The sequence below is a fragment of the Variovorax glacialis genome, assembly GCF_051216375.1.
Classification (GTDB): domain Bacteria; phylum Pseudomonadota; class Gammaproteobacteria; order Burkholderiales; family Burkholderiaceae_C; genus Variovorax.
Map to the genome: position 1 here is coordinate 1 of NZ_JBPJZT010000014.1, position 115343 is coordinate 115343.

93 protein-coding genes and 8 pseudogenes (1 of these 101 running past the window's edge) are annotated in these 115343 nt (G+C 63.7%); 43 read left to right on the forward strand and 58 right to left on the reverse strand.

The genetic code is table 11. The features are described 5' to 3' along the window. Window positions 1–10 precede the first annotated feature (10 nt). Both ACSFBL_RS27310 and ACSFBL_RS27315 read left to right on the forward strand, forming a co-directional pair. Window positions 11–6736, forward strand: coding sequence for a HAMP domain-containing protein (locus tag ACSFBL_RS27310; RefSeq protein WP_435518963.1), 6726 nt, complete (start codon window positions 11–13; stop codon window positions 6734–6736). A gap of 25 nt (window positions 6737–6761) precedes the next feature. Continuing rightward, window positions 6762–8525, forward strand: coding sequence for a response regulator (locus ACSFBL_RS27315; protein ID WP_435518964.1), 1764 nt, complete (start codon window positions 6762–6764; stop codon window positions 8523–8525). A 304-nt stretch (window positions 8526–8829) separates the two neighbouring features. On the opposite strand, the gene ACSFBL_RS27320 is transcribed toward ACSFBL_RS27315, so the two are convergent. After that, a complete protein-coding gene (locus tag ACSFBL_RS27320; protein ID WP_435518965.1) occupies window positions 8830–9639 on the reverse strand; it encodes a GntR family transcriptional regulator in 810 nt (269 codons plus the stop codon). Window positions 9640–9789: 150 nt separating this feature from the next. Between ACSFBL_RS27320 and ACSFBL_RS27325 the strand changes: the two genes are divergently transcribed. Next, a complete protein-coding gene (locus ACSFBL_RS27325) occupies window positions 9790–10878 on the forward strand; it encodes a mandelate racemase/muconate lactonizing enzyme family protein (protein ID WP_435518966.1) in 1089 nt (362 codons plus the stop codon). Between the two features lie 1060 nt (window positions 10879–11938). Here ACSFBL_RS27325 and ACSFBL_RS27330 read toward each other — a convergent pair. The 4 genes and pseudogenes from ACSFBL_RS27330 to ACSFBL_RS27345 all read right to left on the reverse strand — a co-directional run bounded on the left by ACSFBL_RS27330 (window position 11939) and on the right by ACSFBL_RS27345 (window position 14965). After that, on the reverse strand, window positions 11939–12229 hold the full coding sequence (locus ACSFBL_RS27330; protein WP_435519089.1) for a hypothetical protein: 291 nt from the start codon (window positions 12227–12229) through the stop codon (window positions 11939–11941). 62 nt (window positions 12230–12291) lie between these two features. Further along, window positions 12292–12558: pseudogene (locus ACSFBL_RS27335) on the reverse strand (IS66 family transposase); the annotation flags it as partial. 262 nt (window positions 12559–12820) lie between these two features. After that, the gene (tnpB, locus tag ACSFBL_RS27340; protein WP_435518967.1) at window positions 12821–13213 is read right to left on the reverse strand and encodes an IS66 family insertion sequence element accessory protein TnpB; all 393 of its coding nucleotides are present in this window, start codon (window positions 13211–13213) and stop codon (window positions 12821–12823) included. A 786-nt stretch (window positions 13214–13999) separates the two neighbouring features. Then, window positions 14000–14965: a LysR family transcriptional regulator gene (locus ACSFBL_RS27345; protein ID WP_435518968.1), complete on the reverse strand. Its 966-nt coding sequence runs from the start codon at window positions 14963–14965 to the stop codon at window positions 14000–14002. 247 nt (window positions 14966–15212) lie between these two features. Between ACSFBL_RS27345 and ACSFBL_RS27350 the strand changes: the two genes are divergently transcribed. From ACSFBL_RS27350 to ACSFBL_RS27360, 3 genes are all read left to right on the forward strand, one after another. After that, window positions 15213–15965: an SDR family NAD(P)-dependent oxidoreductase gene (locus ACSFBL_RS27350; RefSeq protein WP_435518969.1), complete on the forward strand. Its 753-nt coding sequence runs from the start codon at window positions 15213–15215 to the stop codon at window positions 15963–15965. 22 nt (window positions 15966–15987) lie between these two features. Beyond that, entirely contained in the window at window positions 15988–17010 is a 1023-nt protein-coding gene (locus ACSFBL_RS27355; RefSeq protein WP_435518970.1) for an alcohol dehydrogenase catalytic domain-containing protein, read from the forward strand. A gap of 113 nt (window positions 17011–17123) precedes the next feature. Continuing rightward, window positions 17124–18149 (forward strand): alpha/beta fold hydrolase, encoded by a 1026-nt coding sequence (locus ACSFBL_RS27360; protein WP_435518971.1) that lies wholly within the window; start codon window positions 17124–17126, stop codon window positions 18147–18149. A 728-nt stretch (window positions 18150–18877) separates the two neighbouring features. Here ACSFBL_RS27360 and ACSFBL_RS27365 read toward each other — a convergent pair. Further along, window positions 18878–19585: a response regulator transcription factor gene (locus ACSFBL_RS27365; RefSeq protein ID WP_435518972.1), complete on the reverse strand. Its 708-nt coding sequence runs from the start codon at window positions 19583–19585 to the stop codon at window positions 18878–18880. 931 nt (window positions 19586–20516) lie between these two features. After that, a complete protein-coding gene (locus ACSFBL_RS27370; RefSeq protein ID WP_435518973.1) occupies window positions 20517–21263 on the reverse strand; it encodes a FadR/GntR family transcriptional regulator in 747 nt (248 codons plus the stop codon). 229 nt (window positions 21264–21492) lie between these two features. Between ACSFBL_RS27370 and ACSFBL_RS27375 the strand changes: the two genes are divergently transcribed. The 13 genes and pseudogenes from ACSFBL_RS27375 to ACSFBL_RS27435 all read left to right on the forward strand — a co-directional run bounded on the left by ACSFBL_RS27375 (window position 21493) and on the right by ACSFBL_RS27435 (window position 36681). Continuing rightward, window positions 21493–22479, forward strand: coding sequence for a Bug family tripartite tricarboxylate transporter substrate binding protein (locus ACSFBL_RS27375; RefSeq protein WP_435518974.1), 987 nt, complete (start codon window positions 21493–21495; stop codon window positions 22477–22479). 37 nt (window positions 22480–22516) lie between these two features. Then, entirely contained in the window at window positions 22517–23389 is an 873-nt protein-coding gene (locus ACSFBL_RS27380) for an enoyl-CoA hydratase-related protein (protein WP_435518975.1), read from the forward strand. Beyond that, a complete protein-coding gene (locus ACSFBL_RS27385; protein ID WP_435518976.1) occupies window positions 23386–25032 on the forward strand; it encodes a class I adenylate-forming enzyme family protein in 1647 nt (548 codons plus the stop codon). Before ACSFBL_RS27380 ends, ACSFBL_RS27385 begins: the two co-directional genes overlap by 4 nt. 37 nt (window positions 25033–25069) lie before the next feature. Beyond that, entirely contained in the window at window positions 25070–26260 is a 1191-nt protein-coding gene (locus tag ACSFBL_RS27390) for a CaiB/BaiF CoA transferase family protein (RefSeq protein WP_435518977.1), read from the forward strand. A 10-nt stretch (window positions 26261–26270) separates the two neighbouring features. After that, on the forward strand, window positions 26271–27056 hold the full coding sequence (locus tag ACSFBL_RS27395; RefSeq protein ID WP_435518978.1) for an SDR family NAD(P)-dependent oxidoreductase: 786 nt from the start codon (window positions 26271–26273) through the stop codon (window positions 27054–27056). A 53-nt stretch (window positions 27057–27109) separates the two neighbouring features. Beyond that, on the forward strand, window positions 27110–28504 hold the full coding sequence (locus tag ACSFBL_RS27400; RefSeq protein ID WP_435518979.1) for an aldehyde dehydrogenase family protein: 1395 nt from the start codon (window positions 27110–27112) through the stop codon (window positions 28502–28504). Window positions 28505–28607: 103 nt separating this feature from the next. Continuing rightward, the gene (locus ACSFBL_RS27405; RefSeq protein ID WP_435518980.1) at window positions 28608–29549 is read left to right on the forward strand and encodes a Bug family tripartite tricarboxylate transporter substrate binding protein; all 942 of its coding nucleotides are present in this window, start codon (window positions 28608–28610) and stop codon (window positions 29547–29549) included. Then, window positions 29549–30529, forward strand: a pseudogene (locus ACSFBL_RS27410) (amidohydrolase); the annotation flags it as partial. The gene ACSFBL_RS27405 and the pseudogene ACSFBL_RS27410, both read left to right, overlap by 1 nt. A gap of 48 nt (window positions 30530–30577) precedes the next feature. After that, window positions 30578–31294 carry an MFS transporter gene (locus ACSFBL_RS27415; protein WP_435518981.1) on the forward strand — a complete coding sequence of 239 codons (717 nt, stop codon included), beginning with the start codon at window positions 30578–30580 and terminating at the stop codon, window positions 31292–31294. Further along, window positions 31242–31856 (forward strand): MFS transporter, encoded by a 615-nt coding sequence (locus ACSFBL_RS27420; protein WP_435518982.1) that lies wholly within the window; start codon window positions 31242–31244, stop codon window positions 31854–31856. The genes ACSFBL_RS27415 and ACSFBL_RS27420 overlap by 53 nt, the downstream gene beginning before the upstream one ends. 202 nt (window positions 31857–32058) lie before the next feature. After that, window positions 32059–33402 carry an MFS transporter gene (locus tag ACSFBL_RS27425; protein WP_435518983.1) on the forward strand — a complete coding sequence of 448 codons (1344 nt, stop codon included), beginning with the start codon at window positions 32059–32061 and terminating at the stop codon, window positions 33400–33402. 20 nt (window positions 33403–33422) lie between these two features. Next, window positions 33423–34922 (forward strand): aldehyde dehydrogenase family protein, encoded by a 1500-nt coding sequence (locus ACSFBL_RS27430; RefSeq protein WP_435518984.1) that lies wholly within the window; start codon window positions 33423–33425, stop codon window positions 34920–34922. Window positions 34923–34929: 7 nt separating this feature from the next. Continuing rightward, complete coding sequence (locus tag ACSFBL_RS27435; protein WP_435518985.1) at window positions 34930–36681, forward strand: GMC family oxidoreductase; 1752 nt, start codon at window positions 34930–34932, stop codon at window positions 36679–36681. Window positions 36682–36731: 50 nt separating this feature from the next. Here ACSFBL_RS27435 and ACSFBL_RS27440 read toward each other — a convergent pair whose 3' ends face one another. The 4 genes from ACSFBL_RS27440 to ACSFBL_RS27455 are packed head-to-tail and all read right to left on the reverse strand — an operon-like array spanning window position 36732 to window position 40077. Then, window positions 36732–37313, reverse strand: a complete 582-nt coding sequence (locus ACSFBL_RS27440; protein WP_435518986.1) for a DUF2889 domain-containing protein — start codon at window positions 37311–37313, stop codon at window positions 36732–36734. A gap of 40 nt (window positions 37314–37353) precedes the next feature. Continuing rightward, window positions 37354–37578 (reverse strand): ferredoxin, encoded by a 225-nt coding sequence (locus tag ACSFBL_RS27445; protein WP_435518987.1) that lies wholly within the window; start codon window positions 37576–37578, stop codon window positions 37354–37356. A 49-nt stretch (window positions 37579–37627) separates the two neighbouring features. Further along, on the reverse strand, window positions 37628–38884 hold the full coding sequence (gene boxA / locus ACSFBL_RS27450) for a benzoyl-CoA 2,3-epoxidase subunit BoxA (protein WP_435518988.1): 1257 nt from the start codon (window positions 38882–38884) through the stop codon (window positions 37628–37630). Next, window positions 38881–40077, reverse strand: coding sequence for a cytochrome P450 (locus ACSFBL_RS27455; RefSeq protein ID WP_435518989.1), 1197 nt, complete (start codon window positions 40075–40077; stop codon window positions 38881–38883). Before ACSFBL_RS27455 ends, boxA begins: the two co-directional genes overlap by 4 nt. A 327-nt stretch (window positions 40078–40404) precedes the next feature. Between ACSFBL_RS27455 and ACSFBL_RS27460 the strand changes: the two genes are divergently transcribed. Together ACSFBL_RS27460 and ACSFBL_RS27465 are read left to right on the forward strand one after the other, a co-directional pair. Further along, entirely contained in the window at window positions 40405–42048 is a 1644-nt protein-coding gene (locus ACSFBL_RS27460; protein ID WP_435518990.1) for an AMP-binding protein, read from the forward strand. Between the two features lie 97 nt (window positions 42049–42145). Beyond that, window positions 42146–43039 (forward strand): PaaX family transcriptional regulator, encoded by an 894-nt coding sequence (locus ACSFBL_RS27465; RefSeq protein ID WP_435518991.1) that lies wholly within the window; start codon window positions 42146–42148, stop codon window positions 43037–43039. Between the two features lie 13 nt (window positions 43040–43052). Here the strand turns inward: ACSFBL_RS27465 and ACSFBL_RS27470 are convergent, their stop codons facing one another. The 3 genes from ACSFBL_RS27470 to ACSFBL_RS27480 all read right to left on the reverse strand — a co-directional run bounded on the left by ACSFBL_RS27470 (window position 43053) and on the right by ACSFBL_RS27480 (window position 46058). Beyond that, on the reverse strand, window positions 43053–44114 hold the full coding sequence (locus ACSFBL_RS27470; RefSeq protein WP_435518992.1) for an MBL fold metallo-hydrolase: 1062 nt from the start codon (window positions 44112–44114) through the stop codon (window positions 43053–43055). A 232-nt stretch (window positions 44115–44346) separates the two neighbouring features. After that, window positions 44347–45183, reverse strand: a complete 837-nt coding sequence (locus ACSFBL_RS27475; protein WP_435518993.1) for an enoyl-CoA hydratase-related protein — start codon at window positions 45181–45183, stop codon at window positions 44347–44349. A 20-nt stretch (window positions 45184–45203) separates the two neighbouring features. Next, on the reverse strand, window positions 45204–46058 hold the full coding sequence (locus ACSFBL_RS27480; RefSeq protein ID WP_435518994.1) for an enoyl-CoA hydratase/isomerase family protein: 855 nt from the start codon (window positions 46056–46058) through the stop codon (window positions 45204–45206). A 77-nt stretch (window positions 46059–46135) separates the two neighbouring features. Here ACSFBL_RS27480 and ACSFBL_RS27485 point away from each other — a divergent pair, with 77 nt between their 5' ends. Next, window positions 46136–47365: a CaiB/BaiF CoA transferase family protein gene (locus ACSFBL_RS27485; RefSeq protein ID WP_435518995.1), complete on the forward strand. Its 1230-nt coding sequence runs from the start codon at window positions 46136–46138 to the stop codon at window positions 47363–47365. 5 nt (window positions 47366–47370) lie between these two features. Further along, window positions 47371–48966, forward strand: coding sequence for a class I adenylate-forming enzyme family protein (locus ACSFBL_RS27490; RefSeq protein ID WP_435518996.1), 1596 nt, complete (start codon window positions 47371–47373; stop codon window positions 48964–48966). A gap of 1 nt (window position 48967) precedes the next feature. Here ACSFBL_RS27490 and ACSFBL_RS27495 read toward each other — a convergent pair whose 3' ends face one another. Together ACSFBL_RS27495 and ACSFBL_RS27500 are read right to left on the reverse strand one after the other, a co-directional pair. Continuing rightward, window positions 48968–49792 carry a PaaX family transcriptional regulator gene (locus ACSFBL_RS27495; RefSeq protein ID WP_435518997.1) on the reverse strand — a complete coding sequence of 275 codons (825 nt, stop codon included), beginning with the start codon at window positions 49790–49792 and terminating at the stop codon, window positions 48968–48970. Further along, window positions 49792–50181, reverse strand: a complete 390-nt coding sequence (locus tag ACSFBL_RS27500) for a PaaI family thioesterase (protein WP_435518998.1) — start codon at window positions 50179–50181, stop codon at window positions 49792–49794. Before ACSFBL_RS27500 ends, ACSFBL_RS27495 begins: the two co-directional genes overlap by 1 nt. On the opposite strand from ACSFBL_RS27500, the gene ACSFBL_RS27505 reads away from it, so the two are divergent. The 11 genes and pseudogenes from ACSFBL_RS27505 (at window position 50180) to ACSFBL_RS27555 (ending at window position 62415) form a co-directional block, all read left to right on the forward strand. Beyond that, the gene (locus ACSFBL_RS27505) at window positions 50180–51112 is read left to right on the forward strand and encodes a FadR/GntR family transcriptional regulator (protein ID WP_435518999.1); all 933 of its coding nucleotides are present in this window, start codon (window positions 50180–50182) and stop codon (window positions 51110–51112) included. The genes ACSFBL_RS27500 and ACSFBL_RS27505 overlap by 2 nt on opposite strands. A gap of 70 nt (window positions 51113–51182) precedes the next feature. After that, window positions 51183–52832: a class I adenylate-forming enzyme family protein gene (locus ACSFBL_RS27510; RefSeq protein ID WP_435519000.1), complete on the forward strand. Its 1650-nt coding sequence runs from the start codon at window positions 51183–51185 to the stop codon at window positions 52830–52832. A 43-nt stretch (window positions 52833–52875) separates the two neighbouring features. After that, a complete protein-coding gene (locus ACSFBL_RS27515) occupies window positions 52876–53859 on the forward strand; it encodes a Bug family tripartite tricarboxylate transporter substrate binding protein (protein WP_435519001.1) in 984 nt (327 codons plus the stop codon). Between the two features lie 196 nt (window positions 53860–54055). Continuing rightward, complete coding sequence (locus ACSFBL_RS27520; protein WP_435519002.1) at window positions 54056–55342, forward strand: porin; 1287 nt, start codon at window positions 54056–54058, stop codon at window positions 55340–55342. 450 nt (window positions 55343–55792) lie between these two features. Further along, window positions 55793–56188, forward strand: coding sequence for a replication initiation protein (locus ACSFBL_RS27525; RefSeq protein WP_435519083.1), 396 nt, complete (start codon window positions 55793–55795; stop codon window positions 56186–56188). Between the two features lie 136 nt (window positions 56189–56324). Continuing rightward, window positions 56325–56564 (forward strand): annotated as a pseudogene (locus tag ACSFBL_RS27530) (AMP-binding protein); the annotation flags it as partial. Then, entirely contained in the window at window positions 56542–57486 is a 945-nt protein-coding gene (locus ACSFBL_RS27535; protein WP_435519003.1) for an AMP-binding protein, read from the forward strand. The pseudogene ACSFBL_RS27530 and the gene ACSFBL_RS27535, both read left to right, overlap by 23 nt. A 336-nt stretch (window positions 57487–57822) precedes the next feature. Continuing rightward, window positions 57823–59388, forward strand: coding sequence for an alkaline phosphatase family protein (locus ACSFBL_RS27540; protein WP_435519004.1), 1566 nt, complete (start codon window positions 57823–57825; stop codon window positions 59386–59388). Further along, window positions 59385–60650 (forward strand): cytochrome-c peroxidase, encoded by a 1266-nt coding sequence (locus ACSFBL_RS27545; RefSeq protein ID WP_435519005.1) that lies wholly within the window; start codon window positions 59385–59387, stop codon window positions 60648–60650. Before ACSFBL_RS27540 ends, ACSFBL_RS27545 begins: the two co-directional genes overlap by 4 nt. A 1196-nt stretch (window positions 60651–61846) precedes the next feature. Next, complete coding sequence (locus ACSFBL_RS27550; RefSeq protein WP_475539796.1) at window positions 61847–62128, forward strand: hypothetical protein; 282 nt, start codon at window positions 61847–61849, stop codon at window positions 62126–62128. Beyond that, window positions 62125–62415, forward strand: a complete 291-nt coding sequence (locus ACSFBL_RS27555; RefSeq protein ID WP_435519006.1) for a DUF3830 family protein — start codon at window positions 62125–62127, stop codon at window positions 62413–62415. The genes ACSFBL_RS27550 and ACSFBL_RS27555 overlap by 4 nt, the downstream gene beginning before the upstream one ends. A 166-nt stretch (window positions 62416–62581) precedes the next feature. Here the strand turns inward: ACSFBL_RS27555 and ACSFBL_RS27560 are convergent, their stop codons facing one another. Together ACSFBL_RS27560 and ACSFBL_RS27565 are read right to left on the reverse strand one after the other, a co-directional pair. After that, entirely contained in the window at window positions 62582–64129 is a 1548-nt protein-coding gene (locus ACSFBL_RS27560; RefSeq protein WP_435519007.1) for a cryptochrome/photolyase family protein, read from the reverse strand. Next, window positions 64122–64556, reverse strand: coding sequence for a DUF2256 domain-containing protein (locus ACSFBL_RS27565; RefSeq protein WP_435519008.1), 435 nt, complete (start codon window positions 64554–64556; stop codon window positions 64122–64124). The genes ACSFBL_RS27560 and ACSFBL_RS27565 overlap by 8 nt, the downstream gene beginning before the upstream one ends. A 657-nt stretch (window positions 64557–65213) precedes the next feature. On the opposite strand from ACSFBL_RS27565, the gene ACSFBL_RS27570 reads away from it, so the two are divergent. After that, on the forward strand, window positions 65214–65492 hold the full coding sequence (locus ACSFBL_RS27570; RefSeq protein WP_435519009.1) for a hypothetical protein: 279 nt from the start codon (window positions 65214–65216) through the stop codon (window positions 65490–65492). A 256-nt stretch (window positions 65493–65748) separates the two neighbouring features. Here the strand turns inward: ACSFBL_RS27570 and ACSFBL_RS27575 are convergent, their stop codons facing one another. Both ACSFBL_RS27575 and ACSFBL_RS27580 read right to left on the reverse strand, forming a co-directional pair. Then, window positions 65749–66120: an antibiotic biosynthesis monooxygenase family protein gene (locus ACSFBL_RS27575; protein WP_435519010.1), complete on the reverse strand. Its 372-nt coding sequence runs from the start codon at window positions 66118–66120 to the stop codon at window positions 65749–65751. Window positions 66121–66286: 166 nt separating this feature from the next. Further along, window positions 66287–66607 carry an antibiotic biosynthesis monooxygenase gene (locus ACSFBL_RS27580; RefSeq protein WP_435519011.1) on the reverse strand — a complete coding sequence of 107 codons (321 nt, stop codon included), beginning with the start codon at window positions 66605–66607 and terminating at the stop codon, window positions 66287–66289. Between the two features lie 751 nt (window positions 66608–67358). Here ACSFBL_RS27580 and trhA point away from each other — a divergent pair. Continuing rightward, window positions 67359–67772, forward strand: coding sequence for a PAQR family membrane homeostasis protein TrhA (gene trhA, locus ACSFBL_RS27585; protein WP_435519085.1), 414 nt, complete (start codon window positions 67359–67361; stop codon window positions 67770–67772). Between the two features lie 286 nt (window positions 67773–68058). On the opposite strand, the gene ACSFBL_RS27590 is transcribed toward trhA, so the two are convergent. Continuing rightward, window positions 68059–69075, reverse strand: a complete 1017-nt coding sequence (locus tag ACSFBL_RS27590; protein WP_435519012.1) for an ABC transporter substrate-binding protein — start codon at window positions 69073–69075, stop codon at window positions 68059–68061. A 495-nt stretch (window positions 69076–69570) separates the two neighbouring features. Here ACSFBL_RS27590 and ACSFBL_RS27595 point away from each other — a divergent pair, with 495 nt between their 5' ends. Then, entirely contained in the window at window positions 69571–70314 is a 744-nt protein-coding gene (locus tag ACSFBL_RS27595) for a hypothetical protein (RefSeq protein ID WP_435519013.1), read from the forward strand. A gap of 564 nt (window positions 70315–70878) precedes the next feature. Here the strand turns inward: ACSFBL_RS27595 and ACSFBL_RS27600 are convergent. The 5 genes from ACSFBL_RS27600 to ACSFBL_RS27620 form a co-directional block, all read right to left on the reverse strand. After that, window positions 70879–71811: an ABC transporter substrate-binding protein gene (locus tag ACSFBL_RS27600; protein WP_435519086.1), complete on the reverse strand. Its 933-nt coding sequence runs from the start codon at window positions 71809–71811 to the stop codon at window positions 70879–70881. A 93-nt stretch (window positions 71812–71904) separates the two neighbouring features. Next, the gene (locus ACSFBL_RS27605) at window positions 71905–72777 is read right to left on the reverse strand and encodes an ABC transporter permease (protein ID WP_435519014.1); all 873 of its coding nucleotides are present in this window, start codon (window positions 72775–72777) and stop codon (window positions 71905–71907) included. Then, the gene (locus ACSFBL_RS27610; protein ID WP_435519015.1) at window positions 72774–73670 is read right to left on the reverse strand and encodes an ABC transporter ATP-binding protein; all 897 of its coding nucleotides are present in this window, start codon (window positions 73668–73670) and stop codon (window positions 72774–72776) included. Before ACSFBL_RS27610 ends, ACSFBL_RS27605 begins: the two co-directional genes overlap by 4 nt. A gap of 2 nt (window positions 73671–73672) precedes the next feature. Beyond that, the gene (locus ACSFBL_RS27615) at window positions 73673–74683 is read right to left on the reverse strand and encodes an ABC transporter substrate-binding protein (RefSeq protein ID WP_435519016.1); all 1011 of its coding nucleotides are present in this window, start codon (window positions 74681–74683) and stop codon (window positions 73673–73675) included. 117 nt (window positions 74684–74800) lie between these two features. Further along, complete coding sequence (locus ACSFBL_RS27620; RefSeq protein WP_435519017.1) at window positions 74801–75793, reverse strand: sulfonate ABC transporter substrate-binding protein; 993 nt, start codon at window positions 75791–75793, stop codon at window positions 74801–74803. Window positions 75794–76229: 436 nt separating this feature from the next. On the opposite strand from ACSFBL_RS27620, the gene panE reads away from it, so the two are divergent. Beyond that, a complete protein-coding gene (panE, locus tag ACSFBL_RS27625) occupies window positions 76230–77189 on the forward strand; it encodes a 2-dehydropantoate 2-reductase (protein ID WP_435519018.1) in 960 nt (319 codons plus the stop codon). A gap of 22 nt (window positions 77190–77211) precedes the next feature. On the opposite strand, the gene ACSFBL_RS27630 is transcribed toward panE, so the two are convergent. The 12 genes and pseudogenes from ACSFBL_RS27630 to ACSFBL_RS27685 form a co-directional block, all read right to left on the reverse strand. Next, window positions 77212–79239, reverse strand: a complete 2028-nt coding sequence (locus ACSFBL_RS27630) for a family 2A encapsulin nanocompartment cargo protein cysteine desulfurase (protein WP_435519019.1) — start codon at window positions 79237–79239, stop codon at window positions 77212–77214. A gap of 11 nt (window positions 79240–79250) precedes the next feature. Then, on the reverse strand, window positions 79251–80189 hold the full coding sequence (locus ACSFBL_RS27635) for a family 2A encapsulin nanocompartment shell protein (protein ID WP_435519020.1): 939 nt from the start codon (window positions 80187–80189) through the stop codon (window positions 79251–79253). A 64-nt stretch (window positions 80190–80253) separates the two neighbouring features. Further along, window positions 80254–80523, reverse strand: a complete 270-nt coding sequence (locus ACSFBL_RS27640; RefSeq protein ID WP_435519021.1) for a helix-turn-helix domain-containing protein — start codon at window positions 80521–80523, stop codon at window positions 80254–80256. Continuing rightward, the gene (locus tag ACSFBL_RS27645) at window positions 80520–81434 is read right to left on the reverse strand and encodes a serine O-acetyltransferase (protein WP_435519087.1); all 915 of its coding nucleotides are present in this window, start codon (window positions 81432–81434) and stop codon (window positions 80520–80522) included. The genes ACSFBL_RS27640 and ACSFBL_RS27645 overlap by 4 nt, the downstream gene beginning before the upstream one ends. Before the next feature lie 62 nt (window positions 81435–81496). Further along, entirely contained in the window at window positions 81497–81976 is a 480-nt protein-coding gene (locus ACSFBL_RS27650) for a rhodanese-like domain-containing protein (protein WP_435519022.1), read from the reverse strand. A 113-nt stretch (window positions 81977–82089) separates the two neighbouring features. Beyond that, complete coding sequence (locus ACSFBL_RS27655; RefSeq protein WP_435519023.1) at window positions 82090–82971, reverse strand: CmcJ/NvfI family oxidoreductase; 882 nt, start codon at window positions 82969–82971, stop codon at window positions 82090–82092. Window positions 82972–82981: 10 nt separating this feature from the next. Continuing rightward, a complete protein-coding gene (locus ACSFBL_RS27660; RefSeq protein ID WP_435519024.1) occupies window positions 82982–83755 on the reverse strand; it encodes an SDR family NAD(P)-dependent oxidoreductase in 774 nt (257 codons plus the stop codon). Then, window positions 83752–85112 (reverse strand): annotated as a pseudogene (locus ACSFBL_RS27665) (sulfatase family protein). Before ACSFBL_RS27665 ends, ACSFBL_RS27660 begins: the two are co-directional and overlap by 4 nt. Beyond that, a complete protein-coding gene (locus ACSFBL_RS27670) occupies window positions 85109–86206 on the reverse strand; it encodes an ABC transporter substrate-binding protein (RefSeq protein WP_435519025.1) in 1098 nt (365 codons plus the stop codon). The pseudogene ACSFBL_RS27665 and the gene ACSFBL_RS27670 overlap by 4 nt, the downstream one beginning before the upstream one ends. Beyond that, a complete protein-coding gene (locus ACSFBL_RS27675; protein ID WP_435519026.1) occupies window positions 86203–86982 on the reverse strand; it encodes an ABC transporter ATP-binding protein in 780 nt (259 codons plus the stop codon). Before ACSFBL_RS27675 ends, ACSFBL_RS27670 begins: the two co-directional genes overlap by 4 nt. Before the next feature lie 26 nt (window positions 86983–87008). Then, window positions 87009–87830: an ABC transporter permease gene (locus tag ACSFBL_RS27680; protein WP_435519027.1), complete on the reverse strand. Its 822-nt coding sequence runs from the start codon at window positions 87828–87830 to the stop codon at window positions 87009–87011. Window positions 87831–87852: 22 nt separating this feature from the next. After that, window positions 87853–88701 carry an ABC transporter permease gene (locus ACSFBL_RS27685; protein WP_435519028.1) on the reverse strand — a complete coding sequence of 283 codons (849 nt, stop codon included), beginning with the start codon at window positions 88699–88701 and terminating at the stop codon, window positions 87853–87855. Between the two features lie 538 nt (window positions 88702–89239). On the opposite strand from ACSFBL_RS27685, the pseudogene ACSFBL_RS27690 reads away from it, so the two are divergent. Next, window positions 89240–90567: pseudogene (locus tag ACSFBL_RS27690) on the forward strand (LLM class flavin-dependent oxidoreductase). A gap of 19 nt (window positions 90568–90586) precedes the next feature. Here the strand turns inward: ACSFBL_RS27690 and ACSFBL_RS27695 are convergent. From ACSFBL_RS27695 to ACSFBL_RS27760, 14 genes are all read right to left on the reverse strand, one after another. Next, complete coding sequence (locus tag ACSFBL_RS27695) at window positions 90587–91228, reverse strand: peroxiredoxin (RefSeq protein ID WP_435519029.1); 642 nt, start codon at window positions 91226–91228, stop codon at window positions 90587–90589. A 103-nt stretch (window positions 91229–91331) separates the two neighbouring features. Next, a complete protein-coding gene (locus tag ACSFBL_RS27700) occupies window positions 91332–91946 on the reverse strand; it encodes an alkylhydroperoxidase domain protein (RefSeq protein ID WP_435519030.1) in 615 nt (204 codons plus the stop codon). Beyond that, window positions 91943–92590 carry a CMD domain protein gene (locus ACSFBL_RS27705; protein ID WP_435519031.1) on the reverse strand — a complete coding sequence of 216 codons (648 nt, stop codon included), beginning with the start codon at window positions 92588–92590 and terminating at the stop codon, window positions 91943–91945. The genes ACSFBL_RS27700 and ACSFBL_RS27705 overlap by 4 nt, the downstream gene beginning before the upstream one ends. Beyond that, window positions 92587–93663, reverse strand: coding sequence for a putative FMN-dependent luciferase-like monooxygenase (locus ACSFBL_RS27710; protein ID WP_435519032.1), 1077 nt, complete (start codon window positions 93661–93663; stop codon window positions 92587–92589). The genes ACSFBL_RS27705 and ACSFBL_RS27710 overlap by 4 nt, the downstream gene beginning before the upstream one ends. A gap of 33 nt (window positions 93664–93696) precedes the next feature. Beyond that, window positions 93697–94581: a VOC family protein gene (locus ACSFBL_RS27715; protein WP_435519033.1), complete on the reverse strand. Its 885-nt coding sequence runs from the start codon at window positions 94579–94581 to the stop codon at window positions 93697–93699. A gap of 12 nt (window positions 94582–94593) precedes the next feature. Then, on the reverse strand, window positions 94594–95448 hold the full coding sequence (locus tag ACSFBL_RS27720) for an ABC transporter ATP-binding protein (RefSeq protein WP_435519034.1): 855 nt from the start codon (window positions 95446–95448) through the stop codon (window positions 94594–94596). Continuing rightward, window positions 95445–96293 carry an ABC transporter ATP-binding protein gene (locus ACSFBL_RS27725; protein WP_435519035.1) on the reverse strand — a complete coding sequence of 283 codons (849 nt, stop codon included), beginning with the start codon at window positions 96291–96293 and terminating at the stop codon, window positions 95445–95447. Before ACSFBL_RS27725 ends, ACSFBL_RS27720 begins: the two co-directional genes overlap by 4 nt. After that, entirely contained in the window at window positions 96277–96855 is a 579-nt protein-coding gene (locus ACSFBL_RS27730) for an OsmC family protein (protein WP_435519036.1), read from the reverse strand. Before ACSFBL_RS27730 ends, ACSFBL_RS27725 begins: the two co-directional genes overlap by 17 nt. Window positions 96856–96878: 23 nt before the next feature. Then, entirely contained in the window at window positions 96879–98714 is a 1836-nt protein-coding gene (locus tag ACSFBL_RS27735) for an ABC transporter permease (RefSeq protein ID WP_435519037.1), read from the reverse strand. A gap of 22 nt (window positions 98715–98736) precedes the next feature. Then, window positions 98737–99906, reverse strand: a complete 1170-nt coding sequence (locus tag ACSFBL_RS27740) for an ABC transporter substrate-binding protein (protein ID WP_435519038.1) — start codon at window positions 99904–99906, stop codon at window positions 98737–98739. Between the two features lie 1402 nt (window positions 99907–101308). Beyond that, window positions 101309–101926: an esterase gene (gene ypfH, locus ACSFBL_RS27745; RefSeq protein ID WP_435519039.1), complete on the reverse strand. Its 618-nt coding sequence runs from the start codon at window positions 101924–101926 to the stop codon at window positions 101309–101311. Next, entirely contained in the window at window positions 101923–102735 is an 813-nt protein-coding gene (locus tag ACSFBL_RS27750; RefSeq protein WP_435519040.1) for a DODA-type extradiol aromatic ring-opening family dioxygenase, read from the reverse strand. Before ACSFBL_RS27750 ends, ypfH begins: the two co-directional genes overlap by 4 nt. Window positions 102736–102766: 31 nt before the next feature. Then, on the reverse strand, window positions 102767–103216 hold the full coding sequence (locus ACSFBL_RS27755; RefSeq protein ID WP_435519041.1) for a DoxX family protein: 450 nt from the start codon (window positions 103214–103216) through the stop codon (window positions 102767–102769). A 15-nt stretch (window positions 103217–103231) separates the two neighbouring features. Continuing rightward, entirely contained in the window at window positions 103232–103828 is a 597-nt protein-coding gene (locus ACSFBL_RS27760) for an NADPH-dependent F420 reductase (protein WP_435519042.1), read from the reverse strand. 154 nt (window positions 103829–103982) lie between these two features. On the opposite strand from ACSFBL_RS27760, the gene ACSFBL_RS27765 reads away from it, so the two are divergent. Next, complete coding sequence (locus ACSFBL_RS27765; protein ID WP_435519043.1) at window positions 103983–104888, forward strand: LysR family transcriptional regulator; 906 nt, start codon at window positions 103983–103985, stop codon at window positions 104886–104888. Between the two features lie 209 nt (window positions 104889–105097). Here ACSFBL_RS27765 and ACSFBL_RS27770 read toward each other — a convergent pair whose 3' ends face one another. Further along, the gene (locus ACSFBL_RS27770) at window positions 105098–105433 is read right to left on the reverse strand and encodes a c-type cytochrome (protein WP_435519044.1); all 336 of its coding nucleotides are present in this window, start codon (window positions 105431–105433) and stop codon (window positions 105098–105100) included. Continuing rightward, the gene (locus ACSFBL_RS27775; protein WP_435519045.1) at window positions 105430–107127 is read right to left on the reverse strand and encodes a PQQ-dependent dehydrogenase, methanol/ethanol family; all 1698 of its coding nucleotides are present in this window, start codon (window positions 107125–107127) and stop codon (window positions 105430–105432) included. The genes ACSFBL_RS27770 and ACSFBL_RS27775 overlap by 4 nt, the downstream gene beginning before the upstream one ends. 668 nt (window positions 107128–107795) lie before the next feature. Here ACSFBL_RS27775 and ACSFBL_RS27780 point away from each other — a divergent pair. Both ACSFBL_RS27780 and ACSFBL_RS27785 read left to right on the forward strand, forming a co-directional pair. Beyond that, a complete protein-coding gene (locus tag ACSFBL_RS27780; RefSeq protein WP_435519088.1) occupies window positions 107796–109100 on the forward strand; it encodes an amidohydrolase in 1305 nt (434 codons plus the stop codon). Between the two features lie 63 nt (window positions 109101–109163). Next, window positions 109164–109709 carry a putative antibiotic biosynthesis monooxygenase gene (locus ACSFBL_RS27785; protein WP_435519046.1) on the forward strand — a complete coding sequence of 182 codons (546 nt, stop codon included), beginning with the start codon at window positions 109164–109166 and terminating at the stop codon, window positions 109707–109709. A gap of 275 nt (window positions 109710–109984) precedes the next feature. Here the strand turns inward: ACSFBL_RS27785 and ACSFBL_RS27790 are convergent, their stop codons facing one another. Together ACSFBL_RS27790 and ACSFBL_RS27795 are read right to left on the reverse strand one after the other, a co-directional pair. Beyond that, a complete protein-coding gene (locus ACSFBL_RS27790; RefSeq protein WP_435519047.1) occupies window positions 109985–111622 on the reverse strand; it encodes a tannase/feruloyl esterase family alpha/beta hydrolase in 1638 nt (545 codons plus the stop codon). Window positions 111623–111824: 202 nt separating this feature from the next. After that, window positions 111825–112637, reverse strand: a pseudogene (locus ACSFBL_RS27795) (aldehyde dehydrogenase family protein); the annotation flags it as partial. Between the two features lie 209 nt (window positions 112638–112846). On the opposite strand from ACSFBL_RS27795, the pseudogene ACSFBL_RS27800 reads away from it, so the two are divergent. Beyond that, window positions 112847–113877: pseudogene (locus tag ACSFBL_RS27800) on the forward strand (IS110 family RNA-guided transposase). A 293-nt stretch (window positions 113878–114170) separates the two neighbouring features. Here the strand turns inward: ACSFBL_RS27800 and ACSFBL_RS27805 are convergent. Continuing rightward, window positions 114171–114839 (reverse strand): annotated as a pseudogene (locus tag ACSFBL_RS27805) (aldehyde dehydrogenase family protein); the annotation flags it as partial. 67 nt (window positions 114840–114906) lie between these two features. Further along, window positions 114907–115343: the final stretch of a GMC family oxidoreductase gene (locus ACSFBL_RS27810; RefSeq protein ID WP_435519048.1), read on the reverse strand. It continues 1381 nt past the right edge of the window; the window shows 437 of its 1818 coding nt (coding positions 1382–1818); its start codon lies off the right edge, out of view; the stop codon is at window positions 114907–114909.

Genomic DNA, 115343 nt, shown 5'->3' on the forward strand with positions numbered 1-115343 from the left:
GTCAAAGACCATGCGCACCGCGCGCTCCATGACCTCAGGGGAAAACTTCGGTGACTTTCTCATCTTGGCTCCATTCTCAATCGAAGGAGCCTCCTCAAAATCCGGGGCGGTTCAGTCCGTTTTCACGTCCGAAGTAACGCGCGTAGCCCGAGAGGTTGGAATTGAGGGCAAGCTTGGCGGCCAAGCTCAGGTGAAAGGCGTTTCCGGGGTCTGGAAAGACCTGACCGATTCGGTCAACCAGATGGCGGGCAACCTCACAGCGCAGGTGCGCAATATTGCTGAAGTTACGATCGCGGTGGCTAATGGCGACCTCTCCAAGAAGATCACCGTCGACGTCCGCGGAGAGATCCTTCAACTCAAAGAGGCGACCAATACCATGGTCGACCAACTGCGCTCGTTCGCCTCGGAGGTGACCCGCGTCGCGCGGGAAGTCGGCACCGATGGTCGGCTCGGCGGCCAAGCCGTCGTGCCCGGAGTGGCAGGCACGTGGAAGGACCTGACCGATTCGGTTAACTCCATGGCCAACAATCTGACGTCGCAGGTGCGCAATATTGCGACGGTGACGACAGCGGTCGCGCGTGGTGACCTGAGCCGCAAGATCACGGTCGACGTGAAGGGCGAAATCCTCGAGCTTAAGGAGACCATCAACACCATGGTCGACCAGCTGAACGGCTTCTCGTCCGAGGTGACTCGCGTGGCGCGTGAGGTGGGCACCGAGGGCAAGCTCGGGGGCCAGGCGCAGGTACCGGGTATCGCGGGAACTTGGAAGGACCTCACTGATTCGGTGAACTCGATGGCATCAAACCTCACCGGTCAGGTGCGCAACATCGCCGGCGTTGCCACTGCCATTGCCAAGGGCGATTTGTCATCCAAGATCACCGTCGAGGTGAAGGGCGAAATCCTCGCGCTCAAAGAAACCATCAACACAATGGTCGATCAGCTCAACGGCTTCGCTTCGGAGGTGACCCGCGTTGCGCGTGAGGTCGGTACCGAAGGCAAGCTGGGCGGCCAAGCCCAGGTACCCGGGGTCGCCGGCACCTGGAAGGATCTGACCGACAACGTCAACTTCATGGCTTCGAACCTGACGGGGCAGGTGCGCAACATCGCCGAAGTGACCACTGCAGTGGCCAACGGAGACCTCTCCAAAACCATCACAGTCGACGTCAAGGGCGAGATTCTCGAACTGAAGAACACCATCAACACGATGGTGGACCAGTTGAACGGCTTCGCGTCCGAGGTTACCCGCGTCGCGCGCGAAGTCGGTACCGAAGGCAAGCTGGGCGGCCAGGCTGCCGTGCCCGGGGTCGCGGGCACATGGAAGGACCTGACGGACAGCGTGAACTTCATGGCGTCCAATCTGACAGGCCAGGTGCGTAACATCGCGGAGGTTACGACCGCGGTGGCGCGCGGCGACCTCTCCAAAAAGATCACCGCCAACGTGCGCGGCGAGATTCTCGAACTCAAGAACACCATCAACACCATGGTGGACCAGCTGAACGGTTTCGCCGGAGAGGTAAGCCGCGTCGCGCGTGAAGTTGGAACCGAAGGCGCACTGGGGGGCCAAGCGCAGGTATTGGGCGTGGCCGGTACCTGGAAGGATCTGACCGATAACGTCAACTCAATGGCTTCCAACCTGACGGCGCAGGTACGCAACATCGCAGACGTAGCGACCGCCGTCGCCAACGGCGACCTGTCCAAAAAGATCACCGTCGATGTCAAGGGCGAGATCCTCGAACTCAAGAACACGCTCAATACGATGGTAGACCAACTCAACGGCTTCGCCTCCGAGGTGACTCGGGTGGCGCGGGAGGTCGGAACCGACGGGAAGCTCGGGGGCCAGGCCCAGGTGCGGGGTGTCGCGGGCACGTGGAAGGATCTGACTGACAACGTGAACTCGATGGCCAACAACCTCACGGGCCAGGTGCGCAACATCGCCGACGTCACGACAGCGGTCGCGCGCGGCGACCTCTCACGCAAGATCACGGTCGAAGTGAAAGGCGAGATCCTGGAACTTAAAAACACCATTAACACGATGGTGGATCAGCTCAATGGCTTTGCCTCCGAAGTGACGCGCGTTGCGCGCGAGGTGGGGACCGAGGGCAAGCTTGGCGGCCAAGCTCAAGTGCCGGGTGTGGCCGGAACTTGGAAGGACCTCACCGACAACGTCAACTTTATGGCATCGAACCTCACGGGCCAGGTGCGCAACATCGCGGACGTGGCCACGGCGATTGCGCGCGGCGACCTCTCGCGCAAGATCACCGTTGAGGTGAAAGGCGAGATCCTCCAGCTCAAGCAGACGATGAACACCATGGTCGACCAGCTCAATGCGTTTGCTGGGGAAGTAAGTCGCGTAGCACGCGAGGTCGGCACTGATGGCAAGCTCGGCGGGCAAGCCGCGGTGGAGGGTGTGGCGGGCACCTGGAAAGATCTCACCGACAACGTCAATTCGATGGCCTCGAATCTCACGGGCCAGGTGCGCAACATTGCCGAGGTGACGATCGCCGTGGCGAACGGCGACCTGTCGAAGAAGATCACGGTCGACGTGCGAGGCGAGATCCTCGAGCTCAAGGAAACGATCAACACGATGGTCGACCAACTGCGCTCGTTCGCGGCCGAGGTCAGTCGGGTGGCCCGCGAGGTCGGCACCGATGGCAAGCTCGGCGGGCAGGCGCAGGTTCCCGGTGTGGCCGGCACTTGGAAAGATCTCACGGACAACGTGAATTCGATGGCCAACAACCTCACGGGCCAGGTTCGCAACATTGCCGACGTCGCCACGGCAATTGCTCGTGGCGATCTGGGTCGCAAGATCACGGTCGACGTCAAGGGCGAGATCCTGCAGCTGAAGGAAACGATCAATACGATGGTGGACCAACTCTCGGCATTCGCCTCGGAAGTGACGCGTGTCGCGCGCGAAGTTGGCACCGAAGGAAAGCTCGGCGGCCAAGCCGCCGTACCGGGCGTAGCGGGCACGTGGAAGGACCTTACCGACAACGTGAATTCGATGGCTTCGAACCTAACGGGGCAGGTGCGCAACATCGCCGAAGTCACAATCGCTGTGGCCAATGGTGACCTGTCGAAGAAGATCACGGTCGACGTTCGTGGAGAAATTCTTCAACTCAAGGAGACCATCAACACGATGGTCGAGCAGCTGCGGTCTTTCGCTTCTGAGGTCACGCGCGTCGCGCGCGAGGTCGGCACTGAAGGCAGGCTTGGGGTGCAGGCCGTGGTGCCCGGCGTGGCTGGCACGTGGAAGGATCTGACCGACTCTGTCAACACAATGGGGGCCAACCTGACCTCGCAGGTTCGCAATATCGCCGAGGTCACGACGGCGGTGGCGCGTGGCGACCTGAATCGTAAGATCACGGTCGACGTGAAGGGCGAGATCCTCGAGCTCAAGAACACGATCAACACGATGGTCGACCAGCTCAATTCTTTCGCCGGCGAAGTCACGCGGGTCGCCCGCGAGGTCGGTACGGAGGGCAAGCTTGGCGGCCAGGCGCAGGTTAGCGGCGTCGGGGGCACTTGGAAAGACTTGACCGATAACGTCAACTTCATGGCCTCGAACCTGACCGAACAGGTACGCGGCATCGTGAAGGTCGTGACGGCCGTCGCCGATGGCAACCTCACGCAACGCCTGACCGTTCAGGCCAAGGGCGAGGTGGCCGCTCTTGCTGACACCATCAACGGAATGACCGACACGCTCGCAACCTTTGCTGACCAGGTCACCAACGTCGCACGCGAAGTCGGCGTGGATGGACGGCTCGGGGGGCAAGCCAACGTGCCCGGCGCGGCGGGTACGTGGAAGGACCTGACCGGCAACGTGAACCTGCTCGCGGCCAACCTCACCACGCAAGTGCGCGCGATCGCGGAAGTTGCCACGGCAGTGACCAAGGGTGACCTCACACGCTCGATCCAGGTGGACGCCAAAGGCGAGGTATCAGAGCTCAAGGACAACATCAATACGATGATTTCCAACCTGCGCGAGACAACCGAACGCAACCGCGAGCAGGACTGGCTCAAGACGAACCTCGCACGCTTCACGGGCATGTTGCAGGGCCAACGCGATCTCGCCACGGTCGGCAAAATGCTGCTGTCAGAACTCGCGCCTCTGGTGCATGCCCATCAGGGCACCGTTTATCACTACGAGGGAGAGGACGCCACCAAGGGGAGTCTGGCTCTGTTGTCGAGCTATGCGCAGACGGGCAAGTTCCGCCTATCCAAGACGATCGGACTTGGCGAAGGGTTGGTCGGGCAGTGTGCCGTCGAACAGAAGCGAATCCTCCTCAACAACGCCCTGCCAAACTTCGTCAGCATCGACTCGAGTCTGGGCGAGGCCCGAAGCTTGAACGTTGTGGTGTTGCCGGTGCTATTTGAAAGGCACACCAAAGCGGTCATCGAACTCGCGTCACTGCAACCGTTCACGGTGGTGAATCTCAATTTTCTAGACCAGCTGGCGCTCGGCATCGGCGCAGTCTTCAACACCATCGAAGCCACCATGCGAACGGAGGGACTGCTCACGCAGTCGCAGCAGCTTACGGCCGAACTGCAGTCTCGGCAGAGCGAACTGCAACAGACCAATGAGGAGCTCGGAACCAAGGCACGGCTGCTGGCCGAGCAGAACGCGGAAGTTGAACGCAAGAACGCGGAGGTCGAACAGGCTCGCGGGGCGCTCGAGGAAAAGGCGTCCGAGCTGGCTCTGACCTCCAAGTACAAATCCGAGTTCCTCGCCAACATGTCACACGAATTGCGCACGCCGCTCAATTCCATTCTGATCCTGAGCCAGCAACTCGCCGAGAACGCGCCCGGCACGCTCTCGAGCAAGCAAGTGGAATTTTCGCGCAACATCAACTCCTCCGGCACCGACCTGCTGCATCTGATCAACGACATTTTGGATCTCTCTAAGATCGAATCTGGGACTGTCACCGTCGACATCGAAGAGATCAGCTTCGCGGGTCTGCGCGACAACATCGATCGCAATTTCCGTCACGTGGCGGAAGCGAAAAACCTGCCATTCCACATCCGTTTCGAGAATGACCTGCCGCGGTCGATGGACAGTGATCCAAAGCGCCTGCAGCAAATCTTGAAGAACCTGCTGTCCAATGCGGTGAAGTTCACTGCCCAAGGCCAAGTCGAGGTTCGCGTTGGTTTGGCGACCCAAGGCTGGAGCCTGGACCATCCGGTGCTCCGGCAAGCGCAGCATGTCGTCGCTTTTGCCGTCGAAGACACCGGCATCGGAGTCGCACCGGAAAAGCAGCGGCTCATCTTCGAAGCGTTTCAGCAGGCCGACGCTGGCACTTCGCGCAAGTATGGTGGCACGGGTCTAGGGTTGGCGATCAGCCGCGAGCTTGCGGTGCTGCTGGGCGGTGAGATCCGTCTCACGAGCGTGTACGGGCAGGGCAGCGTCTTCACGCTCTATCTCCCGCTGCACTACGTTGGCGCGGAATCGTCCACCGTGTCCCGCATCCTCCCGGCAATTGCGGACGGATCAAGCCGCAACATCTCGGCTTTGCCGATGGCGCGCGAGGAGCACATCGGCGACGACCGGGATGCTGTCGCGCCGGGGGACCCGGTGCTGCTCATCATCGAGGACGATCCGCACTACGCGCGCGTCCTGCTCGGTCTGGCCCGAGAAAAGGGGTTCAAGGGCATCGTCGCGAACAAGGGTGCCTACGGCCTCGCGCTGGCCCGCCAATACAGCCCAGCGGCCATTTCGCTCGACATCGTATTGCCCGACATGCTTGGCTGGACTGTGCTCAATCAGCTCAAGCTCGAGCCCGCGCTGCGCCATATCCCGGTCCAGATCATCAGCATCGAGGAGGAGCAGCAGCACGGCCTGGCGCACGGCGCGTTTGCGTATCTCGTGAAAGAGCCGACGACCGACGGCCTCGAAGCGGCGTTCGAGCGCATCAAGGCTTTCATCGTGCCACGCACCAAGCGCCTTCTGGTGATCGAGGACAACGACATCGAACGTGGCGCCATCATGGAGCTACTTGGTCACAGCGATATTGAAATGGTCGGCGTTGCAACAGGTGAGGCAGCGCTGGCCGAATTGCGGCGGCAGAGCTTCGACTGCCTCGTACTCGACCTGCGTCTGCCCGACATGACGGGGTTCGAGCTACTAGAGCACCTCCAGATCGAGCCCCGTCTGGCAGCAGTGCCTGTCGTGGTCTACACCGGCCGGGACCTCAAGCCCGAGGAACAGGCGCACCTGAACACCATGTCCAAGAGTATCGTGCTGAAGGATGTCCACTCGCCGGAACGGCTGCTGGACGAGACCGCGCTCTTCTTGCACCGGGTCGTGACCGAACTGCCGCCGGAAAAGCAAGTGCTGCTCGAGCGGCTGCACAGCTCGGCCGAAGTGCTACGCGGGCGCAAGGTGTTGGTGGTTGACGACGACATACGCAACATATTTGCGTTGACCTCCGTACTTGAGAACCACGATGTGGTTGTCTTCAGTGCGATGAATGGTCGCCAAGCAATCGAAATTCTTGCGCAGGAGGGGGATCTGTCAATGGTGCTTATGGACATCATGATGCCCGAGATGGATGGCTATGAGACCATGCGCGAGATTCGAAAGGACGCACGCTTTCGGACTCTGCCGATCCTTGCCCTGACCGCCAAGGCAATGAAAGGCGACCGAGAAAAATGCCTCGATGCGGGCGCAAGCGACTACATCGCGAAGCCGGTGAACACCGACCAGTTGCTTTCGCTGATGCGGGTCTGGCTGTTCCGATGAACCAAAAAATGACTGCGTCCTTCAATTGTGGCTGGACACCTTTGGACATCGGAAGTCCTGTGCAGATTACATCTTCACCATCGCGCCCCTTTTCATCATGACAGCAGAAGGCAACGCCGCACTCGCCATGTCCGAGCAGGTCAACATCCTTCTAGTGGACGACGAGCCGGTCAACCTGACGGTGCTTGAAACGGTCCTCCAGGACTCGGGCTATCGGTTGATTCATGCGTCGTCGGGCGAGCAGGCGCTATTGGCGCTCATGTCGCACGAGTTTGCGGTAATGGTGCTGGACGTCAACATGCCCGACATGACGGGCTTTGAACTTGCGGAGTTGATCAAACAGCGCAAGAAGACAGCGCACGTGCCCATTATTTTCCTCACTGCTTATTTCAACGACGACCAGCACGTCGTCGCGGGCTATGGTAGTGGCGCCGTGGACTACCTGCACAAGCCTGTGAATGTCGGAATCCTGCGATCCAAGGTGGCGGTCTTTGCGGAGCTTTACCGCAAGGAGCGCGCACTGCAGGAAGCCAATCGGGCGTTGCTCGGAGAGATCGCCGAGCGCCGCAGCGCCGAAGATAGGCTTCGGCTCTTGAACGATACGCTCGAGCGCAAGGTGCTGGAGCGCACGGAGGCGTTGCACGCCAGCGAGGCCGAATTGCGGGAGGCGAACCGGCGCAAGGACGAGTTCCTCGCAACTCTTGCGCACGAACTTCGAAACCCGCTAGCGCCGGTGGGCTACGCCGTGCGTTTGCTGCGATTGAAAGCTGCTGGAATTCAGGAGGTCGAGCGCGCGTCGCAGCTGATTGATCGCCAAGTCAAGATCATGAGCCGGCTGATTGACGACCTCATGGATGTCAGCCGGATCAGCCAAGGGAAGGTCGAGTTGCAGCGCAAGCGCGTACCAGTTGCCGAGGTGCTGTACGACGCAATCGAATCGACCCGGCCAATGATCGAAGAGTTCCGACATGCGCTGAACATCGATCAGCCCGACGGAGAACTCTTCCTCGAAGCGGATGCCACGCGGCTGTCACAGGCCTTCATGAACCTCATTCACAACTCAGCAAAATACATGGACAAGGGCGGCCGGATTGACCTTGGGGTGCGACGCGAGGCGCACGAGGTGGTCGTCTCAATCCGTGACGCCGGGATCGGCATTGCAGCGGACCGGCTTGAGAGCATCTTCGAGATGTTTTCTCAAGTGGAGACCGCGCTTTCGCGTTCTCGCGGCGGGCTTGGCATCGGGCTGTCGTTGACGCGCCGACTGCTCCAATTGCACGGGGGCAGCGTCACGGCGCGCAGCGATGGCCTTGGACTCGGCAGCGAATTCATAGTGCGTCTGCCGCTCGCTAGCGGTCTGGAGACCGTCGCTGCGAACGTCACCAACGCCCAGCCGCCCATCATGCCAGCCAAGAGCCTTCGCATTTTGGTGGCGGACGACAATCGTGATAGCGCAGAGACCCTCTCCGCACTTCTCCAAGCCATGGGCCACACCGTAAGACATGTTTTTAATGGGCATGATGCGGTGCTTGCGACGACGGCCTTCGTCCCCCACGTGGTGTTGCTCGACATCGGCATGCCTCAACTGAATGGATATGAGGCGTGTCGGGCGATTCGACAACAGGAGCGGGGCGAGAGCGTGGTGATTTACGCTGTGACCGGTTGGGGTCAGCCTGAGGACGTGCGCAAGGCGACGGAGGCAGGCTTTGACGGGCACCTCGTGAAGCCAGTGGATCCAGAGGCATTGGTCGCCATCCTCAACAAAGCGCGCCTTGCGGTGTCGCAGTGAGTGCCAGGCGGCATCCGGTCGACTACCTCGCGCCTGGACTACATTTCTTATTGCAGGCGACATGCTGAAGACGTCCGAGCCACCTCATGGCCCAGAACCCGACCGCCCCGGGTGGAGTAGCGAAGAGAAGTCAAACGCTTTGACCCGTCGGGCGCGCGTTACCCCCACTGCGACGTGCGACCATCGACGCTGCCGAGCTGCCCCGGCCCTGCGATGACCTAGCAGGCGAAGTGCTCTGAGAAGCGTGTTCTGCCTTTGGGCTGAATGTGCCGAGCGGGTTCCCACTGAAATGGGACCGCTCCCCTCACTCGGCGCCCGGTCTGACGGCGTCCCCGAGAGGCTGAATTGTGGAATCCTTGTACCTGAACGTGACGCGCACGTACTCCCAAGCCAGCGTCAGATGCCTGCGCAATGCCAGTTCCGCGGCGTCGGGGTCACGATTGACGATCGCCATGAAGATCGCCTCGTGGCCGGCGTAGTTGATGCGATCAAGCTCATCGTTAGCCTCGATCTGGCGCCAGCGCTCGTACAACCATGCGACGTACGCGCGGTGAACCACCGGATAGATCGGGTTGCGGGGGATCTCATACAGCGCGTTGTGAAAGTCGACGTCCGTGAGTTCGAACTCGCCGCGCTTGCCGATCGCCTCACGGTTGCGCACCAGGGCCGCTTTCAGCCGCTGAATGTCTTCGCACCGTGCGCTGGCAGCGGCTGAGCGCGCCAAGGCGGCCTCCAGGAACATCCGCGTCTCGAACAAGTTCCATACGCCCCGCTCGTCATCGGCGAGCATGTTCGACACCACCTGACCCATCGCGCCCAAGGCAGAGTCGTAGTCCGGCTTGGAGACGATCGGCCTGAACCCCGGACGGGTCTTGAGCAGACCACGGCTGGAAAGGTCGTTGATTGCCTCTCGCACCACCGAGCGGCTGACGCCAAGCCGCTCCATCAGCGTCCGCTCAGGCGGCAACCGTTCGCCGGCCACCAACTCCCCTGACCAGATCATTTCTGTCAAGCGCCTTTTGACGCTCTCGGAAACACGGCGCGCGCCTATGTCCGCTCGGGGCGGCACGGGCGCGTCAGCGCCCATCTGGCGTTGCTCGTCACTCATGGACATGTTGGGGGACTCCTTTCTTCAAGGATCCGACACCTTGTTGCTGAGGGGCAATTTTAAGACCACTTGTTCCAATTTGGTCGTACCAAATGTTGACGCTCGAAGGATGGGCGCTTACCATTTGCGGAGACTCAAATTTTGGTCCGTCCAAACATGGCACTAATCGACAGTATCGAGGTTGGTTATTACAGATTGCCCCTCGCCGCCGTCCTCAGCGACGCTATGCATGGCGAGATGCAGGCTTTTGAACTCAACACCGTCCGTCTGCGCGATGTACACGGAGTGGAAGGCAGCGGCTACACATTCACCTGCGGGCGCAACGGCGCGGCAATCGACGCCGTGCTGCGACGGGACTTCGGGGAGTTGCTGGACGGGCAGGATGCGGACCGTATCGAGTTCCTCTGGAACAAGCTCTGGTGGGCGTCGCACTACGGCGGCCGGGGGGGCCCAACGGTGCTGGCTCTATCCGCGGTAGACATGGCGTTGTGGGACCTGAAAGCCCGTAAGTTGGGACTGCCCCTGTGGAATCTGCTTGGCGGGCACGACCGGCGCGTGCGCTGCTATGCCGGCGGCATCGACCTGCAGCTGCCGTTGGATCAGTTGCTCCAGCAGACCGATCGCAATCTGGACAAAGGCTTTCGCGCCATCAAGATGAAGGTTGGCCGAGAGCGGCTGAGCGAGGACGTCGAGCGCCTGGCGGCGATGCGTCGACACTTGGGCGAGGGCTTCCCGCTAATGGCCGACGCGAACATGAAGTGGACGGCCGACGCAGCGATCCGCGCTGCCAGCGCCTTCCAGCCTTTCGACCTTACCTGGCTCGAGGAGCCGGTGATCCCAGACGACGTCGCCGGTCAGGCACGCGTGGTGCGCAACGCCGGTATCCCGATCGCCTCAGGCGAGAACCTTCGCACGCTGTGGGAGTTCAAGCAGCTGATCGCAGCAGGCGGCGTGACCTTTCCCGAGCCCGACGTTACCAACTGCGGTGGCATCACGGCGTTCATGAAGATCGCGCACTTGGCCGAGGCCTTCAACCTGCCGGTGACCTCGCACGGCGCGCACGATGTCACCGTGCACCTGCTTGCGGCCGTGCCGAACGGCTCCTTCCTCGAGGCTCACGGGTTTGGCCTTGACGACTACATCGCCGACCCACTGCGCATCGACGATGGCTTTGCCATCGCACCGGACCGTCCCGGTCACGGCATCGCGTTCGACTGGGCTCGCCTCGATAGCATTCGGGCCTGAGCCCCCGCATATCGTAAGGACTTAAATGCCGACTAACGGGCAAACCTGCCCTCATTGCTGTGGGCGCGAATCGCATCGGCCACGCCACCGAGTAGAAACAGAAACTATGGCTTTACTCGTGGTTGCCGGGGTCGATAGGGGACCTGTCCAGTGGGATCAGTCCGTCTTCGTTTACCTCGAGTCGCAGGCGATCGCTGTTGCCGAAGTTGCCTGGGCGGATAGGGCCAGACGGCATTTGCACATCGAGCACCCTCGCCCCGTGCGCATCAGCGTGGAACATGGAGTGGCGGTAGGTCGGTTGGCGTTGCTCGAGATCATTGCGCTTGCGGTGACGTCAGAAGCTTTGCTGCGTCGAATCACTGTCTCCTTGCACTACTGTGCGCCAGGCAATGACGGAGGGATTGCGATTGCAGCGGCTCGAGCGGCTCTTCTAAGAAGCATCGGCGCCACTGAGATCGCAGTGATTCCGGATATCGCTCAGACACGGGCCGGCCAGTTTGTGGTTGAGGCTGTCTGGAAGCCAAGTTCTGGCGCGCTGGAGATGCTGCACCAACGCCTGACCCGCGAGAGGACCAGCTACTATCGCTTCTTGGCCCGTCCAACCTGGGCGCGATGCATAGGCAAATTGCTGCACTTTATGCCAAGGATAGTTCGCGCGGGCGGAGCCGATCGCGCCCATGGCCGAGCGTCCCCGCGAGCTTAGGCACATTCCCGACGGACAGCTTCCGAGTAGTGGCCCGCGTCGCTCGAGGCATCGTCGCCAAAGATATTGCTGAAGAAGCGCGCTACGCTGGACATGAAGCCTTCGACTTCATTCTTGGAAGACGAGCCCGATCGACCCGCGAGAGGCGTTTCGGGGCGCGACCCGCCCGGGCTCCGGTTGCTGAATGCCCCGCAGGCCGGCGTCAAATAGCCTGTCCTGCGGCATGCCCCCCGGATGCCGGACGTGTTCGCCGGAACTCCGGCAGCAGAGCGCGCCGCGGGGATGTCGCCGCTGCCCGCAAGGGCGTCCACCATCGTGCTGCGGGCTGTTTGAACCCAGACCCTCTGTGTGCAACCGCTACTTGGCCTTGATGCTTTTGTCCAACAGATCGTTGGTGAAGACCGCCGACGGCTTAAATGCCTTCACGTCGTAGATCTCCTTGACGATGTTGTAGTCTGCCTCGATGCGCTTGGGATCGAAGGCGCCGAGGGCTAACCTTCGTGAGGCATCGTCGATCAGCAAGGTTTCCACGTTCTTCCAGCTGGCGTTGACGTCGTCAAGCTGTTGACTGGCGGCCTCTGCCAAGTTTTCGTTGCAGGGCTGCGGGTTTTGCAGGCAGGCCGCATACGCACGCTGTACGACGGGCACGAACTTCGCGAGCACAGCTTTGGGGGGTCAACTTTCGGTCGGCGCGAACACACGAAGAACTCAGCTGGCACCATGTCCAGTCGCTCGCTCACGTCTTCGCCGACGCGAACCATCGGTCCGCCGCATCCACGGGTCGTCTCCTCGGGCTCATGGTGGTGCTCCACACCGCGCAGGTGCGCAGGCAGTGCCTCGCGGCGCGGCGTACGGCGATCGCGCCCCGAGCGGTTCGCGTCGGGCCTGTTGCCGAGCAAGGCGCCGAGCTCGGCCTGCAGGCTCTCCCTGTCTTCGACGAGCGCTTCTTCGAAGAGCTGGCGCTGCTCGGCCGTCATGCGTTCGCTGTGCGCGCCGAACTGCCAGTGCTTCAGACGTAGCAGCTCGAAAGTGATCTTCTCGATCTTGGCGTCTTTGAACTTCAGCGCCTTGTCCCGCTGTTCGATTTGCTCCTGATGCGCCTTGGACTGCTGGCCGTGTGGTTGAGCATCTGCACTAGCAGCGCGTCCTCCTCACTCGGTGCGAGGCGATCCAGATCGCCGGGCTGCAGAGCATGGACATCGAGCATGTCGCCCATTGTGTGAGGCCGGCAACCAATCGTCATTGGTGCATGCGCCAATTGATCTCGCAAGGGCCGCCGAAGCGATAGACAACTACACGCGCGTGATGAGTTGCATCTGCTCCAGACGCTGCCACGTGAGGCCAAGGACGAGTGCATCGAACGGGCTTGCGAGAGAGCCGGGAGTGGACTGGCCGAGCCTGGAGCCGCCACGAGAAGCGGCCCTGGTCCAACCGCCCGGCCGCGCACCAGATGCCGAAGCCATCGTGAATAAGCAGCTTGTTGCGGGTGGCGCGCGCGTTGGCGAACACGTAGCCATGGTAGGCCTGGGCGGCCCCGAAGACTCGGACAACACTCATCAGCAGTCGGTCCGGGCCGGGCGGGTTCGCATGTCCATGGATTCGACCGCGAGCCATCGCGTCGATGCGGATCATCGCCGCAGCTCTCGCATCCACGCCGCGCTTCAGACACCGCCGCGAACGGCCACATCACGACAACCTTGGTCGCCCGCGTTGGAGCTTAATCCAAATGTCCGGCATCGCCGGAGCCGAAGGCAATGGCACCTGCACGAAGCTCGACGGCAGTTGCGGAACTGCCTTCGAGGCGATCGCTACGTCGCCTGCGGGTTCTGCAGCGACCCCGCCCTCGGACTCCAGGACCCAGCGACGGACCAAGTTGGATTGACGCCGTTGGCCATGGCCACCGAGGCCATCGAAATGCCCGGCTTGCAGCAAGCGGCGACGACATGGGCCTTGAATTCGGGCGAGTGCTCGCGGCGCCGACACCTGCCGTCGTCGGGAGAAGAAGCAGTAGTGTTCACGTGTCCACGATTTGAGTTAAGTGGATAGGAGCATCCTATTGCCCTGGGGAGAATCAAGACGGGGCGGCGAGCCGCTTACACGCGACTTACACTTCTGGCAGAAGGGTATGAAGACGCCGGAGCGTTCATCAGTACGACCACAGGATCTCCCGAGTCAAGCGCACGATCACGCGAGTACGCGCCGTTCGCAGCCCTGTCAAGCTGTCATTTCGGCGTCGACGAGTTGCCTCAAAAGCTATCGCCTGGATCCCGCCCCACATGGCGACGCGCGGAAATGTTGAGGGCGCTCAGGCCAAGCGATTCAGTCGCGCGTACTGGTCGATGGTCAACCGCCTGGGGCAGAAAAGTCTGCCTCTTCCGAGAGGCGCCGGGACGGCAAGGCGAGGTTGCGAATGCGATGTCATTTCTTGCGTCGGACGATGGGAGCTTTATATTCGTCGATGGTGGCATCGCGTCGATCTGCATCGGCGTTGAGCTTTGCAAAGAGCTCGCCGGCCCAGTCGCCGAACGCTAGCAGTCTTGCGTTCAGGTGCCGGTGCGTGGGATAGACGAGGTGCAGCGGGTGCTTGGCACGCGTCCATTCATTCAATACTGCGGTGAGCGCTCCGGTGGCGACGTGTGGGCGCGCCATGAATTTGAAGGTTTGGCCGATGCCGAGGCCGTGGAGAAGTGCTGTCATGTGAGCAGTGCTCTCGCTCACTGAGACGGGTGATTTGCCGACGATTTCGATCTCCTCATCACCTCTAGAGAAATACAGAGCAAATGGCCGCCCGGTCTGGGCCGATAGGTAGCTCAGAATTTGATGCGATGGTCGAAGTTCGTTTGGATGAATTGGTGCACCAAATCTTTTCAGATAGGACGGGCTGGCAACGGTGAGGTAGTCAAGGTCGGCAATGCGGCGAGCGACCAACGTCGAATCGGCAAGTACACCACCTCGGATCACGCAGTCGACGCCCTCGCCGACAAGATCAGCGGCCCTGTCGCTTACGCCCAGTTCGAGCTGAATGTCCGGGTATCGCCTACGAAAGTCGGGAAGCGCCGGAATAAGGACGAGGTTTGCCAGCGAGGAGCCGATCTCCACGCGCAGTCGGCCGCTCGGTCTCGTCACAGCGCCAGCGATGGCGGCATTCATGTCCTCAACCTCGGCGATCAAACGTACTGCGTTCTTGTAGTAGGAGGCGCCCTCAGGCGTGAGCGAGAGCTTGCGCGTGGTGCGCTGTAGCAGCTTTACGCCAAGGTGTGCCTCCAGCGCCTGGAGCAACTTGGTAGCAGTGGGCTTGGGCATGTTGAGCGAGTCGGCAGCCTTAACGAAGCTGCCGGCTTCGGCGATTCGAGAGAAGACACGCATGGCAAGTAGTTGATCCATCGATGGTCCCAATCAAGTTCGGCACGGGGCACCCCAGGGCAGATCATGCACGCAGTCTTTCCAGCATGCCTCCAGAGAGAGATGTACCGGCAGGTCCAGAGGGGTATGGCGGTTGGCGCCCATCAGCGGAAAGTGCGACCCAACCCTATTGTTTACGCAGGGCAATAGAGAAATGGAGAAAGCGATATTTATCAAAGCGTTCGTTTGCCCTATCTTCCTCCCATCGTTTCAACAAATGGAGTTACACATGACAACGAAGCTCGAAGGCAAGATCGCATTGGTTACTGGCGGTACGACCGGCATTGGTCTCGCATCTGCGCAGGCATTGGCGGCGGAAGGCGCCAAGGTGTTCATTACCGGAAGGCGTCAAGCCGAGCTTGATGCAGCAGTCGCAAGCATCGGCAAGGGAGCCGTCGGCGTCCGAAGCGATGCGTCCAAGCTGGCCGATCTCGACCGCCTGTACGCGGAGATCAAGCAGAAGGCGGGACGCCTGGATGTGCTCTTTGCGAATGCCGGCGGAGGCGACATGCTTCCGCTTTCCGAGGTTACAGAGCAGCACTATGACCAAATCTTCGACCGCAACGTTAAGGGCGTATTGTTTACCGTTCAGAAGGCATTGCCCCTGTTGGTGGATGGATCGTCCGTGATCCTGACCGCCTCCACGACAAGCGTGAAGGGAACTGCAGCCTTCAGCGTCTACAGTGCTTCGAAAGCAGCAGTTCGGAACTTCGCGCGCAGCTGGGTGTTGGATCTGAAAGACCGCGGCATTCGCGTGAACGCAATCAGTCCCGGCCCTGTGCGCACGCCGGGGCTGGTCGAACTTGCGCCATCGAAGGAAGCGCAGGACGGATTGCTGGGTTACTTGGCGAGCCTGGTGCCAATGGGCCGACTTGGCGATCCTGCGGAAATTGGAAGGGCCGTGGTATTCCTCGCTTCGAGCGACTCGAGCTTCGTCAACGGCGCGGAGCTATTCGTCGACGGCGGAATGGCGCAGGTTTGAGGAAGAAAGCCGAAGAACATTCATGAAAGCCATCCGCTATTACCGCTACGGGGAGCCCGCTAGCGTCCTCGAATCCACTACCGTGGCCGATCCCCCGTTTCCGGCCGCAGGCCAAGTACTCATTCGGGTCAGCAAGCGTCCCGTTCATCCCGGGGACCTACTTGGAATACGGGGACGGTATCGCGGCCCGACGGACAGAAGCGATGTCGCGCTTGGTGGCGCAACCCCGGGCTTCGAAGGCGCGGGAACTATTGAGGCCATAGGCACGGATGTAGAGGAACAGCGCGGCCTGGCGGTCGGAGCAAGGGTGATGTTCTTTCCAGACCGCGCCGCGTGGAGCGAACGGGCGCTGGTGGCTGCAGAATATGTGACGCTCATTCCTGACGACATTTCGGACAGCATCGCCAGTCAGCTTCACGTGACGCCCTTGACTGCCGTCTTGCTTTTGAGGGCCGCGTCCGAGGTCGGAGTCCAAGGGCCCGGCCAGGGCGCGCTTGTGTTGACTGCGGGCGGTTCGGCCGTTGCGCGCCTGCTCGCCATCTTGGCCCGAAGCAGAGGCATTCACGTAGTCAGCGTCGTGCGCCGGCGAGGCGGAGCTGAGGCGCTACGCAATAGGTTGACGGGCGTGCCAATCGTTACGACGGATGATGAAAACTGGAAGCAACAGCTAACGGCGGCCCTCGATGGGCAGCCCATTCGTGCCGTCGTGGATCCAGTGGGTGGGCTAATTCCGAGCGAGATAGCGTCAATGCTGGCCAACGGGGGGGCGGTCATTTCGTACGGGGACTTGTCGGGTGAGCCGATCAGCTTGTCTGCGCTCAGCTTCTCCACTCGTGGGATCAGCATTCGTGGCGTTTCGGTGGGCGGGTGGGGCGGCCTACCGGAGCCTCAGCGTCGCGCCGACGTGTCGATTGCCCTGGATCTGGCCCGGACTGATCCGAGTCAATTTGATGTGGAAGCTGAGTACCCGTTTGCAGCCGTCAGCGAAGCTGCGTTGCACGCAGAGCGCGCAGCCAAATCCGGCGCGGTGCTGCTCATTTCCTGAAGCCGCGCCACACGGCCAGGTCACCCCCCCGAACGCGATGCCAAGCGTCGGAAGCGCGCTTTCTTCCAACGCCGCTTCTGACCGCCCCTTCCTTGAACCAACCGAAAGTCAATATGACAAATTTCCAGAAGAATGGATTTCGCTTTCAGGGTCTTGCAACTGGCCTGTTTACAGCAGCGCTAACGCTTTCGCTTTCTGGGCTAGCTTCGGCCGAGCCCGTTGTCTACAGCAAGCAACCCACTTCGGACGCTGCGCTCGCCAAGCGAATGAAGGGCTTTCAGAGCAAGACGATCCTTGTCAACGGGACCAAGATCCACTACGTGATCGGCGGAAATGGACCATCCCTGGTCCTGCTGCCTGGGTGGCCGGAAACTTGGTGGAGCTATCACAAGATGATGCCCGAGCTCGCGAAGCACTACACCGTCCTGGCACTCGATCTTCGGGGCATGGGCGGCTCTGCGAAGCCGCCGGATGGCTATGAGAAAAAGAACATGGCGAAGGACGTTTTCGAGGTGCTGTCCAGACTAGGCTATGAGAAGTCGATCGTCGTGGGCCACGACATCGGTGCCCAGGTGGCATGGAGCTTTGCTGCAAATTATCCCAAGGCAACTGAAAGGCTCGTCATGCTCGATGTTCCTCACCCTGATGAAGGACTCTACAACTGGCCAATCCTTCCAAAGCCCAACACGTTCGGGGACAAGATCGACCCAAGCGCGCCTTTCGCATGGTGGTTTGCTTTTCATCAGGTAAAGAAGCTGCCCGAAAGGATGCTGGCCGGTCGAGCGCATGTCGAACAAGAATGGTTCTTCACTTACCTTATGAAGGATGAATCTGTTCTATCTCCACTCGATCGAGCCGTCTACGCAAACGCATACCGCAGCGCCGACGCAATCCGAGCGGGTAACGCTTGGTACCAAGCTTTTCCGCAGGACATCGTGGACGAGAAGGCCTACACGAAATTGGAGATGCCCGTCCTCGGGATCGCTGGACCGGGCTACGGTTGGCTGAATTCAACGCTTGCTGCAAAGGCGACGAATGCCAGAACCGTCCACCTCGAAGACAGCGGCCATTTTCTACCGGAGGAAGCGCCCAAAGAAACGACCCGGCTGATCCTTGATTTCTTGAAGGCCGGGCAATAATTAGTCGGGCGGTATTTAGCCCTGGGGACGCACAGCAAAGTCGGCACGGTCCACGAGCGTCCCGGTGCTGGCATTGGACGGGGCGTGACCCTTTTCATCGCGGCGGGCCTTGTATCTCACGCCATGCAAGAGGCCTGCGCTATGCAGGCGTTCTTGCCATCACCCCGATGTTTCCTCACCATCGCCTCGCCACATCGCAGCGACGAAAGGGGGACGTTCATATCATTTGAGTTTCTTGAGCATCAAGGTGAGACAACCTTGAAGGAACTCAGAAGGTTGAGTTCGTTCAAAGTTATGATGATCTAACCTGGAGACGGCGCGTGCGCACGACGAGGAATACGTTCGCCGCGGTGCCTGAACGCCGACGAAGGGCAAGCAGGGCAGGGCGGAGAAGGTGCGCTCGAGCCCCGCTCAAATTGACTGGCAGAGTGCAGCGGCGGCTTAGATTTGACTTTTACAAACCCTGCGGGTCGCAACATGCACATTCGCATCGCGCACTCCGGCGCCTCTTCACCTCAATTCATCGAAAGATCTCGCGAGCAGTTCAGCAGCACGGGTGGGGACCGCAATCCCGCAATCTTCACGTTCGTGTGATGAACCTGAACGGCAATCGGATCGGTGGCCGAAGACGACGATCCGCTTTATTTCGCTGTCGCTACCTGCGCTGCAAAACGTCGTGAGACGCAGCGGGCAGGAGGCACAAGGCCGCTGCTGCGGGCGCATACTTGTCACCCTGCATGCTTCGGCGCCCGCTGCACGCCGACCTCGCCCGAGCCGCTCTTGTCGCTGCCTTGAACGGTGCCCGTTGCCCGGTACGACGCGCCGTCCAAGACGTCCGAGTCCAGCAGCGCGATTGCATGAACCAGCTCAGCCACCGAATCAACGGCCAGCTTCTTAAATGCCAATTTTCTATAGCCCTTCACGGTGCGCTCGGCGACGTTCAAGCTTTCTGCGATGGCCCTATTGCGATGACCTTCGTTGACGAGGCGCGCGACCAGCTTTTCCGGATAGGTCAGGGATTCATATCGAACTTTCAGGAACGCCATCCTCGCGGCCCTGTTGCGCTGACCGCGGCCCTGCGTGATGGCGGCCTCAATGGCCTCGCGCAGCACCGGCTCCGGGACGGGTTTGATCAAGAAGTCGGAGACGCCTATCTTCATTGCGGCGATGATGTCGGCAGGTTCCGGCTGCGTCGCGAGGACGACGACGGCGAATCCACGAATGGCGGCATGCGCTAGGAACCCAGGAAGGGCCTTCAGGTTCTCGGGGACATCGATATCGACGAGAACGCAGCCGATGTCGGTATCTGCTTCCCCTTCTTGAGTCGTGAACGCATCGAGATACAGGCACGCGTGAATGCGATGCCCCGCTCGATCAAGCGATCGCGAGAGCTGCCTCGGAATCGCAGTGGGACCCACCAGTTGAACGACAGCCATCGCTTGCTCCTCGCCAAGAAACCGGACCGGCGCAGGCGCAGGCGCCGGCGCCCAGGGGCCTTTCGGTCGCGATCATCCCTCATCGGCTTGAGTTTGGCATGGGCAAAAGGGGTGGACCGGCGATCGTGCCGAGGGACACACACGGCCGATTCCTCCAATACAGTGTCTACGCTTTTAACGGTCGACTCGCCGACTGGCCTTTCGGCGTATGGCGATCTCGATGTCGCGCAATGCGCAGTCCATTTTCACCATGCCCACGCATTCGGCAGGCAGGGTGGGGCGGGGCCCCATCGCACTGAAGCGCGTTCGTTTGACGCCGCAGCCGTCAAAATGGCCAGCCTGCCGCATTCGGGAAAGTTCGCCGCGAGTCATTCACAGGGGACTACAGGTCATGAGCGATACAGTTTCCTCTGCCCTGCAAGCCTGTGAATCGTCTGCGCAATATGAGGCGCTTAAGTTGGCGTTTGCCTGCGAATGCGTCGAACGAGTCCGTCACTTGCTTGAGGACGAGAGTGTCGCGCGCTGTCTCGACATTTTCGAGGAGTACGTGTCGGCGGCTGCCCAGACTCGGGCCTCCTGGATGCCGCGGCCACCGCTTCGAGGCCGGACCTCAACGCTCGAACTTTTCGAACCCATTCGCTGCTCCTGTTGTTACTTTCGATAATAAATGAGGTTGGAGACAAAGCCCGTTCACCTCGGGGCGCCGGTGCCAAGCGCCGAGACGCGCATTCAGGTCGAACGCCCGGTGACCGACGCGGGCGCTTGGGCGGGCCTCGTTAGATGCTGACGATGGGGTTGACTGGCTGCCCCACGCGCTGCCGGACGCAGGCACCGGCAAGAAGAGGCATCCGGACTGGCGCGCTTGGAGTTTTGAGCGACGACGGATGGCGGGCGTGCCTTCTGCTCAAGCGCGTTGCGCCCGAGCCCTCGACTAAACCACATGTTCGCGGAGCGGAGGCAGCCGTGTGTCCCGCAAATAGCTGCGCAAGGTGGTACGCAGATAGGCGTCTGCCTCGCCCGCTGCCATGTCGGCGTTGCGGCTGCGCAGGTGATCGAGCATGCGCATGCGGGACGCCAGGACGAAGTCGTTGGGCATTTCGCCAATCGCCTTGACGAACTTCATCGTGGTGTCCGTCAACACGTTGGTCATGATGGTCAAAACCGGGTTCTTGGCCGCGAGGGCCATGAGCTTGTGGAACTCCAGGCTGTAGCGCACGCGAAGTGGCAGGTCGCCCACCGCTGCTGCCTGGCGCGTTCGATCCACGTTCTCTACCAGCGCGGCAAGATCGGCGGAATCGTGGCGCGCGCACGCGAGGCGAGCGACTTCCCGTCCGATGACGATGCGCGCTTCGATCAGGTCCGGCGCCCTGATGGTGCCGAGGCTCATCAGATCGTCGAACGCAGAACGAATGACGTCAACCCCGCCATTTGCGATGTAGGCGCCGCCAGCAGCGCCGGGCTTCTGCGTCAGCAGTCCTGCGTACTCGAGCGAGCGCAGAGCTTCGCGAACTGTATTGCGACTGACGCCCAACGTTTCTGCCAGCACACGCTCGGCCGGCAGCCGGTCGCCCTCGCGCAACGCCCCTTGCGCGATCTGCTCGCGGATTTGCGAAGTGACGTCCTCGAATGTTCGACGCCTAACGGGCTTGAACGCGGAAAGGGTGCCGTTTTCATTCATCTCTGACCTCGCGTATGTGACGACGCATCAAGTGCACTGTAGCCGCCGGTGGGGAGTGCCCCCCGAACGGGGGTGCCAGAGAACAGGCTCAAAAGACACTTGACTCGTCAGAATATTGGTCCTACCATACTATCAAGTTATCGTGTTTTACAGACAAAAAGCTTATACAAATTGGTAGGACCATAATTTGTGGTCGCTGATGGAATGTAGCTAGTCAGGAGACAACGTCATGAAGTCATTCATTCGGGTCTGCGCCCGACTTTCGGTCCAAGGGGTGCTCACCGCCGGGTTGGGGTTGGCCGCAGCGCAAATCGATTACCCGACGCGACCGGTGCATATCGTGGTGCCTTTCGCCGCCGGCAGCGGCGTCGACCTGGTGGCTCGCGGCATCGCGCATCGCCTGGGCGAGCAGACGAAGACGGCCTTCATCGTCGAGAACCGTGACGGCGCAGGCGGCACGCTCGGCGCGGTCGCGGTGGCGAGGGCGGCCGCTGACGGCTACACCGTGCTTTTCACGGCCAGCCCGCCGTACGCGGTTGGCCCCGTGGTGCAGGGGGGTTCGGCCTATGACCCCAACGGCGATTTCGAGCCGGTCTCGAAGGTTGCTGCAACCTCGATGGTGCTGATTGCCAACCGCGATACCCCGTTCAAGTCCCTCGCCGAACTGGCAAGCTACAGCAAGGCGAACCCCGGCAAGCTCAACTACGCGACTACTGGCATCGGCACGCCGAGTCACCTCAGCGTCGAAGTCATCAAGGAGCGACTGGGGCTGAACATCGAGCCTGTCCATTACAAGAGTGCAGGGCAGGCGATGACTGACACGATCGCCGGCCACGTGCCCCTCTACATGCCGTCCTTTCCGGCCGCGCAGGCCTACCTGCAATCCGGCAAGGTGAAGGGACTGGCCATCGGTTCGCCAACGCGCGCGGTGGGCGCACCCGACATCCCGACGCTGGCGGAAGCGCTGAAGCAGCCAGGCCTGGAGATCCGTGTCTGGTATGGGTTGCTGGCGCCCAAGGGTACGCCGCGCGCTGTCGTCGACCGATTGGCGTCAGAAATCGCCAAGGCGGCAGCAGCGCCGGAAACCGTTGCACTGATCAACAAGATGGGTGCTGAGCCCTTGCTGGTCGGACCGGCGGAGTTCGCCACCCAGATCCGCGCAGAAGTGACCAGCAGCCGGCAGCTGGTTCAAAGGCTCGGCATCGCCGAGAAATGACATCAACTTTTGCCAGAGCGCAAAGGAACACCTCACCATGGAACTGAAAGTCACCGACTACACGATCGACGCGGACGGCGTCGCGACCGTGCGATTCAACCGACCCGGTCGCGGCAACTCCTGGACCTCGCGCATGAATGCCGAGTATCGGCACATCATGGCCACGCTGGACGACGACCCCGCGGTCAAGGTCATCGTGCTCACGGGCGCCGGAAAGCAGTTTTGCGTGGGCGCCGACTTTAAGGCGCTGGACCACTACACCGAAGGCGACAAGGACTATGTGGCGAGTGTGCGAGGCGACGACTTTGCCAAGCCCGGGCACGGCGTGCGCGAGGAATACGACCATGAACTGGTGTGGCATTGGGGACTGAGAAAGCCGGTCATCGCCGCCATCAACGGCGCCTGTGCGGGCATCGCAGTCGCCATCGTGGGCTTCTGCGACCTGCGCTATGCGGTTGCGGGCGCGAAGCTCACCACTGCGGCTGCACGGCTCGGATTGCCCGCCGAATACGGCATGGCCTGGTTGCTGCCCCGCCTGATGGGCATGACGCATGCAGCGGATGTGCTGATCACGGGGCGCATCTTCCTCGCCGAGGAGGCCAAGCAGATGGGGTTGCTCAACGACGTGTTCGAGCCCAAGGAATTTGAGGCACGCGTCGCGGCGATCGCGCGCTCCATCGCGCTTACCGTGTCACCGCAAGCGGCGCTCACGACCAAGCGCCAGCTGTATGCTGAACTGATGCAATCGGATGTTGGCGAATGCGTAGAGGATTCCAAGCGCCTCATCGGCGAACTGATGCGCGGAGACGACTACAGGGAGGGTGTGGCCGCCTTGCAGGAACGCCGCCCGCCCCGCTTCAAGGGCATCGGCCGCAATCTCGAGGCGGCGCAGGAAGCGAGGCGGGCATGAACGCGATGGACACCCCTCTCGCGCCATCGGACGCACGGTCTACAACGGGCGAGTCGCGCAGTGCTGCCGTCGTCGCTCCGCGCTGGGGCACCCGGATCGAGCAGGGAACGGTCAATGGCCGCCCATGTCGCGTGTATGCCACCCGGCCGCGCGCGCTGTCCGAGCTCTTCCTGGATGCGCAACGCTGGGCGGACAGGCCGCTGGTGGTGCAGGGCGATCGGCGCCTGACCGGGGAGCAGCACGCCCGTGCGGTCGCCCGCGTGGCGAATCTGTTGCGCATGCGTGGTGCCAGGACGGGCGACAGCGTTGTCTTGCTGGGCTACAACCATATCGAGTGGCTCGTCGCCTTCTGGGCGATGCAGTGCATCGGCGTCACCGCTGTGCTGGGCAACGCCTGGTGGAGCGACGCGGAGGCTGCTGCCGCTATCGAGTTGGTGAAGCCGACGATGGTTCTTACCGACAGGCCGGTGGAGCGGCAATTGCCTGCCGGGCCCGCGCGCATCCAGTTCTCCGATTTGCGAGCGTTGGTCGAGCGTGATGAAGATGTACCGCTCGTCATCGACAAGGTTGATGAAGATGCGGCCGCCATGGTGCTGTTCAGCTCCGGGACAACGGGCCAGGCGAAGGGTGTGGTGATGTCGCACCGCTCGGTGATCGCCAACATCCAGAGTCTGTTGGCGTTGACGGGTCGCCTTCCGAGCGAACTGCCGCCAACGCATCCCGGAACGGTGAGCCTCCTGACGATGCCGCTGTTTCACCTGGCGGGTGTGCAGATCAGCTTCATGACCCTGCTGTCGGGCGGCAAGCTGGTGTTTCCTGAAGGCCGCTTCGACGCGCTGGAGGTGCTGGGCCTGATCGAGCGCGAAAAGGTGCGCGCCTGGGGCAGCGTGCCGACGATGGTGTCGCGAGTTATTCACCACGAGGCGTTTGCCAGGTTCGACACCGGCAGCGTCTCCTCGATTCCGATGGGTGGCGCCGCCATTCCACACGAGCTGCGGGCAGAGGTGAAGCAAGCCTTTCCCAAGACCGACAAGCGCGTCGGCAGCATGTACGGGCTGACCGAGGCCGGGGGCGTGATTGCGGCGGGGTCCGGTGGCGACCTGGAGGGGCGTCCCGGTTGCGTGGGCAAGCCGCTGCCCGCTGTGGAGGTCTGCATCCGCAATGCCGATGCCGAAGGCGTCGGTGAGATTGTGGCTCGCACGCCCACGGCAACTAGCGGCTACCTTGGCGACCCCAACCCCATTTGCGACGTGGACGGCTGGATCGGCTCCGGTGACCTGGGTCGCCTCGACGACGAAGGCTTTCTCTACGTGGTCGGCCGACTGAAGGACAACATCATTCGGGGCGGCGAGAACGTGGCGAGCGTGCATGTGGAGCGCTGCCTGCGCACCCACCCTGACGTGCTCGAGGTGGCGGTGGTGCCGCTGCCGCATCACGACCTCGGCGAGGAAGTGTGTGCGGCGGTGGTACTGCGCGAAGGTGCCTCGCCAACGATGGAGGCGCTGAGGGCGCATGCCGCCGGTCAACTCGCGCGCTTCGAGGTGCCCTCGCGCTGGTGGCTGACTCGCGAGCCCTTGCCCACGAACGCGTCGGGCAAGGTCATCAAGCGCGAAGTCATTCAGAACTGGCCAGCGGGTACATGACGCGATGGTCGACAACATCAACAGGACTGGACAGACCATGAGTGGCGTTCTCGATGGAATTCGCGTGCTGGACCTGACGCAGATGGTGGCCGGGCCGCTGTGCACGTTGCTGCTGGGCGACCTGGGTGCCGACGTCATCAAGGTCGAGCCGCCGGATGGCGATTCGAGCCGGCAAATCGGCGTCAACAGGGCTTGCGGCGAAAGCGACTATTTCCTGAGTTTGAACCGCAACAAGCGCAGCATTGTGCTGGACCTGAAGACGCCGTCCGGCATCGAGACCCTCAAGGCAATCGCCCTGAACTCGGACATCGTGGTCGAAAACTTTCGGCCCGGCACCATGGAGAAACTGGGTATCGGTTTCGACGTGCTGTCCGAACTGAACCCGGCTCTCATCTACTGCAGCATGTCGGGATTCGGACAGAGCGGCCCCTACCGTGACAGGCCCGCGCTCGACCCGGTGATCCAGGCCATGTCGGGCGTGATGCAATTGACCGGAACGCCCGACAGCGGTCCGCTGAAAACCGGAATCCTGATCTCCGATTTTGTGCCACCGCTGTTCGGCACCATCGGCGTGATGGGCGCGCTCTTTTCCCGGGCCTTGAGCGGCAAGGGGCAGCGCGTGGATGTCTCGATGCTCGATGCCACCGTTTTCTCGATGGTGCCGCGCGAGGGCTTCTATTTCTCAACCGGACAGACGCCGGGTCGATTGGGCAATGCGCACTATCAGATCTCGCCCTGGAATACCTACGGCACGCAAGACGGTCGCCACATCATGATCGTCGCGCATACGGACAAGTTCTGGCGCGCGCTGGTGACCGCGCTGGGCCGCGCAGAGCTTGCAGCCGACCCGCGCTTTCTCACGAACGCCATGCGCCTTGAAAGCCGCCAGGCGCTCGAGCCCGAAATCGCGACCGCATTCGCACGCGGCACGCTCGCGCACTGGACGCAGGTGCTGACCGAGGCCAGCGTGCTGTTTGCGCCGGTTCGGGACTTCGAAGAGGTGTTCAACGACCCCGTGGTCCGGGACGGCATTGTGCAGACCGTCCAGCATCCCACGGCGGGCGACCTGCCACTGCTGCGCAACCCCATCAAGCTCTCGACCCACAGTCCGGACATTCGCCGGCCTCCGCCGTTGCTGGGCGAGCACACGGACGAGATCCTGGCGGAACTGCGTGTGCAGGACCATGCGCCTGCGAAGCCCAACGAAGTTGTCACCTCTACCTGTTGAGACAAACCCCATGAGTCAATTCACCCATCGCCTGGAAGGCAAGAAAACCATCATCACCGCCGCTGCATCGGGCATGGGCAAGGCCGGCTGCGAACTATTCGCGCAGCACGGCGCACGCATCGCAGCGATCGATCGCGACGAAGCGGCGCTGGCAAGCGTTGTCTCGGCCATCGAGGCGGCCGGGGGCCATGCTCGCGGCTTCGTTGCAGACCTGAGCGACTCGAAGGCAACGGTGGACGTCATCAACGCCGCGCAGCAATGGCTCGAGGGCGTCGACGTCCTCTGGAACCATGCAGGAATGCCGGCCCCGGCGAACATCGACGACCTCGACCTGGCGCGCTATCGACTGTCCGCGGAGCTGAACCTCACCTCGGCCGTGCTCGTCTCGGGGGAGGTCATCCGGACCATGCGCAAGCAGCGCAGCGGCTCCATCGTCTTCACCTCGTCCACGTCGGGGCTGGTGGGCTCCGCGCTGAGCCCGTTGTATTCCGCATTGAAAGCCGGCGTCGTCGGCCTGACTAAAGGCCTCGCTGTGCGCTATGCCGCCGAGGGCATCCGCGTCAACACCATCTGCCCGGGGCCGGTGGCAACGCCCATGCTCTACAACGATTTCATGAACGTCGACCCGCGCTTCAGCAAGCAAGACAACGAGCAGCGCGTGCTGTCCGCCGTCCCGATGGGCCGCGTCGGCCAACCGTTGGAGGTCGCGCACGCCGCCCTGTGGCTGGCATCGGATGACGCGTCGTTCGTCACTGGCGTAGCACTGCCGATCGACGGCGGCCTGACCGCGCGCTGAGCGCGGGCCAATCAGCACACCAATCTGAGGGGTATCGAATGCAGGAATTTGCGATGTTGATCGACGGGCGACTCGTGCTCGGTACGTCGACCATGCCAGTGATCAATCCGGCGCAGGGCGCGCCCTTCGCGCAATCGCCCGCGGCTTCGCTGGCGCAGGTGGACGAGGCCGTCGCAGCCGCCTTTCGCGCCTTTCCAGCATGGAGCCGAACGCCTTTCGAGGCGCGGCGTGCTGCGGTGCTGGCCATCGCCGCCACGATCGAGGCGCACAAGGACGAGCTAGCCGACGTGCTGACACTCGAGCACGGCAAGCCGCGCCCGCAGGCGCTGGTCGAGATACAGAGCACGGTCGACTACTTTCGCTTTTTCACCACGCTCTCGATGACGCCGGAACTGCTGGAAGACAGTGACAAGCGCCGGGTCGAGATCCACCGCGTTCCGCTCGGCGTTATCGCGGCGATCGTTCCATGGAATTTTCCGCTGCTGCTGCTGGCCTTCAAGCTTCCACCGGCGCTGCTCGCAGGCAACACCGTTGTCGTGAAACCCGCCCCCACCACGCCGTTGACCACGCTGGCACTTGCGCGCCTGATCGCCGGCCTGGTGCCTGCGGGCGTGGTCAACATCGTTGCCGGGACAGACGAAATCGGGCCGGCGATCACCGCCCATGCGGACGTGCGCAAGGTGAGCTTCACGGGTTCGACGGAAACCGGCAAGAAGGTCATGGCCGCGGGTGCTTCCCGCCTGCAACGCGTGACGCTCGAACTGGGTGGCAATGATCCGGCGATCGTGCTGGGCGATGTCGATGTGCAGAAGACGGCGGCGCTGGTCTTCGCTTCGGCGTTCGGCAACTGCGGGCAGGTGTGTCGCGCAGTCAAGCGCGTCTACGTACATGCGTCGGTGTACGAGCCGTTCTGCGACGCGCTGGCCTTGTTGGCGCGAAGCGCGGTCGTCGGTGATGGCGCCGAGCAGCCCGTCGACTACGGGCCGGTGCAGAACGCTGCGCAGTTCGCCCGCCTCAAGGACTTGCTCGACGATGCGAGACAACATGGCGAGGTCATGCCCGGCGGTGGACCATTGGACCGCGCGGGCTACTTCTTCCGCCCGACCATCGTGAAGGACTGCGACCCGCAAAGCCGGTTGGTGGTCGAGGAGCAGTTCGGCCCGATCCTTCCTGTCTTGCCGTTCACCGATGTCGACGAGGCCTTGAGGCAGGCCAACAGCGGCCCTTACGGCCTCGCAGCGTCGGTCTGGACGGCAGACATGGAACTCGCCAACTCGGTGGCATCGAGGCTGGACACCGGCACGGTCTGGATCAACAAGCATATCGATCGCACGCCGCACGTGCCCGTGGCCGGTGCCAAGCAATCCGGCGTTGGCGTCGAACTGGGCATGCAGGGGTTGCTGGACTTCACGCAACTCAAGGTCATCAACGCGTCTAGCCCGGCGTGATGCGGGCTGGATTTTCTTGCATTGGCAGCGATGTATGTGCCATGACTTTTAAATACGAGGTCGAGACATGAGATTTTTCAGATTTGCGATCGCTGGACTCGTGATGGGCGCGGCGATGCTGGCCCCCGCGATAGCGCAGAAGAGCTGGCCCGATGGACCGGTCACGATCATCGTGCCCTTCGGCACCGGGAACGGCCTGGACGTGATGGCGCGCAACTATGCCACCCAGCTCGGGCAGCAGTTGAATGCGCCGGTGATCGTGGACAACAAGGAGGGCGCGGGCGGGCTTATCGGAACCATGGCAGCCGCGCGCGCAACACCCAATGGACGCACGCTGCTCTTCACTGCCGAGTACCCATTTCTGACCACGCCGTACCTGCAGGCAGGTCAGACCTACGATCCGACGAGCGGCTTCACGCCCATCGCCAAGGTCGCCAGGGCGCCGCACGTGCTCGTGGTTAGCGGCAATTCCAGGTTCAAGACCGTGGACGATCTGATGCAGTTCGCGAAATCGAACCCCGGACAGCTGAACTTCGCTTCGTCCGGCGTGGGAACCCCCAGCCATCTGTACGCGGAAAAATTGCTGAAGGACCTCGGCATTGCGGCAACGCACGTGGCCTACAAGAGTACCGGCACGGCCACGACCGACACCATGAGTGGCCAGGTTCAGTTGTACCTGCCGTCGCTTTCGGCAGTGCTGCCGCTCCTGCAGGATGGCAAGCTGCGCGCCCTTGCGGTCGGGTCTTCGAAGCCGCTGGCGAAGCTGGCGGGCGTTCCGACATTTGCCGAGGTCCTCAAGCAACCTGGCTACGAGGCCTACGTGTGGTTCGGGTTCCTCGCGCCCAAGGGCACGCCGCTCGACGTCGTTGACCGCTTGCAGCGTGAGATCGAAGCTGCAGCCAAATCACCGACGGTTGAGAGAGTCTTTGCCCAGACCGATGCCGAGGCCGCCAACGCAGGCGCCCGGCAGTTTGCCGCTGAAATTGCAGAAGGGGAGAAACGCGCCCGCAATCTGCTCGCAATGGTGGGCGCTTCGCCGAAGTAGGCAACGGAGCGAAAAGGCTTGGCCTGCGCGCGGACATGGATGCCTTGCCGATCGAGGAAGCCAGCGGCACCGGGTGGACCAGCCGGCGCCCAGGCGTGATGCACGCCTGCGGCCACGACGGCCACACAGCGATGCTGTTGGCGGCGGCGCGCGACCTCGCGCTGAACGCTGCTTTCGAGGGCACGCTGAACCTGATCTTCCAACCGGCTGAGGAGGGCGGTGGTGGTGCGCTGCGAATGATCGAGGATGTCCTCTTCGACCGCTATCCGTGTGATGCCGTGTTCGCGATGCACAACATGCCCGGCATTGCGCAGGGGCACCTGGTATTCCGCGAAGGCTCTGCTGCAGCTTCGAGCGACTACGCGACGATCACCTTGCATGGCGTCGGAGGTCATGGCGCGATCCCGCACAGGGCCATCGACCCGATCGTCGCGGCCTCCAGCATCGTCATGGCGTTGCAGACTGTAGTGTCGCGCAACGTCGATCCGCAGCAGATGGCGGTCGTCACTGTCGGCGCACTGCATGCCGGCAAGGCCAACAATGTGATCCCGGCCAGCGCTACGATGGAACTGAGCGTGCGCGCGCTCGACCGCGAGGTGCGCTGCATGCTGGAGCGCCGCATCAAGGCGATCGTCCAGGCGCAAGCCGAGAGCTACGGGCTGACTGCGGACATTGCATGGCGCACCGGCTATTGCGTGCTGGTCAACACGCCGGCCGAAACCGCGTTCGCGCGCTCCGTGGGGGTTGAATTGGTGGGTGAGGCAGGCGTCACGTTGCAGGGTCCCGCAGTGACCGGAAGCGAAGACTTCGCCTTCATGCTGGAGCGCGTGCCGGGCAGCTATCTGTTCATCGGCAATGGCGACGGCGACAGCGCCGGTGCCTGCATGGTCCACAACCCCGGCTACGACTTCAACGACCAGAACATTGCGGTTGGTGCGGCTTACTGGTCGCTGCTGGTTGCGCGCTTCCTGTGCGCGTAAGCGCTGTTGCCCCGTCTCCGATCCCTCCTCTTGCGAAAGTCCACGATCATGAACGTCATTGCCATGCCGGCCACCGTCCAGGGGCCTGCCTCCGCGACCCGGTCGCCTGTTGAATCCGTCGGTACGTTGACTGCCGCGGGTGGTATCCCCAAGCGAATCGTCGCCGCCACCGTGGCCGGCAATGCGCTCGAGTTCCATGATTTCGTCACCTACGCCTTCTTCGCCGTCTACATCGGCAAGACCTTCTTCCCAGCCTCGACGCCGCTCGGAAGCCTGCTGCTATCCGTCGCCGTGTTTGGCGTTGGCTTCGTCTCTCGCCCGTTGGGCGGTGTGCTCATCGGCGCGTACGCCGACCGGGTCGGGCGCAAGCCGGCCATGCTGCTGACCATCGCGCTGATCACGGTCGGCACGCTGGGCATGACGCTGACGCCGTCGTACGCTGCCATCGGCATGGCGGCGCCCATCATCGTCGTGCTGTGCCGGCTGGTCCAGGGCCTGGCCCTCGGCGGCGAAGTCGGTCCTTCCAGCGCGTTCCTGATCGAGTCGGCCCCGGCCCACCAACGCGGCCTGTATGCGAGTTGGCAATCGGCGAGCCAAGGCATCGCGACTCTTGTCGCCGGCGTGTTCGGTGTCGTGATGATCAGCCGTGCTGACGCCCGAGCAACTCCAAAGCTGGGGCTGGCGCGTGCCGTTCGCGGTCGGTTTGCTCCTCGTGCCGATTGCCTTCTACCTGCGACGCGCGATGCCCGAAACGTTGCACCGTGAAGCCACCCCTGCCACCAGCGTCGGCTTGCGCGGCCTGTTGCACCATCGCAAGATCATCCTGCTGGCCGTGCTGGTGATTCTTGGCGGAACAGTGTCGAACTACGTCGGCAACTACATGACGACCTATGCCATCACGACGCTGAAGTTTCCGCCGTTGATCGCGATGGGCGCCACGGTGATGGTGGGCCTTGCCACGCTGGTGTTCGCGTTGCTTGGGGGTTGGCTGTGCGATCGCTACGGCCGCAAGCCCGTGATGCTGTGGCCCCGCGTTGCCACGGCGGTGCTCACGCTGCCGGCATTCATGCTGCTGGTCGCATTTCCGAGCATGCCGTTGCTGCTGTCGGTGACGACGGGGCTTGCGGCGCTGACGGCACTGAGCGGCGGCGCGTCACTGGTCGCGATCCCGGAACTGTTGCCGCGCGGCATCCGTGCAACCGGCCTTTCCAATCGCCTATGCCGTTGGAGTCTCGCTATTCGGCGGTACCACGCAGTTTGTCGTGACCTGGCTGATCGACATCACGGGCAACCCGGCCGCACCGGCCTGGTATGTCGCCGGCACTAGCGTCATCACGTCGCTGGCGATGCTGGCGTTGCCGGAGAGTCGGGACCGCGCGCTGGAAGATTGAACGCAGCGCGATCCGCTTGCACGGATCGCCTTGACGGCGCCGAGCAAAGGCTGGAGAATTCGCAAATCCCTGAATGGGTGACCCAAAAAAATCAAGCTTCCTCCGTATGCACGACGGATTCCAGGATTGGAGACATACATGCAGCCAGCGACGATCAATGCGACCGGTCCGGTCGAGTCCGCAGCCTCGGAGGCGATCTATCGCAAGGTCAGCTGGCGGCTCATTCCGGTCTTCTGTCTGTGCTACTTCGCAGCCTACTTGGACCGGATCAACGTGGGCATCGCCAAGCTGCAGATGCTCGACCAGCTTAAGTTCAGCGACACGGTCTACGGCCTCGGCGCAGGTCTCTTCTTCATCGGTTACATCCTGCTGGAGGTGCCGAGCAACGTCATCCTGAGTCGCGTCGGCGCCAGGATCTGGCTGGCCCGCATCATGGTGACCTGGGGCCTGTTGTCGGCGGCAACCATGCTGGTGCAGACCCCGACGCAGTTCTACCTTGTGCGCTTCCTGCTGGGTGCGGCGGAAGCCGGCTTTCTCCCTGGCATCCTCTATTACCTGACGCTGTGGTATCCGGCGAGGCGCAGGGGCCGCATCTTTGGGTTGTTCCTGGTCGGCCTGCCGCTGGCCAGCGTGCTGGGGGGGCCTATGTCAGGGTGGATCATGACCGCCTTTCACGGGGTGAACGGGTGGGCTGGGTGGCAGTGGCTGTTCCTGCTGGAAGCCCTGCCTTCCGTGGTGCTTGGCGTTGCGCTTTTCCTTGTCTTGCCCGACAACATTCGCTCGGCTCGCTGGCTCAACGACAGCGAAAAGGATCACCTTGAAGCGGAACTGAATAAGCACGTCGAGCTCGAGCAGAAGCACGACGCCATGGCGGCGTTCAAGGATCCGAAGATCTGGCTGCTCGGGTTCATCGTCATGACAATCGCCGTCGCGACGTACATCGTGAGCTTCTGGTTGCCTTCCATGTTGAAGGAGGCTGGTGCGGGCAGCGCCTTCACGATCGGTTGGCTGACCGCCGTTCCGAGCGTTGCGGCTATCGTCCTGATGCTGGTGGTCTCTGCGAGCTCCGATCGAAGGAAGGAGCGTTGGGGCCATCTGACCGTGACCCTCGTGGTCACCGGCATTGCGCTGATCGCAACGGCGCAGAGCACCCACAGCCTCGTGCTTTCACTGGTACTGCTCACCGTCGCGAACGCGTTCGCGTTTGCCTCGTTCCCGGTGTTCTGGTGTCTGCCGAGCCTGTTTCTCTCGGGCACCGCGGCCGCGGCAGGCATGGCGCTGATCAATTCGATTGCCAATCTCGGCGGATTTGCCGCAACCTTCGTGGTCGGATGGATCAAGGATGCCACCGGCTCGCAGACCACCGGACTGATGCTGTTCGGCGGACTGCTTCTTGTCTCCGCTGTCGCGACCTTCCTGTTGCGAAACGTGGAGCGACGTGCCAGGGACATCAAGCCGCGGCCCTCCGTTCAACCCGGCTGAAAAGCAACGAGACACAGCCCATGACCATCTGGCAACACAATCACGCGCTGGAAGCCGGTGCGGACTTCCTGAAACGCGGGCCGAAGCGGCTGTATATCAATGGCGAGTACACCGCTGCAGCCTCCGGCAAGACCTACTGGGTCACCAACCCGACCACCGGCAAGCCGCTCGCGGAGATCGCCGATGGCAACGAGTTGGATGTCGATCGCGCAGTCGGCTCGGCGCAGGCGGCCTTCGAGGGCGCCTGGGCGCGGTTCAAGCCGCAAGGGCGGCAATTGTTGCTGCTCAAGATCGCTGACCTGGTCGAGAAAAACTACGACGAACTGGCCGCGCTCGATACGCTGAACATGGGTGCGCCGCTCACGCGAACCCGTGCGATGCGCAGCCGAGCCATCTCGTTGCTGCGTTTCTATGCAGGCCTCGCCACCATGCCGCATGGGGCCACCATTCCCAACTCCGTTCCCGGCAATGTGCTTTCGTACACAGTGAAAGAGCCTGTGGGTGTGGTCGGAGCCATCACGCCGTGGAACGGTCCGTTGACGCTGGGCATCTGGAAGATCGCGCCGGCGCTGGCGGCCGGTTGCACGGTGGTCTTGAAGCCGTCCGAGCAGACGCCGTTGTCCTCGTTGCGGCTTGCCGAGATCTGCACCGACGCGGGGCTCCCGCCGGGGGTTCTCAACGTCATTACAGGGCAGGGCGTGGTGGGTGCTGCGCTGAGTGCCCACCAGGGCGTCAACAAGATCACCTTCACGGGGTCGACCGATGTAGGTCAACGCATCATTGCCGCGTCCGCGGGCAACGTGAAACGGCTTTCGCTGGAGCTGGGAGGCAAGTCGCCCAACATCGTTTTTACAGACGCCGATCTCGACCTCGCCGTGCCTGCGGCCGCGATGGCCGTCTTTGCCAACTCGGGCCAGGTCTGCAGCGCCGGCACGCGGCTGTTCGTGCAACGTCAGATCTATGACGAATTTGTCGAGCGGGTCGCAGCCTACGGCAGCGAGCTGGTCGTCGGGGACCCGGCGGATCCGGAGACGCACCTTGGCCCGCTGGTGTCCGAACGACACCTCTCGAAGGTGGTCAGCTACCTCGACATCGGCCATGCAGAGGGCGCGCGAGCCCTCTGCGGCGGTGAGCGCTGCACGGGCGAGCAATTCGATTCAGGTTACTTCGTGCGGCCAACCGTTTTTGCCGACGTGACCGACGCGATGCGCATCGCCAGGGAAGAGATCTTTGGCCCCGTCATCTCTGCGCTGCCATTTGACGACACTGACGAGGTCTTGCGGCGCGCCAACGACTCGGACCTCGGCCTGGGCAGTGGCGTCTGGACGAAGAGCCTGAAGACCGCGCACAGGATGTCCCAGGGCTTGCGAGCAGGTTCGGTCTGGGTCAACTGCTACCAAGCGATGGACGCCGCCGTTCCGTTCGGTGGCTACAAGATGAGCGGGTACGGGCGCGAGTCCGGCCTCGAGCACATCGAGGAGTTCCTCGAGACCAAGGCCATCTGGCTGAACATCGACTAGGCGGGTCATGCACTCCCAATACGACTACATCATTGTGGGAGGCGGCTCGGCAGGCTGCGTCCTCGCGGCAAGGCTTTCTCAGTCGCCCGGTGTTCACGTGCTGCTCTGCGAGGCCGGTCAGGACCTTCCGCTCGACAACATCCCGCCGTCGATTCTCGACAGCTATCCCGGCACGGCCTACCTCAACCCCAGCTTCATGTGGGCTGGATTGCGAGCGCGACCGACCGCAGACCGCCCGCCGGGCAAGTACGATCAGGCGAAGATACTGGGCGGCGGCTCGTCCATCAATGGCCAGTTCTTCAACCGAGGTTCGCCCGCGGACTATGACGAATGGGAACGGCGTGGCGCCGCAGGCTGGCGTTGGGACACCGTGCTGCCCTATTTTCGCCAGGCGGAGACAGATCTCGATTTCTCTGGCGAACTGCATGGCAAGGCAGGGCCGATCCAGGTCCGGCGCATCTTTCCGCAGACCTGGCCCGGGCATGCGAAGGCAGTCGGCAAGGCCTTCGAATCCCAGGGCTTCAAGTACCTCGAGGACCAGAACGGCGCATTCACGGACGGCTACTTTCCGATCGCACTCTCCAACAAGGACGAGAAGAGGGTGTCGGTGGCGACCGCCTATCTCACCGCGGAGGTGCGCGGCCGCCAGAACCTCACGATCGCCACCGAGACCACGGCGACCCGGTTGATGTTCGATGGTTCGAGATGCACAGGCGTCCAACTGCAAACGCGAGACCAGCAGGTGCCGGTGCACGCGAGGGAGGTCATTCTTTCTGCAGGTGCCATTCATTCGCCTGCCATCCTGTTGCGCTCCGGCATCGGGCCGGGCGACGAACTGGCCAGGCTGGGAACGCCGGTCATCAAGGCACTCGGGGGCGTTGGCAAGCACCTGATGGAGCATCCGTCCATCGCGCTGGCGTCGTTCATCAAGCGGGCGCATCGGATCAGCGGTCCGACCCGGCATCACATCCGCGTCGGATGCAGGTACTCGTCGGGCATCGGCGGCGCGCCGTCAGGCGACATGCTCATGCTGGGCGTGACCAAGACATCGTGGCATGCCGTGGGCGAGCGAATCGGGACGCTGCTGACCTACATCAACAACCCGTTCTCCGCGACGGGCGAAGTCACGCTCGACTCGCCCGATTGGCGGCAATTCCCGAACGTTTCGCTCGGCATGCTTTCGGACCAGAGGGATGTCGAGCGCCTGACCTATGGGTTCGTGCGCATGGCCGCGCTGCAGGCATCGAGTGCGCTGGGTTCCATCACCGAGCATCCTTTCCTCGCCTCCTATGGCGAGAAGGTGCGCCAGATCGGCATGCTCAGCAAGCGAAACAAGGTGCTGACCGATGTCCTGGCCGCTTGCCTGGACGGCCCCGCACCGCTGCGCAAGTTCCTGTTCGAGAAGTTGATCAGCGATGCGCCTCCGGTGGCCGACCTGCTGCACGACCCGGAACTCCTTCGCACCTATGTCCGCAAGTCCAGCGCCGGCGTCTGGCATGTGTCCTGCACCTGCCGAATGGGCAGTGCGAACGATCCTGGCGCGGTGACGGACCACGAAGGGCGCGTCCACGGAATTCAGCAGTTGCGGGTGGTGGATGCATCCATTTTTCCGGTGATTCCCGGCGCCAACACCAATGCACCCACCATCATGGTGGCGGAGAAGATCGCAGCAGGGATGCTGGGTGAACTCGCTGACGCGAAGGCCCGCAAGCCAACGCGCGCAGTGGCGGCGACTTCAACGATGGTTGCACATCCGTGATCCTGCACGCGCGTGTGGCTGGCCCCGAAGTCTGACGAGGCGGCCAATACCTACTTCATCCGGGTCAGCGGCTGCCACCCCTGGTATTGCGGAAAGTGTGCCTTGACGAGCGGCCCATTGAAGTCCCACGACATGCACTTGCCGAGGTGGTAGGGCGGCCGAGCAGCATCGGCGACGGGCTCGTCGGCTTGCCCGCGCAGCAGTTCGTGGTGCGTGGGAATCGTCTGGAAGGCGGCGGTGGCCATGTTGAACATCAGTTCGCGCAGGTGCGTGCAGCCCTTGATGCCGCCAAGATGCTTTTCGAGCGTGGCGCGCCAGCCCGGTCCCATTGTGCAGCCCACGAGTTGCTGCATCGGATGGGTCGCCAGCGCACATTCCGTTTGGGGCTTGCCATTCATCGTGGCGGATATTTCGCGGATGGTCAGCGTTTCATCCAGCGTGGTGCGGATCGCCATGTTGTGGATGAGCGTCTCCGGGGGGAGGGTGCCCAGGCCCGGCGAGGTGAAGGGGTAGGCCTTGGCATCCGTCAGTTCGGCTTCGATGTCCCATTGTCCGTCTTCCCGGTAGTATCCCTGGAAGGTGATCTTTCGCGTGTGCAGCGGCGTACGTTCGACCGGCGTGGGCAAGGACATTCGGGTCTCCAGTGCGATTCGGGAAATGGCTTGATTAAACTCAACGTTGGCCGTTTCCCACCTCGCGCACCGCTTCGCGAATGATCTCGATCGCGCATTCGGGACAGTTGTCTGCCGCGAGTTCGGCGAGGCTTTCGAGCGCGACCGGAATGGCCGCCAGGCGCGCGCTGGCGTAGCCGGACACGTCGAGTTGAAACAGTTGGGGTGCGATCCGGATGCAGTTGTTGTGGCCTTGGCAGAGGTCGGCAGAGGCATGCAGTTTCATGGTGTGGCTTTCATGTGATGGCAGCGGTTGCTGGAGCTGGAGTGGCCGCTCAATAAGTCTCGAGGTGATAGCGACCCGCGCCGCGCATCCGGTCGCGAACGCGATTCCAGTCGATGCCGGCAGTGGCGCAGACCTCGGCCAGGGCCTCCTCGACGCCTTGCTCCATGCCCTTCAATCCACAGAGGTAGAGATGGGTGAGGTCGTCGCGCAAGAGGGCTGACACCGGCGCCGCGGACGCACGGATGCGCTGCTGGACGTGGGTCTTCGGGCGGTCTTCCAGCCGCGAGTAGCAGAAGTTGCGAAGCACTGTGTCGGCGGGCAGGTCTTCCAGGTAACTGCCGTAGGGCATCGCCTGTGGCGTTTGCGCACCGTAGAACAACATGAGCCTGCCCGACGACGAATCCGATGCCATTTGCCGACGTCGTTCGATGAAGCCGCGGAAGGGGGCCACACCGGTGCCAGTGCAGACCATGAGGATGTTGGCGGCTGGGTCGTTGGGCATCAAGAAGGTGGCGCCGAAGGGGCCGGTCACGTCGACGCGAGCGCCTTCGGCCAGGTCGCACAGGTGGTTCGAACACAAACCATCCTGGACGCGCTTCACCGTCAGGGCCAACGTGTTCGGCTCGCCGGCCTCGCCGCTGCGAGGGCTTGCGATGGAGTACTGCCGCACCGCATGGCGCTTGCCCTGGCCGTCGGCACCCGGCATGACGATACCGAGGCTCTGGCCTTCCAGCACTGGGAACGTGCCATCGGCAAACCGCAGCACGATGTGGCGGACGTCGGTATCGGATTCCGGGGACGTCAGCCTGACATTGGCCGCGATCGTTGCCATGGCCGGCTGGTTTCGCTTGAAGGCATTGACCACCGGGCGGCTTGCGGAGGCGGGCGCGGCCGGCTTGACTGCCAAGGTCTCCGTCGTATCGCGTACGAGCGGTGCGGATGGCACGACCATCGACTCGATCGTCGACGGGGGCGTGAGCGCCGCATCCGTGCTGTCGATCGCGAGCCCCGCCTGCTGTGCCGGAAGTTGCGACCAACTGAATTGCTCTTCGACGCTGTAAGCCGAATCGACTTCACGCCAATTGGCGATGGCACCTGTCGGGCAAGGCTCGAGGCACTTGCCGCAGCCGATGCAGACGTCGAACAGCACGGCGTAGTTGTCGTCGTTGTGGACAATGCCGCCGTGCGGGCAGGTCTCCTCGCAGGTGTTGCACCGGATGCAGGCCTCGGGGTCGATCAGATGCTGCCGCATGACGGCCACTTTGGATATGGAAGCCGTCTGCGTCGCGCAAGCGGTGGGGGTCATTGGTCCACTCCGATGTGAACGTGCTCGGGGCCACGGGTCTGTCCGGTGCTCCATTCCACGGCATCCGGATCGGTCAGATGGAAATGCGGCATGACACGCAGCCATTCCTCGAGCGCGATGCGAAGCTCCAGCCGCGCCACGTTGGATCCCAGGCACCGATGCGGACCGGAGCTGAAGGTGAGGTGCCTGTTGCGTTTGCGATCGAGCTTGACGACATCGGGATCCTCGAAGACTTCCGGGTCGCGATTGGCGGCAGCCAGCGGCAGAATTACGCGCTCTTGTGCGGCGATGCAGCGTCCGTGCAGTTCGACCTCTTCGCTGGCCAGGCGCGCGATCGACACCGGCGCGTAGGCCCGCAGCAGTTCCTCGATGGCGGTGGTTCGCATGATGCCCGGATCGGCCAGCAGCGTCGCGCGATCCTCGGGGTGCGATGCGAGGTGCCACAGGCTGGCGCCCATTGCGCTCCAGGTCGTGTCGGCACCCGCCAGCACCAGCAGAAAGAGGCTACCCAGCTTGTGCTTTCGGGACAGCGGCTGGCCGTCAAGCGTGGCATGCCCGAGGTAACTGATGATGTCGTCGCCTGGATTGCGCGTGCGTTCCTCCAGCAACTGTTCGAGGTATTGCAGTTTTTCCTGGATGACGGCGCTGCGCACGGCCTGATCGAGCGGCCCGAGCCGGATCAGCCGAACCACCCAGTCCACGAAGCGCTCGCGCGCATCGGCAGGCACTTGCAGGATCTTGGTGATCACGGCCAGCGCCAGCGGCATCGAGAAGTCGGAGACGGCATCGCCGTGGCCACGATCGGCGATGGCCTGTGCGAGCTGTCGTGCCTCCTCGCGAACAAAGGGCTCCAGCTGGGCCACCCGGTCGGGCGTGAAGTAGGGCGCCAGCAGGTCGCGGTGCGCCTTGTGGTCTTCCGGATTCGACGTCAGGGGCGGCATGAACAGTTCGCGCCCGATGGGCGGAACGGGGCCGGCAACTTCGATGGCACGCGACGAGTAGTGCTCCGGATCCTGGGTGATGTCGCGGATGTCGTTGTACTTCGTGACCATCCACGACCCGCCGCCCAGCTGGCTGTGCGCGACCGGACAGCCGCCGCGACGCATCGCTTCCCAGACCGCGTGCGGGTCCTTCGCGAACTCCGCCCCGTAGATGTCGTAGCCATCGTGAACATGCGTTGCTTGATTATTCATGTCGCTTGCCTTTCAGTCGCAGGTGCTGCGTTATCGTTAATACTACATACAAGATCATATAAATACTAGTCGTGTAGTATGAAATCAGCCGATGGGAAAGTCAAGGCATGCCGATTGCACCGAAAAGCACTCTGAAAAATGGGCTATTGACGACGAATCGGAAGGATAGTCATACTACATGACAAGCAAAAAACAGTTTATGTATGTAGTATGTAGTCGAGACCCGAAAGAGGAGACAACGATGAGATCGAACTTTGGTACCGCTGCGGGGCAGCCCCCGGCGCCGCATTTGGTGGCCTTTTCACACGCTTCGACGGAGGCTGTTGCATGACGATTGGCACTGAGTCAAGACCTTCCTCCTGGCCTGCGGACACTTCCCAGGACCTGCTCGATGTGACGCTGGGCGATCTGTTGCGGCAGGTCGCTTCCGAAGTCCCGGACCGCATCGCACTGGTTGAAGGAACACCCGTGCCGTCGGAGCGGCGGCGCTGGTCTTATCGCGAACTGCTCGAGGGCGCCGAAAGCGCCGCGCGTGCTTTGCTTGGGCGCTTTGCGCCGGGTGAACGCGTGGCCGTCTGGGCGCCGAACTGTGCCGAATGGATCTTCCTGCAGCATGGTGCAAGCCTGGCGGGCATCGTGTTGGTGACGGTCAATCCGGCCTTCCTGCCTGACGAACTGGAGCACGTGCTCAGGACCTCCGGCGCGAGCGGCATCTTTCACGTCGACGTGTACAGGAAGAACGACATGAAGGTGGGCGTCGAGGCGGTGCGGCAGCGCCTCCCTCAGCTTCGACACGCCATCTCGTTCTCGTCGTGGGATGGCTTCATCGCCCAAGCGCAGCCCGACGTGCAGTTACCTCGTGTCGCGCCCGGCGACACGGTGCAGATCCAGTACACCTCGGGCACCACCGGTTTCCCGAAGGGCGCTTGCTTGCATCATCGGGGCATCGTGAACGCGTCGCGGTTCGTGGCGTTGCGGGCGGAGTTTCCCGTTGGCGGCGTCTGGATCAACGCGATGCCACTGTTCCACGTCGGCGGTTGTGCCGTGACCGAGATCGGTGCGCTGGCTCAACGTGGCACCTTTGTGCTCTTGCCCGCGTTCGATGCAGGCCAGATGCTTGAGATTTTGGAGAGCGAGCGCGGCAGCATCGCGCTGCTGGTGCCCACCATGATTCTCGCGATGCTCGAGCATCCGGACTGCAAACACAGGGACCTATCGAGCCTGAAAACCGTGTTGTCCGGGGCCGCTGTCGTTCCCGCGGCGCTGGTGCGCAGGACGATGGAGGCCTTCGATTGTGAGTTCTCCATCCTCTTCGGTCAGACCGAAGGCAACGGCGTCTTCACGCAAACACGACTTACAGACTCCCCTTTGCAGCAGTCCGAAACAGTGGGCACGCCCCTGCCGCATCTCGAGATGAAGATCGGCGATTCGCTGTCCGGCGAGATCTTGCCGGCGGCAACGCCGGGCGAGATCTGCGTTAGGGGCTACCAGGCGATGACCGGCTACTGGGACATGCCCGAGGCCACGGCCATGGCCTTGCGCGACGGGGGATGGCTGCACACCGGCGACTTGGGCCTGATGGACACGCAGGGCTACCTGCGGGTCACCGGCCGGTTGAAAGACATGATCATCCGCGGCGGCGAGAACATCTATCCGCGTGAGATCGAGGAGGTGCTGGCGGGACACCCGGCCGTCGGCGATGCCACCGTGATCGGCGTGCCGGACGAAAGATGGGGCGAAGTGGTGGTAGCGATCATCCGGCCGGCCGCGCCGCAATCGCCGCCGCCGGAAGACGCGTTGCGAGCCTGGTGTCGCGAAAGGCTCGCCAGCTACAAGACACCGGTCGTCTGGCACTTCGTCGATGCCTTCCCGCTTACGGCGTCCGGAAAGATCAGGAAGCATGTGCTGCGCGAGCAACTCCTGAGCGGGGAACTGGCGACGCTGGCGGCCGTCGTCGAAGCCAGGGGCTGAAGGGGCGGTTAGCCCCACGGTCGCGACGCGTGCGGGGGGAACACTGGCGGGTCTTCCTACAATCCGCTGCGCCACAAGTTCAGACGGAGAGGACGGTATGCCGCCAGCAGGGCAAGCAAGACAGAAATCATCCAGGCAGTCCGAGGCCGCCCCTTCGGCGGCGCCTTCGGAGCGCCTCAGCCCGGGTAGCGCCCGGTCGCTGCTCTTAACCCTGCTCGGCGAGTTCGTCCTGCCGCGCGGACGGCCGGTCTGGACCTCGACCCTGGTGCATGTGCTGGTCGGCGCCGGCATCGTCGAAAAATCGGCGCGACAGGCGATTGCCAGGGCCTCTGCCACGGGCTGGATCGATGCACATCCGGTGGGTCGCCAGACCTACTGGACGCTGACCGAGCGGAGTCGGCGCATCATCGACGAAGGTGCGCAACGCGTGTTGTCGATGAGTCAGCGCAACACACCATGGGATGGCCGCTGGCTGGTGCTCGTGATGGCGTCACCGGAAGCCGATCGGGCACTCAAGCTGAAGGTGTCGCGGGCTCTGCACTGGATTGGCTTCGGCAATCCGATCGCCGGCCTGTGGGTGAACCCCCATTCGGAGCGCGAGGACGAGGCCCGGCGGGTGCTGCAACAACTGGAGATCTCGGCGACCACATTTGCATTCCTGGGGCCGTCGTCGCAGATGGGGATGACCGACCGGCAGGTTGTGGACCGGTCGTGGAACTTCGACACGGTGTCGGTTCACTATGACATGCTGCTCACTCGATTTGGGAGGCTGCGTCCGAGTTCGGGGGATTCAATGCTGTTCACCTACGTACAGCTCGTCAATGAGTGGCAGCGTGTTCCATTTGTCGATCCCGGGCTTCCCTTCGTCCTTCTGCCGCCGCGCTGGGGCGGAAGAGAAGCGGTCACGCGTCTCGAGACCTTGCGGCAGCAGTGGAGCGAAGAAGCCCATCAACGTTGGGACGAGATTGCAGGTGTGGTGCCGACGGTGTAGCAGAGCCGCCGTCCTATGCGCTCCTTCGGTACCATGCAACGCCCTCGGCATCGGTCGTCTTGACCGCGCGTCCGGCGTGAACGAGGTAGTTGAGGCAGGCGATGCCTTCGCCCGTGGCCATGCCGAACACCGCCATCTGGGACTCGTCGATGGGCCGCCCGAAGAGGGCGGTGAACACATCCACCGCGCGTCGCGGCGACCCAAGGGTCGTCTCGAGTTCGTTGAGCGCACGGTGTTGCGAAGTTGCCAGGTAGTCGAGACGCGCGTGCAACCCGTGGAAGCAGTCGTTGTGCGCAGGCAGCACAAGCACGTCGTCCGGCACTTCCCGACGGATCTTCGCGAGCGACGCCAACCAGTCGGCCATCGGATTGGCGTTGGGTTCCGTCGGAATGACGGACACGTTGGACGAAATGCGCGGTAGCACCTGATCGCCCGAGATGAGCACCTTGAGCGTTGGGCAATAAAGACAGGCGTGCTCGGGTGAGTGTCCGTTGCCCGTGACGACGCGCCAGATGTTGCCGTTGATGCGCAATTCCATGCCGTCGCTCAGGCGTTCGAATGCGTCGGGCAGCGTGTGGATCTGATTTCCGAATCTGCCGAACCGGGCGCGATAGGACTCGATCGCGTTGTCGCTCCAACCTGCCTCGCGATAGAAGGCCAGGGCTTCCGGCGGCGCCTCTCGTCCGCTGTCCGATGCCATCACGCGGCACGTGAGGTACTCGAGGCGTGTCATCCACAGGCGCGCGCCCAGCTTGCGCGTCAGCCAACCGGCCATGCCGACGTGGTCTGGATGCATGTGCGTGACGAAGATTCTCTTCAGGGCGCCTCGCTTTGGATAGTTGGCAAGCAACTCGCGCCAGACATTGGCGGTCTCTTCGTCGCGCAGGCCCGTGTCGACCAACGCCCAGTCGTCATCGTCGTCGAGGGCCCAGAGGTTGATGTGGTCCAGTTTGAATGGAAGCGGCATCCGGATCCAGTGCACGCCCGGTGCCACCTCGAGGACGCTGCCGCGTTCAGGCGCAGACTTGAAGGGGTACTTCAAGACTGGCTTTGCATCGGTCTTGGTGTTGCTCATGAAACTCCCGTTGCTGTCACCTTCAAGGCTCGGTCCGCCAACGCAGACACCAGCGATTTTGCCAAGCTGCGGCGTGGCTTCCAGCATTCGTCAATCCGCGAGGCCTGGGAGTCGAAAGGTCTACAAGGTTCGCCTCGCTGCGTGCAATCCGCATCGGATGGCGTATTAAAACTGGGGGCGAACTCGCGCCCCTGGGGCGCTCGGAAAGTGACTGCGAGCAGCGCTGGCGCGACTACCCCGACAACGGCAGGAACCGAGGGCTGCGCCTTTCCTGCGCTGCGGCAATGCCTTCCTTCAAGTCGGGAAGCTTCAGAAGGGCTGCAGTGAACTGCTTCGAGTCCTCCACGGCCCGGCCCGGCTCAAGGTGCATCTGTTCGGCGTAGACCTGACGCTTTGCGGTCTTCACCGCGATGGGGGAGACGCTCGTAGCCATCTCGCGGGCGCGAGCGAGCACCTGCGCCTCGAAGTCTTCTGCCGGCAACACGCCGTGGAGAAAGCCCATGCTGCGCATCTCCTCGGCCAGCAACACCCTGCCCGTAAAGAGGATGTCGACTGCGTTGCTCAGCCCAATGAGGCGCGGCAATACCCAGGAGAGGCCGTATTCGGCAGGCAGACCTAGCTTTGGGGTGGAGGTCGTGAACTTGGCGCCCGCTGCCGCGTAGCGCAGATCGCAGAAGGCGGCGAGGGCGACCGCGATGCCAGCGCATGCGCCATTCACCGCGGCAATTACGGGCTTGGACAGGCCCCAGTGCCATACCAGCTCATGATCGAATTCTTCGTGGACGCCATGGCCGGGCCGGGCCATCTCTTCGTGCTTGGATTGCGCGACGTAGTCGCTTTTCGAGTCCTTGTGGTGCTCCAGCGCCTTGAAATCGGCACCGACGCAGAACTGGCGCCCGGCGCCGGTGACGACGATGACGCGAACTTCCGAGTTCTCATCCAGCGACTTCATCAACCAGCGGTACTCCGCGTTCATGCGGTGAGTCCACGAGTTGCCGCGGTCCGGCCGCTTCAAACGGACGAGGCCGACGCCGTCGGCGACGCTGGATTCGGTGACGTGCAGTTCCATGGGGTGCTCCTTGCAAGGGTTCAATCGCCAAAGCGCTCATCGCGCTTCTTGAAGGTGGCTGTGGTTCCTTCCTGCGCGCGTTCGCGCAGAAAGTTGAATTCGTCGGGCTCGAAGCGCAGGTTGGTGCCCAGCGTGTGGCCGACGTAGCCGCGCGTGAATTGCTGCGCTCCGCCCAGGCTTTCGAGCGCCATCTGGTGCATCGCCTTGCCCGTGACCAGCGCGTCTCGTGCATGCTTCGAGATCCGCTGCGCCCAGTACTCTACCGTTGGCTCCAATTGCTCTTGCGGAACCGAGAGGTTGATCAGCCCGAGCCGGTGCGCCTCGGGGCCGCCGAAGCTGTCGCCCAGCAGCATCAGTTCGCGCGCCTTCTTGGCTCCGTACATCAGGATCTGGCTGTTCATGTGCCAGGTGTTGCCGGCCAGGCCGAGCCGCTGCTCGGCATGACTGAAGTGGGTGTCTTCTGCGGCGATCGCCAGGTCGACCAGCTCCACGAAATACATGCCGACGCCGGTGCAATGCCCGTGCACCTGGGCGATCACCGGCTTCATCGAATTCTGGAACGCCATGTAGTTCATGCCGAGCTTGCGATCTCGCAGCAGACGCGTGCGCTGGCTCGGTCGGCGCGGCTTGCTGCCGTCGGCGGCCGGCTCGAGGCCGTAGGACTTCAGCGCATCGTTGTAGTCGTGGCCGGCGCAAAAGGAGGGCCCGTTGCCCTTCAGCACGATGACCTTGATGGCGTCGTCGTCCTCGGCTTCATGCAGGGCGTCGACGAGCATGTCGAGGTCGTCGAATCGCAGCGCGTTGTGCTTCTCCGGGCGGTTGAGGACCAGCCGCGCCACCGGTCCATCCTTCTCGACGATCACTGCATCGCTCATTGCACTTGCTCCTGGATTGGTATGTTCGACATGATACAACGTTTGACACGAACGTCTATGGTTTGTAGCATTAACCCATGAACTCAACTTCCATTGATGCTCCGCCGCCCGACGCCGGCGTCCAACCCCTTCGCGGCGTGCGCGTCGTGGAGTTCGCCCACTGGATGGCCGGCCCGCTCACGAGCGGCCTGCTTGCCGACTGGGGTGCAGACGTCATCAAGGTGGAGCCGCCCGGCGGCGAGCCGATGCGTACGATCTTCTCCAAGATGGGCGCTCGTGCCGGCACCCCCAACGGCGCATTCACGCTGGCCAATCGGGGCAAGCGCTCGGTCGAGATCGACATCAAGACGGCCGAGGGCCACGACGCATTCGAGCGGCTGCTCGCGCGGGCCGACGTGCTGGTGAGCAATCTGCGCCCGGACGCGCTGCAACGCCTGAACCTCGGTGCGGCCGAGGTGCGCGAGCGCCATCCGCACCTGGTGTATTGCACCGTGAGCGCGTACGGCTGGGGCGGCCCGGACCAGGACCGGCCCGGCTACGACATCGCGGCCTTTTTCGGCCGCACCGGAATTGCCCACGAGATCACCACGGCCGGCACTGCGCCTCCCGCCTTGCTGCAGGGCATTGGCGATGCCTTCACGGCGATGGCGGCCGCGAGCGGCATCCTGGCAGCACTGATGGAGCGCCAGCAGACCGGCAAGGGCCGTTTCGTCGAAGCCTCCCTCATGCGCACCGGCATGTGGGCGCTCGGTGGCGAGTTGGGCCAGCAGGCATTGGGGGGGCACCCCAAGCCGCCGCGGCCGCGCGAGACCTCTCGCACGCCGATGTACAACTCCTATCGCTGCGCCGATGGTCGCTGGTTCTTCCTGGTCGGCGTCGAGGCCAAGCGGCACCTGCCGTCGGTGCTGCGCGCGATCGGCCGCGCCGATCTGGTGGAGGACGAGCGCTTTCGAGACGCCCGCGCGATCGCCAGCCACAGCGTCGACTTGATCCGCCTTTTCGACGAGGCCTTCGGCGCGCAACCTTTGGCCCATTGGGCGCAGCAACTCGATGCCCACGAGGTCTGGTGGGCGCCGGTGCAGACTCCGGCCGACTTGATGGAGGATGCGCAGGCGCAGGCCATCGGGGCCTGGGTCGAGGTGGAAGGCAGCAAGTCGGTGGATGCGCCAGTCCGCTTCGACTTCACCGCGCGCAGCGGCGTGCGACCGCCGCCCGCGACCGGCCAGCATACGGCCGAAGTGCTGACCGAGCTTGGCTTTTCAGACGAACAAATCCGGCGGCTGGGAGCTGCCGCATCGCAGGAGTAATCGGCATGCACACGACGCCTATGCCCCGCACTTGGGGCCGTGAGATCACGGCTACCGTAGTGAACGGATACCCTTGCCGGGTCTATCAGGACCGGCCCCGCTCGGTGGCGGCGCTCCTGCAAGACGCCGGCCGCTGGAGCGGCCGAACCTTCGCTGTGGAAGGCGGCCGTCGTCTCAGCTTCGACGGCTTCGCCCATGCCGTCGGCCGGGTGGCCCGGCACCTGCAGGCACGCGGCGTGCGTAAGGCCGATCGGGTCGTGCTGCTTGCCTACAACAGCCTCGAATGGCTGACCGCCTTTTGGGCGCTGCAGTCACTGGGCGCAGTGACGGTGCTTGCCAACGCCTGGTGGAGCCCCGCCGAGATCGCGGCGGGCTTGTCGGATGTCTCACCCGTGGCCGTGGTGGCGGACCAGTTGGCGAAGCGCGGGCTGCAGGGGCGCGCGGATGCCATCGACCTGCAAGACCTGCGAGCAGTGGTGGGTGCAACCGATGTGCCGGAGGCCTTGACGCTGCCGTTGGTCGATGAAGATGAGGTGGCAATCATCATGTTCAGCTCGGGAACCTCGGGCCGTGCCAAAGGCGTGCTGATGTCGCATCGAGGCGTGGTGGCGAACATCCAGAACCTGCTGGCGCTGACCGGCCGTATGCCACACGAGTTGCCGCCTGACAGCCAAGGCACGGTGAGCCTGTTGACGGTGCCGCTGTTCCACCTGGCGGGCATCCAGACCAGCGTCTCCACGCTGCTGTCCGGCGGGACGCTGGTGCTGCTGCAGGGGCGATTCGAGCCCGAAGCCGTTCTGCGCCTGATCCAGAGCGAGCGCGTGCGCGTCTGGGGCAGCATTCCGACCATGGTGTCGCGCGTGCTGGAGTACCCGGAGCTGGACAAGTACGACGCCTCCAGCTTGCGCTCGATTCCGATGGGCGGCGCGGCGATTTCGCCCGAGCTGCGGCAGAAGGTGCAGCGTGCCTTTCCGGGGGTGAAGAAGAGCGTGGGCAGCCTCTTTGGCTCCACTGAGGCGGGCGGCGTGCTTGCGGCCGGATCGGCGGACGATGTGCAGGGCCGCCCCGGCTGCGTGGGCAAGCCGCTTCCGGTTGTGGAGTTGCGCATCCGAAATCCCGACGCGAATGGCGTGGGCGAGATACTGGCGCGCACGCCGACCGCCACGCTGGGTTGCTGGGGCGATCCGTTACCCACCACCGACGTCGACGGCTGGGTGGCCACCGGCGACCTTGGCCGCCTCGAGGACGGGTACTTGATTCTGAGCGGCCGCTCCAAGGACATCGTGATTCGGGCGGGAGAGAACGTCGCCTGCGCACACGTCGAGCAATGCCTGCAACAGCACCCCGCCGTGGTCGAGGTTGCCGTCGTGCCGCTTCCGCATGCCGACCTCGGCGAAGAAGTCGGCGCCGTGGTTGTGCTGCGGACCGGCGCAGCGGTGACCGAGCAGGACCTGGAGGCGCACGCCAGTGCATCGCTCGGCAGGTTCCAGGTGCCTTCGAGCTGGTGGCTGCGCCTCGAGCCGCTACCCACCAACGCATCGGGCAAGATCGCCAAGCGCGAACTGCTTGCGCAGTGGAACGCGCGCGAGATGGTGAGATAGCTCAGGCGCTTTCGCAGAGCTTGCGCCAATGCGCATGTGCCTGGTCGCGCCAGCGCGTGCGCAGTTCTTCCAGCCGGCGGGTGACGCGCTCGCCATCCCAGTCGCGCGGCAGCAACTTGGCCGGCAGACCGGGGTCTACGCCCGGCAGTCGTTGCAGCTCGTTCACCAATTGCACGTGGGCGACGAACACGCTCTCCTCACTGCGCGGCCGCACGGCCGAGAAGCGGTCTTCCAGCTCGCGGTAGTGCGCCGCCAGCGCATCCAAGTCCCAGGCCTGGGCGACGAGCTCGGCCTGCCCGATGCCAAAGGCCATGCCTCGCGCCTGGAAGGCGATCGTGTGGGCGGCCAGTTCGAGCTCCGCCACCTTTGCTTCGGCCGCTTTAGCACGGTCTTCGTGGGGGCAGATCCACAACCCCGGCGTCGGGCTGCCGAATCCAAGCCAGCTGAGCGCCCTGTAGAGCCGCAGCCGGTCCGAACGGCGCGTTTCCGGGAGCGTGATGTGCAGCACCACCCAGGTGCCGGGCCAGTCCTGTGCGGCTTGGCGCAGCGATCGGACCCGCCGGGACCCTTCGGTGATCAACGTGGTCGAAGCCGGCGCGAGTTGCCACCACGCCTGCCGGCCGTCCCGGCCGCCTTCGATCCAGCCGGCGGCGGCCGCTCGCGCGAGCGCCTGGCGCACGGCCTTCTCGGCGACGCCAACGGCAGCGAACCCCTGCAGCAGCGCCGAAGTCCAGATCGGTTCGGTGGAGGGGTGAACGAATTCGCCCAGAAGCGTGAGCAGCAGGGAGCGGGCGCTGGCGGCGGGGGCGGGCGTGGCGGAGGCCATCAGGACGCCGCCTTGCCTCGGATCGCGAAGGTGCCCGTCGCCGCGGCGATGAGCTTGCTGTCGACAAAGATGCGGCACTGAATGCTGGCAATGGTGCGACCCTTGTGCACGACCTCACTCTCTGAAACCATCGTCGTTCCCATGCCCGCGCGAAAGTAGCTCATCTTCGTCTCGACCGTCACGCAGGTCTGCGTCGGTTGGAGCAGCGAGCGCAAGGCAGCGCCCATGCAGGTGTCGGCCAAGGTGAAGGTGAGGCCGCCATGGGCGGCGCCGTGCGAATTGAGGTGCTGCGGCTGCAGCGCTACCGAGCCGCGGCTGCGGCCACCGCTCGCCGGGGAAAGCGTGACGCCGGTCAGGCGGGCAAACGGAATTTCCCAGGTCGTGGTCATGCAGATGCGCTCCGGTGTGCGGCCTTACATGATACACATCGAAGGCGATGGGATCGGCTTGTGTAGCGATAGGTCGGGAGAGGGTCGGGAGTTCGAATACGATGAGCTGATGCAAGCACCGACCAAACCGACCCGCACGGCAGCACCTCGTAGTGGGCGCGCCGTTTCTTTCGAACGCGTGGAAGGGTCGCGTCCGGCCGACGGCATCCAGTCGCAGATCCGCGCCGCTGTCGCCTCGCAGCGTCTGAGGGCGGGCGACCGCCTGCCGTCGGAACGCGAATTGGCGGAACAGTTCGGTGTCAGCCGCAACTCGGTGCGTCAGGCCCTGCGCTCGCTGGTCGACAGCGGATTGCTTCAGATGAAGAAGGGCGCCACCGGGGGGGCGTTCATCCGCAAAGGTGGCGGCGATGCCGTCCGGGCAGGGCTCGTGGACCTCTACTCGCTGGGTACGATCCAGCCCTCTCACTTGACGGAGACGCGCATCCTCATTGGCGTGGAGGTGGTGCGGCTAGCCTGCAAGCGCGGTACCGACGAGGAATTCGATGCACTCGAACGAAACGTGGAGGCGGCGGAGGAGGCCGTGCGGGCGGGCGACGAGCCCTTGCGTACAAGGATCAACCTCGAGTTCTACCGCTTGCTGGCAGCGATGACGCACAACCCGCTGCTGGAAATCGTCACCGATTCGGTCATGGCGATCACGCAGAAGTTCGTGGAGGATTTTCTGCGCACCTCCACGCCGACCGTGATGCCCTTCCGCCACAAGCTGCTGGCGGAGTTGAGAGCGCGCGACGCCGATGCCGCCGCCCATCGCATGCGCGAGCACTTGCTGGGCCTTCAGAAGATCTACCTCGCTGAAGCCGGCAAGCGCGCCGGTGAGGCCAAGCCGGCACGAAGGACGCCAGCGGCCCGGCGGCGCTCGAGCACTTCGTAGCGGCTTCCCGCTTGACAGGCTGAATATCGCTGGCTACATTGGGTGACCCAAATAAATGGGTCATCCAATAATGACGCTCGACATCCGTCTGACCATCTCCCACTGGGCTGCCATACCCGGTGGTCCTCTGCTGGACATGAGCTTTGGCGATCTCCTGCGCCGCCTTGCGCAAGAGGTCCCCGAGCGCTGCGGCCTCGTCGAGGTCGCCGAGGGAGCCGTGCCGCGCCGATGGTCTTATGTCGACCTTCTGGCATCCGCCGAGCGGGTCGCCCGCGCGCTGCTGCGCCGCTTCACGGTCGGCGATCGGATCGCCGTCTGGGCTCCCAACTGCGCCGAGTGGATCCTGCTGCAACATGGCGCGAGCCTGGCGGGCCTGGTGCTGGTCACCGTGAATCCCGCGTACCTGAAGGAGGAGCTGCGGCACGTATTGGACGCCTCTGGCGCCGCCGGCATCTTTCACTGCGACGCCTACCGCGGGACGGACATGAGCGAAGTCGTGCACCAACTGCGTGATGAGCTGCCGCAACTGCGCGAGGCGACGGCGTTCTCCGCGTGGGACGCCTTCGTGGCGACCAGCGACCCCGCGATCATGCTGCCAGAGGTACAGCCAACGGACACCGCACAAATCCAGTTCACCTCTGGTACCACGGGCAAACCCAAGGGTGCGCGGCTGCACCACCGCGGCTTGCTCAACGCATCTCGCTTTGCGGCGCGGCGCGCCGAGTTTCCCGACGGTGGCGTCTGGGCCACGGCGATGCCGTTGTTCCATGTTGGCGGTTGCGCCGGCAGCCAACTCGGGGCGATGACTTCGCGCGGAACATTTGTTCTGCAGACGACCTTCGAACCGGGTCGCATGCTGTCGATCATCGAGAGCGAACGGGTGAATCACCTGCACGCCGTGCCCGCCATGGTGCTCAAGATCCTGGAACATCCGGAGCTGCCGCGGCGTGACGTGTCCTCGCTGCACACCCTCATGAGTGGCGGCTCGCAGGTACCCGCCAGCCTTGTCGAGCGGGCCCGGCGCGAGCTCGGCTGTCGCTTCACCATCACCTTCGGCCAGACCGAACTCTGTGGCGTGGTCAGCCAGACCTATCCCGGCGACAGCCTGGACCGCCAGACCTCCACGATCGGCCAGCCGGCACCCTGGATGGAAGTGAAGGTCGCCGACCCGGACTCCGGCATACCGCGGCAACTGGGCGAGACCGGCGAGATCTGGGCCCGTGGCTACCAGGTCATGCACGGTTACTACAACCTGACGTCCGACATGGATGCGGCGATCACGACCGATGGCTGGTTGCGCACCGGCGACCTCGCCTGCATGGACAGCGCCGGCTATCTGCGCGTCACCGGCCGACTGAAGGATTGCATCATCCGCGGCGGCGAAAACATTTATCCGCGCGAGATCGAGGATGCCTTGCTGATTCATCCCGCGGTCCACGAGGTCAGCGTCGTGGGCCTTCCCGATCCTCAGTGGGGCGAGATCGTCGCCGCCGCGCTGCGCCTTCGCACCGGCATGCGGCCGCCCACGACGCTCGAGTTGCACCACCATTGCAGATCGCGACTCGCCGCTTACAAGACACCCGCGGCCTGGTTCTATGTAGATGCTTTTCCGACCACCCCCTCCGGAAAGGTGCAGAAGTTCGCGCTGAAGGAACAGATCAAGACCGGCGCCCTCACACCCCAGCCTTTCGAGAAGCCCGAACGGGCCAAGGCGGCATGACATTCGAGGACGCGATCCTCGGAAAAAGACGGAGACACACCTGATGACCACCAACAACCTTCGAACCATCGGGGCCGCATTCGCATGTGCCGCTGCCCTCACCTTGACGCCGGTCGCTGCCCAATTGCCGACCGGCGACAAGATAAGCATCGTCGTTCCCTATTCCCCGGGCAATGGCCTGGATCTGCTCGGGCGGGAATTTTCCGAGATCCTCCAGGGGCAGGTGAATAAACCTGTCATTGTCGAGAACCGCGAAGGTGCAGCGGGAGTGATCGGCACGCAGTTCGCCATGCGCGCGCAGCCAAACGGTCAGACTCTGTTGTTCACGGCCAACCCGCCCTTCGTCACTTCGCCTTTCACGTTCGAGAAGCCGCCCTACGACGCATTGACCTCCTTCACGCCCGTGGCCCGAGTCGGCTCGGTACCCCTGGTGCTCGTCACATCGAGCAAGTCGCCGATTCGCGATCTCGAGCAGCTGAAGGCCTTCGTTCGCAAGGACCCGAAGGCGGCGAGTTACGCGTCGGCCGGTGCGGGTTCACCGGGCCAGATCTTCGGCGAACTGCTCAATCAGGCGGCCGGACTTCAACTGGAGGAGATCCGGTACAAGTCCACTGGCCAGGCCCTGACGGATGTGATCTCCGGCAATGTGCTGGTAAGCCTGGTATCCGTCACGGCTGCGGCCCAGCACATCAGAGGCGGAACGCTGACAGCACTGGCAGTGGGTTCACGGCAACGGCTGCCGGACTTCAAGGACGTTCCCACCTTGGCCGAGGCCTTGGGACAAAAGGACTTCGAAGCGGGCGTCTGGTATGGATTCTTCGCACCAGCAGGCACGCCCCCCGACAAGGTGCAAGGCATCTACGCGGAAATTGCCAAGGCGGCCGAGTCCAAACGCATGGCGGCGTTCATGACCCGGCAGTACATGGTTCCCGAGCTTCTGAAGCCCGAAGAGTTCGCGCAGGCACTGAGGCACGACGCGGACACGTCGCGCAAGCTCAGCCGCCTCTCTCTGAACAGAAGCAAGTAGGGGCGATGGGGGCCCTGCGCTCGGGTGTGCCCATCTCAGGGCATCTTCCCGGAGCTTCATTCGCCCAAGGAGTTCGAACGCTCGCTGGCGCTGGACGACCAGGTCGCGCGCCGCGTGATGAAGGCCATCCCCTGACGCACCACGCATAAAGCGTGGTCAGTCAAACCTAATTTTATTAGCCACGGAGCCAATTTCAATGAAGAGATCCCTGTTCGTCGCCGCCGCACTGGTCGCATCCGGCCACGCCTCCGCCCAGTCGTCGGTCACCTTGTTCGGGGTGGTCGACGCCAATGTCAGTGGCTACAGAAACCAGTCCGAGACGCCGGCGGGGGTGAAGATTACCAAGAGTCAGACTGTCGTCGGGAGCTCTGGGTACAACTCGAGCCGACTCGGCTTTCGCGGTACAGAGGATCTGGGAGGCGGCTTGGCTGCCAGCTTCTGGCTGGAAGCCGGTCTCAACAACGACACCGGCACCGGCTTCGCGACCGGTGGTGCGCTGAGTTTCAACCGTCGATCGACCGTCAGTCTGTCGGGCGTCTTCGGTGAGGTAAGGTTGGGCCGCGACTATTCGCCGGGCTTCTGGAACGACAGTGTTTTTGATCCATTTAACAGCAACGGCGTCGGCACCAGCCTGGTTTTCGTTGCGAACGGCGGCAGCAACCTCGGCGTTCCCGGCAGCGGATTCACCACCAACACGAACTACGTTCGGTCGAGCAACTCGATCGGCTACTTCCTCCCACCCGATTTGGGCGGACTCTACGGTCAGTTCATGTATGCCTTCAACGAAAGAACCAGCTACGCCCCCGGCGGCACTACGCCTCCAGGAGTTGCCGCCGTGGTGGCCGCTCCGTCGCTCGCTCTCGTCGCAGACAACGCACGCGCAGGACGCTACATCGGCGCTCGGATGGGCTACGTCAGCGGCGCTCTCGACGTCGCGGCCTCTTATTCAGAAAGCACCACGGGTTCGAACTACTACGCCGGCAGCACCACATCGCTCGACAGTTGGAGCGTCGGCGCCTCCTACGACTTCGGCGTTGCGAAGGTGTTCGCGGAGTATGCGAGCAGCAAGCAGGACACCGCACTGGCGGAAAACGTCTTCAACCCGTTCGGCCTGACGAAGCCCGGAGCCGACGGGGGCCTTCTCGGCGTCACGGTTCCGATCGGGGTCGGCTTGATTCGGGCCTCGTACTCCGTGGTGAAGTACAACAATGTGAACCTGAATTTTCTCAGTGTGAATCCAGACCCGAAAGCGGATCAATTCGCCCTGGGGTATGTGTACAACCTGTCGAAACGTACGGCGCTTTACGCAACAGCCGCTTACCTGAAGAACAAGAATGGATCCGCGCTCGCCGTCGCGGGTTCACCGACGAGTGGTCTGCCCAACAACAGCTTCTTTTATACCGGCACGGTGCCTGGGTTGGGCGGCGCAGCCGTGCCGAGGGAGTCGATGGGCTACAACGTGGGGCTGCGCCACGCCTTCTAGATCGCTTCGCGATCTCAATGCCGCGAAGTTGGGCGAGGCGAATTGCCGGACAGGGATCCAACCTATATGTGCATCACGGCCTTGTGATAGCTGCGGTGCCGGATCGGCAAGGCCGCGGCGTGCCCTGATCTGTTGCCGGCTGATTGCACCCTCACTTGGACGACCTTCCACCGCGCGCGGACGGCGCTGCTTTGATGCCCTTCACCTGAGCGTCGATCCGGCGCAGCGCAGCGACCGTCGCTGCCTGACTCTCGTGCAGTTGCGCAATCTCTCGCTCCGCCTGCTCTTGCTGGCGTTGCAGCTGGGCGGCTAGGTCGGTCGCCCGGCGCTCTAGCCCAGCGGCTTTCTCTCGAAAGGTCGCAAGTTCGATCTGGCCCTGCTGCTGCTGGCGGGACCAGGTGGCGGCTGCATCGCGGTGCGCGGCCTTCTCGGCCTGGAGCGCTTGCGCGGCTGCTCCCGGACACCGAGAGGTCGGCCAACTTCGAGTGCCGAGTTTTCAAGAGGGATGTCCTCAACAAGGCCATCGCTCAGTTGAACCAGATCAGCGATATCGAACTCGAGATGGTCGAGTACAAAAGCGGGCGATTCATCTCCGCGCTCCAGTTTCGCGTCGGCAGCAAGAGACAGCGCTCGCTGATGACCGAACATGATCGGCCGGTCGATCTGGCCCTGGTCGGACGGGCGGAGGTGCTGGGGATCGATCCGGCGAAGGCGGAGCCGCTCATGAAGGAGTTTGGCGTCGAGGCATTCGAGGCCGGCCTCAACGGTTTGGAGCGGCGCATCAAGAGCGATTTCGCCGAGCCTGTGCGCGATCCGGCGGCCCGGCGGCGCTCGAGCACTTCGTAGCGGCTTCCCGCTTGACAGGCTGAATATCGCTGGCTACATTGGGTGACCCAAATAAATGGGTCATCCAATAATGACGCTCGACATCCGTCTGACCATCTCCCACTGGGCTGCCATACCCGGTGGTCCTCTGCTGGACATGAGCTTTGGCGATCTCCTGCGCCGCCTTGCGCAAGAGGTCCCCGAGCGCTGCGGCCTCGTCGAGGTCGCCGAGGGAGCCGTGCCGCGCCGATGGTCTTATGTCGACCTTCTGGCATCCGCCGAGCGGGTCGCCCGCGCGCTGCTGCGCCGCTTCACGGTCGGCGATCGGATCGCCGTCTGGGCTCCCAACTGCGCCGAGTGGATCCTGCTGCAACATGGCGCGAGCCTGGCGGGCCTGGTGCTGGTCACACGGGCAAACCCAAGGGTGCGCGGCTGCACCACCGCGGCTTGCTCAACGCATCCCGCTTTGCGGCGCGGCGCGCCGAGTTTCCCGACGGGGCGTCTGGGCCACCGCGATGCCGCTGTTCCATGTTGGCGGTTGCGCCGGCAGCCAGCTCGGGGCGATGACCTCGCGCGGAACATTTGTTCTGCAGACGGCATTCGAGCCGGGTGGCTTGCTGTCGATCATCGAGAGCGAACGGGTGAATCACCTGCACGCCGTGCCCGCCATGGTGCTCAAGATCCTGGAACATCCGGAGCTGCCGCGGCGTGACGTGTCCTCGCTGCGCACCCTCATGAGTGGCGGCTCGCAGGTACCCGCCAGCCTTGTCGAGCGGGCCCGGCGGGAGCTCGGCTGTCGCTTCACCATCACCTTCGGCCAGACTGAACTCTGTGGCGTGGTCAGCCAGACCTATCCCGGCGACAGCCTGGACCGCCAGACATCCACGATCGGCCAGCCGGCACCCTGGATGGAAGTGAAGGTCGCCGACCCGGACTCCGGCATGCCGCGGCAACTGGGCGAGACGTCTCATACCGAATCCACCGCTTCGACCCGACCAACCATGAGCGATCTTAAAGAAAACCTGATGCTCGGCCTCGATGATCTCGTGGCCGAGGTGGCCTATGCCCGGCGCCACGAGACCCTGGGCCGTCTTGCGCTTCTCTGCTACTGCGAATTGCGGCCGTGGGCACGTCGTGCGCAGGAAGAACGCTTGGCCGAACTCACATGGGCGTTGAGCGCACGTGGCACCCCCGGAAGCCGCGCACGGTTCCTGAGACGCATCGACGTTGTCATTGAGGAACTGGAAGAAATCTGTCGCCGTTCGGCGCGGAAAGACGCGGCTGAATTGCTTTTATTGAGCCGGCAAAAACGAACTTGAATCAAGCTGCATTTCGAACCGGCTCGTGTTAGATGAAGCATTTGATTCGTTGTGGTTGGCCCTGAAAGCTGCGCAGGTGCTTCGCGGTGGCCTCGACCACTTGCAGCTATGTCCGCGCCGGAGCGAGCTTCGTGACCGCCTTTGAGATCGGCAGTGGCCATCTCGTTCGGGTTGAGCTCCCGGGGCGAGATCACCAACATGCAGCTCAGACGGGCCAAGGTGCTCGATCACTTTGCCACCAATCGCCAGCCCTAGCTAGGGTCGCGTTTGGTCTTGGCGACACGGAGACTTCGGTTGAGTGATACGTTTCGAATCAAGAGTTCATGCCGATTGCGAATGGTGACGATCCACTTCATGGATTCAAATGTCACGGATCAGTCACACGGCTTTCTTACCCTTGAAACGCCAAGTGGGCTTCGGCCCGATTTATTTGCATGGGTCGATGCCAACCGGCTGCTGACCCGCCTTACGGGGAATTTCCGGATGTTCGAAAAAATCTTCATCAAGCGCTGGACGGTGCGCCGCGTTGCGTGCGCCCTGACCTCCATCGCCGCAGTTGCAACGGTCGCCATCATCAGCGCATGCGGTGGCGGAGGAAACAACAACGACGCGCTGACAGCGCTGGCTCTACAAGCGGCAGCTCCGGCTGCGGGCCAGCAGCCCGCTTCAACCGCGCCTGCAACCCAGCCGCCAGCGCCGCAGCCCGTCACCCAACAATCCATCAAGCATGTGTTTGTGCTCACGATGGAGAACAAAAACTTCGCGGATACCTTCGGAACCAGCACGCAAGACCCTTACTTAAAGGATCTCGCGACCAAGGGTGCGCTACTGAACCAGTACTACGGCACGGGCCACGTCAGCCTCGACAACTACATCGCGATGATGAGCGGGCAGCCGTCCACCCAGGAGACGGAGAGCGATTGCTTCCAGGGCTTCAACGACGTCGTCGCGGACAGCTGGGACTTCGCGAATCCCAAGGTGCTCAAGACCAAGGACGGCAAGGGCTGCGTCTATCCCAAGGAAGTGAAGACGCTCCCCAACCAGCTCGACACGATCGGCGTGACCTGGAAGGGCTACATGGGTGACATGGGCAACGACCCGACGCGTGAATCGGTCACCTGCGGTCATCCGAAGATCGGCGCGATCGACAACACGCAATCGGCTCAGGCGCCCACTGCCGATGTGCCGAAGGGCGACCAGTACGCGACCCGCCACAATCCCTTCGTGTATTTCCATTCGATCATCGACGACCAGGATTACTGCGACAAGCATGTGGTGAACCTGGACGCCAATTTGGAAAAGGACCTGAAGTCGATCGACACCACGCCCAACTTCGTGTTCGTCACACCCAACCTGTGTGATGACGGCCATGACGGCGACGGCACTGGCACTGCGGGCAAGGGCTGCGTAAATGGCGCCCCGGGCGGCTTGGCGTCCATCGATGCATTCCTGAAGAAATGGGTTCCGATCATTCAGAATTCGCCTGCCTACCAGAAGGACGGCCTCATTGTGATTAACTTCGACGAGTCAGCCGACATCGTACCGACCGGTCAGACGACCGACCCGGTCACCCACATGACGACGGTCACCTTAAATCTCCCCGGTGCTTCGTGCTGCGGTCAACAAGCCGGCCCCAACGTGACGCGACCTGGCGATCAATTCATTCCGGCCGGGGCAAACCTGCGCTACAACTTGCACTATGTGGGTGTGGGCGGGGATCGGACCGGCGCGGTGCTGCTGTCAAAGTGGATCAAGCCGGGCACTGTCAGCGACGTGCAGTACAACCATTACTCCCTGCTGAAGAGTCTGGAGGACATCTTCCAGACCAAGGAGCACCTGGGCTACGCCGACGACAAAAACCTGATTCCTTTTGGAACCGATATCTTCACCAGCCTGCAATGAAGGGACTGGGTGACAAGGTGGCAAGGACCGCCGTTTCCGTGGCGCTCGTGCTTTGCATGGCCGCCTGCAGCCGCGGCCCCGAACCAGAGGCCGTGGCCACTGCGCCGTCCAACAAGGACATGGTCGAGATTGGACGACTGGCGTTCTTCGATGCTTCCCTGTCTGCGTCGGGGCGCATGTCATGCGCGACTTGCCACAGTCCCGACCACGCCTACGGGCCGCCCAATTCGCTGGCCGTCCAACTGGGCGGTGCCGACATGAAAGATGCCGGCACGCGCGCCGTGCCCTCGCTGCGCTATTTGCGACGAACGCCGCTATGGAGCCATACCTATATCGGAAATCCACGCGAACGGATGACCGAGACCGATCACGTGCCAGTAGGCGGATTCACCTGGGACGGACGCTTCGACACGATGGCCGCGCAGGCCGTCTTTCCGATGCTGGCACCCAATGAAATGGCCAACGTGAATGCCGCGGCGATCGCGCATCGCTTGTCGAAGAGCAATTACGCTGCGCGCTTTCGAAACGTGTTCGGCGAAGACATCCTATCCCGTCCGGACGCGGCACTCGCTGCGCTGGGGGAGGCCTTGCAGCGCTTTCAGCTCGATGACCCGAGCTTTCAGCCGTACGACAGCAAGTTTGATTTCTATCTCGATGGCAAGGTCGAGCTGAGCGCCCAGGAAACCCGCGGCCTGAGGTTGTTCAAGGATCGCGACAACGGCAACTGCATGGCCTGCCACATCATCGAAGCCGGCGCCAACGGTGCGCACCCGCTGCTCACCGACTTCAGCTTCGAAGCCCTTGGCGTGCCGCGCAATCCGGAAATCCCGGCCAACGCGGACCCCCAGTACTACGACCTCGGACTGTGCGGCCCGGTGCGCACCAACCAGAGTGCGGAAAGAAAGTATTGCGGCTTGTTCAAGACACCGACACTGCGCAACGTGTCAACGCGCGGCGCCTTCTTTCACAATGGGCGTTTTCATAGCCTCGAAGAGGCCCTGCGCTTTTACGTTGAGCGCGATGCCAAACCGCAGAAGTGGTATCCGAATCCAGGTGGCAATCAGCAGTTCGATGATCTGCCAGCGGAACTTCAGAAAAACGTCGACCACATCAACCTTCCACTGACACAAAAGAGGGGAGACAAGCCGTTGTGGTCCGACGAGGATATCCAGGACGTGGTCGTGTTCCTGAAAACCTTGAACGACGGCTACGTATTGCCGCCGGGCGCCAATCCACTTAGGCCGTCATCTCCGCTCAAGTAAGTCGAAGTTCGTGATGGATGAGGCGGCGGCGAGAGGGCGTCATCACGGTAGAGATCGTTTGAACCGAACTATCGAAGTTCTTTCTTGCAACGGGCGTCCGCCGGTTCGGTGCGATACGCATCACGCCACCCTGCAGAAGTTGCGTCGAGGTCGAAGCGGAGGCCATCGCCGCCGCTCACGCGCCCAACCAGAATGTCACTCGCAGATCGCGTGGCGTCGAGCCCTTCATATCTGTCGTGGACCCCGTGGGGATGCAGCAACAGGCCATCTACACGGCGCAAGCACTCAATCAGAACGTGACGCGCGGCTCGAGCGATGCGGATCGCGAGGCTCAGGCAAGGCCTCAGTAGCGCCGCACGCCGGGGGAATTCCGGAGCGCGAGAATGCCGAATTGGCGAGCACTCATCGCCGACGCCTGCGGCGTCACGCCATCGAGCCGGGTATGCTGACCCTGCACGCTGATCGAGGCGTCAGCATGCGCTCCAAGTTGGTGGCCGCGCTGCTGGTTGATCCGCACATCGCCAAGAGCCACAGCAGGCCCCACGTCGCGACAACAACCACTTCTCGAAGTCGCAGTTCAAGACGATGAAATACCGGCCGTACTTCCCAGCGCGCTTCGGCTGCATCGAGGACGCGCGCGAACTGCCAAATATTCTTCGCCTGGTACAACACCGCACACCGTCACTCGGGCGCCAGCTGCCACCCTCGATGCCGCGTTCGATGCTCGTCCGAAGCGCTTCAAGAGCACGTGCCCGCAACCGCCCGTACTGCCCACCGCGGCGTGGATCAACCAACCACAACACGGATCAACCACCCTCAACAAGCCGCAGTCCCTCACAGTAAATTCATGAAGCCGGGTGTAGCAAAGTCATAGACACGTTCCGCGCTGCGACGCCACATTCGGCTTTGCGGCTTGAACACGACCGTTTAAGCTCGTTGCCGAGAACGGCTTGAGTGCGCAACCCAACGGCACGATCCAAGTTCCGGCCGTCAGTTAGGCGAAGCTGCGCACGGCGCGCCTCGCACTGGAGGGCTTGGCGACGCAGATGGCCCTCAGGGCTCGACGCGGCCACGCTGCGTCACTTGAAACGCCTGATCGTCGAACACGAAACAGACCACCGAGCACGACGGCATCTACACCAGCCTAGAGAAAAACCAGGAGTTCCATTTCCATCTACGCGGCGTCCGGCTCGAGCGTGCTGCCGCCGTTGATCGAGAGCCTGTGGCTGCAGTTCGGGCCGTACATGCGCGTTGTCTCCCGGTTCATCGAGACCGAAGCCACCAGCGAATTCCAGAAGAACGGGACCGACTATCAACTCGTGGAGGCCTTCGAAAAGGGGGATGCCGTCGCCGCCCGGGCCGCGATGGAGGCCGACATCCAGCTCACCATTGACCTGCTCATCGATCTCCTGCATGCCGAGGATCCCCCAACAGCGGCGGCCCAATCCGTTGCGCCCAACTCCGCCAGCAAACTATGAACGATCGCACCCTGCTCCTCACCGAAGCCACTTCGGGCCTGCACGCCCACTTCACTCTCAGCGGCGCACAGGCCCCGGACAACACGGCGTTTCTGTGGGACTTTCTGAGCGAGCCCCGCGAGATGCCCGCGATCCACGAGATGTGGACCGGCCCCGAGATCTCGTGCCCGATTCCGACCCAAATGCTCGCTCCGCAAGCGAACGCGCGCGCCCTGCCACCAGAGAGCGCGACGCTCACGCCGCAGCCGGTTGATCTGGTCCTTGCCTACGTTCCTGCGCGCATGTAGGGCGGCAAACCTGCACCGATCTTCGATGTGGGGGTGTTCTACGGGCCGGGGGCGCGTCTGCTGTTCCCGATCGGCTGGCTGGCTGGAAGCGGCGAAGCCAGCGCTGAGTTCGGGGCAGTGTGTCGGCCCAAAATGCATGCGGTGATGGAGAGGATGTCGCGCATGGTCACGAGACCTCGCCGCTGCGGATGGCGGCTGCGCGATCGCGGACGGCCTGCTTCTCTGTGTCGTGCAGCCGCGCCACGTTCTTCACCTGCAGGGCCATGCGCGGATTGCCGGCCAACGCGGATTCGTGCTTCATCAGGAAGTCCCAATACAGCGTGGTGAAAGGGCAGGCCTTCTCGCCAGTGCGCTGCGCGGGGTCGTAGCGGCAGCTTTGGCAGTGCGGGCTCATCCGCTGAATGTACTTGCCTGTGGCCACGTAGGGTTTGCTCGCCATCAGGCCGCCGTCGGCGTACTGGCTCATGCCGAGGGTGTTGGGGAGCTCCACCCACTCGATTGCGTCGACATAAACCGCCAGGTACCAGGCGTGCACCTGCCGAGGCTGCACGCCATACAACAGCGCAAACAGGCCGGTGACCATCAGGCGCTGGATGTGGTGGGCGTAGCCGTGCTGCAGAGTCTGCCGGATCGCATCGGCCAGACAGGCCATGTCGGTCGCGCCGGTCCAATACCAGGCGGGCAAATCTTCGCGCGCGTCCAGCCTGTTGAGCTCAGCGTAGCCTGGCATGCGAGTCCAGTAGATGCCGCGCACGTACTCGCGCCAGCCAATGATTTGCCGCACAAAGCCTTCCACGCTGGCGAGCGGCGCCGCGCCTGCGCGGTACGCGGCCACGGCGGCATCAACCACCTCGCCGGCTTTCAGCAACTTCAGGTTCAATGCAGCCGACAGGTGCGCGTGGTAGAGCCATGGCTCGCCGGGCCACATCGCGTCCTGGTAGCGGCCAAAAAGCGGCAGGCGCTCGGTGATAAAACGCTCCAGGGCCGCCAGCGCCTGCGCACGCGTCACTGGCCAGGCAAAGCTGTCTACCCGGCCGGGGTGAGAGGCGAAGCGCACTTCGACCAGCCCGATCACCTCGCGGGTGATGGCATCGGGCCTGAACACCGCGCGCGGTGGCACGGTGCCCGGCCCGCTGCTAGTGAACGCTTCGCGGTTGTCTTCGTCGAAGTTCCACTGGCCGCCTTCGGGATGCTCTCCCTCCATCAACACATCATGGCGCTTGCGCATCTCGCGGTAAAAATACTCCATGCGCAGCGACTTGCGCCCGCGCGCATAGGCTGCAAATTCGCGCACGCTGCAGTAGAAGTGGCGATCCTCGCGGATGTCCAATGGCAGGCCATTCGCCCGCGCCACGGTTTTCACTTCCTCCAGCACGCGCCAGTCGCCAGGGGCAGTCATCACCAAGCCGGCGGGGCGCAGGCGTTCGATGTCGGCGTGTAGTTGGGCCCGTACGCTGCCATGGTTGGCGTTGTCGTCCAGCCGGGTGTAGTGCAAGGTCCGGCCGGCAGCGTGTGACCGCAACGCTTGCGCGAAGTGCCGCATGGCCGCCAGGAACATCACGATGCGCGGCCTGCTCGACCATACGTGCGTTGATTCCTCAGCCACCTCGGCCATCCACACCGAATCGCGGGCGGCGTCGAAGCCATCGAAACCCGCCGCGTCGAGGTCGAGCTGGTCGCCCAGAACCAGCACGAGGTGGCGCAGTTCAGCCACCGGCAGCCTCTGCGTTCCGACAGGCGCCGAAGCACAAATCTACCTGGCCCCAGCTGCGGGTCCAGCGGCGGCGCCAGCACAAGGGCGGGCCGCAGTTTACGCAGGCCTTGCTGGAAAAGGGCCAGCAATGTTGCCGCGCAGCCATGGGCACGGTGTCCGGCGCGCGCCGGCGAGTCGACTCGAATGGATCCGTTTGCAATCGGGCACTGCGCGACTTCGGCATTCGCGCAGTGTAGCGACGATGCTTCGGCCGGATGCCGCCGAACGGTCGCTTTGGGTGGGTCATACGCGACGTAGATCGCAACCATGCGCGAGCCTCATGGCTATTTCCAATGACCTCGAAATAATCGCTTTGCCCGGGAGCGAGGCGACCCGCGTGCTGGGGGCCGCTTCGAACCGTCGGCCAGAGCTTAAGGGGCGAAACCATGTCTGAAGACAACAGCGAAGAGTGAAATTGAGAAACTCGACGAACTTCGCAAGAAAAAGCATCGCGTTCTCAACTTTGAGTGCCGTTCCGGCCGGATGCGGCGGAGGGGATGGTGCTCGACCGGCCGCGGTCCCTTCCGCAGTCTCTTCTGCCGTCGCCCCGGCTCTGAAACGTGCATTCTCCCGTCATCGCAAACTGCTGCGCGCTGAATGAGCAAGGCTGCGTCGTTTCGTGTCGCATTTTGCTGAATGCCTCGCATCCGCACGACGATCGACTTTGACCAGTAGTCTGATGAAGACTGTGCAGCCTGCAAGACATCGCCGCTCCACGTCTTCGACGTATGCGTAGACACGCCGTCCGTCTTCCGGACGCGCAATTTGAGAGGTGGATCGCGAAGACTGTGGAGGTGGTCGCCCGGCGTATGAATGCGATCGTAAATGGCCGCGAGCGACTCGCCGCGGTCCGTCGTTGACGGGTCAACATCGACCCGAAGTTCAACCGGGCGATGAAAAGGGATGCGGAAATGGGGGAACGGCAGTGCAGGGATCCATGGCGTAAGCCCGTCGGAGTGGACGGTGTCGGTCCAGAAAGAGGCTTGCCGTTTGCTGACCCGCTTTCGGCTGGGAGTGGATCGACAGAGGTAGTCATCGCTCGTTCATGCCGATCGAGCACCCGGCGCACTTCAACGACCGCCTGCTGCTCGGACTCAAGGGCACCATGAGCGAGGCCGAGCTGCACGTGTTGCGCGCGCGCCTGCAAGGCGGGATCCTGAACAAGGCGCGCCGCGGCGAACTGGAGATGCGCCCGCCCGTGGGGCTGTTCTACGACAGCGAGGGTGTGCTCGGCCTGGATCCGGATCGGCAGGTGCAGCATTGTCTGAGGTGGTTGTTCGCCGTGCGCCCGTGGTCGCAGTCTCGACCTGCACCAGAGGATTGAAATGACTTGCATCGCATTTCCCGGGATGGGATGGCCCCGAATTTTAACGATGACCGAAAGGCCGGCGGCCTCATTCTCAATTACCAAGGACGCAAGAAAGTCGCCGTCGGCTTCAAAAAATTCAATAGTTTCGCAGCCCATGCTCGACGGACGTTTGCCAAATTTGCTCGATCGAGGCCAAGGGCCCATTCATCAACACATCCTCAGGCCGCGCTCGTTAATGGCCGCAGACTGTTTCTGCCACGACCAGTCGTCTTCACGGCCCCACACACAGGTTGGGCACGGTGAGACGTTTAAAGAGGTTTAACGATGACACGGCTGAAGAAGGGTAGTGATCCAGTGCCTGCTTGAATTTCGGATCGCTGAACGCGGCGCGAAAGTGCGCTACTGACTCCCAGAGAGCATAGTTGATGAAAACTGTGCTGCCTCCGATTCCTTGGTGCATCTGAGTCGAGATATAGCCGGGCTGCGCTTTCATCCAATTTGCATCCGTTTCCCATGCCTTGAGCAAAGCAGGGATGTCTTCCTTCGCGACCTGGAACATGTTGAGCAATACGACCGGCGAAGCCTCAGTATCGAGCTGCTGAAGGATGGGCACGTTCTCGTCAAGTGGTTTGAGCTGAAGCATGGCGTTCGTCCTTTATGAGTCGGGGTTGCCCGGGGGGTAGTCACGCCCAATTTTCTACAATAATGGCGCTGCGGACACCTTTGGTCAGCCGCCGACACTGTTTGCCCGACATCGGCGGCGCTAGTTCGCCGGCACGAACACGCAATGCTGCCAGCATGGGCTGGCCTCAATATTTGGCCTCTTCGATATAATTATTCTGGGAAATGGTCGCGCCCAGCCGCCGCATCTCTTCCATCACGTCGACGCCGCCGTTCAACCGCTCTTTCGCAGCAACCTTCCGGGCATTCTCAAGTGCTTCTGCGCTTTCCCAACGTGCAACATTGACGAACTGAAATGGGCTATCACCGTCCACAGTGAGATGCATGACGCCGTCAAGCGCCCCGGGCTGTTTCGGCATAATGTCTCGGGTCTTACGCCAAGTCGTGAGCAGCTCGTTCATGTTTTCTTTCGGCAGCGAGAAGTGAACAATGGTGGTGATGCCTGTCATATTGATCTCCTGGGCTTTGCTGATAGTCGTCCACAGCCGGTACTTGCCTCGACGACCTGTAGCGCAGTTCGAGCGTATCAGCCGAAAGAGGCGCAGACCGTCTGTTAGCGCACATAGCAGGGTACTGCCGGTTCCAGATAGGGCATTGATAAACGACTCCAGTTGCGCGGCTACCCGCGCGCGCTGCCTCGGCCAGGGCAAAGCGACTGGGCAATCCTCTCATGCCATGCCGGGCTTACATTCGGCGACATTTGGCGACAACCGGCCAGTCTTGCGAGAGTGCGGCATTGGGACGGACTTGGCGTCGCCCTCGACTGCACCCTCAGCAGCAAGAGTCCTCTCGGCTGCTGAGCGACTCGGAGGCAGAGGTTCGGCGTCTACGCAAAGCCCTGGACGTCTTTTTGGCCGCCACCGCGATGCTCCAGCCTGCGTGGGCGGAAGGCGGGCGGCGGGGTCATCAAGCAAGGCTCATCACCTTCGGGAGATGAGATGAGGCGATCACGGCGAGCAACTTCATGGGCATGGGCATCTCCAGGCGGTCACGGTTGACCAGGCGCCGAATTGTTTAACAGGACCGAGTGTTGGCCACGGCGGTCATCGCCTAAACCCCCGCTCGAAGTCATGATCACCACTGCCAATCTCGCGCGGCGCCTCCGCATCCGACGGAGAACGCTTCAATGGCTATAGCCACCTGTTTGGTTGGTGCTATCGCTAACACCGGGGACGGGGGGCGCGGCGCGGCTGCGGGAATATTCGTCCTGACGCTGGTTCTGTTGTACGCAGCTTCGACGCTTTATCGCGCGTCCCAGGGTCCGGCGAACGAGCAGATCATTGCGCGATCTACCTGGTGATTGCCGGCACGCCGTTCGGCCTGGTTTCACTGGGCCAATGGTGGGGAGCAACCCTGGTCGGTGCGATGTGCACCCTTTCCATGTCGGGCGCTGCACTGGAAATCCGCCTCGAACAAGGCACGCCTCCTTCTTTGCAAAGGTACCTGGCCATGGGCTGGCTGGCCGTGCTCGCAGCGGCCCCGGTCATCGCGGCGCTGGACAGAGTCGCCCTGGCCCAGCTCCTGGCAGGCGCAGCCTGCTATTCGCTTGGCACCGTGTTCTATCGAAATCGCCGCGGCTGGCGCCAGTCCCCTACCTGTGGTCGGATTTGCTAGAAAATTCGATTGTGGATGCGTTCGGCTAAGAATTTCTCGCCGCCGCGATGGGCCTTAAGGCCGCGATCAACTATTTGACATAAAACGCATTGTATGCGATAAGTCATTGATTTATATGGGGTTTTTGACCACAGCTTACTCGAATATGTCGGCTGATCTCGACCGTAGGCAGGATCTGCCGCCGCATCACAGGAGGCCCAGAAACTTGACCTGATGCAACAAGCCACTGGTCCAGCTCGGCGACTTGGCACCCTGTGTCATGCGCGAGACGCCTTATGCGACCCAATCACTCAATGGATCTGCTCACGCGGGCCAGCACGGATTGCGGCACCTTGATTCCCAAATTCCTAGCGGTCCTCAAATTGATGATGAACTCGTAGCGCGAAACCAATTCGACCGCGAGATCGGCCGGCCTGGCGCCGCTCAAGATCTTGCGGACGTACTGGGCGGTGCGTGGCCAGAGTTCGGAGGTATCGGTCGTATAGGTCAGCAACACGCCCGCTTCCGCGAAGTTCCTGCCATCGGCAACTGCCGGCAGGCGGTAGCGTGCGGTCAGATCAGCAATGCGTGCTTCATGGATTGACGCAAGTGGGAACTGGTTGATGGCAACAGCGTTGAAGCCTTCATGGGAGATTCGTTCGAATGCTGCGTCAAATTCGGTCGCCTCTTTCACCTCGAAGAACTCCGTGCGGAACGTTCGACCGGCCATTGGCACAGGCCTCAGGCGCAGAAATTCACTCTTGAAGGGCTCTCCGAAGCTCATGTCAATCACGGCGATGTCGGCCGTACTGCCGACCACCTCGGTCAGCAACTGAAATCGCTTGAGATCTAGCTGTTTCGAGAAGATCGCGTTGCCAGTCAGGTTGCCGCCGGGGCGCGCCAAGCTTTGTACGAGCCCCGAGCTCACCGGATCGTTGACAAGGTAGAACACAATAGGAATGGTCGTCGTCGCCCTTCTTGCTGCGAATGCCCCGGCTGTCCCACTCACTACGACGATGACATCCGGTTTGAGCGCCACAAGTTCTGCCGCGGCGGCATCCAGACGAGATGCGCTACCGGCCGCCGCCCGCGAGTCAATCACCACATTCACACCTTCCACGAGCCCCAGCTTCGTGAGTTCGGTGAATTTTTGACCGCTGGGAAGGTTGGGGTCGGTCAACCACAGCATGCCGACACGAAATACCTTGCTTGCAGGCTGCGCGTTTACGAACTGCAATACGAGCGTCGCGCAGCCGATGGCACTCGTGAACGCGCGGCGCCCTAGGCGCGGCGTGGGAGTAGTGTTGAATGCCAAGGCCGACATTGATCCCCTCTATTCAGGCCGGCGTAAACATCCAGCGAATCGCCGGACCCGACGCTGCCGCAATTCTGGCAGAACCCGAAGAGCGCCGGCGCGTCGCCTATGCCAACACGAATCAACCGAAGAAGAGCGGAGATCGAAGTTGAACGAGATGCTGCAACTGTCGCTCCGCAGCGGTCGCGGTCCTTCCCTGCCGCAGGGTGAATGCACGCTGTGGGGTCGGCACCAGTCGCTCAACAGCAAAGGTCGCCTTGGTGTCGACTGCAGGTCTCAAGGTATTGCGGTCATAGTCCCCCGGTTGCCCGCTGTCGACCGAGCCCTCAAAGTATCGAACGACTGCTCTGTTCGCCCCGGCACGCGGCCAGACTACCCAATCGTGATGAGGTTGACGCCGCAGTGCCACAAATCGAAGCATGCCCCTCCAAAGTAGGGTGCCGGTCTGCGATAGTTCGACTCGCATGTGCGCGTACAGCGCTCGACCACCTGGAGGGGCTTAGAGTGAAACATTGGCCTGGCGCGCTGTTCGCCATCATCGTCGGCATCTCGGGCTGCGCGAGCCCAACAGCAGGCCCCGGGGCGCTTCCCAGCGGTGGCGTCAAAAGCGGAACTGGGCGGTATTTCGTGCTGCGCGATTTCGGCTTGGCGTACACGCAAATCGATGCAGTCACTCCAGCTGCTTGCTTCCGACTGCGCAATGAGCTACGAAACAAGTTAGCGGCGACTAGCCCACAGTCTGCGGACTGCGAAAACGTGGACCAGAGCGAGAACCTGCCGTATTCCCTCAAGGCTACAGACGCCTCAGGCGCCACGGTCCAACTCAAGTCGTTCAACCGTGCGCTCTGCACAGGTTGGGTGCGAACGCTTTCGGGAACACAGGGTGTCAAAGTCGACAAGGAAGGCTGTCAGCTCGCACAGGACCTCGTAAAAGGAAAGCGCTTCTTCCAGGTCCTGGATGGAGGCAGTGTCGCGTTCGCTCAGATGGACTTTGGCACCGAGGCCAACTGCCGTCAGTTCGAGAAGATTCGCAGTACTGCTTCGCCACAGGGCAATGGGAGCGCACGCTTCGCCTGCGCCGACGCATCCCAAAGCCGGGACATGAAGTACACCATTCGACTCGTCAGCGACAAGGAGCTCCCCGTCATTGAAGTTGAAGCGCGCGACAAGGACATTTGCGAAATGCTGGCGCGCGGTTCGCCCGAGCAGTATGCGGGCGCCCGGCCGGAGTGCACCTTCAATCAGTAGGCCTCAGTCACTCACGTCCGCTGCCAGCCGGACTGCTTCGGCCGGGCCGTGGAAACGTTGCGCGTTTTCCCCGAGAGGATGGACAAGAGGTCGGCCGACACTCGTCGCTGGACAGAGGGAACGCGTGCCCGCAACTAATGCGTGCATTAACTGTCGTCGCCAAGGGCGATGAACACCAAGATCACGCACGCTTGCACGGTATGGTCACTGTCCACGGCAGCCGGCCTTGCGTCGATTGCAGCGGCATGTTCACCTCGGGCGGATTCTGTATGCACAACTGGGACATCCCCACCATGTCTCGAACATCGGATGCCAAAGGCGCCCCCGCGACCTTGGCGTACAACGCAATGCTTGGAACGGGAAGCCTTCTCCAAGGCATCTGCAGGGAGCACCTCGGTCTGACGCTGCGGGCTTTCCCGAGAAGCCGCAAGTCGACCCTTGAAAGCTTCTGCCCGGAGGCATGCGCTTCCAGGGCAACTGCCCCCTGAACCAAGCGGTCGTATGCGCGTCACGAACGTCCGCTTTCTCGTGAATTCCGGGGCACGGCTCACTGTCCGGCTCTGTTTAGGGTCGTGAGATACCTGCCCGGAGACTGGCGCTGAGCGATGCACGAACGACCGGAGGGCAGGTGTCGCACAAGCCTCGGGGGAGGAAACCGCGGACCGAGTCCACAGCGGGGTTCAGGGCGCTGATCTTGTCGGTCTCGAAGCGGAAGTCGCGGGTCTGGAAACCCGATGCGGTGTCCGGCCCGTACCACTTGAAGAAGATCTTCTCGGCCTGGCCGGATTTCTCCAGATCGCGCAGCGTGTCGTCGACCACGGCCTTCAGCGCGGGCTCGCCCTTCTTGATGCCGATCGCCAGCGATTCGGTGCTGAGGTTCTGCTTGAGCACGACGTACTGCGCCTTCTGCGGACCGAGCTTGGCATAGCTGCGCAACAGCGCCGCCTCGTCGTCCACGTAGCCCACGCCCTTGCCCTGCTGCAGCGCCTGGAAGGCCTGCTGGCTGGTGTCGAAGGTGACCACGTCCACGCTCGGCACGGCCTTGCGCAGGTTGGGCTCCTGCGTGCCTCCGCGAATCGTCAGCACCTTCTTGCCCGCGAGCTGCGGCACCTCGGCAATGCCGCTGTCCTTCTTCACGATCGCCTTCTGGCCGGTGACGAAGGTGGTCAGCGAAAAGTCGATCTGCGCCTCGCGCTCCTTGTTGTGGGTGAGCCCGGCAGCGACCAGATCCACGTGGCCCTGCTGCAGTTCCGGGATGCGGGCTGCGACCGCGATCTGCTTGAGCACGGGCTTCACGCCGATCTTCTGCGCGATGGCCTCGGCCAGGTCGACTTCATAGCCGACGATCCGGCGCGTCTTGGGATCGATGAAGGCGGCCGGCTCGTCCGTTCCGAGCACGCCGACCACGAGTTCGCCCCGCTTCTTGATGTCGGCAAGCTGGTCGGCATGGGCGCTGAGTATCGGCAGCAATGCAGCGGTGGCGAGCAAGGTCGCGATGAGCGGGCGGTGAAGATATCAAGTAAGCGTCCGACGACCAAATACAGATTTCGAATACTGCAAACGCATTGCAGCGGCAAGGACGCGGCCCGTCTAGCGCTGCTGGCCCCACTTGCGGACCGTGAGGCGTTCGAGCGTGGCGAAGCCCAGGCTCTCCACCGCCAGCCCGATCAGCACGACCAGCGCCAGTCCCGCGAACACGCGGTCGGTGTAAAGCTCATTCCGGTTCTGGAAGATGTACCAGCCGAGCCCGCCCTTGCCCGACGACGCACCGAACACCAGCTCCGCTGCGATCATGGTGCGCCATGCGAAGGCCCAGCCGATCTTCAGTCCCGAAAGGATCGCCGGCAAGGCGGCCGGTACCAGGATCTGCAACACATAGCGCAGCCCTTTCAGGCCATAGTTGCGGCCTGCCATGCGCAGCGTGTCGGGCACGCCCTGGAAGCCTGCATAGGTGTTGAGGGCCAAGGGCCACAGCACCGAATGGATCAGCACGAAGACGAGGCTCCCGCGCCCGAGGCCGAACCACAGCATCGCCAGCGGCAGGAGCGCGATCGCGGGCAGCGGGTTGAACATCGATGTCAGCGTGTCCAGGAGATCGCGGCCCACCTGCGTTGACACCGCCAGCGTGGTGAGCGCGAAGGCCAGCAGCACGCCGGCCACATAGCCCTGCAGCAACACGGCCAGCGAGACCCGCACCTTCTCGACGAGTTCACCGCTGGCGAGTCCTTCGACCACTGCACGCGCGGTCGCCACGAAGGTCGGTAGCAACAGGTCGTTGTCCTGCCAGCGCGCCACGACTTCCCACAGCAGCGCGAGCGCCAGCAGGATCACGCCCTTGCGCAACCAGCCCTGCAACCACAGGCGCGTGGCAAGCGGCAGCGACCGCTCGACCGGCACTTCGGTGAAGGCTTCGAGCCGGCGCTCGTACTCGGGCCGCACCGGCGGTTCGATGACCCAGCTCATGAGGCCCGCGCTCCTTCATGCGGATCTTCGAAAAGCAGGCGATGGATGCGCTGCGCCGCAGCCTGGAATTCCGTGCCGCCCAGGCTTTCGAGCGAGAAGCCGTGGCTGTTGATCTCCGCGCGCATGCGGCCCGGATGCGGCGACAGCAAGGCGATGCGATTGCCGACCACCAGCGCCTCTTCGATCGAATGCGTGACGAAGAGCACGCTGAAGCGCACCTCCTCCCAGAGTTCGAGCAGCTCTTCCTGCATCTTGCGGCGTGTCAGCGCGTCGAGCGCGGCAAAGGGCTCGTCCATGAGCAGCACGCGCGGCTGCATCGCGAGCGCACGGGCGATCGCGACACGCTGCTTCATGCCGCCGGAGAGCTGGTGCGGATGCACATCGGCGAAGGGCGCAAGCCCGACCTTATCGAGGTAGTGCATCGCCCGATCGGCAGCCTCGTTCCTGCCCAGCGTCCGGGAGGCCAGCAGCGGGAACATCACGTTCTGCTTCACCGTCTTCCACGGCGGAAGCTGGTCGAACTCCTGGAACACGACGATGCGGTCCGGCCCCGGTGCGACCACGGCCCGGCCATCGAGCAGGATCTCGCCTTCCACCGGCGCGATGAATCCGCCGATGGCCTTGAGCAGCGTCGACTTGCCGCAGCCCGACGGGCCGAGCAGCACGAAGCGGTCCGCCTGATGGACATCGAAGCTGACGCGGTGGGTCGCCCGCACCACGCGCTCTGGCGTGCGGTATTCGAGGCTCACGCCGTCGACCTGCAACAGTGCGGCGGCTGCATCGGATGCTGCACCCTGCGCATCCGGACGATGTGCCAAAGGAGCGGGCGAATTCACGCGACGCCGCCACGGCGATGCGGCAAGGCCGGCGGAACGAAGAGCCGGCGAGCGCATGCTCAATTGCCCCCGGCGTTCTGCGCATCGTCGAAGAAGTAGTCCTTCACCGATGCAGGCTTGTTCTTGATCGCGCCGACGCGATGCATGAAGTCGGCCAGCGCGTAGGTGTTCTGCGGCGTGGTCATGAACTGCACCTCGGGGTTCCTGATAATCTTGAGCAGGAGATCGCGGTCGGTCTTCACGTTGCCGACCTTGATGAAGATGTCGGCCGCCTTCTCGGGGTTGGCGGCGACGAAGGTCGCGGCTTCGTTCAGCGCCTCGACGAAGGCCTTGTAGGTCTTCGGATTCTCGTTGCGGAATTTCTCCGTCGCGTACAGCACGGTGGCCGATGCCGGACCGCCGAGGACCTCGTAGGAGTTGAGCACGATGCGCGCCTTCGGGTTGCCAGCCAATTCCTGCTCCTGGAACGGCGGGTTGCCGAAGTGGCCGGTGATCTCGGTGCCGCCCTTGATGATGGCCACGGCGGCATCGGGATGTGGCACGGCGACGCTGATCTTGTCGAGCCGCGCAAAGTCCTTGTCGCCCCACAGCTTGGCCGAGGCCAGTTGCAGCACGCGCGATTGCACCGACACGCCGACGGCGGGCACGGCGATGCGGTCCTTGTCCGTGAAGTCCGCGATGGTCTTCACCGCCGGGTTGTTGCTGACGAGGTAATACGGGAAGTTGCCAAGCGATGCCACGCCCTTGACGTTTTGGCGGCCCTTGGTTCGGTCCCAGATCGTCAGCAGCGGGCCGACGCCCGCGCCCGCGATGTCGATGCTGCCGGAAAGCAGCGCATCGTTCACGGCTGAGCCACCGGAGAGCTTGACCCATTCGACCTTGGCGTCGATGCCTTCCGCCTTGGCGTGCTTCTCGATCAGCTTCTGCTCCTGCGCCACGTTGAGCAGCAGGTAGACGATGCCGAACTGTTCGGCGATGCGGATCTGTCCCTCCGCGTGCGCAGCAAGGCTACCCAATAGCAGGCCGAGGCTGGCGGCCAGCGTCGCGACCCTTTTCGTGAAACGGTTCATCAAGCGAATCCATGGAGCGGAAAAAATCCAAGCGGCGAATGTAGGTGCCGGGTTCGTTATCGAGAACGAACGATTTCTTGCTTGCTTATGAGCAACTCGTCTGAGGAGACGACACGCTCATGGCTTGTCCACGACCACGGCGTCGCTGATCCGGATGGCCTTGGGAATCAGCTTCAGGTCGAAGAAGGTATCGGCGATCTTCTGCTGGTCGGCTGCGACCCGCGGCGTGATCGGCTTCACGTTGAACTCGTAGCGGCGCAGCGCAAGCTCGACCACGTCGACCGGCAGGCCCTGCAACGGTGCGATGAGTTCGGCCGCCTGCAGCAGGTTCTTCTTGAGCCAGATGCCTTGCGCGACGGAGTCCTCGAACAGCGCATCGATGACCTTCGGGTTCTTCGCGACGAAGCCGCGCTCGCCCAGGTAGAACTGGTAGTTGTTGACCACGTCGGGTGTGCCATCGGCGAGCACGCGCGCGCCGGTGGCCTTTTCTGCGGCGGCCTGGAAGGGATCCCAGATGACCCAGGCGTCGACGTTCCTGCTGTCGAAGGCGGCACGCCCATCGGCCGGCGCCAGGTACACCGGCTGGATGTCGCTCAGCTTCAGGCCGTCCTTCTCGAGTTGCTTCACCAACAGGTAGTGCACGTTGCTGCCCTTGTTGAGCGCGACCTTCTTGCCCTTGAGGTCCGCGACCGACCGGATCGGCGAGTCCTTCGTGACAAGGATCGCCTCGGCGCGCGGTGCGGCCGGGTCGTAGCCGAAGTAGACGAAGCGCGCGCCGGCGGCCTGCGCGAAGATGGGCGGTGCTTCGCCCACGTAGCCCACGTCGACGGCGCCGACGTTGAGGCCTTCGAGCAGTTGTGGCCCTGCCGGAAACTCCACCCACTTCACGCCGAAGCCGAGTGGTGCGAGCTTCTTCTCCAGCGTGCCCTGGGCCTTCTGGAGCACGAAGAGGCTCGCCGACTTCTGATAACCGATGCGAAGCTCGCCCTTGCCAGCTTGCGCATGGGCGGGGGCCGGGGCGAGCACGCCGGCCAGCAGGATGGCAGCGCAGGCGAGCAGCGCAAAGAGCGAGAGCAGCGAACGTCGGGAGGTGTCGCAGACTGAAAGCATGGGAGATCCTGGTGGCGTCGACTGAGACGGCCGCGATTGTCCGAAGCGCTGCGCGGAAGTGGAACGACCGTTAAATCAGGTGCATATAGCCAAATCAACCGACAGGCTCGCTTGGCATGGGGACCCAAGAAAAACGGGCCCGAAGACCCGTGAACGTCGTCATTCAACGACGAGGAGACACCCTGCCGCCATTCGCCTTCACCTCTTCGGTGCAGGCCTCAGGCCAAGACCCCGACGAACGGCCTCGCGGCCCCTCAATGAGGAATGGCCTTCATCTTAGGCGGGGGCAAAGCCTTTGTCGAATTCGCTAGACGCGCTTGCTTATGCGTTCTTTGCATGCCCTGCACGAACCGCATGAGCACATGCAGAAACCTTCGTGGTCAAGCGAAGGAAACGTACCTACGCTGCACGCCGACAGACTCGAAAAGGATGATCGATGAAGATTCTGGTGGTGGGCGCCGGCGCCCTGGGCGGTTACTTCGGCGGCAGGCTTCTGCAGGTGAGGCAGGACGTGACCTTCCTGGTCCGTGCGCCGCGCGCCGCACGATTGGCGACACGCGGCCTGAGCATCCACAGCCCCGCGGGCGACATCCACCTGCCGTCGCCACCGACCGTGCTCGCGCATCAGGTCAAGACGCCCTACGACCTCGTCATCGTCGGTTGCAAGGCGTACGACCTCGAAGGGACGATCGCCGCGTTCGCGCCCGCCGTCGGCCCCGGGACCGCCATCCTCCCGCTGCTCAACGGCCTCCGCCATCTGGACCGCCTGACCGAACGCTTCGGCTACGGCAGGGTACTCGGTGGCCTCGGGGTGATCTCGGCCGCGCTGGACGAGAACGGCGCGGTGCTGCACCTCAGCCGCGACCACACGCTGGCCTTCGGCGAACTCGACGGCGTTCGCAGTGCACGCGTGGACGCCATCGCTGCCGCCTTCGCATCGGCCCACTTCGACAGCCGGCCGAGCGACAGGATCCTGCAGGCCATGTGGGAGAAATGGGTGCACATCGCGACGCTGGCTGCGGCCACCAGCCTCATGCGCGCAAGCGTGGGCGACATCGTGCAGGCGGGCGCGCAGGACGTGGCCCTCGAACTGCTGAACGAATGCAGCCGCATCGCCGCGCACAACGGATTCCCTCCGAGCGCGGAAGCCGTGGGTCGCACGCGCGCGACGGTGACGGCGCCGGGCTCGACCCTGACCGCCTCGTTGCTGAAGGACATCGAACGTGGCGCCCCGATCGAGGCCGATCACATCCTCGGCGACTTCCTGCGGCGCGGGCGCTGGTCCACCGCCGACACGGTCCTGCTGCCACTGGCCTACGCACAACTGCGCAGCTATGAGGCCCGGCGCGCGCGGGATGCCGCCGACGCGCAACCGGCGCATCGGCTCGTCGCCTGAGCGCGATGGCGGCCGTCGGGCCTCAGCCGGTCCGACGCTGCCCCGCCAGCTTGCGCACCACGGCCGCCATCCGGTCGATCTCGTCGAAGGTGTTGTAGAAGGCGAGCGACGGCCGCACCGTGGTCTCCACGCCGTTGCGTCGCAGGATGGGCTGCGCGCAGTGGTGTCCCGTGCGCACCGCGATGCCCTCGTCGTTGAGCGCGTGGCCGACCTCTTCGGTGGTGTAGCCGTCCAGCACGAACGACATCACGCTGGCCTTTTCCGCCGCGGTGCCGATCAGCCGCACGCCGGGGATGGCGCCGAGTTGCTGCATGCCGTAGACCAGCAACTCGTGCTCATAGCGCGCGATGTTCTCGATGCCGACCTTGTTCACGTAGTCGATGGCCGCACCCAGCCCCACCGCGTCGGCGATGTTGCCGGTGCCCGCCTCGAACTTGCTCGGGATCGGCTGGAACACCGTCTTCTCGAAGGTGACGTCGGCAATCATGTTGCCGCCGCCCTGCCAGGGCGGCATGTCTTCCAGAACTTCGCGCTTGCCCCAGACCACGCCGATGCCGGTCGGGCCGAACACCTTGTGGCCGGAGAAGACGAAGAAGTCCGCGCCGATGTCCTGCACGTCGACCCGCATGTGCGAGACCGACTGCGCGCCGTCCACGAGCGCGACCGCGCCGGCGCGATGCGCCAGCTCGACGATCTCCTTCACCGGCACCACCGTGCCCAGCGCGTTGGAGACCTGCGTGACGGCCACGATCTTCGTGCGGTCGTTGAGCAGCTTGCGGTACTCGTCGAGCAGCACCTGGCCCGAGTCATCGACCGGGATCACGCGCAGCCTGGCGCCCTTGGCCGAAGCGAGTTGCTGCCACGGCACGATGTTGGCGTGATGCTCCAGGTGGGAGACGATGATCTCGTCGCCCTCCCCCACGTGCTGGCCGCCCCAGCTTTTGGCCACCAGGTTGATCGCCTCGGTCGTGCCGCGCACGAAGATGACTTCGTTCACATCGGGCGCGTTGATGAACTTCCGAACCCGCTCGCGTGCGCCCTCGTAGGCATCGGTCGCGCGGGCGGCGAGTTCGTGCGCTGCGCGATGGATGTTCGAGTTCTCGTGCTCGTAGAAGTACGAGATCCGGTCGATCACCGATTGCGGCTTGTGCGTGGTCGCTGCGTTGTCGAACCACACCAGCTGGCGGCCGTTGACGCGCTCCTGCAGCACGGGGAAATCTCGCCGCACGGCGTTCACGTCGAAGGGCTGGCGCTGGCCCGCGGTCGCTATCGGCACATCGTCGTGCGGGGACCGCATGGCTGGCGTGACGTAGCCGTTGGTGAGCCGCACGGAATCGACGAAGTAGTACTTGGGCTCGCTCGACGGGGAAGCGGCGAACGCGGCGTCAAGCGGCGGCGAGGCCTGCGGGCGACCGTGCAGGTCGCCACCGGCGGGCCGGACCAGCGAATAGCTCGCCAGTTCATCGTGCACGCGAAGCGTGCCGTCCGTGCCACGTCCCCCGGCCGATGGCTGCCCGTAGGTGTCATCGAGGAAGTAGAACGGCGACGCATGCGACGCGGCCTGCCCGGGGGAAGCCGCCTGCGCTTCGGGCACGCCGAGCAAGCCGCTGCCCAAGCGCGGCTCGTAGGCGGGAACGGTGCTGGTCACCAGGTCGGGCACGCCGTTGGCGGAGGTGGCGTGCGGCAGCAGGGCCGGTGCCCGGTTGCCGAGCGACAGCACCTGCGTCGGCGAGGCCGGTATCAGGTTGGTGCCAGGGACCTGCCCTTGCGGGATCGGCGTGCCCGGCACGCTCGGCCCGAAACCCGCGGGACTGACCAGCGGAGAGCCCGGGGGCGCGATGTTGGCGGGCGCCTGCACGCCCGGCGGAACGACCGGAACGTTCGCGAAGCCCGCAGGCGGCGTGCCTGGCAAGCCTCCGGCCGAATGCAGACCGGCCGGCGCAGCGACCTCGCCTGGCAGCGCAGCGAAGAGCTGCGTCGCGAGGCGAGCGAGCACCGCCGGATCGAACGGCGCCCCGGTCAGGCCGGGCTGAAAGTCGGACGTACTCACCGTGCGTCTTCTTACTTGTAGGTGTCGAGCACGGTGTAGTCGTGGTACTTGCCGACCTCGACATCGTCGAGCACCGCCAGCGCGTCGGTGGTCAGCACCGCCAGCGAGCAGTACAACGAGATCAGGTAGGAGGCGATCGCGTGGTTGTTGATGCCCATGAAGCGCACCGACAGGCCCGGGCTCTGCTCACCGGCCAGCCCCGGCTGGAACAGCCCGATCACGCCCTGGCGCTTGTCGCCCACGCGCAGCAGCAGGATCTTGCTCTTGCCATCGGCCACCGGTACCTTGTTGGACGGAATCAGCGGAATGCCGCGCCAGGTGATGAACTGCGAGCCGAACAGGCTCACGGTCGGCGGCGGCGTGCCGCGACGCGTGGCCTCGCGGCCGAAGGCGGCGATCGCCAGCGGATGGGTCAGGAAAAAGGCAGGCTCCTTCCACACCTTGGTCAGCAGTTCGTCCAGGTCATCGGGCGTCGGCGCGCCGGTCAGCGGAAAGATACGCTGCTCGTCAGTCACCTGCGCCAACAGGCCGTAGTCGGGGTTGTTGATGAGTTCGCTCTCCTGGTTCTCCTTGATCGTCTCGATCGTGAGGCGGAGTTGCTCCTTGATCTGGTCGTGCGGGCTGCTGTAGAGGTCGGAGATGCGCGTGTGCACGTCGAGGACGGTGCTGACGGCGTTCAGGTAGTACTCGCGCGGATGCTCTTCGTAGTCCACCCAGGTGCGCGGCAGCTGGTTCTCGCTTTCCTTCGCGGTGCAGACGACCTGGATCGACTCCGGATTCTTGACCTTGTTGAGGCGGTAGATGCCGGCCTCGACCGGAACCCATTGCAGCAGGTGCGTGAGCCACCGCGGGCTGATGGTCTCGAGCTGGGGAACGCTCTTGGTGGCATTGGCTAGCTGGCGTGCGGCGCTGTCGCCGAGAGCGTGCGTTCCGCCGACTGTTGCTGTCATGGGTGAAGACTCCGTGGTTCAGGAAAAGGGTTGGAGGCCAGTGTCGAAAGATTCGGGTTTTCCCTCAACGGGCTATAGCCGCCAAACTGATGAGCTGGCCGGCGCGATGCGCGTCGAGCTGTTGACTGTGCGAGAGCAAGGCCGCCACATCGAGCTGCAGCGCGATGGCAAGCTTCTCCGCGGTGACGATCGAGGCGATCACCCGCCCTCGCTCGATCTCGCCGACATAGGAGCGATCGAGTTCCGAGCGTTCCGCCAGCTGCACTTGCGACCAGCCGTTCTGCACTCTCAGCTGGCGCACCGTCACGCCGAAGCGCTCGACCAGCGCATTCACTGGACCGACACCGCGAGAGCCTCGCCGGCGGGCGCAGCGTTCAGTACGCCGGCCTGCGTCACGCTCGCGCCCGGCGGAACGTCCGAAGTGAGCCATACGTTGCCGCCGATGACCGCGCCGCGGCCGATCGTGACGCGCCCCAGGATCGTGGCGCCCGCGTAGATGACGACTTCGTCCTCCACCACCGGATGGCGCGGCAGGCCCTTCTGGAGAATCCCGTGCGCATCGGCCGGAAAGCGCTTGGCGCCGAGCGTCACCGCCTGGTAGACCCGCACGCGCTGCCCGATCACGACGCCCGTGCCATGGTCGATGAAGAAGCCGCTGCCGATCCGCGCGCCGGGGTGGACGTCGATGCCGGTCTGGCCATGGGCCAGTTCCGCCACGATGCGCGCGAGCAGCGGCAGGTGCAGCCCGTAGAGCTGATGCGCAAGGCGGTGGTAGATCATGGCCAGCACACCGGGATAGCAGAGCAGCACCTCGTCGACGCTGTGCGCGGCGGGGTCGCCGTGGTAGGCCGCGATGACGTCGCTGTCGAGCAGGCGGCGAATGCCCGGCAAGGCCGCGCCGAACGCGTGCACCGCGTCGCGCGCCTGCGCATCGACCTCCGCCGCGGGGCGTGGCGCATGACGCGCGACGTAGTGAAGTTCCAGTCGCGCCTGTTCATACAGCGCATGCAACGCGGCATCCAGCGTGTGCGCGACGTAGAAATCCTCGCCGTCGTGGCGCAGGTCGGACGGCCCCAGCCGCATCGGAAAGAGCGCGCCCTTGAGTTGCTCGATCACACCGGAAAGCGCGTCGCGCGATGGGAACTCGCGGCCGGCCGCTTCGCGCGGACGCTTCTGCGCGTCACGCCATTCGTTGCGGACGCCGTGCAGCGCGTCGACCAACTTGTCGACCTCGAATCCAGACATGCTCATTCCTCCTCGTTGTGGGTACGCCCGGTTGCGCGCTCTTGGCGGCGCGCGTCCCTCGCTCAGTCCTGGACCCAGGGCAGCCGGTGGAATCTCCAGCCGTCCGCCACGCCGCGATGCTGGTTGGCGTCGATCTCGCCCTCGAAACCCTCCAGCACATTGAAGACATGGCTGAACCCGGCTTTCGTTGCGGCCTCCGCCGCGAGTGCCGAGCGCTTGCCGCTGCGGCACAGCAGGAGCACCACGGCGTCCTTGCCGCCATCCTTGGCGAGCTTGGCTTCGAGTTCGCGCACGAAGCGCGGGTTGCGGGTGAGCGCGGTGCCGGTGGCCCACGGCACGTGCAGGCTCTCGGGCACCTGCCCCACGAATTTGCGTTCCTCGCCCGAGCGTACGTCGACCAGCACGGCCTCGCCCCGCTGGACGAGTTGCCATGCGACCGTCGGCGCGACGCCGCCGGCATAGGGAAGGTTCTGTTGTTCCGCTGCGGCCTGGGCTTGCTCCAGTGCGGCCGGCAGCGCGAGGGTGTCGACGTCCGATGACATGAATGGCTCCGTTGTGAAGAATTGCGGGTCGCGCGTGATGGCGATAGACCACTCTAGGAGGAACCGCATCCAACACAAACGACTGAAAAATCAGTTCCTAACAACCGATTCATCTATGTCCGGACATCGGGATGAGAGCCTTCGCCCGGCCAGAACACCAGCGCGCGCAGTTCGATGCTGCGGCGCGCCGGCGCATCGGGGCCCGTGTCCGGATGAACGAACGCGGTGTGCGCCGTCAGGCGCGCAGTACCGTCCTCGCGCGAGTCGTAGATCTTCATCAGAAGCGGTTCGTCGCTGCGCAGCCGCGGGAACCAGTACCAGCGGTGCTCCGGGTTGTACAGAAACGAATAGGTCTCGCCGACCTTGTCGGGGTAGACGAGGTCACTGGGCACCAGATCCCCTGGCGCGATGGAGCGCGCATCGCACAGTGCCAGCGGCAACTGCTCCACGGTCGCCAGCGGCCGCCACAGGTTGATGATGGCGAAGCGGTGCTTGAGCCGTTCAGCCGCTTCGTCGGGAGGCAGATGGTCGCGCACGCGGCGCGGTCCCGAGACGAAGGTCTGGTCGTTATGCACCCTGCGCACGGGTTCGCGCAGCGTCTTCGTCGTGCGCGAGCCTTTCGCGCTGTCGCGCAGGGTGTGGTCGAACACCACGACCTTCTCGGCACCGGTTGCCTTGCGCAGCAGTTCGGCCGATTCGGCGTAGTACAGCGTGCGGATGGCCGCATCTTCGCTGAAGTCGGTCAAGGCGCTGCGGTGCGCGAGTTGAGAAAATCCGCTGCGGTCGAGCGAGAGCTCGCCCAGTGCGGCCAGCGAGCGGCCGTCGTGGATCGTGACCCATTCCGGAGCCAGCTCGCCGGTGCTCCAGGGCGTTCCGGCGGGCGGCTCGAAGGTGTAGCTGACCGGCCGGACGTCGCCCGGCGCCAGGTAGTTGAGTTCGGCCCGCACGGCAGAGACGTTCGCGACGCCCGGCCAGGCATTCAGTACGGCACTCATGGGAATCTCCTCAGAAAGGTTCCTTGAACGGTCGCAGGTCGATTTCCTGCGTCCAGGCGCTGCGATGCTGCAGATGCAATTGCCAGTAGCTCTCGGCGATCGCGTCCAGGTTGAGCAGGCCGTCGTCGCCGGCCTGCGCCACACGCTGCGGGGCATTGCTGCGCAGCCTCTCGCCATCGATGCCGCCGTCGATGACCACGTGGGCGACGTGAATGCCCTGCGGCCCGAATTCCCGTGCCAGGCTCTGGCTGAGCGAACGCAGCCCCGCCTTGGCCGACGCGAAAGCGGCGAATGGGGGCTTGCCGCGCAGGGCGGCGGTGGCGCCGGTGATCAGGAGACTGCCGCGTCCGTTCGGCGCCCGGGGGTCCAGCCCATTGGCCAGCAGCAACTGCAGCGCCTCGCGCCCGAAGATGAAGCCGCCCAGCGTGCTGGTGCGCCACGCCTGCGTGAACTGGTCGACCGTGAGCTCCAGCGTCGGCGCGCGCACCGCGCTCGCGGCATTGAAGGCGGCGACGGACAGGGCGCCGAGTGCCTGCACGCGCTGTGCGATGCCGTGGATCTCCGCTTCGCTCCCTACATCGCCGGAGAAGGCGTGCGCCCGCCCGCCCGCCGCCTCGATCTCGCCGGCGACCGCCTGCAGTTGCTGCCCGGTGCGTCCGGTCAGGGCGACGGTGAAGCCGCCGCGGGCGAAGCGCCGCGCCAGCGCAGCGCCGAGCCCGGCGCTGGCGCCGACACCGGCGATCCATGCCACTCGCGCGCGTTCTGCCTGGAATGTGCTGCTCATGCTTTCGTCCTCTCGCCAGGTGCGATGCGGGTCAGGCTGTGCGGTACGTAGCGGTCGGCCTGGATGTCTGGCGTGATGCCGTGGGTGAAGACCTCGTCGGTGATCGGCAGGAACTCGCGGTCCCACTCGATCCACTGCCGCTTGAGCCGTGCAAACACCTCGGGTTCGCGTTCCCGCAGATTGGCGCGCTCGCGCTCGTCGACCACGACATCGAACAGGAACTCGTTGTCGTTGATCTTCAGGTACTTCCAGTCACCGTCTCGCACGGCGCGCTGGGCCTGCGCCTTGTAGCGCCAGTACAGCGTGCGCGGATGCACGGCGGTGATCCCTTCAAGGACCGGCAGGATGTTCTCGCCGTCGCTCGGGTAGTCCCGGTCAGGGGCAACGCCGGCCGCAGCCAGCAGCGTGGGCAGCCAGTCGAAGCTCATCGTCACCTGATCCTGGACCTGCGGCTTGATGCGCGCTGGCCAGCGCAGCAGCGTCGGCACGCGCAGGCCGCCCTCGAGCAGCTCTGTCTTCTGGCCGACAAAGGGCCAGGTCTGGGAGAAACGCTCACCGCCGTTGTCGCTCGTGAAGACCACGATGGTGTTGCCGGCCTGCCCCGTGTCGTCCAGCGCGGCGAGCACCTGGCCGACGGCGGCATCGAGCGCCCGGACGATCTCGCCGTACTTCCGCAGGTTGCCGCCGTCGTAGTGAAAGAGATCCCGCAGTTCATGCGCGATCGCTTCGTCGCCCGGTCCTTCCCTTCCCAGGGCCAATGCGGTGCCGTGAAGTGCAGCGACAGGAAGAAGGGACGCCCAGCGACATCACGCTGGTCGCGCAGGTAGGCCACGGCCTCGTCGGCCAGGATCTGCGTGTAGTAGCCAGTTCGTTCCACCGGCTCCTCGCCTTCCCACAGGTCGCGCGGCACGTGCTCGCCAACGCCGGACTTGTGCGTGAAATAGTCGACCACGCCGTTCAGGTTGCCGAAGAAGCGGTCGTAGCCGCTCTTCAACGGTCCGTATTCCGGTGGGCGGCCGAGATGCCACTTGCCGATGAGCGCCGTGTCGTAGCCGGCCGCCTTGAGCAGCGAGGGCAAGGTCGGATGTTCGGGCGGCAGGCCCAGCCCCTTGCCGACGCTGGCGATCGGCTCCTCCAGCCCGCCGCGAAGACGGTACTGGTAGCGACCGGTGATCAGCGCAAAGCGCGTGGCCGAGCAGACGGCCGAATTGGCGTAGGCCTGCGTGAAGCGCACGCCCTGCCCTGCGAGGCGGTCCAGCTGCGGGGTGGCGAAGCCGGCCTGGCCATAGACGCCGAGATCGGCCCAGCCGAGATCGTCGGCCAGGATGAAGACGATGTTGGGCTTGCTGGCGCTCATCGTGCTGCCACCAGCCCGGCGGCGTTGGTGGGTGCCCAGAAGCCCTCCAGCCTCAACTCCTTCAGTGCACGGTTCAGGAAGCTGGGATCGGCCCATGCCTGCGGGTCGTAGGTCTGGCGAATGATGCCGACCTTCTTCGCGCCATCGATCACGTCCGCATAGTGCGACACGAAGCCGTTGTCGAGCAGCGGCGAGTAGCGTTCCTTGATCGTCGTGCCCTCGAAGTCGCTCGCGAACAATGCCACCGGCAGGCCGCTGATGTCGTGGAAGCGCGTGAACAGCGCCGCGCGCTGGCTCTCGTCGAGCGAAGCGGCATGCGCCTGCTGCACGAGCACCTTGACGAGCCGCGTCAGCGCTTCCGGGTACTTCGTGGCGAACTCGTCGGTGGCGATCGTGCCCGAATTGATGCCGTAGATCGGCCCCTTGCCGCGCGTGCTGACGGGAATATCAGCCGTGCCGGCGAGCTTGAGCAGTTGCAGGTCGGCACCGCCGAAGGTGGCGTCGATGTCCTTGCTGACCAACGCCGCCTTGGAGGTCGGCCAGTCGAGGTTGGTAAAGCGAACGTCCTTTTCCGTCAGGCCCTGGTCTTCGAGCAGGCGATTGAAGGACAACTGGTAGGCGGTGCCGCGCAGCACAGCGACGCGCTTGCCCTTCAGATCCTTGAAGCTCTGGATGTTGGAGCCCAGCGCCGCCGCCAGGTAGCTGTTGCTGCCGCGGCCTCCCGCATGGACAAGTCGCGTCTTGAGCCCGCTCGCGCGCCCGATCACGCCGGCCAGGTCGCCCAGGAACACCACGTCCAGCTGCCCGGTGGCCAGCGCCTCGTTGATGGCGGGCCCCGCGCCCTTGAAGAACTTCCATTCGACCTTGACGCCATCCTTCTCGAACTCGGCCTCGATCGCCTTGCTTGCATAGGCGAGCGACACCGGCCCGGCGCCGGCAAAGGACTTGCCCGCGCTGCCCTGCTCGGGCGCAGCGAGGCGGATCACCTTGGGCAGTTCGGCCGCCGGCGCGGTGCCCGACGCAAGCAGCCCGGCGAACGCAACGGCTGCGGCCACGAATGAACGGCGGCCGAGGGAATCTCTAGAAGAAATCATGCAAAGCTCTCGTGTGGAATGGGTTGATTGAATTCCGCCAGGACGACGCCCTTGACTTCGGCGAACACCTGCGATGAACGGTTGCGGGGATGCGGCAAGGGCACCGGCACGATGCGCTGGATGCGGCCGGGGCGCGGCGCCATCACCACCACCTTGTCGCCGAGAAACACGGCCTCCTCGACGTCATGCGTCACCAGGATCGTCGTGATGCCCTCAGCCTCCCAGATACGCTGCAGCTCTTGCTGCAGATGGGCCCGCGTGATAGCGTCGAGTGCGCCGAAGGGCTCGTCGAGAAGCAGGATTTCGGGCCGGTTCACCAGCGCGCGGGCGATCGCCACCCGTTGCGCCATCCCGCCCGACAGTTGATGCGGCCAGGCTTTCTCGAAGCCATTCAGGCCGACCAGCGCGATGTGGTCGCGCACGGCGAAACGCTTCTGTCCTTCGGTCATCGGCGCGTTGAGCAGGCCGAGCGCGATGTTGTCCTCCACCGTCAGCCAGGGAAAGAGGCGGTGCTCCTGGAACACGATGCCCCGGTCCAGGCTGGTGCCGACGATGCGCTGGCCGTCGAGCAGCACTTCGCCCTCGTAGTCGTACTCCAGACCGACCACCAGCCGCAGCAGCGTCGACTTGCCGCAGCCGCTCGTGCCGACGATGCTGACGAACTCGCCCGGCTCGATGCGCAGCGAGATGTCGCTCAGCACCTCGAGCGGCTCGCCCTCAACTTCGTAATGCTTGCTCAGACGTCGGATGTCGAGCGTGCCAGCGTTGTTCGCCATGATGAAGATAGTCCCTGGGTTGCGATTCAGAACTGCGCGACCGAACGGCCACGCCATGCGAGGAGACGACGCTCGACTTGTGTCGCGACCCAGTTCAGCGTGAACCCGACCAGCCCCACCACGATCACGCCGAAGATCACCAGATCCATCTCGAAGCGCTCGCGCCCGTCGATCATGGTGTTGCCGATGCCCTGCCCCGCCACGAGCAGATACTCGGCGCCGAGCGTGGCGAGCCACGCGTAGATAAGCGCCAGGTGGATACCCGCGAAGATCGAAGGCGACGCGCTCGGCAGCACCACGCGCGACAGCATCTGGCGCCGGCTGAAACGCAGCACGCGCGCCACTTCGATGAACGCGCGCGGGACACTCCGGATGCCCTCGAAGGTGTTGAGCACCACCGGGAAGAAGGCCGCGAGCGACAGGAAGGCCACCTTGGCCGTGTCGCCCAGGCCGAACCACACCGAGATCAGCGGGATCCAGGCAAACAGCGAGATCTGCTTGAGCGTGTGGAAGCTGGGGCCCACCGCGCGCTCGAACAGCCGCGAGAAGCCGAGTGCCGCGCCGAATACCAGCCCCGCGCCGGCACCGATGGTGAAGCCGGCCAGGTTGCGCCACAGACTCGACCCGAGCGCCGTCCAGAGTTCGCCGCTGGCCGCGTAGCGCACGCCGCGCTGCCACACGGCCGCGGGTGACACCAGCAGCGCGGAAGTGCTCCAGCCGAAGTGAAAGGCGGCCCACCACAGCAACAGCAGCCCAGCGGGTACGACCCAGCCGCGCACGGCACGCGGGACGGGATGGCGCATGCCGGCGCGACGGCCGGTGATTGGCAACGAAGAGATGTCGCTCATGATGAAGTCAAAGGCACGGCGCTCAGAATCCCACCCTGCGCCAGCGCGTCAGACGCGCTTCGATCAGCGCGAGGATCCGGTCCAGCGCGAAACCCACGGCCCCCACCACGACCACCGCGGCCAGTACGACATCGAGCTGGAAGAGTTGCCGGCCGTAGACGATGAGAAAGCCGATGCCCTCGCTCGACGCCAGCAGTTCGACCACCACCAACGCCAGCCACGCGTGGGTGAAGCCGTAGCGCACGCCGTTCCAGATCGGCGCGAAAGCCGACGGAAACACGACCTTGGTCAGCAGTTGCCAGCGGGTGAAGCGCAGCACCCGGGCCACTTCGATGTAGTGCGTCGGCACCGCCTCGATGCCCTTGTAGGTGTTGAGCGCCACCGGCACCAGCGCAGCCTTGGCGATCAGGATGATCTTGAGGGCCTCGTCGATGCCGACGAGCAGCATCAGCAGCGGCAGCCAGCCCAGCACCGGAATCTGGCTGAAGGCCTTGAAAAGCGGATAGACATAGTCCTTGAAGGTCGGCCACAACCCCATCGCGACGCCGAGCGCGCCGCCGGCGAACAGGCCAAGCGCAAAGCCGGCGAACACCCGGATGAGGCTGACTTGCAGATGTCCCCAGATTTCCCCGGTACGGAACAGGTCGACCAGCGTCGTCCAGACGGCCGCAGGGGACGGCAGCACCTGCGGCGCGATCCACTCGAAGCGAGCGCCGAGGTACCAGAGCAGCAGCACGGCCAATGGAAAGGGCCAGCCCGCCAGACGCGGCAGCACGCGCTGCCACCCGTTGCGCCAGGACCAGGCGGCCGGACGCCGCGATGTGTGTTCAGCGGCCAGGACAAAGGGCAGATCGGCGGACGGGGTCGACATGAGGACGCGGATCAGGGCCTCGACTCACCACGAATGCGCAAGGGCCGGCCGGCCGTATGCCACCGCTGCGGCCCGGAGCCGCCGCATGATCCGGGTCGGCACATGACCGTGTGGCGCTCGACGGGCGACCTCGCGCTGCGAGGCTGGCGCGATCTTCCAGACCGAAACTGTTTGCGCGATCACGCGAAGGGCATGCTCGCGGGGCGTCAACTCAGCGGGGACAGGCAGCATGAGGGAATCCTGGATCTTCGAAAAGAAGTAAGCGCGATTGTCAGAACGGGCGGCGGGGACTGGAACGACCGTTAAGTCAGTTGCATATAGCCAATACAACCGACTTTGCCGAGGGTCAGGCCGGTGCACGGGGACGACCCGGCGAATTCTGCGGACGCCCGGCCTCCCTGCAAACGAAGGAATACGAGTTTGCAGATGCGTTTCCCGCTGAATCCGCAGGAGACGCATGGCTTGGAACGCCGGGGAATAAGCATCGAAGCATTGGGTCTTTGGCAGAGTCGCCGACGATCGCTTACAACGGCGGTCTATGCCCTCCAACCGCCAACTCAAGCTCGGCGCCTTCATGCGCCCGGTCAGCATTCACACCGGTGCCTGGCGCTACCCCGGCGCCTTTGCCGATGCGAACTTCAACTTCGCGTATCTCAAGCGCTTTGCGCAGACGCTGGAACGCGCCCGCTTCGACGCTTTCTTCATGGCCGACCATCTCGCGGTGCTCAACATGCCCATGGAGGCACTCAAGCGCAGCCATACGGTCAGCTCCTTCGAGCCCTTCACGCTGCTGTCGGCGCTGAGCCAGCACACCGGGCACATCGGCCTGGTCGCGACCGCCTCGACCACCTTCGACGAGCCGTTCCACATCGCACGCCGCTTCGCGTCGCTGGATCACCTGAGCAACGGCCGCGCCGGCTGGAACATCGTCACCACCTCGAATCCCGACGCCGCGCTCAACTTCGGACGCGAGGACCACATGCCGCACGACGAACGCTACGCGCGGGCGCGAGAGTTCTACGACGTGGTGACGGGCCTGTGGGACAGTTGGGCCGACGACGCCTTCGTCCGCGATCCGGCCTTTTCTTCGACCCTGCGCGGCTCCACACGCTGGACCACAAGGGCAAGTACCTGTCGGTCCGCGGGCCGCTGCACATCGCACGGCCGGTGCAGGGCTGGCCGGTCATCGTCCAGGCCGGTGCCTCGGAGCCCGGCCGGCAACTGGCCGCCGAGACGGCCGAAGTGATCTTCGCCGCCCCCGGCACGCTGCGGGAAGGCCAGCGCTTCTACGCCGACGTCAAGGGCCGGCTCGCCGCCCTGGGCCGCGAGCGCGATCACCTGAAGATCCTGCCCGCCGCCTTCGTCGTGGTGGGCGACACGCTGGCCGAAGCACGCGCCATTCGCGCCCGGCTCGACAGCCTGGTGCACTACGACAGCGCGATCGCGTCGCTCTCGATCGCGCTCGGTCATGACGCCTCGAAGTTCGATCCCGACGCGCCGCTGCCCGCGGTGCCGCAGACCAATGCGAGCCAGAGCAGCCGCGCGCGCGTGATCGACCTGGCCGAGCGCGAAGGCTTTACCGTGCGGCAACTCGCGCAGCGCCTGGGCGGCTACGGCGGACTGGCCTTCGTCGGCACCGCGGAGAGCATCGCCGACGAGATGCAGGAATGGCTGGAGACCGAAGGCAGCGACGGCTTCAACATCATGTTCCCGTGGCTTCCGGGCGGGCTCGACGCGTTCGCGGATCGGGTCGTGCCCGAGCTTCAGCGGCGCGGCCTCTTCCGCCGTGAATACGAGGGTCGCACGCTGCGCGAGAACCTGGGCCTGCCCCGCCCCGCCAACCAATTCCTTCCGGCGCGCCAGTGACCGGGCGCGCCGTCCGCTCTCACCTGTTCGGCTGCGGCGTCAGGCGAAGGTAGGGACGGATGGCCTTGAAGCCCTTCGGGAAACGCTCGGCGATCTCGGCCGGATCCTGCAGGCTCGGGATGATCACGACGTCATCGCCATCCTTCCAGTTCACGGGCGTTGCGACCTTGTGGCTGTCGGTAAGCTGCAGCGAGTCGATCACGCGGAGGATCTCGTCGAAGTTGCGGCCGGTGCTCGCCGGATAGGTGATCGTGGTGCGGATCACCTTCTTCGGATCGATGATGAAGACGCTGCGCACCGTAGCCGTGGTGGAGGCGTTCGGATGGATCAGGTCATAGAGGTCCGCCACCTTGCGGTCGGCGTCCGCCAGGATCGGGAAGTTTACCGTGGTGTTCTGCGTGTCGTTGATGTCCCCGATCCATTCCCTGTGCTTGTCGACCGGATCGACGCTGATCGCGATCGGCTTGACGCCGCGCCTGGCGAACTCGCCTGACAGCGCGGCCGTCTTGCCCAGTTCAGTGGTGCAGACGGGCGTGAAGTCGGCGGGGTGCGAGAAGAACACCACCCACGAATCGCCCGCCCACTGGTAGAAGTCGATCGGGCCTTCGCTCGAATCCTGGGTGAAATTGGGCGCGATGTCGCCGAGTCGCAAGGTCGTCATGAAGGCTCCGCAAAGATGATGAACGAAGCGATTGTGTGAAGCGGCACGCGCAGCCCCAACGAATGTCTTCTTCTTTCGGTATCGGGATTGCGCATATGCCGCTTCAGGAACGGGGCGCGCTCCTTGTTGCCGGCTCCCCGAGAGAGAGCATGAGGCGATTCGCCCAATTGAAGAATGCGGCCCCATGAATGACGTCCGAGATCGCGAGGTCGTCGAGGCCTGCCGCGCGCAGCCGCGCCACGTGCGCCGGGCCGAAGGCGACCGGGGTCGACGACAGGGCCACCGACGCCTCGACGATCGCGTCCCAGCGTTCGTCGATGCCGGCGCCCACGCCTTCGTCCAGCAAGCGCTGCACGTCGTCGGTCCGGTGGGAGAAGTGCGACGCGAAGCGCGCATGCACCGATGCGCAATAGATGCACCCGTTGTAGCGCGAGGTCGCGGCGGCCGCGAGTTCGCGTTCCGCGCGCGGCAGGCCCGCTTCCGGGTTGTAGAAGATGTCCTTGTCGGTGCGCGTTCGGGCGCCGAGGATGTCCGGGTCGCGCGCCAGCAGCATGAAGTACGGCGACTTCGCGCGTGATGCATCCACCAGTCCCTCCCGCTGACGGTCGGTCAGTTCGTCTTCGCGCAATGGCGGCAGCCACGGAAGCCAGTCAAGCTCGTCCTGCGTGAACGCGTTGGGCGGGATGTTGCCCGGGTGTTGCAATGTCGTGAGCGTCATGATGCCAACGGCTCCCGCTTCGAACCCGCGGCGGCCGGGTGTTCCGCCAGCACCTGAAGGCCAGCCACCACACGCACCTGGAACGCGAGGAACGCGACCAGTTGCGACAGGGTCACGATGTCGGTCGGAGACCACCCGGCATCGAGAAGGGCCTGCAGGTCCTGCGCACCGGCATCCCTCGGATAGAACACGAGAAGGTGCGCATGCGCCAATGCAGCCGAGAGACGCGCGCCGAGGATGGCCCTGCCCGCATCGCTCGCGCGCCAGGTCGGCCCCGGCGCGTCTTCCGCGCTCAGCGGGCCCGCCGGGAAGCGGCCGTACGGCCCGGTCGCAGCGCCCGCGGCAGCCTCGATGTCGAGTGCGTTGATCAAGCGCTGCGAGGCGCCCTGCCGGGCGAGACCTCCCGCATAGAAGCGGCTGGCCTGCGCCTGCCTTTGCACGGCCGTCACGAAGGTGGCGACCGCGAAGCGCTGCTCCAGGGTGAACTCGCCCGTTGCAGGCAGTTCGGGCTCGAACAACGCCAGCCAGCTTTGCTGGCTGTGGATGCGCGCCTGCGCACGCCCCGCGCGTATCGCGTCGAGAGGATGGCCCGGCGCGATGCCGGACAGTTGGTCGATCACGTCGGATGTCGATGCGTTGGTCATGCGGCAAGTGCTTGGGTGGGTGGGTGGGCAGCGGCGGACGGCTCGGCGCGCGACCAGCCAAGGGCGGGCGCGACCCGGGTCGCGATGAGCTCGATGGAGCGAAGAATGAGCGGGTGCGGCGGGTCGACCGAATGGACCTGGAACACCATGTCGGTCACACGGTCGAGCACGCGGTCGGCGCTCAGCGAGGCGATGACATCGTCGACGGTGCCGACGTGAACGTCGTGGCCGGCGATCAGCTCCTGCAGTGAAGCGTCCGCGCCGGGACGGCTCGGATCGCCGAAGCGCGCGACGCTGCGGCGAAGGCCCCGCTCGGCCAGCCGAAGCGCCTCGGCACGGTCGTCAGCGACGAACACCGACCGCGACCCCATGATGCGCGGCGGGCGCCCCGCGGGCAGCCGCGCGAGATACGCGTCGATGATCGGACCTTGGAGTTCGGCCAGCGAGGCACGAGGGGCGCTGTCGGGGCGAGGCTGCGTGCGCGAGAGCATCAGCCCGTCACCGGCCTCCCCTGCCCGAATGCCGCCACCCTCGGAAAAGGTCGCCTGCCAGACCCGGTCGAGCAGTTGCGGGGACGAGGGATAGAGATGGTCGCCACCGGGCAACGGGCGCCCGGCCCATGCGTCGCGCACGAGGGCCAGGTGACGCGCGAAGACTTCCGCACGCGCTTCACTCGAAAGTCCGAACGCAGTGAAGGACGAAGGCGTTCCGCCGGTACCGACGCCGAATTCGAGTCGGCCGCCCGACAGCAGGTCGAACACGACGGCATCCTCGGCCACACGCACCGCGTTTTCCAGCGGAAGCGTCACGACGCCCGTGCCCAGGCGAATCCGACGTGTGCGCGCCGCCACATGGGCCAGGAAGACGAAAGGCGACGGCAGCCCACCCTCGGCCTCGTGGAAGTGATGCTGCGCCACCCAGGCGGAATCGAAACCGAAGGCCTCGGCATGCGCGATCTGCTCGGCCACCAGCCGATAGCGTTCGGCGGCCGGCGCGTCGTCGAGAAGCCGGCTAAAGAAGCCGAGGCGCTTTTTCGTCGGCGCCGCCACGGTGACGGGTGAAGGCAAAGACACGATGGAAGATCTCCTGGACTGCGGATCGGCTGATCAAAGGAAGGCAGGACGGGCCGAAGCCGCGTGCCTGCGTGGCGATTCGCCGTGTCCGTCGAACTCGATGCTCGCGCCGTGCGTGCGCGCAAGATCCGGCGAAAGAGGCGCATCGGCCAGCGAAGTCCGAAGCACGACCGCGAAGGGCCCTTCGCCGTGCAGCGCCAGCCGTGCGCCGATCGGGTCGGCGCTGTCGCCCTCCACGTCGACACTTTGCCGTGCTTCGCGCGTCGAGGACAGCACCAGCGTGCTGTCGCCGAGTTCGATCAGCGCCAGTCGTGAGCGTCCGCCGGGCAATGCGACTGCGCCACCGACGCGCGCGGAACCGGCAGTCTCCGAATCACCGAGGAGTGCCCTGTAGCGCGCCAGCGTGGCATCGAGATCGCGCACCGCGATCGCCAGGCTGGCCACGCCCGTCGCGCCGTTGGGATGCACGCGGGCATCGCCTTCCGGCACGCGGAGGCTGCGCGGCGTGATGTCGCCGCACAGAAAGGGAAGATCCGGCGATGGCGGCCGCGCCGTCTGCCAGCGAAGGCGTTCGCCATCGGGCCGCACGCGTCCGCCGTCGAGCGGGCCGTCCAATACGAGGCCGCGAGGGGCGGCTGCCTTCACGGTCTCGGCCGTGTCCGGCGGCAGCAGGGCGAAGTCCACGATGCCTTCGCCGTGGCGCTGAAGGACTTGCCACCAGCGTTCCCCGGGTGCCGGTGCCTTCCATGCGATTAGCTCGAAGTAGCTGCTGTCGGCAAAGACCACCAGCGCGTTGTGCGTCGTCCGCCCCGGATGGTCGCCGCCGCGCTGCACGTTGAATCCGAGTGCCGTGTAGTCGTCAATGCTCGCTTCGAGGTCGTTGACGGCGATGACGATGTGGTCGAGTTGTAGTGTCATGAGACGGGTCTTTCAGGAGGCAGTGCGGGCGGCGTCGCCGCCCCCGAGGTAGGCGTCGCGGATGCGCGTGTCGGCCGGCAGTTCCCTGGCGGAGCCCTGCAGCACGATGCGCCCGGTCTGCAGCACATAGCCGTAGTGCGCGATCTGCAGCGCCAGGCTCGCGTTCTGCTCGACTATGAAGACCGAGACGCCCTGCCCGTTGATGCGGGCGATGAGTTCCAGCACCTTGTCCACGTACAGCGGCGACAGGCCCATCGTCGGCTCGTCCATGCAGAGCAGCTTGGGCCGGCCCATGAGCGCACGCGCCATCGCCACCATCTGCTGCTCGCCGCCAGACAGGGTGCCGGCCTGGAAATCGATGCGCTCGGCCACGCGCGGGAAGAGATCGAGCAAGCGGGCCAGGTCTTCGGCCACGGCCTTGCGGTCGTTGCGAGCGTAGGCGCCCATGAGCAGGTTCTCGCGCACGGTCATCGACGGGAACAGGCGGCGCGCCTCCGGCACCGAACCGATGCCGCGCCGGATCACCTGCGGCGTACCAAGGCCGAGGATCGATTGCCCGTCGAAACAGAGCTGGCCCGAGCGTGGCTTGAGCAGCCCCAGCACGACTTTCATCGTGGTCGATTTGCCGCTGGCATTGCCGCCGAGCAGGCTCACGATCTGGCCGGGGCGCACTTCGAGGTCGAGGTCGAAGTGCGCCTGCACCGGGCCGTAGAAACTGTTGATCTGCCGGAGTTCGAGCAGGGCGTGCCTGCCGCCCTCGCCCCGTGGCCGGGCGGACGGCAGGAAAGCGCCCTCGTCCCGGCTTCCGCCCCAGCCGGAAGTCGGCGCAAGACCCGTGCGGGCCACTGTCGAGCCGAGCACGCTCATCCTGCCACCGCCTCTGGCAGCGCACTTCCGACGTGACGATGACCCAGATAGGCCTCGATCACCCGGGCATCGTTGCGCACCGCGTCCGGGAGGCCTTCCGCAATCTTGCTGCCGTCATCGAGCACCACGACGCGATCCGAAAGCTGCATCGCGAGGTCGAGCTTGTGCTCGATCAACAGGATGGTCTGGCCGCGCGCCTTGAGCGTGCGGATGATCTCGAGCATCTCGACCGTCTCGCTTTCATTCATGCCGGCGGTGGGTTCGTCCAGCAGAAGCAGGCGCGGCTTCGACGCGAGCGCACGGGCGATCTCCACGCGGCGCCGGTTCGCGTATGACAGGCTGTACGCTGGATGGTCGATGCGCGGCGCGAGCCGCTCGCCGAACAGCGCGATGATCGCGAGCGCTTCTTCGCGCAGCGCTTTCTCCTCCCGCGTGACGGAGGGCGGCTGCACCAGCGCCAGTGCCAGCTCGGCCAGCGCCGCGACGCCCGGCACGCCCCCCATGCGCGGCTTCACCGCGCGCAGCCGCGTGTGCGCGCCGACCAGTACGTTGTCGAGCACCGTGAGGTTGGCGAACACGCGCCCGTGCTGAAAGGTCCGCGCGAGACCGCGCTCCGCAAGACGCGTCGCCGGCCAGCCGGTGATGTCTTCACCGTCGAAATGCACCTTGCCTCCGTCCGGGTGGTCGAGGCCGGTCACGAGGTTGAACAGCGTCGTCTTGCCCGCGCCATTGGGGCCGATCACGCTGACGAGTTCGCCCTCGCCCACCCACAGGTCGACCGCGTTGACCGCGGTGAGACCTCCGAAGCGTCGCGTCAATCCGGCGATCTCAAGCAGCGAGGGCATCCGCTTCCTTCCGGCCGGCATTCGCCGCCTCGGCCTTCGAATTGACCAGCTTGACCTCGGCACGGATCGACTGCGGATTGCGCAGCAGGTTGAGGATCGGGCAGTTGCGCTCAACGGCCTCGAACAGCGCGTCGATGTCTTGGCGGCTCGCCGGTGAATCGATGTGCACCGTGTAGCCGATCTCGTGCGGCCAGATCGGCGTCTGCTCGTAGCCCGGCTTGCCGCCGCGCGGGTCGATGATGCCGGTCACTTCGACTTCGAGGCTTTCCAGCGGAACCCGCCGCTCGGCCGCCTGGATCAGGAAGATGTGCGTGACGCAGGTGCCGAGCACGCCGAGCTGCAGTTCCGGCGAACTGGGACCCAGGTTGTAGCCCGCGAAATCGGGCGGGCTGTCGCTGATGATCTGGTGATCGCGAACGCGCAGCCGGCGCACGCCGCTGCGGCCTTCGGCGCGCACGTGGGCCTTGAGCTGGAGCGGTTGGGCGCTGCCGGCCTCGATGGCGGCATTGCGCGCGAGCACGGCAGCGCGCTTCTCGGCAAGGTAGTCGTTGAGTTGGCTCATGGTGCGTATCCTGTGTGATGGATTCAGACGGTGCCCAGCAATCCCTGCGGGCGGAAGCGGATGAGGAGCAGCAGTGCGATGCCGTAGATCAGCATGCGGTACTCGGCCGTGATGCGGAACAGCTCGGGCAGGCTCACCAGTGCCACGGCACCGAGCAAGGCGCCGCTGATGTTGCCGAGGCCGCCCAGGATCACCATCGTCAACGCGAGGATGGAGATCTGCGAGGTGAAGGTCTCGTGATTGATGTACGAGTAGAGATGCGCCGTGAAGGCGCCGCTCACGCCGGCCGCGAAGCCGCCGAAGCCGAAGGCCAGCGCCTTGTAGCGGTCGGGACTCACGCCGTAGGCGCGCGCGGCCACCTCGTCCTCGCGCACGGCGCGGAATGTGCGCCCCAGATGCGAACGCAGCAGACGCCACTGCAACAGCGCGAGCAGTACCATCGCGCCAAGCGCGGCCCAGTAGAAGGCGCTGTTCGAGGAGGCGTCCCGCCCGAACAGCGAGAGCGGCGGTATGCCCGAGACGCCGATGGGGCCTCGCGTCAGGCTTTCCCAGTTCAGGATGGTGAGCGCCACGATCTCGCCGATGCCCAGCGTCGCGATCGACACATAGTGCCCGCGCAGACGGAATGCCGGAAAGATCAGCGCGGTGCCGATCGCTGCGGTCATGAGCCCCGCAAGAACGATGCTGGTTCCCACTGGAAGGTGCAGATCGAGCACGAGCAGCGACGACGCGTATGCGCCGATCGCGAGCAAGCCGGCGTGCCCCAGGGAAATCTGGCCGATCGTGCCGGCCACCAGGGTGAGGCTCAGCGCCAATGCCGCGTAGAGCCAGGAATTGGTCAGGGTCTGCAGCAGGTAAGGCGACGGATCAAAGAGCGGCAGCACCGCAGCCACCGCGAACAGCGCCGCCAGAAGCCAGGTCGGCACGCGCCAGGGCTTGCTCGGCGCGATGAAGGTCCCGGTGAGCGGCTCCGGCGGCAACGCGCGCTTGCGGCCGAACAGGCCGTTGGGCTTCCACACCAAGATCAGCAGCAGCAGGACGAAGGCGAAGAGATTGCGGTACGGGGTTCCGAACAGGGCAACACCGTAGCTCTCCGTCAGGCCCAGCAGCATGCTGCCGACGATGGCGCCAGGGACGTTGCCCACGCCGCCGACCACCGTCGCGACCACGCCTTTCAGCGTGGCCTGGAAGCTCATGGCAGGGCTGATGTTGTTGTAGTACATGCCCACCAGCAGGCCCGACAGGCCGCCCAGCGCCGAAGCGATGGCGAACACGCTCTGGTTCACGCGGTTCACGTCGACGCCCATCTGCTGCGCGGCGTCCCGGTCCTGCGCGGTGGCGCGCACTGCCCAGCCCAGTTTCGTGAACCGGAGGAATCCGAAAAGAAGCGCCGCGCTGCTCAGGCCGATGCCGGCAATCAGGAGGTCCAGCGCACCGACGGTGCCGGTGCCGATCTGCAAGCGCCAGTCGGGCAGTTGCGTGGGCAGCGAACGCGGGTCGGGGCTCGCGATGAGTTGCACCAGGATGTCGAGGACGAAGCTGATGCCGATGGTCGCCAGCAGCGGCGCGATGCGAGCCGCACCCTGCAGGGGACGAAGTCCGACCCGCTCGATCAGCATGCCGAGCGCAGCCGAGCCCAGCACCACCAGCACGATGGTGAGCGGCAGCGGCGTGTGCAGGAAGGTGATCGCGGCCCAGCCGATGTAGGCCCCGACCGTGTAGACGGACCCGTGCGCGAAGTTGATGAGATGCGAGACGCCGAAGATCAGCGCCAGCCCGACCGCCAGCAGCGCATAGATGTTGCCGATGATCAGGCCGTTGACCGTGTAGTCGAAGAACGAGGTGAACGAGGAATGCATGCGGACCGTGGGCTGCGCACTCTCAACGAACAGTGGCGACGGCCGCCCTGCCCTTCGCGTCGCCGAGCGCCCACTGGGCGTCCTTCACGACAAGGTCGACGCTTTTCACGCCGATCACGCGACGCGTCTGCGGATCGAAGTTGGCCTTGCCGAACACCACGCTGGGCACGTCCTTGATCTTGTAGAAGGCATCGCGCACCGCCTTGCGGTCGCCGTTCGGGCCCGCTTCACGCAAGGCCGCGGCCGCGATGACGACGGCGTCGTAGGCATAGGCGTTGAAGGCATCCGGCTCCTTGCCGTACTTTGCGCGGAAGCGCTTGACAAAGTCCTGCACCTCGGCGCGCGGCTCGTCCGGAAAGAACGCCGTGTTGGTGTAGATCCCGTTCACGGCGGCCCCGCCGAGTTCGATGAACTTGGGCGAATAGACCGAGCCGCTTGCCGCGATCGGCTGCTTGAGCCCGACGTTGCGCACCTGCCCCGCGATCAGCGCGCCGTCGGGGTAGTAGGAGATCAGCACCAGGCCGTCGGGGTTCGCATCGCGCACGCGCACCAGCGTGGAGCGGAAATCCTTCTCGTCCGGTTGATAGCCCTCCGCGATGACGACCTCCGCGCCGCGTGCCTCCGCTGCTTTCACGAACACGTCGCGGCTGGTCCGGCCCCAGTCGGTGTTGAGGAACAGCACCGCCACGCGCTTGAAGCCGAGCGTCTTGACGGCAAGATCGGCGAGCAGCGGCTGTGCGTCGGCCTGGCTGATGGAGGGGCTCCAGACGAAGTCGCCGCCCTTCGTGAAATCGGGATGCGAGTTGGTGAAGCCCAACTGCACCAGTCCCGCACGCTGGTAGATGGGCGAAGCGGCCATCGACGCGGGGCTGGAGAAATCGCCCAGTTCGATCTGGATGCGCTTGTCATTCACGAACTTCTGCGCCAACCCGACCGCCTGCCGCGGATCGCTCTGGCTGTCTTCGAACACGTAGGCCAGTGGCCGGCCGTTGATGCCGCCGCCGGCATTGATGTCTTCCAGTGCGAGATCGAAGCCGGCCTTCCACTGTGCGCCGTACTGCGCGTTCTGTCCGGTCAGGGGGCCGCTGACGCCGAACCACACGGGTTCGCCGGCAGCCGGTGCGGCGGTCGAAACGAGGGGCGCCAGCAGAAACGCGGCGGCGAGACGAAGAAAGGCTTGACGGTGCAACATGCGGTGCGCTCCAGGGCAGCGGAAAGAGCGCGATTCTTCGACGGCATGGCGACGATGGGAACGAAGAATTCAGCGCGACCTTCATCGGAATACGCATAAGGCCCCTGAGTCGCAGTGCGAAGGGCGTGTCCGCCTGCGACGCACCTGTGATTTTGTTCGCACTCTTGTCATGCCGGAGACACGTGTCGCACAGCCTGAGGTCCAACGGGCTGGTGGCATCATTGAAGCGATCCAGATCCATGAATAGACCTCAAATCGGCAGGCCGGTGAGGGATGGCAAGCGGGGGGTGTTCGACGCTATGTCGCGTTGTATCGCTGCCTTGCCGACGCGTCGAACCCGTAGTCGTGGGGACGCGGCGGCTGAGCTTTCGCAGCTGCCTCCACTCGCGACTCTCAATGCATCGACGAGGCCTCGTGCAGTTCTGACACGGGCTAAGTCACGACTTGTCGCGATGCGAAACCAACGCCTGCAGATGACATCGGCGAACCTCACGTTCTACTCTGCCTCCCACAACTTCATCAATTTGACGTAAGCCGCATTGTATGCGTTAAGTCGTTGATTTATATGGAGTTTTTGCCTACAGCGAAATCGACATTTTAGGTGGATGCCGTGACGCTGGTGCCCGAAAGATTCGGGAGTTCGACCGATACCCGTGGTACGCCGTCGGGGCATTTCAACTAAGCGGCGTTTTTTCTGTCGACAAGTTCGACACATGGTACCGAAGCCAAAATTTGCCAGATGGTTGCTCGCTGGCTCTTGTTCCCTATGAATGCAGCGAAGCATTTGCAAAGCCCCGAGTCAGGGTATTAGTGGCGGGCAACGACGACACAGTTGTCTTGCCTCGTGGCGTCGTATCGGACGCCAGTTCACATTGGAATACGGTCTTCATCAAGGCTCAAAGCGATCCGGACTTCGCACGCGAAATTGGGCAAGCAGGGATGAAAATCGAAGTGATGAGACTGCAGTAGCCGTGGTCAACGATGGCGGCAAGGTTTCGATCGGCGTGATCGCATCGATCCAGTGCGCTGGCACTGCCGAAGATGTGCCAGATGCGAGGCGCTCGAGAATCCGCCACGTCCAGCCGCAGCCCCCGGCTCTGCTGTGGCATCCACTTAAGGCGACAAAACTTGCAATCACGATAAGAAGACTTATCGCCATAGCGCTATTTGTGCATCCACTCTTTCGCTCTGGCCAAAGATCTGGAGCCTCGTCTGAGTTCGAGAAACCTGCCTCTCGGCCTGAGCATGCAACCCCTCTGCAGGGTCTTTGATCGACCAGCGCCAGGCCTGCAGACGGCGCCTGGCGCATCGTCGAGTTCCCTCAACTTTGGTCGAGTTCATGATGGAACCGTTGCCAACGCTGCTCGCCCTGAGCCATGGAACAACGGGCAAGTTCGTCAGGCTACGCGAGGTACCCGGTCACCAGCGTCGCAACGCGCGTGTCGATGCCATGGCCCAGGCCGGGGAGCACGTTCACAGTGACTTCGGCGCCGAGCCGTTGCAGCATGGGTGCGGCCTCGAGGCTGAAGGCGGGGCGGATGACCGGATCGTCCGCGCCGTGGATCAGATGAAAGCGCACGGTGGCCGGTGCGCGCCGTATGGGCTGAGCGAAACGGCCCGCGAGCGCGATGACGCGCTTCGCCTGAGGATCACCAGATTGCGTGGCTTCGAGCGCCATGATCGCGCCCTGCGAGAAGCCGATGAGCGTGGTGCTGTCTGCTCCGAGGCCGCTCAAGAGTTGCCAGTGCGCGATGGTGTCGCGAAACAGGGGAAGCCCCTGCTCGACGCGCTCGGGCCGGTTCTGCTCCGTCACGCCCGCTACGGAAAACCATTGGCGACCTGCACCTGGCCCCGACGGATGCGGCCCATCGACGCTGACCACCATCGCTTCGGGACGCGCCTTCACGATCAATTCAGCAAGCGGCACCAAGTTGCCAGCGGAAGAACCAACGCCATGGAACAACAGCACCAGATGGGCCGCGTTCTCTGGCCCGGCGACGACGATCGATGCGTCGGTCATGCGATTGCCTCGCTGGCATCGAGCACGAACTCGCGCCCGAACACGTACGATTCCATCGCGAGCACGCCGTGGCGGACACCACCGTCCAGCACGGTCGCCGGCAACGTCCCGCTGGCTGCTCCCAGCGCAACCAGCAGGGGCAGGAAGTGCTCGGCTGTCGGATGTGCGCGCCGGGCGTGCGGTGCACGTTCAAGCGCGTGGATCAACCCTTCGCGATCATCCGACAGTACGCGCTGCCGGATCCACAGAGAAAACTCCCGTGCGTATGTCGCCTCGCTTGCGGTCCCCACGCGAAATTCGTAGAGGTTGTGCGTGAGGCTGCCGGAGCCGATCACGAGCACCCCCTCCTCTGCCAGGGGCGCCAGTGCAGCCCCGAGCGCGTACGACTTGTCGCCGTCGAGACCTGCGGGCAGCGACACCTGTATCACAGGCACATCCGCATCGGGGTAAAGGTGCAGCAGCGGTACCCAGGCGCCGTGGTCAAGACCTTGTCGCTCGGCCAGCGAGGCCTGGATACCAGCGTCACCCAGTATCGCCGCGACGCGGTGCGCCACTTCAGGCGCGCCTGGCGCGGGATAGCTCATTTGATACAGCGCGGGGGAAAAACCGCCGAAATCATGAACTGTCTCCGGCTGCGCGGCTGCGCCGACTTCGACGCCGCGTGTCATCCAGTGCGGTGACACCACGACTATTGCACGGGGCTTGCCAAGCGCTTCACCAAGGGCGCGCAACTGCGCTCCGGCGAGCCCGGGCTCCAGCGCGAACGTCGGCGCGCCGTGCGAGATGAACAAGGTAGGCAGGGTTGTCATGCGATCGGTCTCCGGTGCGGCACAGCCTGCGTCAGGCTGTTCGTGTGATGGCACGGTCAATCGAGCCACGGCCGCCGCCACTAACGGTCAGCGCCAGAGTGACACCCAGCAACGCCAGAGCGAACTCATAGCCGTTCTGCGCCACGAACAAGCCCTTGCCGATGTGCACGCTGAAGATCGCCACGAGCATCGCGAAGGCCAACGACACCGCAGCCGGCCGGACCAGCAGCCCGACGATCAACGCCAGGCCGCCGAAGAACTCGGCGGCCCCGGCGAGCAACGCCATCAGGTAGCCCGGCGCGAGACCGATCGATTGCATCCATTGGCCGGTGCCTTCCAGGCCATAGCCACCGAACCAGCCGAAGAGCTTTTGCGATCCGTGCGCTGCAAAGATGATGCCCGCCGTCAGGCGCATGGCCAACGTGCCCCAGCCTGCATTGGTAGCGAGCAGACGCTTAAAGAAAGAAGTTGATTGATTCATTTTGATCTCCTCGTGTCAGGCGTTGCGAAGCCAGGTGGGTGCGATGCTGGTGCCCAGACCGGCGCCGTAGCCCAGGTAAATGTTCAGGCCGGCGAGCGGCTCCAGGTAGCGGGCATTGCTCAGGCCGCCCGTGTCGATGACATCGAATCCAACGCTTTGCGCCAGCGCCTTGACGGTTTCCTTGCCGGCCTTGTCGTCCGAAGCAACGAATACCGGTACCTTCTGACCGGCCAACTCTGGCCCTGCAGCCAGAACCTGGGCAAAAACGGTGTTGAAAGCCTTCACCACGTGCGCGCCGGGGACGGCAGCGGCAATGGTTTCCGCAGCGCTCGTGGTGTGGCCGACGGTCAGACTCATGAAGTCGGCCGACAGCGGATTGGTGATGTCCACCACGGTCTTTCCAGCCAGATCGCCGACACTTTGCAGTGCGGTCACTGCGTCGGCGAAGCCAGTGGCCAGCACGATGACGTCCCGGTCATTCGCGGCCCCTGCGCTCGGCACGGCCTTTGCGCCGAATCGATCGGCGAGGGCTTGCGCCTTGGCGGCATCACGCGCAGTCACTGTCACCTGATGGCCCGCCGCGGCAAATTGCTTGACGAAGCCGGCACCCATGTTGCCGGCGCCGATTACCAATACTTTCATTCATTTCTCCTGAGAGTGGTCACTTTGCTGCCAGTGAATGCGGCAGCCATGAACGGACTGTATTGATCCATCAGATCGAGATAAACTGCCTTTTCAGAGATATACAGTTCAGAAAATCGGATCAATGGACAAATTCCAGGAGATGCGGGTCTTCAGCGCGGTGGTCGATGCCGGCAGCTTCGTTGCTGCGGCGGCTGCGTTGCCCGCCTCGAAGGCGGCCGTCTCGCGCTATGTGTCTGAGTTGGAGCAAAGGCTCGGCGTCCGTCTGCTGCATCGCACTACCCGCAAGCTCTCGCTCACCGAAGAGGGTGAGGTGTTCCACGCGCGGTGCCGCGAAATCCTGTCGAGCATCGAAGCGTCGGAGGCTGAAATCTCCACCCGGGCCGGCAGCGCCAGCGGTCTGTTGAAGATCAGCGTCCCCCTGAGCTTCGGCGTCAAGCATTTGGCGCAGTTGTGGGCAAGCTTCATGACCGCTCATCCCCAGGTGTCTCTCGATGTGAATCTGTCGGATCGCGCGGTCGACCTGGTGGATGAAGGCTTCGACCTGGCCATACGCATCGCGCGATTGCCCGACTCCTCGTTGATCTCGCGAAAAATCGCATCCACCCGATTGGTCTTGTGCGCGTCACCCCGCTATCTGCGTCAACGAGGCAAGCCGCGGGACCCTGCGGCACTGCGCGAGCACGATGTCATCGCCTATACGCTGCTGGCAATGGGCGATCAATGGAGCTTCAACGGGCCAAACGGTTCCGTCAGTGTCAAGGTCGCGCCAAGACTTCGCAGCAACAACGGCGACACCTGCATCGCCGCGGCCTTGAACGGGGGCGGGATCATCCTGCAGCCAACGTTCCTGGTCAGTGAGCATGTTGCCGCCGGCACCCTAGTCGAGTTGCTGCCGCGCTTTCGTTCGATCGAGCTCGGCATCTTTGCTCTCTATCCCAGCCGCAAGTTCGTGGCACCCAAGGTGCGGCTGCTCATCGACTACGTATCGAAGGCGTTTGCCAACGCAGAGTGGGTGACGGTGGACTGATGCGTGGGACGGCGGACCAGGCGATCTTTCTCCATTTCATCGACACTCAGGCTGACAGCCTCACGCGATCAGTCCTTCCTGCAATGCGCTCTTGATCGCGACCTTCACGGTGCGAGGTCCGTCGAAGATGCGGGATGCCCACCACGTGGATTCTTGATTTCATGGGCACGTCCAGTGGCGCATTTTTGCACACGCGGCAGCGGACTCTCCTACCATCCGTTGACACTGCCCACATAGACCCAGATCGCCTCGAGTTCGCCCGGCTTCAGCACGCCGCCCCACGCCGGCATGGCGCGCTTGCCCTGCGTCACCGACTCGACGAAGCGCGCCTTGTCGTCCTTCGGGAAGGTGCGCAGGTCGAAGAAGGCGCTGCTGCTCACAGCCAGGTTGATGCCGTGGCAGCGCACGCAGTAGCTCGTGTAGGCCTTGCGGCCGGCCTCCGGCGTGGCAGGCACGGGCGCGTCCTGCGCCTGCACGTGGCAGGCCGGGCCCAAGACGACGGCCAGCGCCGCCACTCGAATCAACGCCCTTGCATGTTCCCTCATCGTGACAGCGCGAAAGTCCACAGCGAACTGCCCGCGGGCACGTTCGCCAGTTCCGGATCGCCCGCCAGCGCGCCATAGACGGTAGCCGCGCCCGACATGATTGTGATGTAGGTGCGTCCATCCTTTTCCCACGCGATGGGGAGGCCGGTGATGCCACTGCCGGTCTGGAAGCTCCACAACTCCTTGCCGTCCTTCGCGTCGTAGGCCTTGAACTGGCCGGTCTGCGTGCCGGTGAAAACCAGCCCGCTGGCGGTGGTCAGCACGCCGGCCCAATTGGGCGACTTCAGCAGCACCTCCCACACCTTCTTGTTCGCCACCGGATCCCAGGCGACCAGCGCACCGCGGTTGCCGTCAGGCGGGCCGACGAAGCCTTCCAGCTCGAGCCCGAGCCACCAGTTCGGACCGCCCGGCCGCTTCTGCTCGACGTACTTGACCTTCATGCCCAAGTCGATGGTGTTGAAGAAAGCGAGCTTGCGGCCGGGGTCGTAGCTCATCGGCATCCAGTTCTTGCCGCCGTAGGCGCTCGGCCAGACCTCGACCGCGGCGGTGCCGATGGCGGTCTTGCGCACGTTGGTCGTCATGGGAGTGTCGATCGGCCGGCCGCTCGCCGGGTCGATGCCAGTGGCCCAGTTCACTGTGCGCGCGAACTGCTTGGCCGACAGCATCTTTCCGTTGGTGCGGTCGAGCACGTAGAAGAAGCCGTTGCGGTTGGCCTGCATCAGCACCTTGCCGCTGCCGGTGCCCGGCAAGTCGGCCAGCACCAGCTCGTTGGTGCCGTCGTAGTCATACGGGTCGCCGGGGCTGAACTGGAAATGCCACACCACCTCGCCGGTGGACGGCCGCAGTGCCAGCACCGAGCCGACATAGAGCGTGTCCGTGCCGCGCATGGCCGCGTTCCACGGCGAGCCGTTGCCCACGCCCCAGTAGACCAGGTCAAGGTCCGGGTCGTAGGTGCCGGTCAGCCAGGTCGGCCCGCCCCCGGTCTCGGCCATGCCGGGCTTCCAGGTGTCGGCGCCGGGCTCGTTGCCGGTGGCCGTGGTCCACCGGTGCCACTTGCGCTCGCCGGTCTTGAGGTCCCAACCGTCGAGGAAGCCGCGCGTACCGTATTCGCCGCCCGAGATACCGGTGATCAGCACACCGCCCGCGATCAGCGGGGCGTGCGTCATGCTGTAGCCCTGCTTGTAGTCGGCGGCCTTCATCTTCCAGACCTGCTTGCCGTCCTTCATCGACAGCGCGACCACGTTGGCGTCCAGCGTGGTGCGGTAGAGCACGCCGTCTAGCGCGGCCAGTCCACGGCTCTGGATGCCGCAGCACAGGTAGCCGTTGATGTCCGCCGGAAGCTCGACCGGCACCTTCCACAACTGCCGCCCGCTCACCGGATCGACGGCCAGCGTGTGCGAGTGGGTGGCGACGTACATCACGCCATTGACGATCAGCGGCTGGCTCGAAGCGTTGGCCGAGTTGTCCAGGCTCAGGTTCCACACCGGGACCAGTCCCTTCACGTTGCCGGGCGTGATCGCGCTCAGCGTGGTGTGCCGCTGCTGGCTCCAGCCGAGCCCGTAGGTCAGCACATCGCCAGGGGTGGAAGTGTCCCGCTGCAGGTCGCCGACGCTCTGCGCGCTGGCCACCGCTGAAGCGATCGCCAGCACCATTGCGATACGCCAACGGTGGACCCCGACGTGAAAGGCTTGCATGCTGTCTCCTCAATTGTGAGAGCGCACCTGATCCATTCAACTGCCGCGAAAGTGCGCGGAACAAGCAGCGCGCGGCGGCGCCACGAAATCGTCCGTCTTCCTCCGACCAAATCTCTTCGCGCCCTTTTCCTCGCAGCGCAGGCGCGCCCATTGTCGCGCGCCGCGGGACGCTTCGCCAATGGGCAGCGAGCGCGCCGATGCAAACTGCCAGTCGCCGGCGCGACACCAGAACACTTTTTGTCCCGAGTGGTGGTTCCACAAGAGTCGCCGGATACCTGATCGAAGAGGACCGCTTCGACGGCGCCATCCCCTGCAATCGACCGCCACCCGACATTCTTAATATCTATGCGATGTATTCGTCGATTTCTATTGGCGTACGTCATCGAAGGAGTGATGATCTTGGCCACCGCGTCGTCAACGACGAGCGGAGATCCCGATCCCAGCGACATGAAGGCAACGCGGACCTGCGCCCGAGCGCACTCCAGTTGCACCAGTCTTCGCTTCCCTTTTTTGGCTCATCACGGCGTGCAGAAAGCGACGACGCCAGCTTGTCAACGCCGCCGCCCGCCACGGCTCAGGTAGCGCACCAACCACATCATCAGGAGACCCGCAGCGTGACCCATCGTTCTTCCACCCGACGTAATGCCGTCGCACCTTTCTGCCGCGGCATTACGTCGCTCGCCCTTGGCGTGCTGTCGTCGATCGCCTGTGCACAGGCGCCGGTTGGGGCGGCGCGCTTCGCGCCGGAAGTTGACAAGCTGATCGCCACGAACTATTCGGGCGTTGAAGCCATGTACAAGGACATTCATGCCCATCCCGAACTGGCGCTAGAAGAAGTTAACACCGCCAAGAAGCTTGCTGTGGCGATGCGCGAACTTGGATTCGAGGTGACAGAAGGCGTTGGAAAGACTGGCATCGTCGCGATGCTGCGCAACGGAGCCGGCCCCACGATCATGGTTCGCACCGAACTTGATGCACTGCCGATGGAGGAGAAAACAGGCCTCCCGTATGCGAGCAAAGTCAAGACGAACTACAACGGCAAGGAAACCTACGTCGCGCATTCCTGTGGACACGATCTGCATATGGCAGCATGGGTAGGGACCGCCAAGACGCTCGTCGCGCTGAAGGACCGTTGGCACGGCACGCTGATGTTCATCGCACAGCCCGCCGAAGAAACTTTGAGCGGTGCAAAGCCGATGCTGGCGGACGGCCTCTTCACGCGTTTCGGCAAGCCGGATGTGGCGTTCGCCCTTCACGCCTGGCCGATGGCCGCCGGCGAAATCGGCCTCAACTCCGGCCCGGTGCTCACGGGAAGCGACGCATTCGAAGCCCGGTTTTTTGGCCGTGGCGCGCATGGCTCCGCGCCCGACAAGTCGATCGATCCGGTGCTGATGGCCTCGCGCTTCGTCGTCGACGTTCAAAGCGTGATCAGTCGTGAGAAGGACCCTTTCCAGTTCGGCGTCTTCACTGTTGGCTCCATCCAGGGAGGGACGGCGGGCAACATCATTCCGGACGCTGTCGACCTTCGCGGGACGATCCGCAGCCTGGACAAGACCGTTCGCAGCAGGATGCACGACGGCATCCGGCGAGCCGCGAAGGCAACGGCACTCCTGGCCGCAGCCCCCGAGCCGGAGGTCAAGATCATCCCGGGCGTGGATTCTGTCGTGAACGACGCTGCCGTAGTCAACCGCACCGAAGCACTCTTGAAAACAGCATTCGATCCTGCAAATGTCAAACGCATGCCGCCAGCCACGCCAACCGACGACTTCGCCGAGTTCGTGAGCGAGGGCGTGCCGTCCATGTTCTTCTTCATTGGGGTGCTTGACCCGAAGGATGTGGACGCATCGCGCCAGCCCGGTGGTAAGCCGCTGCCCATCAATCACTCACCCTACTTCGCCCCGGTCCCCGAGCCATCGCTGAAGACTGGGATCAAGGCGATGAGTCTGGCGGTGCTCGGCTCCTTGATGCAATGAGTTGAGGCAAAACAAGTCCGACATCGTTGAGTTGATACGGAACCACAAACGAGGAAGCCGAACTTGAGCGAGCATGCCGTGACAGTCCTGATCAGCCGCAACGTCAAGACGGGTTGCGAAGCGGACTATGAGCGAGTGACGATGACCTTGATGGACGCCGCGGCCCGCGCACCGGGCTACCTGGGTGCCCAACTGGTGCATCCGGGCGAGGACCCGGAAGTCGAGGACACGATGTATCACGTCGTGCTGGCATTCGATCATCAGTCCAACCTGAACTCGTGGCAGATCTCTGCGGAGCGCAAGCAAGGGATGGCAGCGCTGGCGCCGTTCATCGAAGGCGAGCCCAGTTTCAAACCGATGTCGGGACTGGGACTGTGGTACCGCACCAAGCTCCCAAATCCACCGCGCTGGAAGGTAGCAGTGGTGACGTGGTTGGGGATCTTCCCCACAGTCTATGTGCTTTTCCTGCTGACAGGGGACTTGTTGAAGTCGTGGTCGCTGCTGCCCCGCACAATCGTTCTGACGCTCTTCGTGGTCGGGGTGATGACATGGGTTGTGGCGCCGCAGCTCACCAGAATTTTCAGGCCTTGGTTATTGTCACATCGCTGAGACGTATGCCTTGCGTGCTGTCAGGTATATGCGCAACGCTTGTTGATGGTGGTAGGTATGCAAGATCGGATTCTGTTTGCGCGGCGCCCATGCTACCGCCCTCCTTGCAGCTAGCCCCGGAAGGCCGCCCACATGTTCATCACACCCAGGTCCGCCACCGTGACAAGAAACGCGGCAAGCACCAAAGAGAAGCGATCGTTGAACGACTCGACGAAGGCAGCCTGCAGATCCTGAGCATTGCCAGACAGGCGAGCGCCAGTCTTTTGAGGAGTTCGTCAATTCAAGTATCTGGGCGTGGGCACAGGGACGCCGTTGCGAGGCGTCTCGATACAGGCAAAGCTGGTCGCCTTCGCGGCGTCGCCGCCCAGATATTTCGGGATCGCGGGATAGGTGCAGATGGGGCGCTCCATGGCGATCGCACTCCCCGATGGATCCGAGTACCGCGTGGCAATCAGGCTGTCCGGAGCGCTGTTGTTCTCAACCCAGTCGACGAGCTTGAGGATTACGTCGTGATCCTTGTCCTTGGGGACGAACGATGAGTAAGCTTGGCCAAAATCTCCCAGACCGGCCCCTCCCGTGATGCTGCTGCAATGGCCCATGCCGGGCACTTGGTAGAAACGGAAAAAGCCTTGGGTATCGGCCAGCGAGCCACCCTGGGCTTGCACCACGCGCTCGTAGTATTCAATGGGGCTGGAGAACGGAACACCAGGATCGGCTGTCCCGTTGTACATCATCAACTTGCCTCCCGATGACCTGAAGCGCGACAGGTTCGCATCGTTGGCATTCAGGATCGGGGCCAGAACGGAGTCGACCTTGTCCATATCCTTGTCGAAGTCGAAGTTCGTGTATTGCCAGTCGGCTCCCAGCGCCCACTTGAACATGTAGAGCTGCTGCAGCGGCCATGAAACAGTGTCGCCCTGGAATGCAAGTCCAAAGACTGCGCTTTCCGATCCGAGAACTAGGCCCGAAAAGATTCGTTCGTTGGTACGAGGGTTGACCGGGCCATTCCAGGCGCCCTTCAGGGCCGTGAGCTGCGGTGCGGTGAGACACGCGTCCGTCTCGGTGCCGCTGCACTTCGGCAGGGTTTCCGGATCGAAGGTGCAACGTCGCGGATCCGTCAAGAATTTGTCTGTCGGCGCGCCGCCGTCGGTTCCGACGCAAGCGGCGAGAACCTTGCTCGTGATCATGTCGAGCTGTGCCTGCGAGAGCTTCGCACCGGGGGCGTTCAGCATTTGCAGATTGCTCAGGAACATGGTGTGAAGATGTGTGCGGTTGTTCGCGGGCGCGCCTGCGAGGATTCCGTTGTAGTCCTCGGGGTAGCGCTGGGCTATCGTCAGCGCTTGCTGGCCGCCCGTTGAGCATCCCGAAAAGTAGGAGGTCTTGGGCGGCGATTGATAGTAGGCGGTCGTCAGTGCCTTGCCGGCGAGCGCCATCTCGTGGTTGGCGCGGTATCCGAAGTCACGCCAACGCTCGGGATGATCGACGAGCTGGTTCGGGTCCGGGCTAGTGCCGAGATCCGTGTTGGCGGCCGCGAATCCGCGCTTGAGGCCCTCTGCAATTCCGGTGTTGTAGGCGATGGATCCCGCCCCGCCGCCGTTGCCCGTGCCAAGGAAGCGGCCGTTCCAGTTCTGGCGGGGGAGCCACAGCTCAACGTTGACGTTCGAGTCAGCGCTGGGTTGCATCGTCATGAGGACTCTGCAAAAAGCTGGCAACCCAGTCACTGGCGCCGGCTGACCGGGTGGGGTGTAGTCGCCGGCAGGAATGGCAGCAGCAGACTTGACCGTTCCGCCGGTGAGCTTGGTGCTCGCGAGACTCTCGCATGAGACCTTCTCGCTGGTCGATGTTGGCAGCGTCCCGCCATTGATGAAACCTCCTCCATCATTGCCATGCCCACCGCCGCAGGAAGCGGCCATGAGTGCCGCAGCCGCCACGGCGACAGTAGATGCCCGACGATGACCGCGGCCCTCGGCGGGATGTTCGAGGACGCTACGCGTTGTATGTACTGGGGCCATTCTTGTCTCAGCTGATGATGTTGAAGAAGAGATGCAGGGCGTCATCGCATAGATGCAACCGGACCAGGTGCCTTGGCGAGATGGCCCGGTCGGAGCGCGGTCGCTAGATCGGATACTGCTGTACCGAGGGTTCAATCGTGATCCATTTCAGCTCGGTGAATTCATCGATCACGGCTCGGCCATCGAAGCGGCCGTAGCCGCTGTTCTTCGTCCCACCGTAGGGCGCCTGCGCCTCGTTCTGAACCGTGGATCCGTTCACGTGGCATGCCCCTGTGTCGATCTGGAGGGCGACGTCCAGAGCCCGCATCACGTCCTTACAGAACACCCCCGCGGAGAGCCCGTACGCCGTATCGTTCGCCACTCTGACGGCCTCATGATCACCATTGACCCTGACCACCGTGGTGATGGGACCAAAGGTCTCCTCGTCGTAGATCGCCATGTCGCTCGTGACGTGGTCGACGATCGTCGCGGGCATGGACGCGCCATCGGCATGACCACCGCAGGCGAGCTTGGCGCCTTTGGAGATCGCATCGTCGATCAACGCATTGAGTCGAGTTCCCGACTGTTTAGACACCATCGGACCGATCACGCATTGCGGGTTCTTCATCGGGTCGCTGGCAACGAGGTCCCTCGCACGCGCAGCAAACTTGGAAACGAACTCGTTGGCAATCGCTTCGTCGACGATGATGCGCTCGGTCGACATGCAGATCTGCCCCTGGTAGAGGAACGACCCGAAGACGGCGGCCTTTACCGCCTCGTCCACGTTGGCGTCCTTGAGCACTACCAAGGGAGATTTCCCGCCCAGTTCCAGCAGGCACCGCTTCAGGTGTACTGCCGCCTTCTGCGCGATGATCCGTCCCACGCGAGTGGAGCCAGTGAAGTTGATGCGTCGCACCGCCTTGTGAGATGCTATGGATGCCTCCCTCCCGAAGGGGAAGGAAATTGAAATGCAGAGATGGAGCACCCATTGATCACCAAGAGCCGCGCCCAGGAAACGGGTGGATCCTCTGATGGATACGGCATCGAAGTGCCCAAGGCGTGATAGACCGAGGTCTTCACAAACACCACAGAGGATCCGCTGTGAATCGTAATACAGGCATGAATGCGGGACAAATCATCGGCACCATGAACGGCCAGGTGGTCGTCGGGTTGGACATCGCTAAGCAGGTCTTTCAGCTGCACACGGTGGACATGGGCACGGGTGAGATCGTCAACGTGCAGATCAAGCGAGCCAAGGTCATGGAACACTTTGCCAATCGCCAGCCCTGTCTGATCGCCATTGAAGCCTGCGGCGGTGCGCATCACTGGGCGCGTGAATTGACGGGGCTGGGCCACAGCGTGCGCCTGCTGCACGCCAAGGCGGTGCGCCCTTTCGTGAGCGGCAACAAAACCGATGCGACGGATGCTCGAGCAATCTGGCTAGCCGTGCAACAGCCTGGCGTCAAAATGGTGGGCATCAAGACGGCGGCCCAGCAAGCCACGCTCGTGCTGCATCGCCAGCGAGAACTCATGATGAAGATGCGCATCATGCAGACCAATGCCCTGCGCGGGCTGCTGTATGAATTCGGTGCCACATTCGCCAAGGGGCACAGGGCCCTGTTGAGCGAGGTCGAGCAGGCACTGGTTGATCTGAGTGCCGATTTGCCTCAAATGGTGGCCGACAGCCTGCGCGAGCAAGTCGCCCGCATCAAGGCATTGAGCCAAGACATGCAGGCCATCGAGAAACGACTCTCGCTGCAACTCAAGGCGGATCCGCATATGCAGCGCATTGCCGAGATCCCAGGCATCGGATTGCTTACGGCAACTGCGGCTATCGCCACCATGGGCGAGGCGAGCGCATTCAAGTCAGGACGCGAATTCTGCGCTTGGCTTGGATTGGTTCCCTCGCAGACCGGCTCCGGCGGCAAGGTGCGTCTGGGGTCCATCTCCAAACGTGGCGACACAACCTGCGCACATTGCTCATTCACGGCGCCAGAAGCGTGCTGGCGCATTCCAAGGAGCCCGGGCCGTGGCTCGAAGGGCTCAAGAGCAGAAGGCCCGCCAATGTCGTGGTCGTGGCCCAGGCGGCCAAGACTGCCCGAACGATCTGGGCGGTGACGGCCAGGCAGCAGGATTACCAAAGAGGCTTTCGAAGCGTCAGGCCGCATGCGGCGTGAGGCCGAGAAGTTCAGTGAACAACCAACCTCAACCGAAAGGATATTTGTCCAGTCTTCGTAAGGGCAGTGAGGCAGCAACGAGTGAAGTGATGTGAAACAGGTCAGACCGGGACGAGCTAAACCTGAACTGATTGCCGGACATAAAAAGTCCGTCCCTGAGATGAGGTGCTTGTCAGCGGATATGCATCGGGGCCAGCGGGCAAGCCTGGGAAACCAGACGAACCATGCAAACAAGGCCGAATATAAGGATGCAGCCGACTTCTTCGCAACATGACACGAATTCTTCTTGCTCTCCGGGAGGCATCCATATAAGCAATCAGTGCGTCGATCACCTCGGGTGCATCCTTCGGGTCGTTGGTCAGGAAGTTGAGCACGCCATCCGGCAGCCCTGCATCCATCAAGGCCTCCGCGACGAGCATGTGGGTCCGAGGGCTGGCTTCGGACGCGCGAAAAACGACCGTGTTTCCGCACATCAGCGGGTACGCAATCGCTCGCGCGGCCAAGACCACAGGGCCGTTCCAAGGCACGATGCTCAGCACGACCCCGACCGGTTGGCGCACCGTCATGGACATTGCCCCGGGCTTGTCGGTGGGGATCGTCTCGCCCTGGATCTGTGTGGTCAGCGACGCGGCCTCGCGAAACAGATTGGCCGCAAGGACGACATTGAAGCCGGCCCACAGGGCGGGCGAACCGACCTCGGCCGCCATCGTTTCGATGAACTCCTGCGTGCGGGCTTCCAACACATCTGCCGCCTTGAGGAGAATCCGACGCCGCTCGGAAGGCGGCGCGTGTCGCCACGTCTTGAAGGCGGTGCTGCCCGACTCGACGGCCCGGATGGCATCGTCGACGCTGCCTGCAGCAGCACGCGTCACCACGTCTCCACTGGTGGGGTGATGACGCTCGAAGGTGGCGCCGCCTTCGGCTTCGCTTTTCAGGTTGTCGATGAGAAGTTCGGATTCCATGATGTGCGTTCCAGGTCTGGATTTCGGAGAATGAGTTGGTGGAGGGCGAGCGATGTGTCCGACGAGTTCACGCGCTCTTATTCAGGATCTCTGCCATGCGCTCGCGGATGAGCGCGCAGGTCGCCATCGTCGCGACGCCGGGGATGCGCGGCATGATGGAGCTGTCGGCAATCCGCAGGTTGTGCACGCCATTCACGCGCAGCTTGGCGTCGACGACGGCTCTCGCGTCCTTGCCCATGCGGCATGTGCCAACCTGGTGGAAATAGGTCGTTGCGCCGTCCCTTATGAAGTCGTCCATCGCTTGACCGGTGAGCTTCTTTCCCGGAGCGACCTCGCGCTTGGCGAAATTTCGCATCGCCGGCGAATTGCCGATCTCGCGGCAAACCTCGATCCCGTAGGCAAGCGCCTTGACGTCGTCGGGGTGGCTGAGGAATCGCGCGTCCACGATCGGTCGATCGGCGGGATTGGCCGACCGAAGCCTGACTTCGCCACGGCTCTTGGGCG

Coding starts and splice junctions, on each gene's coding strand:
- ACSFBL_RS27310 (WP_435518963.1), top strand. CDS start 11: ATGCGCACCGCGCGCTCCATGACCTCAGGGGAAAACTTCGGTGACTTT.
- ACSFBL_RS27320 (WP_435518965.1), bottom strand. CDS start 9,639: ATGTCCATGAGTGACGAGCAACGCCAGATGGGCGCTGACGCGCCCGTG.
- ACSFBL_RS27325 (WP_435518966.1), top strand. CDS start 9,790: ATGGCACTAATCGACAGTATCGAGGTTGGTTATTACAGATTGCCCCTC.
- tnpB (WP_435518967.1), bottom strand. CDS start 13,213: ATGATCCGCATCGACGCGATGGCTCGCGGTCGAATCCATGGACATGCG.
- ACSFBL_RS27345 (WP_435518968.1), bottom strand. CDS start 14,965: ATGGATCAACTACTTGCCATGCGTGTCTTCTCTCGAATCGCCGAAGCC.
- ACSFBL_RS27350 (WP_435518969.1), top strand. CDS start 15,213: ATGACAACGAAGCTCGAAGGCAAGATCGCATTGGTTACTGGCGGTACG.
- ACSFBL_RS27355 (WP_435518970.1), top strand. CDS start 15,988: ATGAAAGCCATCCGCTATTACCGCTACGGGGAGCCCGCTAGCGTCCTC.
- ACSFBL_RS27360 (WP_435518971.1), top strand. CDS start 17,124: ATGACAAATTTCCAGAAGAATGGATTTCGCTTTCAGGGTCTTGCAACT.
- ACSFBL_RS27365 (WP_435518972.1), bottom strand. CDS start 19,585: ATGGCTGTCGTTCAACTGGTGGGTCCCACTGCGATTCCGAGGCAGCTC.
- ACSFBL_RS27370 (WP_435518973.1), bottom strand. CDS start 21,263: ATGAATGAAAACGGCACCCTTTCCGCGTTCAAGCCCGTTAGGCGTCGA.
- ACSFBL_RS27375 (WP_435518974.1), top strand. CDS start 21,493: ATGAAGTCATTCATTCGGGTCTGCGCCCGACTTTCGGTCCAAGGGGTG.
- ACSFBL_RS27380 (WP_435518975.1), top strand. CDS start 22,517: ATGGAACTGAAAGTCACCGACTACACGATCGACGCGGACGGCGTCGCG.
- ACSFBL_RS27385 (WP_435518976.1), top strand. CDS start 23,386: ATGAACGCGATGGACACCCCTCTCGCGCCATCGGACGCACGGTCTACA.
- ACSFBL_RS27390 (WP_435518977.1), top strand. CDS start 25,070: ATGAGTGGCGTTCTCGATGGAATTCGCGTGCTGGACCTGACGCAGATG.
- ACSFBL_RS27395 (WP_435518978.1), top strand. CDS start 26,271: ATGAGTCAATTCACCCATCGCCTGGAAGGCAAGAAAACCATCATCACC.
- ACSFBL_RS27400 (WP_435518979.1), top strand. CDS start 27,110: ATGTTGATCGACGGGCGACTCGTGCTCGGTACGTCGACCATGCCAGTG.
- ACSFBL_RS27405 (WP_435518980.1), top strand. CDS start 28,608: ATGGGCGCGGCGATGCTGGCCCCCGCGATAGCGCAGAAGAGCTGGCCC.
- ACSFBL_RS27415 (WP_435518981.1), top strand. CDS start 30,578: ATGAACGTCATTGCCATGCCGGCCACCGTCCAGGGGCCTGCCTCCGCG.
- ACSFBL_RS27425 (WP_435518983.1), top strand. CDS start 32,059: ATGCAGCCAGCGACGATCAATGCGACCGGTCCGGTCGAGTCCGCAGCC.
- ACSFBL_RS27430 (WP_435518984.1), top strand. CDS start 33,423: ATGACCATCTGGCAACACAATCACGCGCTGGAAGCCGGTGCGGACTTC.
- ACSFBL_RS27435 (WP_435518985.1), top strand. CDS start 34,930: ATGCACTCCCAATACGACTACATCATTGTGGGAGGCGGCTCGGCAGGC.
- ACSFBL_RS27440 (WP_435518986.1), bottom strand. CDS start 37,313: ATGTCCTTGCCCACGCCGGTCGAACGTACGCCGCTGCACACGCGAAAG.
- ACSFBL_RS27445 (WP_435518987.1), bottom strand. CDS start 37,578: ATGAAACTGCATGCCTCTGCCGACCTCTGCCAAGGCCACAACAACTGC.
- boxA (WP_435518988.1), bottom strand. CDS start 38,884: ATGACCCCCACCGCTTGCGCGACGCAGACGGCTTCCATATCCAAAGTG.
- ACSFBL_RS27455 (WP_435518989.1), bottom strand. CDS start 40,077: ATGAATAATCAAGCAACGCATGTTCACGATGGCTACGACATCTACGGG.
- ACSFBL_RS27460 (WP_435518990.1), top strand. CDS start 40,405: ATGACGATTGGCACTGAGTCAAGACCTTCCTCCTGGCCTGCGGACACT.
- ACSFBL_RS27465 (WP_435518991.1), top strand. CDS start 42,146: ATGCCGCCAGCAGGGCAAGCAAGACAGAAATCATCCAGGCAGTCCGAG.
- ACSFBL_RS27470 (WP_435518992.1), bottom strand. CDS start 44,114: ATGAGCAACACCAAGACCGATGCAAAGCCAGTCTTGAAGTACCCCTTC.
- ACSFBL_RS27475 (WP_435518993.1), bottom strand. CDS start 45,183: ATGGAACTGCACGTCACCGAATCCAGCGTCGCCGACGGCGTCGGCCTC.
- ACSFBL_RS27480 (WP_435518994.1), bottom strand. CDS start 46,058: ATGAGCGATGCAGTGATCGTCGAGAAGGATGGACCGGTGGCGCGGCTG.
- ACSFBL_RS27485 (WP_435518995.1), top strand. CDS start 46,136: ATGAACTCAACTTCCATTGATGCTCCGCCGCCCGACGCCGGCGTCCAA.
- ACSFBL_RS27490 (WP_435518996.1), top strand. CDS start 47,371: ATGCACACGACGCCTATGCCCCGCACTTGGGGCCGTGAGATCACGGCT.
- ACSFBL_RS27495 (WP_435518997.1), bottom strand. CDS start 49,792: ATGGCCTCCGCCACGCCCGCCCCCGCCGCCAGCGCCCGCTCCCTGCTG.
- ACSFBL_RS27505 (WP_435518999.1), top strand. CDS start 50,180: ATGCAGATGCGCTCCGGTGTGCGGCCTTACATGATACACATCGAAGGC.
- ACSFBL_RS27500 (WP_435518998.1), bottom strand. CDS start 50,181: ATGACCACGACCTGGGAAATTCCGTTTGCCCGCCTGACCGGCGTCACG.
- ACSFBL_RS27510 (WP_435519000.1), top strand. CDS start 51,183: ATGACGCTCGACATCCGTCTGACCATCTCCCACTGGGCTGCCATACCC.
- ACSFBL_RS27515 (WP_435519001.1), top strand. CDS start 52,876: ATGACCACCAACAACCTTCGAACCATCGGGGCCGCATTCGCATGTGCC.
- ACSFBL_RS27520 (WP_435519002.1), top strand. CDS start 54,056: ATGAAGAGATCCCTGTTCGTCGCCGCCGCACTGGTCGCATCCGGCCAC.
- ACSFBL_RS27535 (WP_435519003.1), top strand. CDS start 56,542: ATGGCGCGAGCCTGGCGGGCCTGGTGCTGGTCACACGGGCAAACCCAA.
- ACSFBL_RS27540 (WP_435519004.1), top strand. CDS start 57,823: ATGGTGACGATCCACTTCATGGATTCAAATGTCACGGATCAGTCACAC.
- ACSFBL_RS27545 (WP_435519005.1), top strand. CDS start 59,385: ATGAAGGGACTGGGTGACAAGGTGGCAAGGACCGCCGTTTCCGTGGCG.
- ACSFBL_RS27555 (WP_435519006.1), top strand. CDS start 62,125: ATGAACGATCGCACCCTGCTCCTCACCGAAGCCACTTCGGGCCTGCAC.
- ACSFBL_RS27565 (WP_435519008.1), bottom strand. CDS start 64,556: ATGGTTTCGCCCCTTAAGCTCTGGCCGACGGTTCGAAGCGGCCCCCAG.
- ACSFBL_RS27570 (WP_435519009.1), top strand. CDS start 65,214: ATGCCGATCGAGCACCCGGCGCACTTCAACGACCGCCTGCTGCTCGGA.
- ACSFBL_RS27575 (WP_435519010.1), bottom strand. CDS start 66,120: ATGCTTCAGCTCAAACCACTTGACGAGAACGTGCCCATCCTTCAGCAG.
- ACSFBL_RS27580 (WP_435519011.1), bottom strand. CDS start 66,607: ATGACAGGCATCACCACCATTGTTCACTTCTCGCTGCCGAAAGAAAAC.
- ACSFBL_RS27590 (WP_435519012.1), bottom strand. CDS start 69,075: ATGTCGGCCTTGGCATTCAACACTACTCCCACGCCGCGCCTAGGGCGC.
- ACSFBL_RS27605 (WP_435519014.1), bottom strand. CDS start 72,777: ATGAGCTGGGTCATCGAACCGCCGGTGCGGCCCGAGTACGAGCGCCGG.
- ACSFBL_RS27610 (WP_435519015.1), bottom strand. CDS start 73,670: ATGCGCTCGCCGGCTCTTCGTTCCGCCGGCCTTGCCGCATCGCCGTGG.
- ACSFBL_RS27615 (WP_435519016.1), bottom strand. CDS start 74,683: ATGAACCGTTTCACGAAAAGGGTCGCGACGCTGGCCGCCAGCCTCGGC.
- ACSFBL_RS27620 (WP_435519017.1), bottom strand. CDS start 75,793: ATGCTTTCAGTCTGCGACACCTCCCGACGTTCGCTGCTCTCGCTCTTT.
- panE (WP_435519018.1), top strand. CDS start 76,230: ATGAAGATTCTGGTGGTGGGCGCCGGCGCCCTGGGCGGTTACTTCGGC.
- ACSFBL_RS27635 (WP_435519020.1), bottom strand. CDS start 80,189: ATGACAGCAACAGTCGGCGGAACGCACGCTCTCGGCGACAGCGCCGCA.
- ACSFBL_RS27645 (WP_435519087.1), bottom strand. CDS start 81,434: ATGTCTGGATTCGAGGTCGACAAGTTGGTCGACGCGCTGCACGGCGTC.
- ACSFBL_RS27650 (WP_435519022.1), bottom strand. CDS start 81,976: ATGTCATCGGACGTCGACACCCTCGCGCTGCCGGCCGCACTGGAGCAA.
- ACSFBL_RS27655 (WP_435519023.1), bottom strand. CDS start 82,971: ATGAGTGCCGTACTGAATGCCTGGCCGGGCGTCGCGAACGTCTCTGCC.
- ACSFBL_RS27660 (WP_435519024.1), bottom strand. CDS start 83,755: ATGAGCAGCACATTCCAGGCAGAACGCGCGCGAGTGGCATGGATCGCC.
- ACSFBL_RS27670 (WP_435519025.1), bottom strand. CDS start 86,206: ATGATTTCTTCTAGAGATTCCCTCGGCCGCCGTTCATTCGTGGCCGCA.
- ACSFBL_RS27675 (WP_435519026.1), bottom strand. CDS start 86,982: ATGGCGAACAACGCTGGCACGCTCGACATCCGACGTCTGAGCAAGCAT.
- ACSFBL_RS27680 (WP_435519027.1), bottom strand. CDS start 87,830: ATGAGCGACATCTCTTCGTTGCCAATCACCGGCCGTCGCGCCGGCATG.
- ACSFBL_RS27685 (WP_435519028.1), bottom strand. CDS start 88,701: ATGTCGACCCCGTCCGCCGATCTGCCCTTTGTCCTGGCCGCTGAACAC.
- ACSFBL_RS27695 (WP_435519029.1), bottom strand. CDS start 91,228: ATGACGACCTTGCGACTCGGCGACATCGCGCCCAATTTCACCCAGGAT.
- ACSFBL_RS27700 (WP_435519030.1), bottom strand. CDS start 91,946: ATGACGCTCACGACATTGCAACACCCGGGCAACATCCCGCCCAACGCG.
- ACSFBL_RS27705 (WP_435519031.1), bottom strand. CDS start 92,590: ATGACCAACGCATCGACATCCGACGTGATCGACCAACTGTCCGGCATC.
- ACSFBL_RS27715 (WP_435519033.1), bottom strand. CDS start 94,581: ATGACACTACAACTCGACCACATCGTCATCGCCGTCAACGACCTCGAA.
- ACSFBL_RS27720 (WP_435519034.1), bottom strand. CDS start 95,448: ATGAGCGTGCTCGGCTCGACAGTGGCCCGCACGGGTCTTGCGCCGACT.
- ACSFBL_RS27725 (WP_435519035.1), bottom strand. CDS start 96,293: ATGCCCTCGCTGCTTGAGATCGCCGGATTGACGCGACGCTTCGGAGGT.
- ACSFBL_RS27730 (WP_435519036.1), bottom strand. CDS start 96,855: ATGAGCCAACTCAACGACTACCTTGCCGAGAAGCGCGCTGCCGTGCTC.
- ACSFBL_RS27735 (WP_435519037.1), bottom strand. CDS start 98,714: ATGCATTCCTCGTTCACCTCGTTCTTCGACTACACGGTCAACGGCCTG.
- ACSFBL_RS27740 (WP_435519038.1), bottom strand. CDS start 99,906: ATGTTGCACCGTCAAGCCTTTCTTCGTCTCGCCGCCGCGTTTCTGCTG.
- ypfH (WP_435519039.1), bottom strand. CDS start 101,926: ATGACCGACGCATCGATCGTCGTCGCCGGGCCAGAGAACGCGGCCCAT.
- ACSFBL_RS27750 (WP_435519040.1), bottom strand. CDS start 102,735: ATGACAACCCTGCCTACCTTGTTCATCTCGCACGGCGCGCCGACGTTC.
- ACSFBL_RS27755 (WP_435519041.1), bottom strand. CDS start 103,216: ATGAATCAATCAACTTCTTTCTTTAAGCGTCTGCTCGCTACCAATGCA.
- ACSFBL_RS27760 (WP_435519042.1), bottom strand. CDS start 103,828: ATGGGTGCCGGCTTCGTCAAGCAATTTGCCGCGGCGGGCCATCAGGTG.
- ACSFBL_RS27765 (WP_435519043.1), top strand. CDS start 103,983: ATGGACAAATTCCAGGAGATGCGGGTCTTCAGCGCGGTGGTCGATGCC.
- ACSFBL_RS27770 (WP_435519044.1), bottom strand. CDS start 105,433: ATGAGGGAACATGCAAGGGCGTTGATTCGAGTGGCGGCGCTGGCCGTC.
- ACSFBL_RS27775 (WP_435519045.1), bottom strand. CDS start 107,127: ATGCAAGCCTTTCACGTCGGGGTCCACCGTTGGCGTATCGCAATGGTG.
- ACSFBL_RS27790 (WP_435519047.1), bottom strand. CDS start 111,622: ATGGCCGCTTCCTGCGGCGGTGGGCATGGCAATGATGGAGGAGGTTTC.